This window comes from Streptomyces sp. NPDC004629, assembly GCF_042873595.1.
Taxonomy (GTDB): domain Bacteria; phylum Actinomycetota; class Actinomycetes; order Streptomycetales; family Streptomycetaceae; genus Streptomyces.
In genome coordinates this window covers 1-95,828 of sequence record NZ_JBIALO010000033.1, presented here as the reverse complement: position 1 = coordinate 95,828, position 95,828 = coordinate 1, and the positions used below count along the sequence as shown (strand labels likewise).

Genomic DNA, 95,828 nt, shown 5'->3' with positions numbered 1-95,828 from the left:
GGGGGGGGCCGCGGGTGGGGGGCCGGCCCGGGCCCCCCCCCCCGCGCCGCGGGGGGGGGCCCGGGGCCCCCCCCCCCCCCGGGGGGGGGGGCGGGCGGGCCCCCCCCCCCCCCCCCCGCCCGTGCGTGCGTGCGTGCTACAACGTGCGCTCCAGCGCGTCCGCGACCAGCTTGACGAAACGGCCCGGTTCCTTGGGCCGGCCGCCCTCGGCGAGCACCGCGAGCCCGTGCAGGAGTTCCGCGCTCTGCACCAGATTCGAGCGGTCCTCGCGCGCCTTGAACGCCTGGTTGAGGCCCTGCACCAGCAGGTGGTCGGGGTTGAGTTCGAGGATCCGCTTGGTCGCGGGCACCTCCTGCCCCATCGCGCGGTACATGTTCTCCAGCGCCGGCGTGAGATCGTCGGCGTCGGAGACGACACAGGCCGGGGAGACCGTGAGCCGCGACGACAGACGTACGTCCTTGACGTCCTCGCCCAGTTGCTCCTTCATCCAGCCGAGCAGACCGGCGTACTCCTCGCTCTGCTTCTCCTTCTCCCCTTCGCTCTTCTCGTCGCCGTCGCCGCCCAGGTCGATCTCGCCCTTGGCGACGGAGCGCAGCCGCTTGCCCTGGAACTCGCCGACGGCGCCGACCCACACCTCGTCGACGGGGTCGGTGAGCAGCAGGACCTCGATGCCCTTGGCGCGGAACGCCTCCATGTGGGGGGAGTTCTCGATGCTCTGACGGGACTCGCCGGTGATGAAGTAGATGTCGTCCTGGCCGTCCTTCATCCGCTCCGCGTACTCCTGGAGCGTGGTGGGCCGGTCGTCGCCGTGGGTGCTGGCGAAGGACGCGACGGCGCAGATGGCCTCGCGGTTCTCGGTGTCGGTGATCAGCCCCTCCTTGAGGACCGCCCCGAACTCCCGCCAGAAGGTGGCGTACCGCTCCGCGTCGTTGGCCTTCAGGTCCTTGACCGAGGACAGGACCTTCTTCGTCAGCCGCCGCTGGATCAGCCGGATGTGCCGGTCCTGCTGGAGGATCTCGCGGGAGACGTTCAGGGAGAGGTCCTGGGCGTCGACCACGCCCTTGACGAACCGCAGGTAGGGCGGCAGCAGCGCCTCGCAGTCATCCATGATCAGGACGCGCTTGACGTAGAGCTGCAGGCCGCGCAGGTGGCCCTGGGTGAACAGGTCGTGCGGGGCGTGCTCCGGCAGGAAGAGCAGCGCCTGGTACTCGAAGGTGCCCTCGGCCTGGAGCCGGACGGTCTCCAGCGGGGCCCGCCAGTCGTGGCTGATGTGCTTGTACAGCTCGTGGTACTCGTCGTCCGAGACCTCGTCGCGCGAGCGCGCCCACAGGGCCTTCATCGAGTTGAGCGTCTCGGGCTCGGGCGCGGCGTCGTCGCCCTCGCCCTTCTCCGGGACCATCCGGATGGGCCAGGTGATGAAGTCGGAGTAGCGCTTGACGATCTCCCTGATCTTCCAGGCAGCGGTGTAGTCGTGCAGCTGGTTGTCGGGGTCGGCCGGCTTGAGGTGCAGCGTGACGGCGGTGCCCTGCGGAGCCTGATCCACGGTCTCCAGGGTGTACGTGCCCTCACCGCGGGAGCTCCAGCGGGTGCCGTGGGCCTCGCCCGCCTTACGGGTCACCAGGGTCATCTCGTCGGCCGCCATGAAGCCGGAGTAGAAGCCGACGCCGAACTGGCCGATGAGCCCCTCGGCGCCGCCCGCCTCCTTGGCCTCCCGCAGTTCCCGGAGGAACTCGGCGGTCCCCGAGTTGGCGATGGTGCCGATGAGCCGCCCGACCTCGTCGTACGACATCCCGATGCCGTTGTCCCGCACGGTGAGCGTACGGGCCTCCTTGTCGGCCTCGATCTCGATGTGCAGGTCGGAGGTGTCGGCGTCGGGCGCGTCGTCGCGCAGGGCCGCCAGGCGCAGCTTGTCCAGCGCGTCGGAGGCGTTGGAGACGAGTTCGCGGAGGAAGACGTCCTTGTGCGAGTAGACCGAGTGGATCATCAGCTGGAGCAGCTGACGGGCCTCTACCTGGTACTCAAACGTTTCGGTCGGCATGGTCGGTGTTTACCTCACAGGTCCCACTGTCGCCGGATCTGGTGAGGTTCACTGTAAAGCACCAAGTCAGCGCGCAGCTCCCGTTGTTCCCAAGACCACCGCCCGCGGCACCCCGCCGTCCGACGGGGCGTCCCGCTGCCCGCGCCCGGGGCCGGTGGTTCTCCGTCCGGCCCAGCGGGTCAGCATGTCGACGGCCGCCGTGCGGTCGGCGGGGCGCAGGTCGGCGATCACGGCGCCGTGGTGGGCTTCGGGGGCCCACAGGATGCGCGCGTCACGGTGGCCGGGGCGGAAGGGTTCGGCGACGGCGGGGTCCTGGGCGCCGTTGACGAACAGCAGACGGCTGCCGTGCCGGCGGACCCAGTGGTCGATGTCGGGCATGGCCTCGCGGTCGAACGGCATGGGGATGTCGCGGGGGACGAAGTTGCAGGGTTCGACGGCGTCCGGGTAGCGCAGCAGATCCGCCAGGTGACGGGTGGGGACGTCGAAGTAGCCGAGCTGGGTGCCGAGTTGGTAGAAGTACGGGATGTAGCGCCGGGCGACCCCATCGGTGTAGACGGACAGGCCGGCGACGTCGTCGAGCCAGGCGTACAGCTCGTCGGTGGTGGCGTCCGGTCCCGGAACGGCGCGGTCGACGGCGGTGCCGTACTGCCAGAACATGAACGGGGCGCGCAGCACGGCGGTTTCGAGGGCCTTGTCGGCGCCGCCGATGATGCGGAAGGTGTGGTGGCCCGCGGCCGCCCAGGCCTCGTAGCGGGCGACCATGTCCGCGCGGCGCAGCAGCGCCTGCCGCTGCGCCGTCCTGAGGGCGGCGCGGGTGGCCGGGGTGCCCAGGCTGTCCAGGCGGCGCAGGTAGGCCGAGTCGTCCCGGTCGTCGACGTTGTTCGGGGCGGAGTAGGCGACGGTGCCGTCCACGTCGTCGGGGTGGAACCGGCGGTGGTAGACGGTGGCCATGCCGCCCTTGCTGGCACCGGTGGAGATCCAGGCGCCGGGGTACAGCGTGCGGAAGAGGCGGACCACCCGGTGGTGGTCGTCGGCGGCCTGCCGGACGGTCAGCAGGGAGTAGTCGGCCCTCGCGGGGCGTGAAGTGCCGAAGAAGCGGTGCTCGACCTGGAGCTGGTTGCCGCCGAGCAGCACGGTCGGTTCGGTGCGGCGCGGGGTGAGCACCGCCTCGTACCCCGTGCTGAACAGGACAGTGGGGCGGTCGGCGCCCGTGTGCAGCAGGGTGAGGCGCTGTTCGAAGGTCCCCGCCCCGGGGCTCGTGTGGTCGACCGGCTGCCGCAGACCGAGGACGAAGAAGCGGTACCCCGGTTCGGCACCCGGTCGTTCCTCGATCACCCTCAGTCCCGGCAGGGCGCCCAGGGCCGCCGCGATGTCGTCGCCGCCGGCTCGGGCCGGGCCGGTGGCCGGGGCCGCCGGCGCGGGTGCGGCGGCCACGGCGGTCAGGCCCGCCGCCGACGCCGCCGAGGCCAGCAGCCGTCGTCTCGTCCACGGTCGTCTCGTCCACGTACGCATCGGGATTCCTCCTGTCCGCGCCACGGCCCCGCCCAAGGCGGGCGAATTCCAGGGGCCGTGGCATGCTCCGCCGCCGTCGGATGACTGACGGTGCCAGTACAGCCGCAGGGCGACGCGGGAAGATCCCTCGCTCAGGGGGTCCCTCTCCCCCGGGCGGGGGAGACGGCCGGGCACCGGCGCCGCCGCGGCACGCCTGTGCGCATCCCGGAGGGCGCCCGGGTGCCGGGGCGCGGCCCGTGGCCGGGCCCCTTCGGACGTTCAGCAACGGGTGCCGTCCCGGCGTGCGACGATCAGGGCCATGTCGTCGTCGAGCCGGCCTCCCGCGTGTTCCCTGAGATCGGCGGCGATGCGCCGGACCAGCGGCAGGGGCGCCTCGTCCGCCCAGGCGGCGAGGCGCGCGCAGAGCGGGTAGAAGACCCCCCGCTCGTCACGGGCCTCGCTGACTCCGTCCGTGTACAGCACCAGCCGGTCGCCGTGGTGGAAGGGGTGGGTGGCCGGAACGTACGCCGACGCGGACATGTCGCCGAGACCGAGGGGTGGCGCGGGCTCGGGCACCGTCAGGTGCCGCGCGGTGGCGCCGTGCAGCAGCACCGGCGGCGGATGCCCACAGCTGATCAGCCGGACGACCGGTTCGTCGTCCGGGATCTCCGCGATCACGGCGGTCACGAAGCGTTCGTCGAAGTCCTCCTCGGCCTCCGAGAACTCGGCGAGCCCCCAGGAGACCGCGTCTTCCATGTAGGCGGCCAGGTCCGGCAACGAGGTCGCGCGGTGGGCCGCGGCCCGGAAGGCTCCGAGCACGATCGCCGTGTCGCTGATCGAGGCCAGCCCCTTGCCGCGGACGTCCCCGATCAGCAGCCGGGTGGATCCGGCCGAGCGGGCCGTGGCGTACAGGTCGCCGCCGACGCGGGCGTCGGCCTCGGCGCTGCGGTACTCCGAGGCGAGCGAGACGGGGCCGGCCCGCTCCGGGAGGGGACGCAGCACGACGCGCTGTGCCGCCTCGGACACCGAGCGCACCCGGAGCAGTTCCCCCTCGCGCCGGGCCCGCAGCCGGGCGAAGACGATGAGGAGGACGCAGAGCCCGGCGAGGGCCGCGAGTTCGACGAGGACGCTTTCGGTGGTCAAGGTGTGCCTTTCCAGACCGGCGCCGACCAGGGCCAGCACGGCCAGCCCGCAGACCAGGGCCGTGGCGATCGGACCCGCGCCGATGGCGGTGACCGCGCAGGCGACGACCAGCAGATGCGCGATGTGGATGTCGGGCGGCAGGAACGCGTCGGCCACCGGGATGGCGAGGATGACCAGCGCGGGGCCGAGCAGCCACCAGGAGACCACCGCCGTCCGGTCCGGGGACCGGAGGGCCCCGTCCGCCGTCCCGCAGATGGTCTCAGCGCTCATGGACGTACTCCCCTGCCTGGTGCCACTCCACCACACCACATGGCAGTCCCCTGCGTCACCCCCGTCGCGGGAGCGGGCAGCCCGACGGTCACCGACCGTGCTCGGCGGTACGCGCTCGGCTGCACGGGAGGCGTCGGTGACCGGCCGAAGCCGGCCGCGGCCGAGCCGCAGCATCGACTCGCCCACTGTGTGTGGTCGGCGCCGAACCTCGTGTATCGCTACGGAACGGACCGCGAACGCGCCGTGCGGCACACCGGCGCGGAGTGCGCCGAGGCCGTCACCGCCCGGTTCGTGCGACGCCCGGCGGCTGCGGCGTCAGGGGCGCGGCGGGGCGGGAGGGGGTGCGACGGAAGCCGGGAGGGGTGCGGCGGGAGCCGAGGGGCGCGGCGGAAGCCGGGAAGGGCGCGGCGGAACCCGGGAAGGGCGCGGCGGAAGCCGAGGAGCGCGGCGGAAGCCGAGGAGCGCGGCGGGAGGAGGGAGGGGCGCGCAGGCCGGTCGTCCGCCGGCCCGGTCACAGGCCCACGTCACGGCCGCGGATGTCGTCCAGGGACTCACGCCGGATGAGGAGCCGTGCGCGGCCCTCGCGCACGGCGACCACCGGCGGGCGGCCGACCATGTTGTAGCCGGAGGCCATGGACAGGTGGTAGGCGCCCGCCACCGGGAGGGCGAGCAGGTCCCCGGCCCGCAGGTCGTCGGGCAGCGCGACATCGGCGGCGAGGACGTCGCCGGCCTCGCAGTGCCGGCCCACCACCGTCACCCGGGCCGTCGACGACGCCGTGTGCCGGCCGATCAGCCGGGGCGCGTACCGGGCACCGTACAGAGCGGGTCGTGGGTTGTCGCCCATGCCGCCGTCGACGGCGACGAACGTGCGCCCTGCCGTGTGTTTGACGGACAGCACCCGGTACACGGCGACGCCCGCCGGACCCACGACCGCCCGGCCCGGCTCGATGATCAGGCGGGGCTCGGCCAGCCCCGCGGCCTCGCACGCCGCCGCCAGTTCGGTACGGATCGTGCGGGCCAGCGCGGTGAGGTCGAGGGCCCGCTCCCCGGGGCGGTAGGCGATGCCGTGCCCGCCGCCCAGGTCGAGTTCGGGCAGCACCAGGCCGTGCCGCTCGTACAGCCGCGCCATGAGCGCCACCAGCCGGCGCACGGCCCTCGCATAGGGTTCGACATCGGTGATCTGGGATCCCAGGTGACAGTGCAGGCCGGTCAGTTCGAGCTGTGGCTGATCGAGGATCCGGGCGATGGCCCGTTCGGCGCCGCCGTCCGTCACGGACAGCCCGAACTTCTGGTCGTCGGTCCCGGTACGGATCTTCTCGTGGCCGCCGGCGCTGATGCCGGGCACGACCCGCACCATCACCCGCTGCCGGCCGCCGGGTCCGAGGGCGGCGGCCAGCCGGGCGATCTCCGAGGGGCCGTCGATGACGATGCGGCCGACCCCGAGGCGCAGCGCGGCCCGCAGGTCCGCCGGGGACTTGGCGTTGCCGTGCAGCACGATGCGTTCGGGCGGGAAACCCGTGGTGACCGCGAGTTCCAGCTCGCCCGCCGAGCACACGTCGAGGCCCAGGTCCTCCTCGGCCACCCAGTGGATCATGGCTCGGCACAGGAACGCCTTGGCCGCGTAGAGGACTTCGGCGTCGGGGAAGACGTTCCGGTAGGTGCGGCAGCGTTCGCGCACCTCCCCTTCGTCGAGCACGTAGACGGGCGTGCCGAACCGCTCGGCGATCTCGGCCAGCGGCACACCGCACACGGCGATGTCGCCGCGGTGCGGCTCGGTGCTCGACGCGGGCCACACCTCCAGGCCGGCCACCGCCGCGGCGGTGGGTACGGGCTCGTCGACGACGCTCATCGGGTCACCGCCTCTCCGCCGGCCGTCAGGGCCGCGGTCAGGGGCGCCGGCGTCGCGGGGGCGAGCAGGGCGGGCGCGGGGGCCGGCGCGGAGAGCTGCGGGTCCACCGTGACGAGGGTGACGCCGAGCGGGGCGAGCAGCGAACGCAGCGCGGGTTCGGCCAGTACGATCCACGCCTGCTCACGGCCGAGGGTCGCGGTCAGGCGCCGCAGCGAGGTGAAGCCGACGGCCGTGCGGCTGCCCAAAGGAGTGCGGAAGATCCGGAAGACACAGAGCGCGTCTCCGCGTGGTCCCGGCCGGACCGGGACGAACAGGCGTCCGGCCGGGTGCCGATCGGCGGGCTCGGGGTCGTCGTCCAGGAGTTCTGTCATGGGATGCCTCCGACAGGATCCGTGTGGTCATGTGGGTCTGCTCGACCGCCCCGGCCGCGGGGAGGCGGACCGGGGCGCTGCGTCGACGTTATGCCCGCCGCCCCGGCGCTCCGATGCCCCATGACGCGACGCTGACGGACGGCGGTCCAACGCTGACGGACCCCTGACGCAGCCGGCGACGGCCACACCGACACCGGCGAAAGCAAGCCCGCACGGTCACACCACCGTCCCCGCCCACACCGGCAGAGGCCCACCCACACCAGCGTCCTTCCCCCCACACGGAGAAGGTGCGGCAGACCCCGTACACGCTGGTGAGCCCCTACGCCGCCCAGTCCGCTCCGATCATGTGACGCCCCGCACCGCACCGTCCGGCCGTGGTCCGGCCGGGCGGTGCGGCCTCAGTGCGGGTGGGGTTCGTCGCGGTGGGCGGGGCCATGGGGCGCCTCGCAGTGGTCGGGGCCGTCGCTCCGCTCGCCGGGACGGGTGACGTGGAGGACGGATGCGGCGGCATGGTCGACCTGGAGGGTGGTGTGGGTGATGCCGTAATCGCGCCGCAGCAGTGCCTCCAGGTCCCGGCGGACGGCGTGGCAGTCGCCGTCCGGGTCGACCAGGACATGCGCGGACAGGGCCGGCTGGCCCGAGGTGATCTGCCAGACGTGCAGGTCGTGGACCTCGATGACGGCCGGCCGGCCGACGAGGGTGTCACCCAGCAGGTCCGGGTCGACATCGGCGGGGGCGGCCTCCAGGAAGATCCGGCCGGAATCGCGCAGCAGCCCGTACCCGGCCCGCGCCATCAGGGCGACGACGACGAGCGTGGCGATGGCGTCGGCCCGCGCGAAGCCGGTGAGCACCACGATCAGGGCGGCGACCGCCGTACCGATGAAGGCGAACAGGTCGTTGAGGATGTGCTGGTAGGCACCCTCGACATTGAGCGAGGCCCGGTTGGCCTTGGAGATGCACCAGGTCGCGGCAATGTTCACGGCGATCCCGGCGAGCGCGGTGACCAGCATCGCACCGCCCTCGACCTGCGGTGGCGCGATCAGCCGGCGCACCGCCTCGTAGGCGAGCCAGGCACCGAGCAGCAGCAGGGTCAGCCCGTTGGCCTGGGCGGAAAGGATCTCGGCCCGCTTCAGGCCGTAGGTGTAGCCGCCGCGCGCCGGCCGGGCGGCGAGCCGCATCGCGACGAGTGCGAGCACGATGGAGACGGCGTCGGTGAGCATGTGCGCCGCGTCCGAGATCAGCGCCAGGGAACTCGCGACGATGCCGACGGCGACCTCGGCGGCCATGAACAGCGTGATCAGCGTGAGCGCGATGGCCAGCCAGCGGCGGTCGGCGTCCGCGGCCACGCCGTGCGAGTGCCCCGCGTGGCCGCCCGCGCCGTGGTCGTGCCCCACGCCGTGGTCGTACTCGCTCATCTCGTGTGCCTCCCCGCTCGCGACGGATGCCCGACTCGCAGTGAAACGCATGCGCGGCGGAAACGCCAAAGACTGCACCGGTGACCGTTGTCATGTCCGTTAATATCCCGCTGACCTGCGGAAATACCCGGCCGGACCGGGGCGGTCGGGAAGCCGCCGCGGCGCGGCCGAACCTTGTCGGGAGGACGGCGGCCTCAGGAGGGAGTCGGCGCCGGGCTCGGGCCCATCCCGGACATGTGGACGATCGTGCCGCCGGTCCTGGTCCGGAACCGTTCCAGCGATTCCCGCTCGGCACTGATCACCCAGCGGGCCCCCACCAGGAAGTCCCCCTGGTACATGGCCGCGGTGTCCAGCCAGGTCCGCTGGAACCGCTCCTCGGGGAAGGTGGTGATGAGGTAGTCGGCGCGCTCGGTGTGGCAGACGCCCTGCCGCAGTTCGTCCGCCTCGATCCGGATCTTGGCCGTGCAGTTCGTCAGGCGCGCGATGACCTCGACCTTCGCCGGTGCCACGACCTGGGCCTGCACCGCGGAGATCGCGGGGCCCCTCGACGCCCCGGGCGCACGGGCCGCGTCGTCCTCTCCGCCGCCGCAGGCCGCGGACAGGGGCAGGAGGGCCACACTTCCGGCGAGGGCGGCCGTGCGGACCAGACGGGCGGGGGAAGGGGTGCGGCCGGGGTGTGATCGCTGTTGCTGGGGCACGTCGCTCGCTCCGTTGTGGGGCCGGCGCCGCCCGCGCGGACGGACTGTCGAGGGGAGATACGGGCACACGCCGGGGTCCGTTCACCCGATGCGGTGATCGCACACATGTCGCCGTCCCCGCGCCGGCGGCCCCGCCGCCCCGGCGGACTTCCGGGCCGGTCGCCGCCGCCGGCGCGGTGTCCCGGCCGACGCGGGGCCGCGCCCGGCACACCTCACCGGAACTTTATGCACATGATCGACTACTTTGTGTGCCCATGGTGGCTTGGTCGGTACGTCGCGAGCTCCGGCCCGTGACACGGGCCGGAGCGGCACTGGTGGTGCTGCTCGCCGCACTGGTCCATCTGCTCGGCTGCGCCCACGGTCCCCTCCCCGCGGGATCCGTACGGGCCGACACCCCCCTGCTGGTCGAGGCGGCGTGCGGCCAGGTGCCGCCGCCCCCCCCCGTCGTTACGGTCACACGGCCGGCACCGCCCTCGGGGGACGATCTGGCGCAGTGCTGGGACACGGACGAGCCCACGGTCCAGCCGCCCCGGGACATCGCCTCGCCCGTGCCCGCCGTGGACGAGGCCGCGGCGCCCGCCGCGGCCGACGACGAATCCCCCACCGCGGGGACGGGCCCGCCCGCCGGTCCGGCTCCCGGCCCGGCCGCGGCCGGCCGGTCGAGAGCCCGCCTGGGCGTGTGGAGGTCCTGACCGGACCGTGCGCCGCGCGCCGCGCCATGGCCCCGTGCCTGCCGCCGCGCTGTGCGCCGACCGATCGGACCCCCGCTCCTTCGACCACGGCGGCCGGCACCTGAGCGTGTTCTTCGGCCGCGGGAGAAGCACGCCATGCAGCAGCACGACGGCACACCGGTGCCGCAGTCCCCCGCCCGCCGCTCCCCCCTTCAGCACTCCCCCGACCCGTATGCGTCCGCGCCGTATTCCCCCGCGTCGCTGCTCGCCGACGCGAAGCATCCGCTGCACACCCCCGCCGGTCTCGTCGGCGACACCCCCGTCCTGTGGATCGGGGAACCCTTCACCGCCGCCGGACGCGGCTTCTGGGCCAAGCTCGAAGGGCACAACCCCGGTGGTATCAAGGACCGCACCGCCCTGTACATGGTCCGTGCCGCCCGTGAGCGCGGCCGGCTGCTGCCGGGCGCCCGCATCGTCGAGTCCACATCCGGCACCCTCGGCCTCGGTCTGGCCCTGGCCGGCGCGGCGTACGGCCACCCGGTCACCGTGGTCTCCGACCCCGGCATGGAGCCCCTGATGACGGGCCTGCTCACCGCCTACGGCGCCGAGGTCGACCTGGTCGGCGACCCGCATCCGGACGGCGGCTGGCAGCAGGCCCGCCGCGACCGCGTCACCGAGCTGCTCGCCGCCGTCCCCGACGCCTGGTGTCCGGACCAGTACCACAACCCGGACAACGTGGCCGCCTACGCCCCGCTCGCCCGCGAACTCCTCGCCCAACTCGGCCGTATCGACGCCCTGGTGGTCTCCGTGGGCACCGGCGGCCATTCCGCGGGCATCGCCTCCGTGCTGCGCGGCTTCTTCCCCGGGCTGCGCGTGGTCGGCGTGGACACCACCGGCTCCACCATCTTCGGCCAGCCCGCGGCACCCCGTCTGATGCGCGGCCTGGGCAGCAGCATCTATCCGCGCAACGTCGCCTACGGCCTCTTCGACGAGGTGCACTGGGTGGCCGCGCCCGAGGCGGTGTGGGCCGCCCGCCAGCTGGCCCGGCACCACTACGCCACCGGCGGCTGGAGCGTGGGTGCGGTGGCCCTGGTCGCCCGCTGGCTGGCCCGCACCCTGCCCGCCGAGGACCGCATCGCCGCCGTCTTCCCCGACGGACCGCAGCGCTATGTCGGCACCGTCTTCGACGACGCCTACTGCCGGCAGCACGGTCTGCTCGGGCACCCGCCCGCCGACGAACCGGACGAGATCGGCGAGGCCGGCGAGCGGGCCGTCACCCGCTGGACGCGCTGCACCCGGGTCACCGACCCGCTCGCGGGCGGCGGCCTTCCCTACCTCTCGGGGGCCGCGCGATGAGGAACCTGTGGCGGCAGACCCGCTCCTTCCCACCCGCCGTACGGCTGTTGATGGCCAATCAGTTCGCCATCAACCTCGCCTTCTACATGCTCATGCCCTACCTGGCCGTCCATCTCTCGGGTGCGCTCGGTCTCGACGCCTGGGCGGTGGGACTGGTGCTGGGCGTGCGGAACTTCTCCCAGCAGGGCATGTTCCTCATCGGCGGCACCCTCGCGGACCGCTACGGCTACAAGGCCCCGATCATGGCGGGCTGTCTGCTGCGCACGCTCGGTTTCGGGCTGCTCGGCTGGGTCGACAACCTGCCCGCCCTGGTCGTCGCCTCCGCGGCGACGGGGTTCGCGGGCGCGCTGTTCAATCCCGCCGTGCGCGCCTACCTCGCCGTGGAGGCGGGTACGCGCCGCGTGGACGCCTTCGCCGTCTTCAACGTCCACTACCAGGCGGGCATGTTGCTCGGCCCGCTGGTCGGACTCGGCCTGCTGGCCGCCGACTTCAGGCTGGTCGGCACGGCGGCGGCGGGCGTCTTCGCCGCGCTGACCCTGCTTCAGTGGCACGCGTTGCCGGCCCGGCGCGACGCGGCGGCCGACACCGGCGCCGGGCGTCAGGGGGTGCCGGCGCAGTGGCGCGGCGTGGTGGCCAACCGGCCGTTCCTGCTCTTCGCCACCGCCATGATCGGGTCGTACGTCCTGACGTTCCAGGTCTATCTCGCCCTCCCGCTGGCCGCCGCCGACGCCCTGGGCGCGGACGGCACCGCCGTCACCGGCGGCCTGTTCGTGGTGTCGGCGGCCGTCGCCGTGCTGGGCCAGCTCCGGCTCACCGGCTGGGGCAGGAAACGCTGGAGCAGCCATGAGGCGCTGGTGCGCGGGCTCGCGGCGATGGGGCTGGCTTTCGTGCCGCTGGCGCTGGTTCCGCACCACGCGGCGGCGGCGGTCGTCGCCGCTCTGCTGACCGCGGTCGTGCTGCTGGCGGCGGGCGGTGCGGTCGTCTACCCCTTCGAGATGGACACCGTCGTCTCGCTCGCCGGCGACCGGCTGGTCGCCACCCACTACGGCCTCTACAACACCGTCTCCGGCCTGGGCATCACCCTCGGCAACCTCGCCACGGGGGCGCTGTGGGACGTCGCCGTACGGCACGATGCCCTCTGGCTCACCTGGGGCGCCCTGGCCGCGACGGGCCTCGGGTGCGCCGCCTCGATCGCCGCGCTCGCCCGCACCGGACGGCTCACCGTACGGCAGCCGCACCGGGTGACCGCCTGACCGGCGGGTGTGGCACGCCGCCGCCGTGCGACGTGTTCGCCGGGCGGTGGGCGGAGTTGTTCGCGGTCGCCGGTCAACCGCCGTGGAAGGAGGGCGCGTTGGGGCAGGGGCCTGGCCGGCGGCGTGGCTGTGGCGTTCGGCTCCGGCCGGTTCACAGGGCCGCCAGCCAGTCCGCCGCCGCGGCGGGGTGGCCGAACCGGTGGGTCTTCAGCGGGGCGAACCTCGGGTCGTGGACGCGTCGTTCGATCTCGCGGTGGCGGGCCCGGTGCTGGGACCAGGCCCACCGGGCGGGGTGCTGCCGCGTCAGCCAGTCCCGCCAGGTCTCCCTGTTGCCGCCGTGGACCACCTCGCGGGTCACCGTGCGCCGCAGGGACCGGCGCAGGATGCGGGGCATCACGACCCTTCTCGGGTAGTCCAGCCAGAGGACGGTGTCCGCCCGCTCCCACATGAGGTCGCGGACCTCCGGGTAGCCGAGCGAGTCGAAGACCCAGCGGGGCTCTGCGGTGAGCGCCGCCACGTCCTCGGCCAGTCCGGCGTTCACGGACCAGTCGGGGCCGTCGAAGTACAGCGCGTCCATCTCGTGGTACGGCAGATCCAGTCGGGCGCTCACCGCACGGGCGAGCGTGGATCTGCCCGCACCGGTGACACCCACCACCAGGATCCGCCGCACGCCCGCACCCTACTCGCCCCGCCGACGCCCGCCGGCGCGGGGAGGCTCGGCGCGGGGGCGTCGCGGCGGCCGGGTGCTGGCCGTCGGGCCGGCCACGGCGCCGCCGGACGCCCCGTGCGACCGGCCCCGGCTGGATCACGGCTGTGGAGCCGGCCGGTCGGCGGTCGAGGGCCGCTCGCTCGTCTCCGGGCCCGCGCGGGGCTGGCGGACGGCGCTTTTCGGGGGGCGCTCGCGCAGTGCCCCGTATCCGATGAAGTACGCGGGCAGCCGGCGCAGCAGCCGGGACGAGGCGAGCAGTCCGGCCACACGCCGGGCCCTGCGCACATCGCCGAGGGGCGGGCGGCCCTGCAGGACGGGAGCGATGAGGCGCGCGTGGGCCAGGCGTTGCAGCCCCTGGGTGGCGACGGTGGTCGGCCGGCGGCGGCGCTGGATGCCGCGCACGTCGTGCAGGCCCACGGTGCCGCGGCGCAGCGGCCCGACCAGATGACGCGCGGCGGCCACGGCGTCCTCGACGGCGAGGTTGATGCCGATGCCGAAGACCGGGGACATCGCGTGGGCGGCATCGCCGATGCACAGCAGGCCGGGCCGGTGCCAGCGGCGCAGCCGGTCCAGGCGGACGTCGAGGAGCTTGACCTCGTCCCAGGAGCGCAGCCGGTCGATGCGGTCCGCGATCCAGGGGACGGCGGTGGCGTACTCGGCGCGGAAGCGGTCGAGCCCGGCGGCGCGGCGGCGGGCGTCGGAGCCCTTGGGGATGAGGGCGGCGCACTGCCAGTAGTCCCCGCGGTCGATCATCGCGGTCAGGAAGCGGTCGCCCGCGGCGCCGACGAGTCCGCGCGGATCCCCCGCGTGCCGGGGCAGCCGGAACCACCAGGCGTCCATCGGGCAGCGGTAGCGGCGCAGTCCCAGCTCCGGCCGGGAGCGGGCCAGGGAGCCGCGACCGTCGCAGGCGACGGTGAGCTGGGCGCGCAGCTCTCCGTGGCGGCCGTCCCGGGTGCGGTAGCGGACACCGGTCACCCGGCCGCGCTCGACCAGGAAGGAGTCGGCCTCGGTGCCCATCCGCAGGTGGAAGGAGGGTTCGCGCCGGGCCTCGGCCACGAGTAGGTCCAGGAGGTCCCACTGGGGCACCATCGCCACGTAGTTGTACGGGCCGCGCAGCACGGCGAGGTCGGCGACCGTGACCTGCGACCGGCCGGCCCCGACGGGCATCTGGACGGTGTGCACCCGGCGCTGCGGGAGCCGGGCGAACCTGTCGGCCAGGCCCAGGTCGTCCAGCAGGGCGAGCGTCGAGGGGTGCACGGTGTCGCCGCGGAAGTCGCGCAGGAAGTCGTCGTGCTTCTCCAGGACCGTCACCTCGACGCCGGCCCGGGCCAGCAGCAGGGCGAGCACCATGCCCGCGGGACCACCGCCCACGACACAACATGTGGTCCGTTCCATCACGGCCCTGCCTTTCCGGAGAGCAGCGGTTCACCACCAGTAATTCATCACCTAGTGAATAGTGTACTCGCCGGGTGGAGCGGGGGCGCTCGTGTCGTGGGTGCCAAGGCCGCCCCGCGCATCAGGCGGGGCGGCCCCGGCATCCGAGGTCAGCCCTGATGCGCGGGGGCCTTCCGGCCGGGCGCCGGCTCCTGGCCCGGCTCGTGCGTGCTCCCGAGGAAGTCCGTCAGTTCGCCCGGCGACCGGTCCTGTGCCCGGGCCAGGGACCAGAACAGCAGGGCGACCCCCATGGCTCCGGGGTCGGCCGAGCCGACGGCGCGTTCACCGACGTAGGAGGCGCGTCCGCGCCGGGCCCGCAGCGAGGCCGTGGCCCGGGCGCCCGCGAGGGCGGCGAGGGCGACGTCCCGCAGGTCCTCCCCCGCCTCCAGGGCGTCGCGGGCCGGGACCAGGGCGTCCACCATGGTGCGGTCCCCGGGCTCCGCCTCCCCGACCCGCTGGATCGCGGCGAGTCCCTCGCGTACCCCGCGGGCCCAGGCCGCGCGGTCGTCCCCGGCAGCGAGGGCGCCCGCGATCTCCTGGAACAGCAGCCCGAGCAGGGGGCCGCTGGTGCCGCCGACCTCGTTCAGGAAGACCTCCGCGGCCACCGCGAACGCCGGTTCGGCGGGCCGGGCCGCAAGGGCCGAGACGACCCGGTCGAGTCCTTCGCGGAGATTGTCGCCGAAGTCGCCGTCGCCGGAGAGCTGGTCGAGGGCGGTGAGGGTGTCGTGCGCGGTGTGGGCGGCCTGCGCGTAGGTACGCAGGACGAGATGCCGGTCGATGGTCAACGGATCGTCTCCAGTGCGGGGAAGGCGGGGGTGCGGGCCGGTGCGTGCCAGAAGGCGGTCCAGTCCTCGCGCAGGGCGGTCACGGTGAGGGAGAAGCCGCTCATGTCCAGGGCCGGGACGAAGGTCCCGACGAGCCGGCCGGCCACGCTCAGGCCGCGTTTGTCCAGCAGCTCGGACACCCGTGCGTGGACGGCGTGCAACTCCAGCAGCGTGGTCGCGCCGAGGCCGTTGACCAGCAGGAGGACCCGGCCGGTGGCCGTCGGCAGCGTGTCGAGGACCTGCTGGGTCATGCGGTCGACGAGTTCTTCGAAGCCGGGGTGTTCCAGGGTGGTGGCGGCGCGCTCGCCGTGGATGCCGACGCCGTATTCGAGCGTGCCGTCGGGCAGTGCGAACGCCTCGCCGCCGCGGGACGGGGAGGTCTGGGCGCGTGCGGCGACCGCGAGGCTGCGCGAGGCCGCGGCGAACTCGGCGCCGAGACCGGCGAGTTCGTCAAGGCCAAGGCCCTGGTCGGCGGCGCCGCCGAGGAGCTTTTCCACGATGACGGTGGCGCCGGTGCCGCGGCGGCCGGTGGCGGTCTCGGCGCTGTCGGTGGCGAGGTCGTCGTCGACGAGGACGCGGCACACGGGGATGCCGTCGGCGCGCAGGCGTTCGGCGGCGATGCCGAAGTTGATGCGGTCGCCGGTGTAGTTCTTCACGACGTGCAGCACGCCGTCCGGGCCGGCGACGGCCCGGGAGGCCTCGTACACCTGCCGGTTGTGCGGCGAGGCGAAGATCCGGCCGGGGGCGGCGGCGTCCAGCATGCCGCGGCCGACGAATCCGGTGTGCAGGGGCTCGTGGCCGGAGCCGCCGCCGGAGACGATGCCCACGCGCCGGCCGGGGTGACGGTCGCGGGTGGTGACGTACAGCGGGTCCTCGGTGAGGTGCAGCAGGTCGGGGTGGGCCAGGGTCAGGCCGCGCAGGGCCTGCTCGACGGGGTGCTGCTCGGGCAGGAACAGGCTGTTCACGAGACCTGGGTCCTTTCGGGGAGGTGCGGGGCCGGTGCGCCGGTCGTGGGGGCGGGCGCCTCGCCGGCCCCCAGCCGGGTGGTGGCCAGGGCGGAGACGACGGCGACGCCCACGCAGTAGGCGATCAGCCAGGCCCAGTGTCCGCCGGCCGCGGAGAGCAGGGCGGTGCCGATGAGCGGGGAGAGACCGCCGCCGAGGGTGGCGCCGATCTGCTGGGTGACCGACAGCCCCGTGTAGCGGACGTTGACCGGATAGAGGTTGGAGAAGAGGGCACCTTGAGCGCCGTACATGGCGCCGTGCCCGATGCCGAGTCCGAGGGTCATACCCAACACGTAGGCCCAGAACTGGCCGGTCTGCAGCAGCAGGAAGAACGGCACGGCCAGGATCGCCTGGAAGAGGGCACCGGCGATGTACACCTTGCGCCGGCCGATGCGATCGCAGAGGGCGCCGAAGTACGGCAGGGTGCAGCACTCGACGGCGCAGGCGATCAGCACCGCGAGCAGCACGGGACTCTTCGGCAGATCGAGTTCGGTGGTGACGTAGGTGATCGCCACCACGTAGTAGATGTTGAACAGGCCGCTTTCGGCGATCTTGGCGAGCACGGAGAACAGGACCGTCGCGGGCCGCCGGGTGAACACCTGGCGCACGGGCAGGCTCTGCACCTCGCGGTCCTCGCGCATCTTGACGAACTCGGGGCTCTCGGTGATGTTCAGGCGCATCCAGATGCCGACGCCGACCAGCAGGATGCTGGCGAGGAAGGGCAGCCGCCAGGCCCAGGAGTCGTACGAGCCGGACGGCAGCGCGTTGTCGAGGAGGGTGACCAGGCCCACCGGGATGAGCACGCCGGCCGGGGTGCCGATGTGCACCAGTGAGGTGAAGAAGCCCTGGCGGGAGCGCGGGCTGTACTCCAGCGCCATGAGCACTCCGCCGCCGTACTCGCCGCCCATGCCGAGGCCCTGGAGCAGCCGGATCGCGACGAGCAGGATCGGGGCGGCGATGCCGATGCTGTCGTAGGAGGGCAGCAGGCCGATCGCAAAGGTGCCCAGTCCCATCATGAGCATGGTGATGATGAGGACGTTCTTGCGTCCGAGGCGATCGCCGAAGTGACCGAAGAGGATGCCGCCGAGCGGGCGGGCGGCGTAGCCGACGAAGTAGGTCGCGAAGGCGGCGAGGGTGCCCACCAGGGGCGAGGCGTCGGGGAAGAACACCTTGTCGAAGACCAGTGCCGCGGTGGTCGCGTAGAGGGTGAAGTCGTAGTACTCGACGGTGGTGCCGAGGGCGCTGGCGGTGACGACTTTGCGCAGGGACGCGCGGGCGTCGGGCGTGGCGGGCGGTTGGGGCATGCTCGCTCCATTGCGATGGCGGCTCGGACGACACGGTCGGTTCGGTCCCTTCATGCTGCACGGGCGCCGACCGTGTCCGGAAAGCGACGGTTCTCCTGACGAGGGACCGCGTGCTAACATCTGATGCATCAGACATTACATCCGTGCCTAGGGCGCGGCAATACCCGGGAGACCAACGTGAAGGACATCCGGCTCGGCGGCATGATCTCGACCGTCGTCACGCCGTTCGACGCAAACGACGAGGTCGACCTCGACCTGCTGCGCGGCGAGGTGAAGTACCTCCTGGACCAGGGCGTCACCGCGATCTGCGCCTGCGGCAGCACCGGCGAGGGCCAGACGCTGTCCCTGGAGGAGAGCGCGGCGATCTGCGCCACCGTCGTCGACGAGGTCGCCGGTCGTGTTCCGGTCATCGGCGGCGTCATCCAGAACAGCACGGCACAGGCCAAGCGCTACTCGCTCGCGCTGAAGGCGGCCGGGGTCGACGCCCTCCAGGTCACCCCCGTGCACTATGTGTTCGCGCCGTCCCCCGAGGAGACGGTCGCGCACTACCGCGAGATCGGCGAGGCCACCGACCTGCCGATCGTCCTCTACAACGTCGTGCCGTGGGCGCTGGTGCCCGTGGACACCATCGAGTTGCTGCGCGACGTCCCGCAGGTGGTGGCCGTCAAGCAGTCGGGCGGCGACATCCACCTGCTCGCCGATCTCCTGCACCGCTCGCGCGACCGGTTCACCGTGCTCGCCGCCCTGGACGACCTGCACTACCCCGCGTTCGTCATGGGCGCCCACGGTGCCCTCGCCGCGATCCCCACCGTCACCCCCCGGCTGAGCGTCGAGCTGTGGGACGCGGTGCAGGCCGGCGACCACGCCAGGGCACTCGAACTGCACGAGCGCATCCTCACCGTCTGGCGGGCCGTCGACGCGCCCAACCTGCCCGCCACGCTCAAGGCCGCGCTCGAACTGCTGGGCCGCAACCCCGGTCTGCCGCGCCGCCCGTTCCGGCCCGCCACCGAGGCCGAGCGGGAACGCATCAGGACCGCCCTGCAAGCGGCTAACCTGATCGATTAGATGCTGTGTCCACGGCGCCGGACCCCCCGGGAGACCGGCGCCGCAGCGACCGTTGGAGAAGAAGGGCGATCATGGCCACCCCGTCCGTCCACAGCCGCCGCGGCACCACCCCGCTCGTCGTGGAGTCGATCTCCGAGCAGCTCTACTCGATCCTGTGCGAGCGGATCACCACCGGCGTCTACGCCCCGGGCTCCCGGCTCGACCCGCAGGCCGTGGCGACCGAGTTCGGCGTCTCCCGCACCCCGGTGCGCGACACCCTGCAACGCCTGGAGCACGACCGGCTCGTCGAGACCCGGCCGCGCTCCGGCACATTCGTCACCCGGCCCACCCGCAACGACGTGCACGAGGTGTGCCAACTGCGCAAGGGGCTGGAGTGGCTGGCCACCGGCGTGGCCGCCGAGGCCATGCCGCTGGAGCAGATCGCCGACCTGCGCGACGAGGCCGTCGCCGCCATCCGGGCGGCCGAGCGGGGCGACTACGAACCGTTCTTCGCCAGCGACACCCGCCTCCACCGCGAGATCATCGCCAGCACCGGCAACAGCCGGCTGATCGCGGCCCGCGAGTCGGTCGAACCCTTCGTGTACTGGCTGCGCGTCCTCGGTGCCACCGGCCCGCACCGCCTCGCGGGATCGACCCGGCGGCACCTGGAGATCCTGGACGCCATGGCCGCCCGTGACATCGGCGCCGCCCAGGAGGCCGCCGCGATCCACCTGACCGAAGTCGAGGAGTGGACGCTGGCCGACATGGCCTCCCACGACATCGTCACCTGACCCTTTTCGAGGCCCATCGTGAGCACCACCGCACCCCGTGCCACCCCCGCCGACCCCGCCCCGCCCACCACCGAACCGCTCGACACCGTGCTGGCCGGGGCCGCGTCCGCCGCACCAGCGGCCCGCAGGTCCCGCCCCGCCGACCGCGCACGCTGGCTGACCGCCGCGGCCGACGCGCTCGACGCCGCCGCGGGGCGCCTGGTCCCCGTCGCCCGGCGCGAGTCGCATCTGCCCGAGGCCCGGCTGTCGGGAGAGCTGCGCCGCACCACCTTCCAGTGCCGCCTGTTCGCCGAGCGGCTGGCCGCCGGCGCCCTGGACGACGTACGCGTCGACCACGCGGACGCCGACTGGCCGATGGGCGCGCGCCCCGACCTGCGCCGCACCATGGTCGCGCTGGGCCCCGTCCTGGTGTTCGCCGCGAGCAACTTCCCCTTCGCCTTCAGCGTCATGGGCGGGGACACCGTCAGCGCCCTGGCGGCCGGCTGCCCCGTCGTCGTCAAGGCACACCCCGGGCATCCGGAGCTGTCCCGGCTCACCGCGGCCGTCGCCGCCGACGCGCTCCGGTCCGCGGGCGCCCCGGCCCCTCTGCTCCAGCTCATCGAGGGCGAGCGGACCGGCGCGGACGCCGTGCGCGACCGACGCATCAAGGCGGTCGGCTTCACCGGTTCCACGCGCGGCGGCCGGCACCTCTTCGACCTGGCCGCCGCCCGGCCCGACCCGATCCCCTTCTACGGCGAACTCGGCTCCACCAATCCGGTCGTCGTCACCCCGGCGGGCTGGGCCGAACGGCCCGCGGACATCGCCGCCGGGTTCGCCGCGTCCTGCACCCTCGGGTCCGGCCAGTTCTGCACGCAGCCGGGTGTGGTGTTCGTCCCCGACGCCGACGCCTTCGTCGCGGCGCTGCCGTCCCTCGCCGCGGGGCCGATGCTGAACGAGCACATCGGCGCCGGCTACACGGCCGCGCTCGACGGCCTCGCCGCACGCGACGGGGTCACCGTGGCGCTGCGCGCGCCCGGAGCGGACGGGCACCCGGACGTCGTCCTGCTGCGCACCACCACCGACGCCGTCCGCGCCGACCCCTCGCTCATTGCGACGGAAGTGTTCGGGCCCGCCTCGCTCCTCGTCGAGTACGCGGCCCTGGCCGACGTCGAGGCCGCGCTCGCCGACTTCGAGGGCACCCTGACCGGCACGGTCCAGGGCGGCGCCGACCCGGACGACGACGGACGGCGGATGCTGGAACTGCTCGCCGAGCACGCCGGACGCGTCATCTGGAACGAGTGGCCGACCGGGGTCACCGTCAGCGACGCCCAGCAGCACGGCGGCCCCTGGCCGGCCTCGACCGCGCCCACCACGACGTCCGTCGGCACGGCGGCGATCGACCGGTTCCGGCGCCCCGTGGCGTTCCAGAACGTGCCCGCTCCCGCCCTGCCGCCCGAACTCCGCGACCGGTAGGGCCGGTTGCGGCGCGCCGCCCCGGTGACCGCGCACGGGCGTGACCCCCATCGCCCCCAGGGGGATGACACAACTATGAGTTGTGCAACCGCGCGGTAGTCCGCCGGTTCCGTCGAGAGTCGAGGACGGAACCGGCCCATCGGTCCCGTCAGAACGAGCGTGGGCCGGCGGAGCGCACAAACCCTCGGACCGGCACGGCACAACCGGATGTTGTGCGGCTAGGGTGGCCGCGTGGATCTCAACGCTGTGCGCACCTTCGTCGCGGTCGCGGAATCAGGGCAGTTCCAGCGGGCGGCCGTCGACCTGTCCCTCACTCAACAGGCCGTCTCCAAGCGCGTCGCCACGCTGGAGAAGGACCTCGGCGTGCGGCTGTTCACCCGCACGGCGCAGGGGGCCCGGCTGACCATCGACGGGCAGGTCTTCCTGCCGCACGCCCGCGATCTCCTGCAAGCCCGTGACCGGGCCGTCGCCGCCGTGTGTCCCGGCCGGCGCGCGCTGCGCGTCGACGTCATCGGGCGCCGGCTCTCGCTTGCGGGCAATCTGCGCGACTTCCACCGGGCGCACCCCGAGATCGCCCTCGACGTGGTGACCCTCTTCGACGCGGACACCGCCGTCGCGGCCCTGCGGTCCGGCGCCATCGACGCCACCTTCCGCGCCGTCGCGATGCCGGGGCACAAGCTGCCCGACGACATCGAGGCCGCACCCGTCTACGACGAACCGCTCCAGCTGTTCACCGGCCCGGACCACGAGTTCGCGACCGCCGGCGCCGTGACCCCCGCGCAACTGGCGGGGCAGCGCATCTGGATGCCCGGCAACGCCCCGGGAACCGAGTGGACCGCGTACTACGACGAGCTGGCCGCCGAATTCGGCTTCACCATCGACACGGTCGGACCCAACTTCGGCGTCGAGGCCCTGCTCGACACGATCGCCGCGTCCTCGACCCTGGCGACCTTCCTCAGCGAGCGGACACCGCTGGTCTGGCCCGTCGGCCACGACCTGCGGCGCATCCCGCTGCACCGGCCCACGCCGGTCTACCCGCACTCCCTGCTGTGGCACACCCACAACCGGCACCCCGCCCTCGGCGCGCTGCGCGACCACTTCGCCGCGCTGCGCCCCGAGCACACGGGAACCGACGTCTGGACGCCGCGCTGGGCCCGGCGCCGCACCCCGCGGGCCACGGGCGAGCGCGGACGTCCGCAGGCCCGCTGACGCGGGTCCCTCAGATCCCGGCCGCCCGTGCGGTCTCGTCGACGCGTTCGCGCGCCCAGGTCAAAAAGGCCCGCACCGCGGCGCCGGGAAGGGGCTCTGCGGCTGCGCGCGGGCGCTCGAAACTGCGCACCGCGGCCTCGATGAGCGGCCGGAAGTCCGCCTCGGCCGTGGCGATCTCGTGTGCCGCGGCGCGCTTGGCCTGCCAGCGGCCGGTACGGCAGAACACCACCGAGCGACAGCCGTTGAGGACGCGGTTGTCCGCGAGGTGCCCCTCGCCGTCGCTGTGCTCGCGCAGGGAGGCGCGGATCGCGGTGAGCAGCTCGGGGGGCCGCGGCGCGACGATCGCCTCCCGTGCGGGCCGGCCGTACAGCGGGACACCGCACTGGTGGGCGACGGAACGGTCGATGACGTACCAGAAGGTGGGGGAACGGGTGGCGTCGAAGCCGACCCGGTTCGGCAGCAACGCGCCGGTGTTGAGGTCCAGCAGATACCCGGCCTCGCCGGCCGGCCGGGCGGCGAAGTCCGCCGCGTAGACGACCAGTTCGAGGCCGGCCGCGGGGCAGCGCAGTCCGGGGTGGGCCAGGGTCCCGGCCAACTCGCGCAGCGCCGGCCGCGGCAGCGCCGGGTCGACCACGACGGTGACGTCGATGTCGCTGCGCCCGTGCCGGTAGTCGCCGAGCGCGAGGGAGCCGACGCCGACGACGCTCACCAACCGGGGTCCGCACACCGCGCTCGTGCGCCGGACCAGTTCCTCCAGGTAGTCGCGCACCTCGGCGGGGACGGCCGACGACTGTTCGAGCAGGTGGATCACCCGGCCAGTATCCACGGCGGCACCCGGTGAAAACGACCTTCGTGCGCGGTGGGACGGGTGCGTGTTTCGGGGCACTCGGCAGGAGGCAAGCGATACCACCGCAGGCAAGGAGCGGTCATGGCCGAGCAGAAGTCGCCTTCGGACCCCGTCGCGCCCCTGCGCGCCGCGGCCTCGGCGGTGCGCAAAGTGCCCGGCGCCGAGGCGCTGACCAAGGCCGGCGAAGGCATACTGGACAAGGTCGAATCCGTGTCGCCCCGCGGACGGCGGCTGGCCGTCTACGTCGGCGCCGGGGTGCTCGGGGCGGTCGGCGCGGTCGAATGGCCCGTCGCCCTCACCGGTGCGGCCGTCGTCTGGCTCACCCAGGCGCGCCGCAAGGAGGCCGAGGGCAAGGCGACCGGCGCCGGCGCCGGCTCGGCGGCGCCGACGGCGACCACCACCGCTCCGCGGCGCGCGAGCCCCGGCCGCCGGGCAGCGACACCGGCACCGGCACCGGCACCGAAGAAGACCGCGCCGGCACAGAAGAAGTCGACGCCGGCACAGAAGAAGACCGCGTCCGCGGCCCCGCGGGGCACGACCTCCAAGAGCGATACGGGCACGCGAACCACGCGAACAACGAGGAGTGCCACGAGCGCCCGTACGACGACGGCGAAGCGAGGGCGCACCACCCGCTGAGCCGCGACCCTGGGGAAGTGATGCGTCATGGTTCTGGGGTTGCTGACCGCCCCGTCGGCCGCCGTCCGGGCACTGCCCACGGCGCCGTGGCTGCTGGCGCGGGCGGCCGCGCCCGCGGCCGGAATCGCCGCCGGGGCGATCGCCGGCACGGCCCGCGCCGGGGTGCGGGGCATGGACCGCGCGGTCCGGGTGGCCCGGGTCGCACGTACCGCACTGCCCGGGTCCGCGGCACAGTGGCGCGCCGGCGCGCGAGCCCATCTCGCGCTGCGGCCCGCGGACCCGGACCAGTCGGCCGAGCGGACGCGCCGGGCCGCCCGTCGGCTGGCCGAGGAGGTGAGCCGGCACCCGGATGTGCTCTTCGCCTACTGGGACGACGGTCTGGGCCGCCTGGTGGTGACCGGGACCGAGGACGCGGTCGGCGACGACGTCGTCGAGCACGCGCTGCGGCTGGCGGACCGCTGCGGGCTCGCCCCGGCCGACGGCGGTCCCGAGGAGACCACGCATCCGGCCGATCCGGCCGGGGTGCGCGCGGCGGCGGCCCTGCTCGCGGCCGATGCGGTGGGAACGGGCGCGGCGGTCACGGCGTACTTCCTGCGGCTGCCGCCGTCGTCCCGCGTGGTCACCGCCGTCGTGACGCTGCTGCGGGAGAATCCGCGCTTTCGCGCCCTGCTGCGCGCCCGGATCGGCCATTTCGGCATGGACATGACGCTGACCTGCGCGAACGCCCTCGCTCACGGGGCCGGGCAGACACCCGCCTCGCTGCTGCTCGACGGAGCGCTGCGCGCCTGCCAACTCGCGGACACCGTGTCCCGGGCGGCCTTCTTCGACACGCACCACGACAAGCTCAGCGGGCCCGACCGCATCAGCATCGCGGACCGCGGCACCCCGCGCCCCGCCCTGCGCGTCTCCCCGGCCCAGAACTACGCGACCCACGCCTCGCTCGGCAGTGTGCTCGGAGCGGCGGTGACCCTGCTGGTCAAGCATGACGCCGCCGAGGCGGCCGAGGCGGTGCTCTCGGGATCGCCGAAGGCCGCGCGCTACGGGCCGGCCGCCTTCCACGCCCTGCTCGGTGCCGCGCTCGCCCGATCGGGCGTCCTCGCCCGCGAGCCGGAGCGGCTGCGGGAACTGGAGATGGCGGGCACACTCGTGCTGCATCCGAGCGCGCTGCGCACCGAACGGGGAGAGGCCGACCCGTGGGCGGAACCCGTGCTGGACGCGGCACGCCGGGCCGGACTGCACATCGTCCTCGTGGACGACCCCGCGCTTGAGGACTTCACCGGCCTCGCCGACCAGGTCGTGGACGCACGGCGACCGCTGGACGACGTGGTCCACGGGCTCGGCGACGACGCGGGCGCCGTCATCACCGTCGCCCGGATCCGCTCCCGCGACAGCCACGTCGTGCTGGACGGGCTGCTCGCCGGTGACATCGCCTGCGCCCTCACCGACGCGGGCGGCGCCGTCGTCTGGGGTGCGGACGTGCTCGCCCTGCACGGACTGTGCGACGTGTGGCGGGTGTTGACCGCGATACCGGCGGCCCGTCGGGTCGGCGGCCGGGCACAGACCCTGGCCCGCTCCGGCGCCGCGCTGTCCGGACTGCTGGTGGCCGTCGGCGGGGCGAAGGGCGGCCGGGGACGGCGCTCCGCGTTGCCGGGACTGCGGCACGCCCCCGTCGACATCGCGGCGGCCACCGCACTGCTCACCGCCGCCCGCGCGGCGCTCGGCGTCGCCACGGCCCGCCCGCCCATGCCGCTCCCCCGGGTGCACTGGCACGAGATGGAGGCGGACGAGGCCCTGGACCGGCTGGAGCACCGACCGGCCGCGGGGCACCGCCCGTTGGAACAGGCGTCGGCCCAGGCCCACCGAGCGGCACAGGCCGCGTCGCACACCGCGGTCCTCACCCCCGCGTGGTGGACGGTGCGTCTGGCCAAGGCCGTACGCGACGAACTGCACGATCCCCTCACCCCCGTGCTGGCCGTCGGTTCGGCGGCCTCCGCGATCCTCGGTTCGGTCGTGGACGCCCTGCTCGTCCTCGGCGCCCTCGACCTCAACGCGCTCGTCGGCGGCATCGAGCGGCTGCGCGCCGAACGCGCCGTGTCCGGGCTGCTCGCCCAGCAGAAACGGACCGCGCGGCTCGCCCCGAGCGTCCGGGCCGAGCCGCACACCGTGGACGCCGCCGACCTGGAACCGGGAGACGTCATCGAGTTGCAGACCGACGATGTCGTGCCCGCCGACGCCCGGCTGCTGTGGGAGGACGGCCTGGAGGTCGACGAGTCGGCGCTGACCGGGGAATCACTGCCGGTGGAGAAGCAGACCGAGCCGACCCCGCACGCCGCGGTCGCCGACCGGCGCTCCATGGTGTTCGAGGGCACGACCGTGACGGTCGGGCACGCCCGTGCCGTGGTGGTGGACACCGGCGAGCGCACCGAGGCATCCCGTGCGGTGCGGCTCGCCGCCCGCACCCCGCCGGCCGCCGGTGTCCAGGGCAGGCTGCGTGAACTCACCGCCGGGGCCCTGCCGTTGACGTTCGCCGGCGGAGCCGCGATCACCTCTCTCGCGCTGCTGAGGGGCACCTCCGTCCGGGAGGCGGTCAGCGGCGGGGTCGCCGTCGCGGTGGCGGCCGTGCCCGAGGGTCTGCCGCTGGTGGCCACGGTGGCGCAGTTGGCGGCGGCCCGGCGGCTGAGCCGCGGCGGGGTGCTGGTGCGCACGACACGGGCCCTGGAGGCGCTCGGCCGCATGGACACCATCTGCTTCGACAAGACCGGCACCCTCACCGAGAACCGGCTGCGGCTGGCGAAGGCGACCGACCACGACGGCACGGTCCACCCGGTGGACGACCCGGCCGCGGCCGACACGCTGCGCGTCGCCGCGCGGGCCTGCCCCCGCCTCAACGGCGGCTCGGACCGGCCGGTGCACGCCACGGACGAGGCGGTGCTCGACGCCACCGGACCCGACCCGGACTGGGCGCAGTCGGAGGGACGGCAGTTCGAGGCCGCCCGCGGATACGCCGCCGCTGTCGGCCGGGCCGGTCGGGGCCCGCGCCTGCTGGTGGTCAAGGGCGCCCCGGAGACCGTCCTGCCCGCGTGCGCCGGGCTACCCGAGCGGATCTCCGAGGCGGCGCGGACCCTCGCCGGGGACGGGCTGCGCATCCTGGCGGTCGCCCGGCGCCGGCTGGGCGCGGGCGAGGACCCCGAGGACGTGCTCGAACAGGATCTGGGCGACCTGGAGTTCACCGGTCTGCTCGGGCTGGCGGACACCCCGCGCGACACGTCCCAGACGCTCGTGCGGGGCCTGCGCGAAGCCGGCGTACGACCGGTGATGCTCACCGGCGACCACCCGCAGACCGCGCAGTCGATCGCGCTAGCGCTGGGCTGGCCCGAGGACACCGCCGTCATCACCGGGAGCGAGCTGGCGGCAGCCGACCGTTCGGCCAGGGCCCGCATGCTGCGCGACACCACCGTGGTGGCGCGGGTCGCCCCCGAGCAGAAACTCAAGGTCGTCGAGGCGCTGCGGGACGCCGGCCGCGTGGTGGGCATGGTCGGGGACGGCGCGAACGACGCGGCGGCGATCCGCGCGGCCGACGTCGGCGTCGGCATCAACGCCCGCGGTTCGTCGGCCGCGCGCAACGCCGCCGACCTGGTCCTCACCGACGACGACCTGACGGTCCTGATCGACGCGGTGCGGGAGGGCCGCGCACTGTGGCGCAGCGTCGCCGACGCGATCGCCATCCTGATCGGCGGCAACGCGGGGGAGATCGGGTTCGGCCTGGTCGGCACGCTGCTGTCGGGGAGGGCGCCGCTGTCCACCCGCCAGATGCTGCTGGTGAACCTGTTCACGGACCTGTTCCCGGCGATGGCGGTCGCGGTCACGCGCAAGGAGACCGAAGATCCCTCGCAGGCGCGGTCCGTGAACTCCCCCGAAGCGGCGTCGGCCATGCTCGGCGCTCCGCTGCTCACGCAGATCCGCCACCGGGCGCTCACCACGTGCCTGGGCGCCGTCACGGCCTGGCTGATCGGCCGCTGGACGCCCGGCACGGCCCGCCGTTCCAGCACGATGGCCCTGTGCGGCGTCGTCGGCGCGCAGCTCGCCCAGACCCTGCTGGACCGCCGCGACAGCCGCCTGGTCCGGTTCACCTCCCTGGGCTCGGCCGTGGTGCTCGCGGCGCTGGTGCAGACCCCGGGGGTCAGCCGCTTCTTCGGCTGCACCCCGCTCGGACCCGTCGCCTGGCTCGGCGTCGCGGCGTCCATCGCGCTGGCCCTGATGGGACAGCGTGCCCTGCCCCGCCTGGAGAAGACCGTCGAACGCCTGCTGCCCTCGTAGCCCGGCGCCGGGCACCGCCCGCCCGGGTCGGCACCCTGCTGCGCGGCGCGCCGCGCATCGGCCATGGCGTGCGCCCGCAGTCAGACCCCCGAGCGATGCCACGGCCGGTCCTCACCGTCGGTCGGTGGTGGTTTCCAGCAGGTTCTTGAGCCGGCGCAGGTCGGCCAGGACCATGTCGGCGTCCCGCTGGAACTCGGTGTCGGTCGTCCCCGGTCTGCGGCGCAGGGTGAACACCACCTCGCTGCCCGCGCCGTCCGCGATCACCCGGAGCGGGCTGCGGACCGTCTCTCCCGAGGGCAGCGTGACGTCGTGGTCGAGAACACCCAGGTCGTTCGCGGCCACGAACGTCACCACGACCCGGCCCATCGGTGCGGACTCGGCGACCCACCGGCCGTCGATCCGCTCGATGGAGCCGCCAAGGCCGAGCGCCCACGCCGGCAGGTTGGCCGGGTCGCGGGCACAGGCGTAGACGTCCGTCACGGAGCGGTCGATGTGGATGCCGAGGTGACGGGATACGCCGGTGGTGTCCATGGCGGCAACCCTAGGGGGACCGCCCGGCCGCCGCCTTGAACGAATCGGACACCGCCGGGCCCCCGGGGCCGCCGTGTCCGGGTGCGCACCGGCCGGCAGTCACTCGGCGACCGCCGGGACGAGGGAGCCCCAGCGGATCCGCGTCGCGGACAGGCAGACGATCAGCGCGGAGGCCGCCACCGCGGCCATGCCCGGGACCAGGCCGGCCGCGCCCGCGATGAAGCCGATCAGGGCCGGACCCACCAGCAGCCCGGTGGTGCCCATCGCGGCCACCAGCGCCAGGGCGTCGGACCCCTTCGCCGCCGCGGCCACGTACACGCACGGTGTGACGGCCGCCGCGCCGAGACCCACGCAGGCGAAGCCGGCCAGCGTGGGCACCACCCCGCCGGCCAGGAGGGCGAGCGCCAGACCGATGCCGGCCACCGCGCTGCCGACGCGCACCACGCGTCCGTCGCCCCAGCGGGTGCGCCAGCGGTCGGCGAAGACCCGGGCCACCAGCATCATCACCGAGACGACGGCGATGCCCATCGGCGCCACCGTCTCCGACGCCTTGGCGACGTCCTTCATGTAGAGCGCGGACCAGTCGTTCATGGAGCCCTCGGTCACGGTGCCGAACGCCATGGCGCAGCCCATCCACAGCGTCATGCGCGACGGCACGGTCAGCGCCGGACGGCGCTTCTTCGCCCCCTCGGGTGCCTGTGCACCGGTGTCCTTCCCGGCGGTGTCGGCCGGCTGCCGCGCCGCCTCGGTGAGCAGCCCCGGCCGGGCGTAGCCGAGCAACAGCATCAGCAGGACGACGGCCACGGCGAAGTGCGCCGTGACGGCCGAGGTCACCAGGTTCACCCCGGAGGCCAGCAGCGCGGCGCCGAGCAGCCCGGCGCTGAACGTGGCGTGCAGCTGGGACATGGCGGTGCGCCGGAACCTCGTCTCCAGCTCGGCGCCCTGCGCGTTCATGGCGACGTTCAGCGCGCCGACGCCGACGCCGTCACAGCAGATGATCAGGAGGGCGACCGGGTAGTTCGGCGCCACGGACAGGAGCGCCAGCAGCGCCGCGAGGACGAGTGCCGACACAAGGGCGAGACGCCGGGAGCCGATCCGCCGCATGAGGTACGCGACCAGCGGGAAGGAGGCGGCGGCCCCGGCACCGCAGGCCATCAGCAGCAGCCCCAGTTCCGTCTCGGACAGACCGAGTTCGCTCTTGAGCGTGGGCAGTCGGGCGGCCCAGGTGGCGTACTGGAATCCGAGGAAGCAGAACAGCGCGGCGATGGCCCACTTGGCGCGGCGCGACGCGTCGTGGACGCGGACGGTGGTCGTCAACCCGCTTCCTCCTCTTCGAGGGGCCGGCTCACGGGCACCCCTGTCGACATGTAGACGGCGTCTTCGCCGTAGCCGGGCGGTACGTGGACCTCGTGATGGGTCCGGTAGCCGTGGGCCCGCCAGAAACCCTCCATCCCGTCGATCGCGACGAGCGAGATCCGTTCGTATCTGCGGGCGGCGGCGACGGCCGTGAGACGGCGCAGCAGCCGGCGCCCCAGGCCCCTGCCGCGCAACGGCTCGGCGACGACGAGATCGTGCAGATGGAGGTTGCGCGAGTGGTGCGTCAGCCGCTCCGGCCGGGTCAGGTCGGGGTAGCGGAACATCGGGTAGGGCAGGGCGAGCACATAGCCCGCGATCCGGCCGTCCAGGTCGAGGACGAAGCAGGTGCCGGGCGAGGCCCGGCCGCGGGACTCCAGGGCGGCTGGGCCCTCGGTGAGCGAACTGCCCGCGTAGGTGTCGGCTTCCAGGGCGGCGACGTGCGGCCAGTCGGCGTCGGCGATGGCACGGACGCGCGGCGGGTGGCCCATCAGTGCGTCCTCTCCACGGTCGTGACGGGGCCGGTGTGTCCGTCGCGCACGCAGGTGTACGGCAGCGGACGGAATCCGTTGAATCCCCGGGTCGTGTAGCTGGTGGCGTAGGCGCCGGCGGACAGGATCCAGACGGGGTCGCCCGAGGCGGCGGCGGCCGGCACACGCGTGGCGTGGTGTCCGCTCGCGTAGGCGTCGTCGCTGTCGCAGGTCGGTCCGGCGATCACCGCCGGCACCCGGTCCCCGTCCCGGTGGCCGGGGAAGACGAGCCGGTGGCGCAACTGGTCCATCTCGTACAGCCCGTTGAACTTGCCGCAGCTCAGGTACAGCCAGTGTGCTCTGTCACCGTCCCTCCCGTCCCTCCCGTCCCTCCCGTCCTTCCCGTCGTTCCCGTCGTTCCCGGCAGGCTGTTCGCGGCTGGTCAGCCGGTACACATGCGCCCGGACGGCGCCGTGGTCGGCCACCAGATGGCGGCCCGGCTCCATGACGAAGCCGAGGGGGGCGGGGCTGAGGTGCCTCAGCTGCTCCATGCCGTCGCGGATGACGGCGAACATCTTGTCCAGCGGCGGTTCGAGCGGGCGTCCCTGCCGGTCGAGGTAGCCGAGCGCCGGCAGTCCGCCGCCGAGGTTGACGAGGTCGAGCGCGATGCCCCGCCCGTCCAGCGCGGTGATCGCGTCACCGAGCGAGTCGAACGCCTGCCGCCAGGCGTCGGCGGTCATCTGCTGCGAGCCGACGTGCACCGACAGCCCCGCCGGTGTCAGGCCGGCCGCCGCTGCCGCGGACAGCACCCGCACCGCGTCGTTGCGTGTGCAGCCGAACTTGCGGCTCAGGCCCCACAGCGCGCCTTCGCCGCTGGTGGCGAGCCGGCAGAACACCCGGGCGCCCGGGGCATGGGCGGCGATCGCCGCGACGTCCTGCACGCTGTCGGTGGCGAAGGTGCGCACCCCGAGCCGGTGTGCCTCGGCGATGTCCGCGTCGGACTTCACGGTGTTTCCGTAGTGGATCCGGTCGGCGGGCACACCGGTGCGCAGGGCCTGGACGATCTCGGCGGGGCTCGCCGCGTCGAAGCCGGCGCCCCGCCCCGCGAGGCAGGCCAGCACCTCGTCGACGGGGCACGCCTTCAGCGCGAAACGCACGGCGACCTGCGGCAGTTCCCGCAGCAACTGCTCGTAGTGGTGCTCGATCCCGGTGAGGTCGTAGACGATACGGTCCGACGTGGCGCGGGCGAGGGCGGCCGACAGCCGCGGGGACAGGTGCACGCTCACCCGCCCGCGCTCCCCGGCCCCTGGTCCCGGGCCGCGTGCACGAGCCGCGCCCAGGCGCCGGTCAGCAGGGCGAAGTCCTCGATGTCGCGTTCGGCCTCGTCGAGGAGTTGTTGCCGGCGCGTGGCCAGCAGTTCGGCGAACGCCTCGTACCGGCCGCCGAGTTTGCGGTACGCGGTGTCGACGCGGTCCAGCCGCCACACGTTCTCGGAGCGGTCGAGGCCGGTGCTCTCGCGCAGGAACTCGACGACGGTGTCGGCCCGGACGTGCCCACGGTGGTCGAGCAGCGCGTCGCCCGCCGCGGCCATCCGGGCGTAGACGTGGTTGAAGTAGAGCATGGACAGCAGGAACTTCACGAACCGCGTCTGGTAGGCGACGAACCCGGCGTCGGTGCGCCGCTCCGAAGTGTAGAAGTTCTCGATGGTGCGGTTGTGCAGCACGCCGGGCAGCGCGGCGTCGTGGACCAGGTGGATGAGGAAGTAGTCGCTGCCGATGGTGCTGGTCGCCGGGGGCAGCGGTACGCGCTCGTAGACCTCGTGGTCGAAGCTGATGTTGCACATGTCCACCCGCATGGGGTCGACGACGGTGAGCGTCGAGTGGTCTTCGGTGAACCGGGCGGAGCCGGCGCCGGTGAACGACTCCTCGACCAGCTGCCGTTTGTTCTTCTCCGGCCAGTCGACGGGCGCCCACAGGCTCACGACGTCGTGGTAGACGCCCGGGTCGAGGCGGGCGATCTCGCCGATGTCCACGGAGAGTTCGCCGATGAACGAGGAACCCACCATGGACACGGGCCGCTCGGCGTGGGCCGGTTCGAGGAGCATCTCGGTCACGCCGGCGGACGCCTCGGCCGCGGGCCTGCCCAGGGACCGCAGTTCGTGGTGGATGGGGAAGACCGGCGTGCCGTCCAGGGCCTGGTAGGTGCTGTCCGAGTCCCTGCGGTGCACGGAGCGGCAGCCGAGCGCGGCGGCGATCAGGAAGGCACGGTTCGTGCAGGCGCCGTAGGAGACGTCGGCGGGCAGCAGGAGCCGGAGCATCGCGCCGGGTTCGGCGACGCCCGAGCGCTGGAGCACGCCGCGCAGGAAGTCCCGCTGCTCCGCCTCGCCGAGGTGGTGCACGATCACATGGGGGACGGCCGGGAGTTCCGCCACGGCGCGGGCGTGTACGGCCCGGGTGGCGTCGTCGCAGGAGTCGAGGATCAGCAGGCGCACCTCGACGTCGAAGTGGCGGGCCGCGTACGCCGCCTCCTCGCCGATGGCGGCGATGGTGGCGGAGCACGCCCGGTTCGTGGGCAGGGCCAGACAGATCCGGTCGGGGCGTCCGACGTGGTTCACTCGGCGCACGCCCGTCCGCTCCAGGATTCCTGTCCCAGCAGCCTGCGGCCCAGGTCGCTCAGGGTGGCCGGCCCGTACCGCAGCGCCTCGGGCCGGGCCGCGTCGCCGAGCAGCGTCGCGTTCCAGTCCGGGGTGCTCAGCGTCCGCCACGACTCGACGCGGGAGTGCCGCAGTGTCTCGTGTTCTTCCAGCGCCGGCATCATCGACAGGTACTGGACGGCCCGGACACCGTTGTCGGAGGCGTTGGGCGCCACTCCGTGCGCCAGCAGGCCGTTGAAGATCAGCAGGTCGCCGGCCTGGAGATCGGGCCGCACCACCGGGAACTCGGAGCGGTCGATCGCGGGCCTGATCGGGTCGCGGTCCGCGGGCTGGGCGATGCGCCACTGCTCGAACTGGCGGAACAACTCGGGCGCGCACTGGAAGCCGCCCAGCTCGGGCTGGGTGTCGTTGAGGGCGATGATGCCCTGCACCCGCTGTGGCAGCACGCCGAGGGTGGTGTCGACGTCCCAGTGCAGCTCGATGTCGAAGCCCTCGTCGGTGGGTGCGATGAGGGAGCGGGAACGGGGGCCCCGGTTGGGCGGGTTGAGGTTGAGCCGGTCGAGCGTGACCCACAGCTCCGCGCAGTCCCATACGTCGGCGAAGGCATCGTAGACGCGCTGGGTCTGCCGGCTGTCCCAGATGAGCTGGTGGTGGTACGCCTCGACGAATCCGTAGACGTGCAGATCGCGGTCCAGTTCCGAGCGGAACTCACGTTCCTCGTACCAGGTTTCGGGCCGGTCGGGGTCCAGGCCCTGGAACTCCCAGGCGAATGCGAGCAGGCTCTTCGCGGCGCCGGGCGAGATGGCGTCCCGGACGACGACGTAGCCGTACGTCTGCCAGAAGGCGAAGTCCTCCTCGGACAGCACGCGCAGCGGGCGGGACTTGTCGAGGTCGCGCAGCGGTGTCTGTGCGAGGTAGCTCTCGCCGTCCGCACTGAAGTAGGGGCGCTGCGAGGCGGCGCGGTACAGATAGGGGGCATGCGTCGGCATGCAATCACTCCAGGGATCGAGTTCTTCAGCGGCCGAGTGGCTGAATCCCAGATCGCCACGACGATCGAACTGAGGTTCCTTCAACTTGGACTAGACCAGTTGTGGTGTCAACGCGCTCGGCTCGAAGCTGCCCGCCAAGTGCCTGCGAACTGCCGGTGGTTGAGGTCCGCGAGCGGTACAGCCGGTGCGCCGCGGGGCGGGCGCGGACACGCCGAGGGCCCCGCGGCGCGGTCGCGCTGCGGGGCCCTCGGCACAGGGACGTCGGGGTCCCTCGCCTCAGATGGCGACGATGCTCTCCGCCGCGGCCAGGCCGCAGACCCGGGCGGCTCCGTGCGTGGCGATGTGCACGGCACCCCGCGGCGGGGACTGCGGTATGCCCATCTCGACCACGACCGTGTCCGGGCGCGCGGCGAGCAGCACGTCCAGGCCCGAACGCATCCACGGGTGCCGGTGCTCGTCGCGGACCACCGCGACGATGCGGCGGTCGCCCGCCGCCGCCAGGGCGTCGGCGCCCGCGCCCGCGCCGCTGAAGGAGCCGCTCGTGGTGCCCGGCAGCAGCCGCTCCAGTTCGCCGGCGACCCCCCACGGGGTCACGTCGCCGACGGCGATGTTCGGAACGGGGTTGAACGTCGCCACGTACACCGGTGCGTCGACCGGAGACGCCTGCGCCCCGCGCCGCACACGCAGCGCGCGGCGGGCCGCCACGAGTCCGATCTCCTCGTCCGGTGCCGCCTGCTCCCGCGCGGTACGCCGCGTCGTGGCGGTCCAGCGGGCCAGCCGTCGCACCCGGGCCGCGGCGTCGGCGAGCCGTTCCTCGGGGAGTTCGCCGCGGTGGACGGCCGCGACCAGGGCGTCCCGCAGCTTCAGCACCGTGTCCTCGTCGCACAGCCCGCCGCCCACGCAGATGGCGTCCGCGCCCGCCGCGATCGCCATGACCACCCCGTGCTCCAGGCCGTAGACCCCGGCGATGGCCCGCATCTCCATGCCGTCGGTGACGATCAGCCCGTCATAGCCGAGTTCGCCCCGCAGCAGGTCGGTGAGGATGCGGCGGGACAGGGTCCCGGGGCGTTCCGGGTCCAGCGCCGGTACGAGGATGTGCGCGCTCATGACGGCCTGGGTGCCGGCGTCGATGGCGGCGCGGAACGGGACGAGTTCGCGCCCGCGCAGCGTGTCCTCGTCGACGTCGATGCGCGGCACTGCGTGATGGGAGTCCACGTTGGTGTCGCCGTGCCCGGGGAAGTGCTTGGTGCACGCGGCGACGCCGCTGGACTGCATGCCCTGTACGTACGCCGCCGTGTGCCGCGCCACCAGGTCGGTGTCGGCGCCGAAGGCGCGCACGCCGATGACCGGGTTGTCCGGGTTGGCGTTGACGTCGGCGGACGGCGCCCAGTTGAGGTTGACGCCGCAGTCGGCGAGCCGCCGCCCCAGTTCGCGGGCGACGCGCCGGGTCAGGTCGGTGTCGTCGACGGTGCCGAGCGCGTGATTGCCGGGGAACGCGGAACCGGTGTGCACATCGAGGCGGGTGACGTCGCCGCTCTCCTCGTCGATGGCCACCAGCAGATCGTCCCGTTCGGCCCGCAACTGGCCGGTGAGGGCGGCGACCTGCTCCTGGCTGACCACATTGCGGCCGAACAGGGCTACGGAGGCGAGACCTTCACCGACCCGGCGGCGCACCCAGTCCGGTGCGGCGGTGCCGGCGAACCCCGGCTGCAGGACCGCGAGTGCGTCGCGGGTGAGGGTCTCGTTACCGGTGGCAGTAGTGGTCATCGAAGGCGTCATCCCTTCACGGCGCCGTCGGCCAGGCCGCGCGCCGCCGCGTGATGCAGAGGTGGAAAGAGAAGGAGAGGAGGGACGGAAAAGGACACGAGGGGCAACCCGGAACAGCGGCAGGGCACACCGGGCCGGCCGGACCGTGCGGCATCTCCCCCTCCCTCGAAGGCCGCCGCCGGACCGCGCCCGGCGGCTTTCCGCGCACGCCGCCACCGCGCGCCGACGGGACCCGACGCGCTAATGGTGTAGACCTGCACGAGGGAGCTTGGCCTAGACTTTTATGCAGCGTCAAGGTCGCCAGGGGGTCGATCTCGACCCTTTGGCGAAGAACGTCGCACCGGACACGGCCGCGGACCGCATTCCTCATCTGGACTAGACCACAGCACGGTTGAGGGTTATAACGGGGTCCGGCGACCGAGCCGGGAAGGCAGGCCATGACCACCCACGTCAGCAGCACCACGCAGCACCGGGCCGCGCCCGGCCGCGCGCCACGCGTCCCGAAGTACTACGAGGTCAAGCAGCAGGTCCTCGCGATGACGCGGGCGCTGACGCCCGGCTCCCGGATGCCGGCCGAGCGATTACTCGCCGTCCGGCTCGCCACCTCGCGCACCACGGTCCGCCAGGCGTTGCAGGAACTCGTGGGCGAGGGCCGGCTGGACCGCATCCAGGGCAAGGGGACCTTCGTCGCCCGGCCCAAGCTCTACCGCACCCTCCTGCTCACCTCCCACACCGAGGACATGCATGCCCAGGGCCTCGAACCCGCCTCGCGGGTGCTGGACATCAGTCAGGTCGAAGCGGACGAGAAGCTGTCGGCGCTGCTCGGCGTCGCGGCCGGCGACGGCGTGCTGCGCATCGAGCGGCTGCGGCTGGCCAGCGGCGAGCCCATGGCCATCGAGACGACACACCTGTCCGCCCGGCGCTTTCCCGGACTGCACCGGTCCGTGGCCGCCCACCGGTCGCTGTACACGGCGCTCGCCGAGGCGTACGGGGTGCGCCTCGCGGAGGCCGAGGAGGCCATCGAGACCTCGCTCGCCACTCCCCGCGAGGCCGCGCTGCTCGCCACCGAGGTCGGCCTGCCGGTGCTGCTCCTGTCCCGTCATTCCCGCGATGCGCACGGCACACCGGTCGAATGGGTCCGCTCGGTGTACCGCGGTTCCCGCTACAAGTTCACGGTGACGCTGACCCGCCCGGCGGACTGAACCCCCGCCCGGCGACGGCCCGTCACCGCCCACCGCCCCGGCCGCCGCACCGCGCGGCACCCGGCTGCCCCTCGGTTCCCCGGCCCCGCACCCGCGCGGACGCCGCCGACGTCCTCTCCTTTTCACCCACCTCGCTCTGGCGACGGCCGTGCCCGGCCCGGCCCCAGACCCCGACGCATCTCCCCGCGCGGCGAGCGCCACGGCTGTCGGCTCCCCGCGGGCTCACCACCGCCCCGGCGCCCGGACGCCGGGGCAGCACCGAACGACGAAATGGGCGTGAAGTGAGCGATACATCCACGGTGGACGCGCTTGCGGCGGCGCTGGTCCACGCGCGCGAGGCGGCCTGCCTCACCCAGGAGGACCTCGCGGAGAAGTCGGGGCTCAGCGTGCGGGCCATCCGCAACCTCGAAACCGGTCACACCGCACGGCCCCGGAAGCAGTCACTGCTCCTGCTCGCGGGGGCCCTCGGTCTGTCACCCGCCGAGGTGACGCGGCTGCTGCGCGGCTCCCGCACCGAGCACCACACCGGGCCACACCCCGAACGGCCCCCGCAGCCGCTGCCCGCGGAACTGCCCGCGGCGCCCCGCAACCGCCTCGTCGGGCGGGAGCGGATCGTCGCCTCTCTCCGCGCCCACCTCTCGTCGCGGCAGGCCCGCGACCGCGCACGGCCCGCGGTCGTCGTCGGACCGCCGGGCGCGGGCAAGACGTCCCTGGTCCTGCGGGTCGCACACGGCGTGCGCGACCGGTTCCCGGACGGGCAGGTCTTCGTCGATCTGCATCCGGCCTCCGCGGAACCCTTCACGCCGGACATGCTCGTGCGCCGCATTCTCCGCTCGCTCGGCGAGGCGCCCGCCGTGCAGAACCCGGAGGAGGCCAGTGCCCGGCTGCGGGACGCGCTCAGCCGCCGGCACGTCCTCGTGGTCCTCGACAACGTGGACAGCGAGGCGCAGGTACGGCCGCTGCTGGTGGACGACGCGCGCAGCGCCGTCCTGGTCGCCGCGCGAGGTGAACTCTCCGCGCTGCCAGGGCAGTTGACGCACCGGATCGGCGCGCTCGCCCCACGGGACGCGCACCGGATGCTGGCGGACCTCGCGGGCGCCGAGCGCACCCGCGCGGAGCCGTCGGCCGCGCTGAGCATCGTGCGCTCCTGCGGGCGGCTGCCGCTGGCCCTGCACATCGCCGGGCTGTGGCTGTCGGCGCGCCCGCACCGGTCGCTGCGCGACCTGGCCGACCGCCTGGTGGACGAGCGGGACCGCCTGCCGTTCCTGCGGGTCGGGGATCTGTCGTTGCAGGCGAGCGTGGCGGCCTGCCACCGGGTGTTACCGGCCCCGATCGCGGCTTCGCTGCGCCGGCTCGGGGCGGTGCGCGGCGACTTCGGCGTCGACGACGTGGTCGGACGCGCGGCGCCGTCCCGGCAGCTCGCGGTGGACCTGCTCGACGAGTTGCTGAGCCGCCAGATCACGTATGTCAGCGAGTTCGGCAGGAACGGACACAGCCGCTACCGGTTGTACGACGCGGTGCGCCTGTACGTCGCGTACTGCGGCGAGCGCCCGCCCGGCGACGGCGCTCCGGCCGGCCGGGTCTGGCTGCCCCGCCAGTCCGGACGCACCCAGCACCGGGTCCGCCGCCTGCGCTCCGCCACCTGACCCCCGAGGCCACGCCCTCGGACGCCCGGTCCTCCCCCGGCGCGGGCCCCCGGGTATGTGTCGAGGCGGTCCGGCGCGGTTCGCGAAGGGATCCGACCCGGCCCGGCGACCGGCTGCGCGACGCGCTGTCCAGCCGATATCCGGCACCGGCCGGGGCGGGCACGGCCGGTCCGGCCGTGCCCGCCCGTCACGCCGAGATCGCCGCCGCCCGCCGCGTACCCTGTGCGTGTGCCGCCCTCCCGTCCGCAGCGCGTCGCCGTCCTTGTGCTCGACGGCGCGAAACCGCTCGATGTCGGCATTCCCGCGCAGGTGTTCACGACCCGCGCGAGCATGCCGTACGAGGTGCGGGTGTGCGGCGCCGAGCCCGGGCTCGTGACCGGCGGTGACGGCCTGTCGTACCACGTCGCGCACGGCCTCGACGCGCTCGCGTGGGCGGACATCGCGTTCGTCCCCGGCTACCGGTTCCCGGACCGGGACGACCCGCCGCGGGCCGTGGTCGACGCGCTGATCGCCGCCCACGACCGGGGGGCGCGGCTCGCCGCGATCTCCACCGGGGCCTTCGCGCTCGCCGCCACCGGTCTGCTCGACGGCAAACGCGCCACCACACACTGGCACTACACGCGGGCGCTGGCGGCGCGGCATCCGCTGGTCCGGGTCGACGAGAACGTGCTGTTCGTCGACGAGGGCGACATGCTGACGTCGGCCGGCGCGGCCTCCGGCATCGACCTGTGCCTGCACATCCTGCGCCGCGACCTCGGAGTGGCCGCGTCCCATCACGCGGCCCGGCGGCTGGTCGCGGCACCCTATCGCAGCGGCGGGCAGGCACAGTACGTGCCGCGCAGTGTGCCCGAACCGCTCGGCGAGCGGTTCGCCGCGACCCGCGAATGGGCGCTGCACCGCCTGGGCGAGCCCCTCACCCTCGATGTGCTCGCCCGGCATGCGGCGGTGTCGCCGCGCACCTTCTCGCGGCGCTTCGTCGAGGACACCGGGTACACGCCGATGCAGTGGGTCCTGCGCGCCCGCATCGACCTCGCCCGTGAACTGCTCGAACGTTCGCAGCAGAGCGTGGAGCAGATCGCCGCCGATGTCGGTCTGGGCACGGGCACCAATCTGCGGCTGCACTTCCAGCGCATCCTCGGCACCACGCCGAGTGAATACCGGCGCACCTTCACACAGGGCGAATAGGACCCCGGCGCCCGCATGGCGCGATCCTTTCGAACCATGGCACTCACGCCGCTTCCGGCGGCGGGCGCCGCACGCGAGGCTGAGGGCGAACCGAAGGGACACCATTCATGACTCGTATCGCCGTCAACGGATTCGGCCGCATCGGACGCAATGTGCTGCGCGCACTGCTGGAGCGCGACAGCGATCTCGATGTCGTCGCCGTCAACGACCTCACGGAACCCACGGCCCTCGCGCGGCTGCTCGCCTATGACACGACGGCCGGCCGGCTCGGCCGGCCCGTGACCGCCGACGGGGACACCCTCGTCGTCGACGGCCGGCGCATCAGGGTGCTCGCGGAACGCGAGCCGGAGCGACTGCCCTGGGCCGAACTCGGCGTGGACATCGTGCTGGAGGCGACCGGCCGCTTCACCTCGGCCAAGGCCGCCGGCGCCCACCTCGCCGCGGGCGCGAGGAAGGTGCTCGTCAGCGCGCCGTCGGACGGCGCCGACGTGACGCTCGCGTTCGGCGTGAACAACGACGCGTACGATCCGGCCGCGCACACCATCGTCTCGAACGCCTCGTGCACGACCAACGCGCTCGCTCCGCTGGCCGCGGTGCTCGACGATCTGGCCGGCATCGAGCACGGCTTCATGACGACCGTGCACGCCTATACGCAGGAGCAGAACCTGCAGGACGGCCCGCACCGCGACGCCCGCCGTGCCCGCGCCGCGGCCGTGAACATCGTGCCGACCACGACGGGTGCCGCCAAGGCGATCGGTCTCGTGCTGCCGAACCTCGACGGCAAGCTGTCGGGCGACTCGATCCGGGTGCCGGTGCCGGTGGGCTCGATCGTCGAACTCAACACGACCGTCGCCCGCGAGGTGTCCCGTGAGGACGTGCTCGCGGCGTATCTGGCCGCGGCGCGGGGGCCGCTCGCCGGCATCCTCGAATACTCGGACGACGCACTCGTCTCGTCCGACATCACGGGCAACCCCGCCTCGTCGATCTTCGACTCGGCTCTCACCCGCGTCGACGGCCGGCACGTCAAGGTGGTGGCCTGGTACGACAACGAGTGGGGCTTCTCGAACCGGGTGATCGACACACTCGAACTCCTCGCCGCCCACTGAGCAGGCCCGACGAGATCCGTCACGGTTCGACAGCACCCCGAAGGGGCGCTGTCGCACCGCAGCGTGCTTCGCAGGACCCACTCAGCGCGGCTCGCGCACCATGTACACATCCACCGGGTCCTCGGTCTCGGCGGCGAAACCGTGCCGCTCGTACAGCCGCCGGGCCGGGCTGCCCTGAAGGACGTTCAGCCGGACCGGAAGACCGTCGCGGTCGCACCGCTCAAGGAGTTCACGCAGCACGCCGGAGCCGATGCCGAGGCCCTGAAGGTGCGGGGCCAGATAGAAGTGCTCCAGCCAGTGGGCGTCCGCGGCCGGTCGCAGCGCCACGCAGCCGGCGAACGCGCCGCCCGCTTCGATCACCCAGGTGTGCCTCGGGTCGAACGCGTCGCGCAGCCGCTGCCGTACTCGTCGCGCGTCGTAGCGCCCGAGCCGTTCCAGATCCGTCCGCAGCACGACCGCGCGCAACTCCGCCGCCGCCTCGATGTCCGACACCGACGCCGACCGCATGGTCCAGTCCGTCATGGCTTCCGCTTCCCCGTCGTCACCGCTGGGGGCTGATTCCCGCCACGGTCAGTGTCAGCAGACGGTTCGCCTCGCCTGCGGGATCCGGATGGTGCTCCGTGGCCAGGGCGATCCCGGTGACCAGCGTGACCAGGTCGGCGACGGTCACGCCCGGTGCCACGGCACCGTCCCGGGCGGCGCGGCGCAGCAGCGGGTCGACGGACTCGGTGAGCCTGGCCGAGCAGGCGTCGACATGCCCCGCGTCCGAGTCGCCCGCCGATTCCGGGGTGAGTACGGCCGCCATGCCCCGGGCGGATGCGGCGTACGCGGTGAGGGCGGCCAGCCACTCCAGCAGCGCGGCCCGGCTGTCGGCGGCACCGGCCAGGTCACGGGCGCGGGCGCACAGGTGCTCGACCCGTTCCCGGAAAACCGCCTGCAAGAGGGCGCTGCGGCTGGGGAAGTGCCGGCGGACGGTGGCCGAGCCGACTCCCGCCGTCCGGGCGATCTGCTCAAGGGACGCGTCAGCGCCGTGCGCGGCGACCTCCTCCTCGGCCACCGCGAGGATGCGCGCGTAGTTGCGCCGGGCGTCCGCACGCTGGACGGGCATGGTGTCACCTCGGGGTTTGCTAACTGGCGGGGCCCTCCGTATCTTACCGGAGAGGAAACGGCGGGCCCCGCCGTTTAGTCCGTGCGCAGCATTGGAGAAGCATCGTGCCGACAGATCCCGCACCCGTCCTGGTCACCGGCGCCACCGGCCGGCAGGGCGGCGCCACCGCCCACGCCCTGCTCGCGGCGGGCGTTCCCGTCCGCGCGCTGGTCCGCGATCCCGCGACCGACCGGGCGCAGGCCGTCGAAGCGCTCGGTGCCGAGCTGGTCACCGGTGACCTCGACGACCGTGACTCCGTGATCCGGGCCGCCGAAGGGGCCCGCGCCGTCTTCTCCGTGCAGATGCCCGACCTGAACGGACGTGGTTTCGAAGGCGAGTTCGCGCAGGCCGTCCATCTGATCGAGGGTGCGCTGGCCGCCGGCGTGCCGCAGTTCGTGCACACGTCCGTGTCGGGCGCCGGGCAGCACACGCAGAGCCCCGGCTGGGCGGAGGGCCGCTGGGCCGCGATGGAGCCCTACTACTCCACGAAAGCCGGGATCCAGGACCGCGTCCGTGCGGCGGGCTTCGAGCACTGGACGCTCCTCAAGCCGGGCTTCTTCATGGAGAACTTCCTGCCCTCCGAGGCGTTCCTGTTCCCCCGTGGCATCGAGGGCGGGCTGGTGAGCCTGCTGAAGCCGGGAACCTGGCTGTCGCTCGTGGCGGTCGACGACATCGGCAGGGCGGCGGCCGCCGCCGTCGCCGCACCCGAGCGGTTCGACGGCGTGGAACTGGAGCTGGCGAGCGACTACCTGACGATGAGCGACATCGCCAAGACGCTCTCCCGCGTCCTCGGAACGGAGCTGACCGCCCCCGACATGACCCTGGAGGAGGCCACCGCCGCCGGGATGCCCGCCATGGGCACCGGGCACGACCGGCTGAACGAGACCGGCCAGCCGGCTCGCCCGGAATACGCACGCGCCCTCGGTATCCCGCTCACCGGCTTCGAGGAGTGGGCGCGGCAGCACCTGCGCGCCTCGGCCTGACACCGTTGTGTGCCGGGTGCCGCCGGAGGGCCCCGGACGATTCCGGAGCCCTCCCCGCCCTGGTGGGCCGAGCGCACGGCTCGGGCCCGGTCCTCAGTGCGCGGCCGGAACTGCCTTTGCCGTAGCGGCCGTTGCGGGCTTCGGGTGCAGCAGCCGCTCGGCCGACTCCGCGAAGAGCAGGCCGAATCCGCCCCACAGGACGGCCTGGACGGCCAGCGCGGACAGCCGGAACCGCCACAACAAGGTGGCCGGGAAGCCCGCCGGCACCTCGTCGACGACCGGCAGGAACGCATACGCCAGACCGATCACCACGACGAACGCGGTCACCGCCACGACGGTGGCGTACCACGAGCCCAGCCGGGCCGCGAGCCGCCTGCCCAGGATGGTGGCGGCGATCGCGAGGAGCACGCTGAGCAGCAGCATCAGGAAGTACAGGGCGGTCCGCCTGCCGATGGTGCCGGCATCGCCCACCGACGGCGGGTTGGCCGGGTACTTCAGGAACGGCACGACGTACACGACGAGCAGCGCGCTGCCGGACAGCAGCAGCGCCGTCGCCCGCGGTCCGAACCGGCCGACGCGCCCGAGGGCGAAACAGAAGGCGAGCGCGGCGATGCCACCGAAGGCGACGCCGTGGACGAGGACACCGGTGGCGAGGCCGGCGGTGGACTGCAAGGAGCGGGAGACGGCCTCTGTCTCGTGCTCGTGGGCGTGGGTGTCCTCGAAGCCGATCGCCTTGTCGACGCTCGGCTCGCCGAGGAAGTAGGCCACGATCAGGGCGAGCACACCGGCCGCGAGGCCGGCGAGCATGCCCCGCAGGAGAAGGCCGCGTACGCTTGCGGAGTTCATGGGCGGGCGTCGTCCCCTCGCGTCAGTGGCAGGGGAAGCCGAGCAGATGGCGGGCGTCGTGCACCCATTCATGGACGCCCGTGCCGCTGAACACGGAGGTGGCGCCCTGCTCGGCGCCGACGAAGTAGAGCAGGATCAGCATCAGGATGCCGAAGAAGACCGCCCAGGGAGCTATCGCCTTCAGCGGCAACGCGGCGGGAACGGAGGGGGTGGTGGCTGACGGCCGGGCGACGTGCTGTGCCATGGCAGACCTCCTTGGGGAGTTCGCGTCCCATCTCGGTGGTGCACAGGACGACGGCCACGGGTCTGACTCACGAGCGCCCCGGGGGCGCTAGCACACAGTGGCGCGACCGTGCCGGATTCCCACCGGCTTCCGTCGTACCGTCGTCGATGTCGCAGCGACCGTACCGCGTGCCGCGTGCGGGGCCAAGACCGCACCCGTCACCATCGCCGCGGCCACCGCCCGACGAACCGACAGATCGGTCTCCCGACTGATCGACAGATCGGCAGCTCGGCAGCTCGGCAGCTCGGCAGCTCGGCAGCTCGGCAGCTCGGCAGCTCGGCAGCCGACGGTCACCCTCCGGCCGGGACGTCCTGGCCCGCGCCGTGCGGCACCGGTGCGAGGTGCGGCGGGGCGAACACCAGGTCGGCCCGGTCCAGGGTGGCCGCGATGAGGCCGGCGTTTCGCTGGTCGGTGCCGAGCGACCACGCGCGAGCCTCCGCGAGCGGTTTGCCGTAGGCGACATGCCGCCGGATGAGCCGGTCCAGCCGCGTCTCCTCGTCAGGGGCGACGTACCACGCCTCGTCGAGGAGTGCCTTGACGCCCGCCCAGGGGCCGTCGTCGAGCAGCAGATAGTTGCCCTCGGTGATGACCAGCGGCGTCCCGGCCGGGACCGGGATGGCGCCGGCGACGGCCTCCTCGAACTCTCGGTGGAACCGGGGGGCGTAGACACACTCCCCCGTCGGTTCGCGCAGTCGGCGCAGCAGCGCCGCGTACCCCGCGGCGTCGAAGGTGTCCGGTGCGCCCTTGCGCTGCCGGCGGCCGAGCCGTTCCAGTTCGCTGTTGGCCAGGTGGAACCCGTCCATGGGCACCACGACGGCCGTGTCCGGGCCGAGCGCGGCGGCCAGGTGCAAGGCCAGCGTGGACTTTCCGGAACCCGGTGCACCGACGATGCCCAGCATCGCGCGCCGTCCGGACCCGGCGAGGGCACGGGCCCGTGCGCACAGGCCCACGAAGGACATCACGTCAGGGGCACCGGAAGGTACGGCTGTCATGGGGTGACTCGCACGACGAGGGGTCCTCCGGCCGAGGGTGTCCGATGTGCCCGTCACGCTAGACGCCGGTCAAGCGCCCAGCAAGGCCGAGGTGCTCCGGCTTGGCCCGCCCCACTCCAGCAGCGGGGCCTCGGCCTCGTTTGTCAGGTGCCGAAGCGGCTGCGGGACGCCTCGATGTCGCCGAGGTAGCGGTGGGTCCAGGCGCACATTCCGTCGACGGTCGCCCTGAGGCCCTGGCCGGGCTCGGTGAGGGTGTACTCGACCCGCGGCGGCACGGTGGGGTGCACGGTCCGCTCGACCAGGCCGTTGCGCTCCAGCATGCGCAGGTTCTGGGTGAGCATCTTGTGGCTGATGCCCTCGATCTCGTTCCGCAACTCGCTGAAGCGCAGGGTGCGTTCACCGAGGGATTCGATGATCAGGAACGCCCACTTGTTGGCGACGTCCGAGAAGATCTCCCGCGCCAGGGAGTCGGCACGGGTGAGGTCCGCGTCATCCACCGTGCCCTTGAGTTGCTTGGTCACCATGAGGTTCCCCAGTCACCGAAAAGTGCGTTCTTCCATGTCAGCGAACACTCTCCTACGGTTCCCGAGTAACCACAAGAGAGCACGAGCACCGCTTTGCCCCAGGCAAGTGTGCTTCGGGCTCCACGGACGCAAGGAGACTGCACGCATGGCCATCACCCTCGTCAACCCCAGCGGACTGCCGGAGATCGACGTCTACCGGCAGGTGTCGGTGGCGTCCGGCTCGAAGCTGGTCTTCATCGCCGGCCAGGTCGCCTGGGACGCGGACGGCGTCACGGTCGGCAAGGACGACCTCGCCGCCCAGGTCGAGCAGTGTTATCTCAACGTCGGCACCGCCCTGTCCGCGGTCGGCGGCTCCTTCCACGACGTGGCCAAGCTGACCGTGCACGTCGTGGACTGGACCCCCGACAGGATGCCGCTGCTGCTGGCAGGCATCGACCGGGCGGCGGCCCGTCTCGGCTTCACCCCCGTACCGCCCGCCACGCTGCTGGGCGTGGCGGCCCTCGACATACCCGAGCACCTGGTCGAGGTGGAGGCCGTCGCGGTCCTCGACTGAGCCCGGGTCGTCGTCAGCCCGCTTGGAGGACGAAGTCGTACTCGGCATGCAGGTACGGGGTGTCGAGGCGGCTTCCGTCGGGCGCGCCGCCCGCCGGGTGCGCGGTGAACGGCACGATCAGCGCGTCCTTCGTACCGAACACGACGTCGCTGTCCAGGTAGTCGCTGCCCGCCTGGAACAGATGGGTGATCAGCTTCCGGTAGCCGGGCTCGTCGATGAGGAAGTGGATGTGCGCGGGCCGGAAGCAGCTGATGTCGGTCTCGCGGATGAGATCGCCGACGGGCCCGTCCATGGGGATGGCGTACCCGCGCGGTGCGATGGTGCGGACGCAGTAGCCGCCGTCCTCGGCGGTCCGGTACCTGGCCCGCAGGCGTGCCTCGTCGGCCTCGGGGAGCTGCGCCTCGTACGCGCCGTCGGCGTCGGCCTGCCAGACGTCCAGCACGGCGCCCGCGACGGGCCGTCCCCCGGTGTCGGTGACCTTGCCGGTGACGAACAGCGGGGTTCCCGGGATGCCGTCGGACATGTCGAAGCCACGCGGGACGGCCGGTGAGCCGTCGATGTGGAAGGGGCCCAGCACCGTCGCGGGCGTCGCCCCCGGCTCGAAACGGTTGTTCAACTGCACCACGAGCATGCTCAGTCCGAGCACGTCCGAGGTGAGGATCAGCTCCTGGCGCTTGTCGTCGCAGGTCTGACCGGCCGCGGTGAGCCACTGGATCGCGGCCGCCCACTCGTCCTCGGTGAGCCGCATCTCCCGGGCGAACGCGTGCAGATGGCGGACCAGTGCGCCCATCAGCTCCGCCAGCCGCGGGGAGTGCGCGGTGGCCCAGCGCTGGACGGCCAGCTCGGTGATGTTGTCCTCGTCGACGAACACGTTGCTGCTCCTTGGTCTGGGTACGGGGCGCGGGAGCCGGGTGCGGGTGCGGGTGCGGGTGCGGGGTGCGAGGTGCGGGGTGCGGGGTGCGAGGTGCGAGGTGCGAGGTGCGAGGTGCGGGGTGCGAGGTGCGGGGTGCGAGGTGCGGGGTGCGGGAGAGTGGTGCGCGCGGCGGCGGCGCGGTGTCGGCGGGTCAGTCGCCGCGCCGCCGCTCGGTGAGCGGTTCCGGTACGTAAGGGTCCGGCGGGACGGCGGTGTTGTTGCGGTCGACGGACAGGAAGACGTCCCGTGCGACCGGGTGGCGCAGTTCCTCGGCGAGCTGCCCGATCAGCCCGGCGGTGCGCGCCAGCAGAGCGAAGGCGCGCAGCAGCGGCAGGGGCAGGTCCAGATCGGCGAGCGCGGCGCCGCAGACCCCCGCCCCGTTGAGCGGGAGCGTCCGTCCCAGCACGGCGGGATGGACCCGGCCGATGGCGGCGAACAGCCGTAGGTGCGGTCCGAAGCGGTCCTCCTCGGTGGCGATCCGCAGGAGCCGCGCGGTGCGGGGATCGCCCTCCTTGTGCACATGGTGCCCGAGCCCGGGGACGAGCTGTCCGGCCGCCCGCCGCTCGCGCACCGCGCGCAGCGCCACCTCGTCCCAGCCGGCCTCGTCGGCGGGCAGCGCACCGGCCAGGGACTCCAGTACGTCGTGCAGGAAGCGTCCGGTGTCCTCGGTGACGCCGAGGAAGCGTGAGCCGCCGCCGAGCAGCCCCGCGGCCAGCGCGCCCTGGATCGAGTCCGGCGCGGACAGGTAGGTGAGGCGGGTGACGATGGCGGTGGGGGTGAATCCGTGGTCCGCCAGCGCGGCGAGCACCGCTTCGAAGACGCGTCGCTCGCCTGGGGTGGGCCGCCGCTGGGCGGCCAGCCAGAACGCCAGCTCGCCGAAGCCGACCGAGCCCATGATGTCCTCGGCCAGGTCGTGTCCGAGCAGGGTGATGGTCCTCGGGCCGGACGCACCGAGGGCGGTGGGGTAGCCCGCAGGAGTCGTCGGGTCAGCCATGGTCGGTCTCCTCGGGCGCGGCCAGCCAGGCCCGCACCTGCGCGCCGTGCTCGTCGAGTTCGGGGGGTGGCAGCCGGTAGGCGGCCGGGGTGGCGGAGAACCGGATCGGGTGCCGGGTGGTGGGCACCGCTCGGTCCTTCTCCCCCACGGTGACGACCGGGTCGAGCCCGAAGCGTTCGGCCATGGCGAAGCCGCCGTCGAGGGTGTTGATCGGACCGCTCGGCACCCCGGCCGCCACCAGTAGGTCGAACCACTCGTGGGCGCCGCGCGTCAGCAGTCGCTCGACGAGCAGCGGCCGCAACTGGTCGCGGTGTGCGGTGCGGTCGGCGTTGCGCGCGAAGCGCGGATCGTCGGCGAGCGCGGGGGCGCCGAGGACCTCGCACAGCTTGCGGAACTGCCCGTCGTTGGCTGCGGTGACGATGAGGTCGTGGTCGGCGGTGGGGAACGGCTCGTAGGGGAACACGCTGGGGTGGGCGTTGCCCATCCGGTACGGCACGGTGCCGCCGGCGACGTAGGCGGAGCTGTGGTTGACCAGGCCGGTCAGCGCCGAGGACAGCAGGTTCACCTCGACGAGCTGGCCCTCGCCGGTCGCGTCCCGGTGCCGCAGCGCGGCGAGGATGCCGATCGCGGCGTGGTTGCCGGCCATCACGTCGAACACGGAGATCCCGGCCCGGTACGGCGGCCCGTCCGGGTCGCCCGTCAGGCTCATGAGGCCAGAGACGGCCTGGACCATGAGGTCGTAGCCGGGCACCCGGCGGCCGGCTCCGGAGCCGAAGCCGGTGATCGAGGTGTAGACGAGTGCGGGGTTGTCCCGCCGCACCGACGCGAAGTCGAGCCCGTACTTCGCCATGCCGCCCGGCTTCATGTTCTCGATCAGGACGTCGGCTCGGCGGACGAGTTCCCGGGCGAGCGCGGCGTCGTCCTCCGTGCGCAGGTCGAGGACGATCGAGCGCTTGCCCCGGTTGATCCCGAGATAGTAGGTCGAGACCTCGCTGCGCACCGGAGGCGTCCAGCTGCGGGTGTCGTCGCCGCCGGGGCCTTCGACCTTGACGACGTCCGCGCCGAGGTCGGCGAGCAGCATCGTGGCGTACGGCCCGGCGAGGATCCGCGAGAAGTCCGCCACCAGCACCCCGGACAGCGGTCCGGGAGAGTCCTGGGGGTCGGAGCCGGGTGTGCTGTGCGTCGTCTCCGGCCGAGCGGGTCCGGCGTTTTGCGGCATCGACCCTGCCTCCCTGTCCGCTGCACGGACATCTGTCCGTAACGCGATTCTGTGGTGCACGCCCCGGGCGCGTCAAGGGAGCGTGACCGCCCCGGCCCGCCGGGTGGCGTGCGGCGCGGACTCCAGGCGGGCGAAGTCCCCGCTGATCTCGCCGGCGGTCTGCAGCAGGAGCGGCAGGTGGTCGTCGAGGAGCACCTGGACCGAGGTCTCCGCGGCGTGCGCGTTGACGTTGACGCTCGCCACGACCCGGCCCGAGCCGTCCCGCAGCGGGGCGGCCACCGAGCGGATGCCCCGGGCCAGTTGCTCGTCGGTCAGCGCCCAGCCCCGGGCGCGCACCTCGCGCAGCTCCGTCTCCCACTCGGCCCGGTCCGGCTGCCACACGGGCCGCAGCCCCGACCGGCTCGGCTCGGCGAGGATCCGGGCGGCGTCGTCCGGTGGCAGCGCCGCCAGCAGGACCTTGCCCAGCGAGGTGGGCAGCGCGGGGAAGCGGGTGCCGATCTGCACGGCGAGGGTGACGATCTTCGGCACGGAGACCCGGGCGACGTAGACGATGTCCGAGCCGTCGAGCTGGGCGATCGAGCACGACTCACCGGTGCGCTCGACCAGCCGCTCCAGGTGCGGCCTCGCCACCTCCCACAGCCCCATCGAGCGCACGTAGGCGACACCGAGGTCGAGGATGCGCGGGGTGAGCGCGAAACCGCCGGACTGCTGGCGTACGTAGCCCAGTTCCGCCAGGGTGAGCAGGATGCGCCGTGCGGTCGGCCGGGCAAGACCGGTCGCCGTCGCCACATCGGTCAGCGACATCACGGGCTGGTGGGGCCGGAACGCCGTGATCACCTCAAGACCGCGGGCCAGCGCCTCGATGAAGTCGGGCCCGGTTCCTTCACGGGGCATGAGAACTCCTCCTGTCGGTGTCACGGCCGCGGCGGCGGTCGTCCGCTGTGCGGACGGCATCACTCAGGCACTCTACGCAGCGAAACCGGCACCCGGCCCCGGCGCTCGCGTCGGAGCGGGCCGCGGTCGACCGCACAGCGGACGCCGACGCCCAAAGAGCGCCGAGGCTCCCGTCGTACCCGGTATTGACATCGAAGCATCCGCCCGAACACCATCGGGCAGCAAGCGTACCGCCGCCATACGGACACTCGTCCGCCAATATGGGCGTGACAGGAGCGGGAGATGCACAGATGAGCCAGTCCACCTCGTTCCGACCGGGCCGCCCCGTCGTCTTCCGCGGCGGCACGGTGCTGCCCATGGACCGGGCCCGCCGGGTGCTCACGGACACCGACGTCCTCGTGACCGGCGACCGGATCACCGCGGTCGGCCCACGGCTCGCCGTCCCGGACGGGACCGCGGAGATCGACGCCACCGACGGCATGCTGATGCCCGGCATGATCGACACGCACCGGCACATGTGGCAGACGGCGATGCGCGGCTACGGCGCCGACTGGACCCTCACCCAGTACTTCGTCTGGTACTACCTCGAACACGGCAGGGTGTTCCGCCCCGAGGACGTGCACGCCGGGAACCTTCTGGCCGCCGTGGAGGCGCTGGACGCGGGGGTGACCACCGTCGTCGACTGGTCCCACGGGCTGCAGACGGTCGACCACGCGGACGCCGCCGTCGACGCGCTGCGGGCGGTGCCCGGCCGGTATGTGCTCGCCTACGGCAACATCCAGCAGGCCCCGGCACAGTGGACCGCGGCACCGCAGTTCCGGGACTTTGTGCGCCGCCGGATCACCGGTGACGACCTGCTCGGCCTGCAACTGGCCTTCGACGTCACGGGCGACCCCGCCTTCCCCGAGAGACCGGCCTTCGAGGTGGCGCGCGAACTCGGCGTCGCCGTCACCACCCACGCCGGTGTCTGGGGCGCCACCGGCGACGACGGCATCCGGCTCATGCACGAGCACGGCTTCATGACACCCGAGACGGTGTATGTGCACGCCTCGTCCCTGTCGGCCGACTCCTACCAGCGCATCGCGGCGACGGGCGGCTCCGTCTCGGTGTCCACGGAGAGCGAGCAGAGCGCCGGCCAGGGCTATCCCACGACCTGGGCGCTGCGCTCGCACGGCATCCCCGTCTCGCTGTCGATGGACACCAGTGTGTGGTGGAGCGGGGACCTGTTCTCCGCCATGCGCACCACGCTCGGCGCCGACCGCGCCCGCGAGCACCTGGAGGCCCACACCAAGGGGGAGACGGTCACCCACTGCGCCCTGCGCGCCGATCAGGTGGTGGAGTGGGCGACCCTCGGCGGGGCCCGGGCCCTCGGCCGCGCCGACGAGTTGGGCAGCGTCGAGGCGGGCAAGAAGGCCGACCTGGTCCTGCTGAAGAACGACCACTCACCGGTCTCGTTCCCGGTGCTCAACCCCTATGGCCATGTGGCCTTCCAGGCGCAGCGCGGCGATGTGCACACCGTGGTCGTCGACGGCCGCGTGGTCAAGCACGACCACCGGCTGCTCGGCATCGACCTGGCCGCGGTACGGCGCGAGGTCGAGCGGACCGTCGAGCATCTGCGGTCGGCGCTGGGCGAGGCGGACTGGCGCAAGGGCATGAACCCGGACATTCCCGAGACGAAGGTCCTCGACAATCCCTACACCTACACCGACTACCGCAGCGCCACGACCCACGGCCGGTGAGCCGGCGCACGGACGGAGGGCCGCTTCGATGACCGTGGGACTGCTCCTGCTGCGGATACTGCTGGCCGGTCTGCTGTTCGGGCACGCGCTGCAGAAGCTGCGCGGCTGGTTCGGCGGAACCGGCCCGGCGGGCACGGGGGCCGTGTTCGAGCGGTGGGGGTTCGTACCCGGCACGCGCCTTGCGGTGACCGCCGGCCTGGCGGAGTTGGCGGGCGGCGCGTCGATCGGCACCGGGCTGCTGACGCCCGGCGGGTGCGCGGTCGTCGTCGGCAACATGACGGTGGCGGCCGTGGCGACCTCGCCCCAGGGTTTCTGGGCCCAACGCGGCGGCTGTGAAGTGCCGTTCTGCTACGGGGCCGTGGCGGCGGTGCTCGGCTTCACCGGGCCCGGGCCGTGGTCGCTGGATGCCGCCCTCGCTCTTCCGTGGGCGCCCGGCACCGGCTGGGGTGCGGCCGCCCTCGCGGCCGGTCTGCTCGCTGCCGCCGTTCCGCTCGCCGCCCGGGCCCGGGTGCTGCGCGCACGAAGGACAGGTTCATCCTGACTAAAGTTAGGCTAACCTTCCTTCATGGCGAAGATTCCTCGACTGCTGCCGCAGCACCCTCGCATGTTCCGCGCCGAGGTCGTACGCACCGAGCGCGTCTCCCCGTCCATGCACCGGGTGACCGTCACCGGCGCGGACCTCGGCGAGTTTCCGTGGCTGGGTTACGACCACTGGTTCCGCCTGTTCCTGCAACTGCCCCATCAACACCGGCTGCGGCTCCCGGAGTTCACCGGGTCGCGCTGGTGGCAGCCGTACCTGGCCATCCCGGACGAGGAACGGCCGCACTGCGCGAACTACACCGTGGCCGGCTTCCGTCCCGACGCGGCGGAGATGGACATCGACTTCGTCGTGCACCTCGGCCCGACGGGCGAACTCGACGGAGGGGCCGCGATCTGGGCGTGCCGCGCCCGGCCGGGCGACGCGCTCGCCCTGCTGGACCAGGGCCTGCTGTTCGACTGCCCGCCGGACGCCTCCGAGGTCCTCGTCGTGGCCGACGAGACCGGTCTGCCCGCCAGCACGGGCATCCTGCGTTCCCTGCCGCGCGACACGGTCGGGCGGCTCATCCAGGAAGTGCCCACCGCCGGGGACGTACGCGAACTCGACGCGCCGGCCGGGATGAGTGTCACCTGGGTGGTCCGCGAGGGCAGCGGCGCCGTACCCGGCACCGCCGCGCTCGGCGAACTCCTGCGGCACACCCCCGCCGACGCGGCCGGTTACGCCTTCGTGGTCGGCGAGTCGAGCCTCGCCACCCGGGGACGCAGGCATCTGCACCGGGCGGGTCTGCCGAAGGACCGCATCACGTTCTCGGGCTTCTGGAAGCACGAGACGGCCGAAGCCGCCTGATGTGCGGCCCCGGTCAGGGGATGCGGGCCACGGCGGCGTAGATACCGCTCTCCTCGGGCGCGGGCGGCGTCGACCGGAACCACTCGGAGGCCGTCACCACCCCCGGCTCCACGAGGTCCAGGCCGTCGAAGAAGCGAACGACCTCCGCGCGGGTGCGGAAACCGAGCCGGATGCCGCCCTTGGCGTACTCGGCCGTCACCCGCCGGGACTGCTCCTCGAAGATGTCCGAGGAGGCGTGCGAGAGGACCAGGTAACTGCCCGAGGGGAGCGCGTCGAGCAGATTGCGCACGATGCCGTACGGGTCCTGGTCGTCGGGGACGAAGTGCATCAGCGCGATCAGCGACATGGCGATGGGGCGCTCGAAGTCGAGTACGCCCCGGGCGTGTTCGATGATCTCCTCGGGCCTGCGCACGTCCGCCTCGATGTAGTCGGTGACGCCCTCGGGACGGCTGACCAGCAGCGCCTCCGCGTGCGCCAGCACGATCGGGTCGTTGTCCGTGTAGACGACCTTCGCGGTCGGCAGGACCCGCTGGACGATCTGGTGCAGGTTCGGCTCCGTGGGAATGCCGGTGCCTATGTCGAGGAACTGGTCGATGCCCTGCTCGGCGAGCCAGGCCGCCGCGCGGCGCATGAACTCCCGGTTCTGCCGGGCGGCGTCACGGGCCTCGGGCGGCAGCTTCTCCCCCACCGCCTCGTCCACGGGGTAGTTGTCCTTGCCTCCCAACAGCCAGTCGTAGACCCTCGCGGGGTGTGCCTTGCTCGTGTCGATCTTGCGGGGGCCGGGGGTGCCGGTCGTCATGACGGACTCCGTCGCTCAGGTGGTCCAGTGAGCACTGGCGATCACCGAAGTCTGGCACACCGTCGGACCCGCCAGAACGCATGGGGGCGGGTCCACGCCGCGGCCCGCGGCCTCGTCCGTGCGGCCATGTCCGGGGTGACAATGAACTGGGCGGATCCGGGCGATCGAGGGGACCGGCGGCGGCCGGAGAGGGGCGGCGGTCATGGGCAGGACGGCCACGGTGCTGGCGGTGCGCAGCAGTGCGGACTCGGGGCCCGGGCGCTGGGGGCGGTGGCTGTCTCAGGGCGGGGTCGAGGTCGAGACGGTGCGCGCGGACGCCGGTGCGCCGGTGCCGCGCAGGCTGGCGCACTCGGCGCTGCTGGTGCTGGGCGGCGGGTGTCTCCCGGACGACGACGAGCGGGCACCGTGGCTGGCGGCGACCCGCGAGCTGATGCGGCAGGCGCTCGCGGACGGGGTGCCCGTCTTCGGGATCTGCCTCGGCGGCCAGATGCTCGCGCAGGTGGCGGGCGGGCGGGTGGCCGGGGAGCACGGTGCGCCCGAGTTCGGCAGCACGGTGCTGACGATGCGGCCGGAGGCGGGGCGGGACCCGCTGTTCCAGGGGCTGCCCGAGCATCCGAGCGCGCTGGAGAACCATGTGGCCGCGATCGTGGCGCTGCCGGCCGGGGCGCACTGGCTGGCCGGCAGCGAGCGCTGCCCGTATCAGGCGTTCCGTGTGGGCGAGGCGGCATGGGGCGTGCAGTTCCACCCGGAGGCCGGTCCGGAGCGGATACGGCGGTGGTCCGAGGAACGGCTGCGGCGCCACGGCATGGACCGGGCGGAGCTGCACCGGGTGGCCGCCGAGCGGGATCCGGCCACCGCCCGGACCTGGCGCGAGGTGGCACTACGGTTCGCCACCCGGGTACGACAGCACCGAACGTGACGTGTGAACAGCCGAGCCCCGCACGCCCGACGGGAGCACGACCCCCTGGGCATCCGGCCCTTCGCGGAGCACCGCGGACACCTGATCCGGCCGGCGCCGCACCGACAGCCTGCCGCGCACACCTGGTCCGGGCCGCGGCCCGCGCCGGGCCACCGGACTTCGCACGCCCAACAGGAGCACGACCTCGGCGACACACCCGTGTGCCGGCCCCTCACCGCAGCCCGAGCCGCCCGCGGCAGCCACGGCCCGCGCATCCGGCGTTTCCACGGGGACACGGGCACCTGATCCGGCCACGGCAACAGCGACCCCTGCCCGTGCACCGCGCTCTTCTCTTCCCCGTTCCCCGCCTGCGGCGCCGCGCTCAGTCCTGAGCCTCCTCTGCGCCGCATTCCAGGTCCGCCCAGACGACACGGCCCTTGCCGTCGGCCGCCTCGCCCACGCCCCAGGCGTCGCTGAGCCTGCTCACCAGCAGCAGGCCGCGCCCGCCCTGGTCGTCCTCGTCCGGCTCACGCACCGCGGGGACGCTCGCGGCGCGCCGCTCGTCCTCCACCTCGATCCGCACCCGCTCGCCGCGCACATGCACCCGGCAGGTGATCCGGCTGCCGCCGGAGTGGGCGATCGCATTGGTGACGAGTTCCGACAGGACCAGGATCGCGTCGTCGGCCGGCTCGTCGGCGAGGCCCCACCCGGCCAGCAGGGTGCCGACGAGACAGCGGGCCTGCGCGACACAGGCCGCCCCGGCCGGCAGACCGAACTCCTCGGAACGGGGGGCCGGCCCTTGAGCCGCACACCCCATGGCCGGATGCGGGAGAGGGAGCAAGGCCATTGCGGTACGCCCTTCGCCTGGCTGCGCCGTGGTCGGGCAGGTCCGTGTCGCGTCGGTTGTCGACGCGCGACCGACGAGGTGTCTCGCCGGGCCCGGCCGTCTGCGGTCATGTCTTTCCCAACCAGCGTCGCACCGGAGGATCATTTGTGCAACCAGCAATCTGCACATTTCAAAATGACAGGGCGTGCTTTACTGGAGTAAGGATTGATCGCACTGCTTGGAGTATGTCCCTGAGGGGAATCGCATGACCTCGGCAACCGACTGGGGCGGAGCGCCCTCCGTACTGCGGATGATCCTCGGAAAGCAACTGGAGGAGTTGCGCTGCCGGGCCGGTCTGAGCTTCGAGGAGGCCGGCGCCGCGATCGGGGTGAGCCATTCGACGATCCGCCGCATGGAGGCGGCGAAGGTGGCGAGGCTCCGTCTCGCGGAGACCGAGAAACTGCTGCGCACCTACGGTGTGACGGACCAGCAGGAAATCGACGAATTCCTGAGTTCGGTGCGCCGGGCCAACGTGCACGGCTGGTGGCACGAGTTCCGGGATGTCCTTCCGGAGTGGCTGCCCTCGTATCTGAGCCTGGAGCAGGCGGCGCAGCAGATCCGCGGCTATGAGGCGCAGTTCGTCCATCCGCTGTTCCAGACCGCCGACTATGCGCGGGCACTCGCCCGTTCCGACACCCCGCACGCCCCGGAGGAGGCGACCGAGCGGAGGGTCGTGATGTGTCTGCGCCGCCAGGAGATCCTGACCCGCGAGGCACCCCCGCGGCTGTGGGTGATCATGGACGAGACGGTCTTGCGCTGGCCGGTGGGCGGACCGGCCGTCATGCGCGCCCAGGTCGACCGCCTGATCGAGGTGAACCGGCTGCCGCATGTGACCGTGCAGATCATGCCGTTCCAGAACGGACCGCATCCCGCGATGCACGCCGGCGCGTTTCATCTCTTCCGGTTCCGGGCCCGGGAACTGCCGGACATCGTCTGGCGCTTCGGTCTGACCGGCTCCGCCAGCCTCGACAGGCGCGAGGACGTCGTCGCGCACCGTGAGGCCCTGGACCGCCTCGGTGCGCAGGCCGCCTCGGCCCGCCGGACCGAGGCGCTGCTCACCGACCTGCGAAAGACCCTCTGACATACGCGGCAGCGACCCTCCCGGCATGCTGGAGCTGAGCCGCCTCGACATCCGCACCGGCATCCCCACCTCGCCCAACCTGCCGTTCTTCGACGGCCTCGACCTGGCGGCGCCCGGCCCATTGCAGGTGCACCGACGGCGTCCGGACGCGGCGCGCGACCCGGTCGCCGACGACCGCGACATCGCCCTGTACGGGGCGGTGGCCCGCAAGCCGTAGCGATGCCGGACGGGTGCCGCCGGGGCTCTGGCGGAGTCAGCGTGCCAGCAGATCGTCCAGTTCGGCGGCGTACAGCTGCGCGGGGTCGAAGCGCATGCCGGTGAAGTGCCCGGCCAGTTCGAGGGACAGCAGGCCGTGCAGCCGGGTCCAGAAGGACAGGGCCCGGTGCAGGGCCGCAGGCGGGGCGGGGTGGCCGTCCGCCCACCGGCGGTGTTCTTCGATGTGGCGGTCGAACGGGCTCGCCCGGTCCTCCGAGGGCAGTTCGGCGCAGGCGTCGAGCAGGAACGTCATGATCTCGGACGCGATCGCGGTGATGTCGTCGGGCGCGTGGTAGCCCGGCACGGGGGTGCCGTAGATGAGGAAGTACCGCTGGGGGTCGGCCAGGGCCCAGTCGCGCAGGGTGTGCGCCAGCGCCGCCGGGTCGGCGCCGGATGCGGACCGCGCGACCCCGCCGAAGGTGTCGGCCAGGCTGCGGTACGCGTCCCTGATCAGTTCGGTGATCAGCTCGTCACGGCCGGCGAAGTAGCGGTAGAGCGCCGGGCCGCTCATCCCCATCCGCTTGGCGATCGCGTTGAGTGAGAGAGCGGACGCGCCCGCGGCGGCGATCTGCTCCCACGCCCGCTCCTTGATCTCCCCGCGCACCTGGGCGCGATAGCGCTCGCGCGGGGTCTTCGTGCCCGTTTCCGCCATGATCTGCCACCCCTCCACGCCGTAGAGCTACATACCGAAGATTCAGTTAGAAGCTATCACGGACCCGGTTGACGCCCCTCGGGCCGTTGCGTTAGAACCTCTAACGAACACGAAAGCAACTTACTCAAGCGACGGAGGTCGTCATGAACGGCGAACAGCTCACAGAGGTCGTCCTGCCGGGCAAGGTGGAGCCGGAGGAGCTGCGGATCCGGCACGGCGCGGTCCCGGCACCCGGCGCGGGCCAGGTGCTGCTCCGGATGGAGGCGACCGGGGTCTCCTTCGCCGAGCAGCAGATGCGCCGTGGCCGGTACTACGACCAGCCCCCGTTCCCCTTCGTGCCCGGCTACGACCTGGTCGGCACCGTGGAGGCGGCCGGCGAGGGGGTCGGGCGGGGGCTGGCCGGCACCCGGGTGGCCGCGCTGGTCAAGGTGGGCGGCTGGGCGAGCCATGTGCTCGTCGACGCCGCGGACGTGGTGCCGGTGCCCGACGGCGTCGGTGCGGCGGAGGCCGAGACACTGGTGGTCAACGGGATCACCGCCTGGCAGATGCTGCACCGCAAGGCCCGCGTCCGCGCCGGGGAGACCGTGCTGGTGCACGGCGCCAACGGCGGCGTCGGCACGGTCCTGGTGCAACTCGCCCAGGCCGCGGGCGTGCGGGTGATCGGCACGGCGTCCGCACGCCACCACGACGCCCTGCGGGCACGCGGCGTCACACCCGTCGACTACCGCTCCGGGAACGTCGCCGCGCAGGTCCGCGTGCTGGCCCCCGGCGGGGTGGACGCCGTCTTCGACCACGTCGGCGGCCCCGGCATCGTCGGCTCCTGGCGGCTGCTCGCGCCCGGCGGCACGCTCGTCTCCTACGGCACCGCCGCCACCCGTGACGACGCGGGGTCCCAGCAGTTGCCGGTGCTCAAGCTGCTCGGCCGGGTGTGGCTGTGGAACGCCCTGCCCAACCGCCGCCGCGCCTGCTTCTTCAACGTCTGGGCCGGGCGGGCGCTGGCCAAGGACCGGTTCCGGGCCCGGCTGCGCGCCGACCTGACCGAGGTCTTCGCCGCCCTGCGACGCGGCGACATCACCCCGCAGATCGCGGCCGAACTGCCGCTCGCCCGGGTCGCCGAGGCCATGCGGCTGGCCGAGTCCGGCACCGTCGCCGGAAAGGTCGTCCTCACCCCGTGACGCCTCACCCCCCGGTCGGCGGACCAGCAGCCGCAGACCCGCGGGTGCTGCGCCGCCCAGGCGACGGAACCCGGGCGGGGCGACCTCGTCGGCCGAGTGCCCCTGCGCCGCGAGGGGCTGAGCCTCGAAGCGTCGCCGCGGCCCGGCACCGCGTTCCCCTTCGTGTCCGTCGGGTGCGGGCCCGCCGCCGAACGGGGACCCCATGAACAAGGTCATGACCAGGACCGCGCGGCGGCGGCCGGGCACCCGCCCGCCGCCCCGGCGCCGCCCCGCCCCGCACCCCTACGACCCGCACGCCCGCGCTGAGCGCGCGGTTCCCCGCGCCCCTTCAGCGCGCCGTCTCAGCGCCGTGCCCTCCGGGCCTCGATCCGGCGGCCGGGTTGAGCAAGCCCACGGCGGTGCACTGAGCGGCGGCCGTCGCGGTGGGCGAGGACCGCGGAACCCAGTTGTCCGCGAACCGTCATCGGGCGGGAGCGCGGGGTTCACGGCCGCTGCCTACGGTGACTGATCGCCACGGGCTCCCCCACCCCGCGAGGGCGATCCGCACCCAGAACGCCGGCCTGCGCCACGGCCGGCCGTGTCCCGGGGCATACTCGCCCCCGCTCGCCCCGGACAGCGCGCACCTCGTTCGCCGCGGGCCCACCGCACTCAGATCCGGAGGTTTGTGTGAATCGCAGCACCCGACGGTCCACCCGTCGCGCCCTGCTCGCCGCCCTGCTCGGCGCCGCGGCCACGCTCGGCGCGGCATCGCCCGGCGCGGCATCGGCGGACCGGCCGGCCGCGGCTGCCGTGCCGCTGCGCGTGGCCACGTACAACATCCACGCCGGAGCCGGGCAGGACGAGGTCTTCGACCTCGACCGCACCGCGGCGGCGATCCGCGACCTGCACGCCGACGTGATCGGCCTCCAGGAGGTCGACGTGCACTGGGGTGCCCGCAGCGGCTTCGCCGACGAGGCGAGGGAACTCGCCGAACGGCTGGACATGCGGGTCTTCTTCGCTCCGATCTACGACCTGCCGCCCGCCCCGGAGCACGCCGAGCGGCGGCAGTACGGGGTGGCGGTGCTCAGCCGCCTTCCGGTGGCCGCCGCCGAGAACCACGAGATCACCCGGCTGTCCACCCAGGCCCCCGATCCCGTGCCCGCCCCCGCGCCCGGCTTCGCCGAGGTGACGGTCCGGGCCCGCGGCACCCTCGTGCACTTCTACTCGACCCACCTGGACTACCGCACGGACCCCTCGGTCCGGCGGGCCCAGGTGGACGACATGCTCGGCATCCTCGCCGCGGACTCGGGGCCGAAGGTCCTCGTCGGTGACTTCAACGCCGAGGCCGGCGCACCCGAGTTGGCGAAGCTGTGGGGGCCGCTGGCGGACGCGGCCCCGAACGGCGGCAGGACGTACCCGGCGATCGACCCGGTCTCCCGCATCGACCTGGTGACCGTCTCGCCCGGGGTCACCGTGACCGGCGCGCACGAGGTCGCGACCGAGGCGTCGGACCACCGGCCGGTGGTCGCCGACCTCCTGGTGCGGCGGCACGGTAGCTGACCCTCGGCGGCTCGCGGGCCCGGACACATCGCCGCACGGACGCGGCGAGCGGCAAACGGGCCGGTGCGCTCGTCCGCCGTTCGGGGCGAGTCCTCGTCGAGCCGGCGCGGCCATGCGGTGTGCGCTCTGCGGTGCACGGCGCTGTCCGATGCTCTCGGCCTCAAGCGCGACCAGGTGTGCGGCGCCGCTGAGCGCCGACAGTTCGATGCCGGCGACGCGGCGCGCCTTCACGGTGTCGAGCGTCGGCGTCCCCTCGATGTGCACACTGCCGGTGCCCTGCGCGAAGCCGGCCCCGCGCAGTTCGGTGGCCGTCCGGTCGACGCACCCGCCGAGGTCCGTGCCGCCGCGCGGGCCCCGCCGCGGGTCGTCGGCCACGGCGACGCCGGTTCACTGCGGCGGAGCGCCGCCGATCGAGATCTCGTTTCCGTCCGGATCCCGGTAAACGGCCTTGCGCATCCCGTTCGGGTAGGTCGTCCGCTGCACGGGCCGCAGTCCGCGTGCGGCGATCGCGGCGATCCGGGCGTCGAAATCGTCCACCAGGACGGTGTGCAGGGCGTGACCCGCGCGCCCGGGTTGCTGCTCGACGTACACGAACCGGTGCTCGGCGAGCTGCCACACCGACTCGGTGTCGCTCGCCGCGAACGTCGGCGGGGTGCCGAACAGCCGCTCGTACCAATCCAGCGCCGCCGCATGATCGTTGACCGGGACACCGGCGAACAGGGCGAGAGCCATGCCGCCATCGTAGGGCGGCCCGTGACGGTACGTCGGCACACGGGCATCCGCACGGCGCAACGCGCGGGCCGGCGTCCGCGGTGGCCACCGCGGGCTCCGCGACCCGCGACATTCCGCGTGTCAAGGGGTTGACCTGGGGCGGCGGGCCTCCTAATGTCCTCGCACCTCCCGAGGTACATCGATTAACCAATCATTAACCGTCTGGTTGGAGACATCCCGCTGTGCGCTCCTTGCTGACTCGGCGCGGCCTTCTCGCCGCCGGCTCCGGCCTCGCCGCGGCCGCCCTGCCCGCCCTCGCCGGCTGCTCGTCGCTGGCCGCGGCGGACTCCGATCCGGACACCCTGGTCGTCCACACCCAGCTGGGTACGACGGCTCCGGGCTCCCCCACCTATCTCTCCGCGCTGGACCGGTTCCGCAAGGAGAACCCGGGCCTGAAGGTGAAGAACCTGATCAACGGCGACGACCTGGGCCAGGTCTACGAGACCTCGCGCCTGGCCCGCAAGGAAGCCGACGTCGTCATGGTCAACCTCTACGACAAGACGCTGGCCTGGACGGACGTGGACGCCACGGTCGATGTCCGCCCGTACCTCGATGAGTGGGGGCTGCGCGAGCGGGTGCTGCCCGCCGCGCTGGCGGCGTGGACCGATGCCCGCGGGCGGGTGCGGGCCTTCCCGTACTTCGCCACCAACTGGCCGGTCGCCTACAACCGGGCGCTGCTGGACCGGGCCGGCGTCGATGCCGTACCCACCACGGGCGACCAGCTCATCGCCGCCGCCCGCAAGCTGCGCGCCAAGGGCATCGTCCCCGTCACCGTCGGCGGCAACGACTGGACCGGGCAGAAGCTGCTCGCGCAGATCATCCAGACGTACCTCACCGAGGACGAGGCCCGGCACGTCTACTCGACCGGGGACTTCGGCGGCCGTGCGGTGCGCGAGGGCATCGACTACTTCGTGGCGCTGCGCGACGCCGGCGTGTTCGCGGACAAGGCACAGGGTCTGACCTCCGACTCGATGACGACGCAGTTCAACACCGAGGCCGCGGCGATCCAGTCGGCGATGTCGTCGGCGCTGGCGAAGGTGCCCGAGGAGGTGGCCCGGCACACCGAGGTGGGCGGCTGGCCGCTGGGCCCCGGTGCCGCGCACGAGAGGCCGACCGTCATCCGGGCCTTCACCCTCATCGGGTTCTGGATCAGTCCGAACGGCGTGCGCAAGATCGGGCACGTCGAGAAGTTCCTGCGCTTCATGTACCGCCCGGACACCGTCTCCCGGTTCGTCACGGAGAGCGGCCGGGACATGGCCGTGCGCACGGACACCGTCAGCACCGGCTTCCCGCTGGTCGCCGCGGCCCAGCGGCTCGGCGGGGACGTCGGCCAGGTCCTGCTGCCCGACGTGTATGTGCCGCCCGCCGCCACCCAGCCGCTGATCACCGCCACCAGCACCGCCTTCACGCGGGGCACCGGCGCGGCCGAGGTCCGCGCCCTGCTCGAAGCCGCGTACCGGTCCGCATGAGCCGCCGGCCCGCTCCCCCGTTCCCCAAGCCCCCGTCCACGGGAGTCCTCGCATGACGACGCTGACGTCACCACCGGGCACCGCCGCGGCCCGCCGCACCGCCCCGCCCTCCCCCCGCACGGGCCGCGGCGGCCCGCGGCAGGGCGGCACCGTCCTCGCCGTGCCGGCCCTGGCCTGGTACCTGGTGTTCATGGTCGGGCCGATGCTCGCCATCTTCGTGATCGCTGCCCTGCACTGGCCGGGCATGCTGCAACCGGTGTCGTTCGCGGGTCTCGGCAACGTGCGCACGGTCCTTGCCGACCCGGTGTTCTGGGACGCGACGCGCAACACCGCGGTCCAACTGGCCGTCGCCCTGCCCGTGATGATCGCCTGCGCGTACATGCTCGGCTACTACGTGGCGCAGCGCCCGCCGGGCCACCGGATCATCCGGTATCTGCTGTTCGTCCCGGGGCTGATCTCGACACCCGCGAAGGCGATGGTGTTCTACGCCGCGCTGTCGCCGGACGGGCTGCTCAACGGCGTCCTCAAGGGGGTGGGGCTCGGCTCGGTCACCGATGCCTGGCTGGCGTCCCCCTCGACGGCGCTGGCCTGTCTGATCGCGCTGGACGTCTGGGGCGGGATCGGGTTCACGGCGGTGCTGTTCGCGGCGCGGCTGAACAGCGTGCCGGACGAGCTGGGTGAGGCGGCGCAGCTGGACGGGGCCGGGCACTGGCGGACCATGTGGGCGGTCCACTTCCCGGTGATCCGGGACTACGTCGGCGTGGTGACGATGCTTCAGTTCCTGTGGACGCTGTTCGGCTCCGCCCAGCACGTGCTGCTGCTGACACAGGGCGGCCCCGGCACCTCCTCGACCACCCTGTCGTTCCTCGTCTACCAGAAGGCGTTCATCGCCGCCGACCTCGGCTACAGCCAGACCGTCGGCGTCATCCTCTTCCTCGCCGGACTCGTCGGGCTGCTCGGCATCCGCCGCGCCTTCCGGCAGACCTACTGATCGGAGCAGCCACCATGAAGCTCGGCAAACGCTGGCTCCCGGCCCATGTGCTGGTGTGGACGTACGCGGTGCTGCTCGTCGTGCCGCTGTACTACTTCGTCGTGTCCGCGTTCAAGACCAACGACGAGATCTTCGGCCGCCCCTTCGCGCTGCCCTCGTCGTTCTCCTTCGGGAACTTCAGCACGGCGTTCAGCAGCGCCGACCTCGGGCTCGCCGTCGTCAACTCGGCCCTGGTGACGGTCCTTTCGCTGGCGCTGACCCTGCTGCTCGCCGTGCCCGCCGCCTTCGCGCTGGCCCGGTCGACAAGCCGGTGGGCCTCGGTGATCGAGAAGGTGTTCTCGCTCGGATTCCTCATCCCCACCTTCGCCGCCCTGTTCCCCACCTTCCTGCTGGCGGCGGCGACCGGACTCTTCCACACCCGCACCTTCATGGTGCTGTTCCTGCCGGCCACCGCGATGCCGCTCTCCGTGGTGATCCTCGTGCAGTTCATGCGGACCATCCCGCGGGAGATGGAGGAGGCCGCCCGGATCGACGGGGCGTCGACCTACGCGGTGCTGCGGCACGTGTACACGCCGATGTGCCTGCCCGGCATCGCGACCGTGCTGCTGCTGAACTTCCTGACGTTCTGGAACGAGTATCTGTACTCGCTGGTCATCATCGGCCCTGACCCGGCGCAGCGTACCGTTCAAGTCGCCCTGCCCACCCTGAAGTCGATCACCGGCACGGACTACGGCGTGCTGACCGCGGGCACCGTCCTCACCCTCGTCCCGGTGTGGGTGGTGTACACGGTCCTCCAGAAGCGGATGCAGCAGGCCCTGGTCAACGGGGCGGTCAAGCTGTGAGCGAGGAGGCGGCGCGCAAGGCGGGCCGGCGGCCCACCATCAAGGCGGTGGCCGCGGCGGCCGGGGTGTCGACCGCCGCGGTCTCGCAGGCGTTCAACGACAAGGGGCGGCTGTCGCAGGCCACCCGGCGGCGCATCCTGGAGGCGGCCGTGGAACTCGGCTGGTCCCCCAGTGTGCCCGCGGCGGCCCTGCGCAGCGCCCGCACCCGTGCGCTCGCGCTGGTCGTGCGGCGGCCCACCGACGTCCTGGGTGCCGACCCGCACTTCAGCGAGCTGATCACCGGCATAGAGGGCGAACTGGCGCCGCGCGGCTACGGCCTGGTGCTGCATCTGGTCACCGATCCGCGCGAGGAGAACGCCCTGTACGAACGGTTCGCCGCCGAGGGGCGGGTGGACGGCGCCGTGCTGACCGACGCACGCGCCGACGACTCCCGGCCCGCCCTGCTGGCCCGGCTCGGGCTGCCCGCGGTGCTGCTCGGCGCGCCGGACGGATCCACCGGCGTACCGCGTGTCGGCCTCGGACAGCAGGGCGCCGGGGTCCGGGAGGTGGTGGAGCACCTGGTCGGCCTCGGCCATCGCCGGATCGCCTATGTGGCGGGCCCGGCGGAACTGCAGCACACCCGGCTGCGCCGGCAGTCGTTCGAGACGGCCCTGAAGGCGGCCAGACTGCGGCCGTTCGCCGTGCTGCACACCGACTTCACCGAGCGGTCGGCGGTCGGCGCGACCGAGGCACTGCTGGACGCCGAGGGCCGTCCCACGGCGATCGTGTACGCGAACGACTCCATGGCCGTGTGCGGCATCGGCACCGCGCAGCGCGCCGGGTTCGGCGTGCCGCGGGACCTGTCCGTGGTCGGCTACGACAATCTGCCGCTCGGCCGCTGGCTGCACCCCCGGCTCACCACCGTCGACCAGCAGGTGCAGCGCGTCGGCGCCGCCGCGGCCCGGCTGCTGCTCGCCCTGTGCGGCGAGGAGGTCGTGGAGCTGCCGCTGGGCGACAGGCCGCGCCTGGTGGTCCGCGAGTCCACCGGACCGGCCCCGGATCTGCCCTAGCCCCTGCCGTTCCCTTATGCCCTCTTTTCTGTATTTTTCCTATGTTTTCCTGTGTTTTTCCGGTGTTTTCTGTTCGCCCCCGAAAGTCCCTCACCCCCCGCACCCGCACCGACCCGAGAAGGACCATGCGACGCCACAGCGCCCAGCTCTCCCACCACCCCGCCGTGCTGCCCTGGCTCGGCGCCAACTTCTGGTCGCGTACCGGCGGCCCCCTGATGTGGCGGGACTACGACCCGAAGACCGTCCGCGAGGAACTACGGGTCCTGCGCGAGAACGGTCTGACGATGACCCGGTCCTTCTTCTACTGGCCCGACTTCCACCCCGAGCCGCACCGGATCGACGAGTCGCTGTGCGCGCACTTCCGGGACTTCCTGGACGCGCACCAGGAGACCGGCATGGGCACGGTGCCCACGTTCATCGTCGGCCACATGTCCGGCGAGAACTGGGACCCGGCCTGGCGCGGCGGCCGGGACCTGTACGAGGACGTGTGGATGGTGGGCCGCCAGGCCTGGTTCGTGTCGCAGATGACCCGCCGCTTCAAGGACCATCCGGCGGTCACCGGCTGGCTGATCACCAACGAGATGCCCGGATACGGCCGCATCTACCAGGTGGACCCGCCGTCCTCCGACGTGGTCACGGCGTGGGCCCAGGCGATGTGCAACGCGGTGCGCGCCGCGGGCGGCACCCAGCCGGTGTCGCTCGGGGACGGGGCCTGGGGCATCGAGGTGACCGGCCACGACAACGGCTTCTCGCTGCGCGAGACCGCCGAGTACGTCGACTTCGTCGGCCCGCACGTCTACCGCTCCGACACCGACCGGACCCGGCAGCACTACCGGGCCGCCTTCGAGTGCGAACTCGCCTCCGTCACGGGACAGCCCGTCGTGCTGGAGGAGTTCGGACTGTCCACCGACACCGTCTCGGCGCGCAACGCCGGGATCTACTACCGCCAGACCCTGCACAACTCGCTGCTCGGCGGCGCCACCGGCTGGATCGCCTGGAACAACACCGACTACGACGACCTGTGGGACCGGTCCCCGTACGACCACCACCCCTTCGAGATGCACTTCGGGATCACCGACGGCACGGGCGCGCCGAAGGAGCCGCTGCGCGAACTCGCCGCCTTCGCCGAGGTGCTGCGCAGCGTAGACTTCGCCCGCTGCGCCCGGGCGGACGCCGACGCCGCGCTGGTGGTGCCGGCGTTCCTGGAGCGCGGATACCCCTACAGCAGGCCCGCCGACCGGCCGCTCATCTTCACGTCCCTGCACCAGGGTTACGTCAGCGCGCGGGCCGCCGACCTGCCGGTGGCCCTGACCCGGGAGGTCGACGGGCTGCCCGGCGAGGCCGCCCTGTATCTGCTGCCGGCCACCCGCCAGCTCACCTCCCGCACCCGCCGGGAACTGTGGCGCAGGGCCGAGGCGGGCGCCACCGTCTATCTGTCGTTCTGCTCGGGCGAGCACCCCGCCACCCGCGGCCCCTGGTTCGACGACCTGGACGGCCTGTTCGGGGTGGAGCTGCAGTTGTCCTACGGCGTCGCCGAGCCGATCGAGGACGACGTGCTGGAGATGACGTTCACCGAGGACTTCGGCTCTCTGCGCGCGGGTGAGGTGCTGCGCTTCCCGGTCGCAGGCAACGCGGACAGCCGCGCCTATCTGCCGGTGGTCCCCAAGGAGGGCCGGGTGGTCGCGGTCGACGGGCGGGGCCGTCCGGCGCTGCTGGTGAGCGAGACCGGCGCGGGCCGTACCGTGCTCGCCACCTACCCGCTGGAGCACATGGCCGCCCGCACCCCGGGCGCCAACCCGGATCGGACGCACCGGTTGTACGCCGCGCTCGCGGAGGTCGCCGGGGTGCGCCGGCCGGTGACGGTGGACGATCCGCGCGTCGCGGCGGACCTGCTGGTGCACGCGGACGGCCGGCGCTTCGTCTGGCTGGTGAGCCAGTGCCCCACGACGCTGCGGGTGACTCCGGTCAGCGACGGCACGCTGCATGTGCCGGCCTCGGGCGCGCCGGTCACCGAGGTCACGCTGGAGCCGTACGGCGTCGCGGTCCTGGAGCTGCGGTGAACGCGGCAGAGACGGGCGCGGCCGGGCCGGGCGTCGTGGGTCCGGGCGCGCGCTACCGGGATCCCGCGGCGCCGGTGCCGGAACGGGTGCATGACCTGCTGTCCCGGATGACGCTGACGGAGAAGGTCGGGCAGGTCAACCAGCGCATGTACGGCTGGCACGCCTACGAGCGCGCGGACGGCGGGCACCGGCTGACCGAGGCGTTCGAGGCGGAGGTCGCCGCCTTCGGCGGGATGGGCGCGCTGTACGGGCTGCAGCGGGCCGACGCCTGGTCCGGGGTCGGCTTCCGCTCGGGCATCGAGGCGGCGGACGGCGCCCGGGTCTGCGACATGGTGCAGCGGTATGTGGTCGAGCACAGCAGGCTGGGCATTCCGGTCCTGCTGGTGGAGGAGATGCCGCACGGTCACCAGGCCCTGGACGGCACGGTCCTGCCGGTGAACCTGGCGGTCGGCGCGACCTGGGACCCACAGCTGTACGCCGAGGCCAGCGAGGCCGCCGCCGCCGAACTGCGGGCCCGCGGCGGGCATGTGGCCCTGGTGTCGGCGCTGGACATGCTCCGCGACCCCCGCTGGGGGCGGGCCGAGGAGTGCTTCGGGGAGGACCCGTATCTGGCGGCGCGGCTGACCGAGGCGCTGGTCGAGGGCGCGGACCGGGCCGGGGTAGCCGTCGTCCTGAAGCACTTCGCGGGCCAGGGCGCCACCGTCGGCGGGCGCAACAGCGCCGCCACCGAACTCGGCGTCCGCGAACTGCACGAGATCCATCTCGCGGCGGCGCGGGCGGGCGTACGGGCCGGGGCGGCCGGTGTGATGGCGGCGTACAACGAGTTCGACGGCCTGCCGTGTGTCGCCAACCGCGGCCTGTTGTCGGGGCTGCTGCGGGGGCGGTGGGGTTTTGACGGCATCGTGATGGCGGACGGCGGCGCGGTGGACCGGCTGGTCCGGCTCACCGGCGATCCGGTGGCGGCGGGCGCGCTGGCCCTCGACGCGGGCTGCGACCTGAGCCTGTGGGACGCGTGTTTTCCCCGGCTCGGGGAGGCGGTCGAGCGGGGCCTTGTCGACGAGCGGGCGCTGGACGCCGCCGTGGCCCGGGTGTTGACCCTGAAGTTCCGCCTGGGTCTCTTCGACCGCCCGCGCACCCCTGCTGTGCACCCGGACCCGGGCGGTCCCGATCCGGTCGAGCTGAGCGAACGGGTGGCCCGCGCCTCGATCACGCTGCTGACACATGAGGGCGATGTGCTGCCGCTGTCCCCGGCGGTGTCCCGGATCGCGGTGCTGGGGCCGAACGCCGACTCCGTCGCCCAGCAGATCGGCGACTACACGGCACCGCAGCGTCCCGGCGTCGGCATCACCGTCCTGGACGGCATCCGCGCGGCGGCCTGCGACGCCGAGGTGGTGCATGCCCGGGGCTGCGACCTGGTGGGCGGGGATGTCTCCGGGGTGCCCGGGGCGGCCCGGCTTGCGGCCTCCTGCGATGTCGCCGTACTGGTCCTCGGCGGATCGAGCGCGCGCTCCGGGGACACCGTGTTCGACTCCAACGGGGCGGCGCTCGTGACCGCGGGGCCGCCGTCCGGGATGACCTGCGGGGAGGGCGTCGACCTGGCCGATCTGTCGCTTCCCGAGGGGCAGTCGGCACTGTGGGAGGCGGTGGCGGCGACCGGTGTGCCGACCATCGTGCTGCTCGTCCAGGGCCGTCCGCACGCCCTGCCGGCGCACCCGGGTACGGCGACGGCCGTGCTCAGCGCCTGGTATCCGGGGCCGTGGGGCGGGCGGGCCGTGGCCGACGTGCTGTTCGGCCGTGCCGAGCCGCGGGGCCGCCTCCCGGTCTCCGTCCCGCGCTCGGCGGCACACCTGCCCGTGTTCTACAACGGCAAGGACCACGGCTACCGCGGATACGTCGACCAGCCGGCGAGCGCCGCCCATCCGTTCGGCCACGGCCTGTCGTACACCACGCTCGTGCACGGCCCGCCCCGGCTGTCCCGCGACCGCGTGAGCGCGGACGACCCGAAGCTCAGCTGCCGGGTCACCGTCCGCAACACCGGCCCCCGTGCGGTGCGTGAGACGGTCCAGCTGTATGTGCGCCGGGTGTCGGGCGGCACGTCGTGGCCGCGCACCCGGGAACTGCGCGGCTTCGTCCCGCTCGACCTGCCCCCGGGTGCGAGCGCGGAGGCCGTCTTCACCGTGGACGCCGACACCCTGGCCTCGCTGGACCGGCACCAGGAGCCGGTCGTGGAGCCGGGCGAGGTACTGCTGGAGACGGGCCCCTCGGCGGATCGCACCCAGGCGGCGAGACTGCTGATCGAGGGGCCCGCGGGGGGATTCCGGACGAGGTGAATCCCGGGCCAAGATCGGGGAAACCTCCCGGCCGGGCGGAACACTTCCGGGCCGTCCCGTTGTTGAGGCGCATGATCGATCACGCCATCAGGTGGTCGGAAGAGGAAAAGAGAGATCCATGTTCCACCGCATCCTTGTCGCCGTCGACTCCAGCCCCGCCCGGCACGCCGTCGTCCGGCTCGCCGGTGACATGGCCCGGCTGACCGGTGCCAAGGTCAAGGTCCTGCACGTCGCCCCGTCCACGGCCACGCTCGCGGCGGTCGTCCCCCTGGAGGACGACACGGAGGCCAACGCCGTCCTGGACGAGGCCGTCCGCGCCCTGCGCGACGCGGACGTCGACGCCGAGGGCGCCCTCGCCGAGGGACTGACCACCCAGATCGCCGCCACCATCGCCGCCACCGCCGAGGAGTTCCAGGCGGACCTCCTGGTGCTCAGCCCGCACCACCGCGGTTCGCTCGAAGCCCTGTTCAACCCCCGGGTCAGCGACGCCGTCGCGCACACCAGCCGCGCGGCGATCCTCCTCGTGCCCGAGACCGCCGAGGGCGCCGGCACCGGCAAGGACTGATGCGACCGGGGCCGTGCGGGACGGGCCGGTGACTCGGTCCGCCCCGCACGGCCGGTGCGCCGGCGCCCGGACGACGCCCCGGTGCCCCGCGCCCGCTCTCCGACGCGCGCCACCGCATCCGGTCCGGCGCGCGTCGACGGCTGCGGCGTGCGGCCGTGCGTGTCCGACGACGGACATCCGGCGGCCCGGCCCACGGACAAGGGGCGAGCGAGCGGGAGCCGACGGGTGTCAGGTGGCCGTCGGCTCCCGGGTCCTGGGGGTGCGGTCAGGCCGCGGCGCGCGGCAGTTCGCGGGTGCGGCCGAGACCGCCGAGCCATACGGCGGACGGCTTGGCGGTCCGCTCGAAGGTCACCGGGTCCACCGCGATCAGGCCGAAGGTGGCCTGGAAGGAGCCCCATTCGTAGTTGTCGAGGGCGCTCCAGGCGAGGTAGCCGCGGACGTCGAGGCCGTCCTCCAGCGCGGCGGCGACCTCGTGGAGTGCGCCGGTGTAGTAGTCGACGCGGCGGGTGTCGTCGGCGGTGGCGATGCCGTTCTCGGTGACGATCAGCGGCACGTCGGGGCCGATCACCTCGGCCGTGTGGCGCAGGGCGTGGCCGACGGCGGCCGGGTAGTACTCCCACCGGGTCAGCGTGCGCTCGGCGTCGTCCGGCGCGGGGATCGGACCGTCGGCGCCGATCCTGGTGCGGGTGTAGGACTGCACACCGATCCAGTCGTCGTCGCGGGCGGCCTCGATGAAGACGTCCTCGCGGGGGTTCCGGTAGGCGGCAGTGACCTCCTCGGCGCCGGGCAGGGCCTGGTAGACCTGGTTGGCGATGGTCCAGCCGACCTGGATGTCCGGGTTGACGGAGCGGACCGCCTTGACGGCCGCGCGGTGGGCGGCGATCACCGCGTGGGTGGTCTCCTCGTCGGGCGTGGGCAGGCCCGCGGCCGGGAAGCCCTGGTCACCGGCCTTGGCCGCGCCCGCCATCACGGCGATCATGTTCGGTTCGTTGATGGTGCACACATGGCGGACGCCGTCCGCGATGATCGGCGCGCACCCCTCGACGTACCGGGCGAACAACTCGACGGCCCCCTCGGCCGTCCAGCCGCCGAAGTCCTCGAACCACTGCGGGACGGTGAAGTGGTGCAGGGTCACCATGGGGCGCAGACCGCGGGCCACGGCGCCCTCGACCATGCGGCGGTAGTGGGCGATCTCGGCGTGCGAGAACCTGCCGCGCACGGGCTCGATGCGGGCCCATTCGATGCTGAAGCGGTAGTCGGTGAAGCCGAGTTCGGCGAGCAGATCCATGTCCTGCTGCCAGCGGTGGTAGCTGTCGCAGGCGTCCAGGCTGGGCTCGGCGATCCGCGCCGCAGGGTTGTGCTCCTTGCGCCACCAGTCGCTGTTGACGTTGTTCCCCTCGATCTGGTGGGCCGCGGTAGAGGCGCCCCACAGGAAGCCGTCGGGGAAGCGGGTCGAGGTGTGCGTCATCGTCCGTTTCTGTCTTTCTGGTGGGTGGGGGTGGCTGCGGCATCGCCCCGTGGTACGGCCGGTGCCGGGCGGGGCGGGCGCAGACTGCGGGAGGGCCTGGCTACTTCAGGCCTGCGGTGGCGATTCCCTGGGTGAAGTGCCGTTGCAGGACGGCGAAGACGACCAGCACGGGCAGGACGACCAGCAGGGACCCGGCCATCAGCATGCCGTTGCCGCCGCCCACCGTGCGGTTGGGATCGTTGGCGAAGGTGGCGAGCGCCACGGGCAGCGTGTACTTGCCCGGGTCGTTGGTGGCGATCAGCGGCCAGATGAAGTTGTTCCAGGAACCGAGGAAGGTAAAGATCGTCAGGGTGGCCAGGGCGGGTTTGACCAGGGGCAGCACGATGCGCCAGAAGATGTACCACTCGCCGGCGCCGTCGATCCGCGCCGCTTCGAGCAGCTCGTCCGGGACCGACTGCATGAACTGCCGCATCAGGAACACCCCGAACGCGCTCGCCGCGAACGGCAGCACGAGTCCGGCGTAGGTGTCGATGAGCCCCATGCCGTTCATCAGGACGTACAGCGGCAGGATCATCAGGTTGCCCGGCACCATGAGCGCGGCGAGCACGACCCCGAACACCTTGGAACGGCCGGTGAAGTCCAGCTTCGCCAGCGCATAGCCGAGCATCGAGCAGAACAGCAGATTGCAGACGGTCACCAGGACGGCCACGATCAGCGAGTTCATGAAGTACCGTGGCATGTCGAGCTGGTCGAGCAGGTCCCCGAAGTTGCTCAGCGTCCACTCGGTCGGCAGCCACACCGGCGGGCTGGCCGTGAGGTCCTTCTTCGTCTTGAACGCGGACAGGGCCATCCACAGGAAGGGCGCGGCCATCACCAGCAGGCCCGCGGAGGCGATCGCGTACAGCAGCGGGGTGCGGGTGCGGCCCGGGCGCCGGCGGCGGCCGGGCGCGGTTGCCGTCGGTGCGGTCATCGGGTGTTGTCCTTCAGGAGTCGGAGCTGAAGCACCGTGATGCCCATGATCACGACGAACAGGACGTACGCCATGGCGCTCGCGTAGCCCATGTGGAAGAAGTTGAAGCCCTGCCGGTACATGTCGAGGGAGACCGTGAGGGTCGCATCGGACGGACCGCCCTGGGTCATCACGAAGGGTTCCTCGAACACGTTGAGGTAGCCGATCGTGGTGATGACGGTGGCGTACAGCACGGTGGGCCGCAGCAACGGGACGGTGATGCGGCGCAGTTCCTGAAAGGCGCCCGCCCCGTCGAGCCGGGCGGCCTCGCGCACCTCGGCGGGGATCGCCTGGAGTCCGGCGATGAACAGCACCATGACGGTACCGAGGTTGCGCCATACGGCCATGGCGATCAGCGACGGCATGGCCCAGGTCTCGGAGCCGAGGAAGTCCGGTGCGGTGACGCCCAGTTGGGAGGCGATCGCGGCGACAAGGCCGTCGGAGGGGTCGAGCACGAAGCGCCAGACGACGGCGACCGCGACGATGGTGGTGACCACCGGAGCGTAGAAGCCGACCCGGAAGAAGGTGCGGGCCCGGTCGATGCCGTTGTTCAGCAGGATCGCGACGAGCAGGCCGGACACGATGGTCAGCGGTACTCCGACGACCACGAAGTAGCCGGTGTTGAACAGGGCGGTGCGGAAGGTGTCGTCCTGGAAGAGCCGGGTGTAGTTGTCGATGCCGACGAACTCCGCCTCCAGCGGCCGGGTGACGTTGCGGGCCCCGAAGTCGGTGAAGCTCATCACGAGCGTCGCGACGATCGGGAAGAGCATGAACACGCCGAACAGCGCGAGGAACGGCGTGGAGAACAGCCATCCGTGCAGATTGTGCCTGCTCAGGGAGCGACGGCCCGGCCGGGCCGCACGCGGCGGCCGGGCTCCCGCGGCACCGCGCCCTTGCTGCGCGGCCGTGCTTTCGCCGGCTGGTCCTGTCGTGAGGGACATGGCGTTACTTCACGAGCCCTTCGATCTCCGACTGGGCCTTGTCCAGCGCGGCCTTCGCGGTGGACTTGCCCTGGGTGACCGATTCGATGGCGGAGTCGAGCTTGGAGGTGATCTCGGTCAGCCTGGGCTGGGCCGGGGTGGTTCTGGCCGACTCCATCTGGGTGCGCCACACCTTGAGGTCGGGGTCGTCGGCGAGGGTGCCCGACGTCCAGGCCGCGGTGTTGGCCGGCAGGTCCTTGGTCCGCTCGAACCAGTCGGCCTGGCCCTTCGCTTCGGTGAGGTACCGGACGAACTCCTGGGCGGCGGCCTTGTGGTCGCTGTCCGCTGAGATCGCCAGGCTGGAGCCGCCCGCCATGGAGACGGACGCCTGGTCGGCGGGGACGGCGGCGACCGCCCACTTGCCCTTGATGGCGGGGTAGTTCTCATCGAGCAGGCTCATGATCCAGGGGCCGCCGAAGAACATCGGCACGGCTCCGGAGTTGAAGTCCTTCGTCACGTCGTAGCCGGGCCGCACCGACTTCTCACTCAGCCCCTTGGCGAAGTAACTGCCGTAGTTCTCCAGGGCCTTGACGGCCTCGGCGGAGTTCACGGCCGCCTTGCCGTCCTCGTCGACGACGGATCCGCCGGCGGAGTAGAGGAACGGGTAGAAGCTCTGCACGGTGTCCAGGCCGCCCGGCTGGATGGACAGGCCCCACTTGGTGCCGGCCTTGGACTGGTAGGCCGCGGCGGCCTTCTGCAGGTCGGCCATGGTGGCGGGGGCGGTCTTGAGGCCGGCCTTGGCGGCGAGGTCGGTGCGGTAGAAGAGGACGCGGGTGTCGACGTACCACGGAACGCCATAGGTCTTGCCGTCGTAGGAGCCCTGCTCCCAGGCGGCGGGGAAGAAGTCGTCCTTGCGGAAGGTCTTGGTGTCGACCGGTTCCAGCGCGCCCATGTCGGCGAACTCACCGAGGTAGCTGCCGCCCATCTGCATCACGTCGGGGAGCTTGCCCGCGGCGGCGGCAGCGACCAGCTTCTGGTGGGCCACGTCCCAGCCGACCGGGGTCACCTTCACCGTGACGTTGGTGTGTGCCTTCTCGTACTCCTTGGCGACATCGCCGAGCTTCTCGCCCTCGGTGCCCATGGCCCACACGGTCAGGGTCTGCTCGGCGTCGGCGGCCACGCCCGAACCGCCCGAACCGCCACATGCGGCGAGGGTGAGCGCGGACACCACGGTGAGGGCGATCGAACCGGTTGCGGCGGCACGCTTCATGGACGGCTCCTCCTTGAGCTTCGATGAAATGTATGCGCTGCCTGTAAGCGCATACATCACTGTGTTGCAGACGCTCCCCGGCTGGCAAGAGAGTCTTAGTCACACTCCCGTAACGGCTGGGACATCCCTCGGTGATCTCCACGCACCGCCTTCGCACGGCCCGGCCGGAGAACCGGCCCGACGGGACAGCAACCTAAATCGGTCGAATGCATGGCGAAAGCGTCTGTGACGTATGTCCTCCGGTTCCCCGCGACCGACATGTGTCCCGCGCCACCGGGAGCCGGACCGCCCCGCGCCGCGGGCCGGCCCCCTGGCTACAGTCGCCGCATGCCGCGCTTCACCCACGACCTGCCCTTCGACCCCGCCCACGGTCACACGCCGGACACCCTGTCGGCGGTGCCCGCGCCGCCCGCCCCGGCCGGCTTCGACGACTTCTGGCGCTCCCGCCGGGCGACCGCGCGGCGGATCGACCCGCGGGCCCGCGTGGGCGCCTTCGTCGAGGAACGCGACGGAGTGCGGGTCCACGAGGTGACCTACGCATCCACCGGTGGCCGCTTGGGCGGCTGGCTGGCCCTGCCCGCCGACGGCCGGCCCGCCCGCCACGGTTTCGTCATCGGGCACGGCTACGGCGGACGCGATACGGCCGGCGCCGCCCTGCCGCTGCCCCTGCCCGGTTCGGCCGCGATCCTGCCCTGCGTGACCGGGATGCCGACCCGCAGCCTCCGGGCGGATGTCCCCGCGCGCTCCGCCGAGCACGTACTGCATGGCATCGGCTCACGGGACACGTATGTGCTGGGCGACTGCGTCGCCGACCTGTGGTGCGCGGCGACCGCGCTGCTGGAACTCGTACCGGAACTCGACGGGCGGGGCCTCGGCTATCTCGGCGAGAGCCTCGGGGGCGGCCTCGGCGCCCTGGCACTGCCCTGGGACGAACGGTTCGCCGCCGCGCTGCTCACGGTGCCGACGTTCGGCAACCATCCGCTGCGGCTCGCCCTGCCCAGCACCGGCAGCGGCGAGTCGGTGCGCGAGTACGCGCGCGAGCACCCGGAGGTCGTGGACGTCCTCGCGTACTACGACGCGGCCACGGCGGCGACCCGGCTGCGCCTTCCGGTGCTGGCCGCGTGCGCCCTGTTCGATCCGGCGGTCCCGCCGCCGGGCCAGTTCGCGGTGCACAACGCACTCGCCGGACCGCACACCCTGCACCTCCTCGACGCCGGCCACTTCGCGCACCCCGGCGAGGCCGAGGAACGCCGACGCCTGCGCGCGGCGACGGACGCCTTCTTCGCCCGGCACCTGAGGTGACGACGCCCTGACGAAGTCCCGGTCACGGGCCGGGGATGACGTCCATGCGCCGCGGGACGGGTGTCACCCGGTCCTCACCCGGACGGCACCGGGCCCTCACCGGACGGCGACTGCCGGCCTTGCCCGAGCCCTGTCAGCCCCTCACCGGACGGCGGCTGCCGGCCTTGACCGGGCGGTGTCAGCCCCTCGCCGGACGGCGGATACCCACCGGCCTTCCCCAGGCCCTGTCAGCCCCTCGCCGGACGGCGGACACCCACCGGCCTTCCCCAGGCCCTGTCAGACCCTCACCGGACGGCGGATGGCGGCCGGCCGGCACACCCGCGCATGCCCGCCCTCGCTGTCCGGCGGGTGTCCCTCCGGTGTCACCGGGCCGGTGTTCCCGGCCGGGGGCCGCAGCCGCAGCTCTCGCGGCGGGCCACCGTGACGGGAAGCATCAGCGAGACCGGGTCCCCGGACTGCGCCCCGGTCAGCCGCCGCACCAGGAGTTCGACGGCCTCCTCGCCCATGCGGACCGTGGGCTGGCGCACCGTGGTGAGCGAGGGACGCACCAGGCGGCTGAGCGGAATGCCGTCGAAGCCGGTCACCACCGCGTCGCCGGGCACCGCCAGGCCCCGGCGTTCGAGGGCGTGCAGGGCGCCGACGGCCATCTGGTCGTTGGCGAAGACGAACGCCTCGGGGCGCTCGCCGGCGCGGTCGCACAGCGCGTCGGCGGCGCGCGCGCCCTCCGCGCGGGTCATCATGCCGACGCGCAGCGCCGGCTCGGCGGCCACGGCGAGACCCGCCTCGCGGCAGGCCCGCCGGAACCCGCGGAAGCGGGCCTCGACGTCCGGGGACTGCTCCGCGGTGCCCACATAGGCCAGGCGCCGCAGTCCGTGGTCCTCGATGAGATGCCGGGTCAGCTCCCACTGGCCCTCCTCGTTGGCCACCTCTATGTGGTCGAGGTGGTCCAGGGAGTCACCGCCCTCGCGCGGCCCCGCCAGCATCACCACCGGCCGGCGGCGGGAGATGACCTCCAGTTCCTCCGTCGGCACCGTGCGGGCCGTCACGGCGAACCCGTCCACCCGCCCGGCCACCTTCGCGACCAGGCTCTCCGGGCCGCCCTGGAGGGAGGCGGCGATCAGCAGGGCGTAGCCGTGCCGTCGCGCCGCCCGCTCCATGCCGCGGATGATCTGGTCGGAGTAGAGGGTCGTGGCGTCGTCGTCATCCGCGTCCGTCGGGGCGGCGTCGGGATCCGCGTAGTCCGGGAAACACAGGCCGAGGACGCCGGTGGAGCGGCTGGCGAGTCCGCGGGCGCTGCCGCTGGGCACGTAACCCAGTTCGCGGGCCACGGCGAGCACCCGTTCCCGGGTGCTCGCCCGCACCGAGCCGGGGGTGCGGTAGACGCGCGAGACCGTGGCGATCGACACCCCGGACCGTTCGGCGACGTCGTACACCGTGGGGGTGGTGTTCATGATGCGGGCCCCGTACGTCTGTGTGTATGCACCTAAATGAAAGCGCATTCACCCTAGGCGGCCGGGCCCCTCGAAGCAACCCCGACCATCGACACGGTCGCAGAAGGGTGTGCCGTCCCCGGCCCGGGAGCAGCACGCGCGTAACGGCCGTTGGCGCGAAAGTGACACATGTCCGCGGGAAGTGTCTAGCCTGCCTGCATGATCGCGGATGCGGGAGCCGGGCCGGAGCGCGGCGGTGCGGCCGTCGACGAGGAGGAGTGGCGGGCGACACGTACCTGGGTGGAGCGGCGGCTGTCGGACGGAGAGCGCGTCCACGAGGTGGTACGACTGCGTGGCGGGTGGACGTCGGTGATGCGCCGCCTCCATGTCCACGGACCGTACGGCCGCCGTTCGCTGGTCCTGAGGTCCTTCGTCACCCCCTTCTTCGTGCGGCACGCCGAGGGTCTCCTGACCCGTGAGGCGAGCGTGCTGCGCCTGCTCGGCGGCACGGACGTACCCGCACCCACGCCGATCGCCGTGGACGCGACGGCACGGCACTGCGACCACCCTTCCCTGCTCATGTCGCTGCTGCCCGGAAACGTGCGCCTGGGTGACGACGGGGTGGGGCAGCGCACCGAGTTGCTGGCCCGTCAGTTGCTGCGCATCCACCGGGTGCGGGTGTCCGGCGCCGATCGGCCCCGCGCCTACCAGGCGTGGACCTCCCCCGCACAGGTGCGCCCGCCGGACGGGACCGGGCGACCCGAGCTGTGGCGACGGGCCGTGGACGGCATCCGCCGCGAACCCCCGGAGCATGTGGCCTGCTTCCTGCACCGGGACTTCCACCCGGGCAACGTCCTGTTCGCGGAGGAACGCGACGAAAGCAACGAACGCGGCAGGGACGGCGCCGACGGTGGCGGCAGTCTGCGGATCACCGGCGTCGTCGACTGGGTGGAGATCTCCTGGGGGCCGGCGGACCTGGACGTGGCGCACTGCTCGACCGCCCTGGCGTTGCTGCACGGTGTGCCCATCGGGATGCGCTTCGCCGACCAGTACGTCGCCGCCGGTGGAACCCTCACTGCCGATCCCGGCGACCACCTGTACTGGCGACTGCTGGACGCGCTGGCCTTCGCGCCGGACGCCGAGAAGGTGGTCGTACCCTGGCGCGAACTGGGGCGCAACGACCTCAGCCGCGCCGTGGTCGGCGGACGGCTGGAGGACTGTCTGCAGGCCCTCTTCGACCGCTACGGCGACGGCCCGCGCGCACACGTGTGAGGCCGACGTGTCCGGGGTCCTGGTGGTTCGGGTGGTGGGGTAAATCGGCTGAGCGGACGGGGCTTTCGTGCTTGCATGGGGGCATGGTGTCCGCCGATCGTCTGCTCGCCTTCGCTGCGATGTCGTTCCTGCTGATCGTCGTCCCCGGGCCCAGCGTGCTGTTCGTGGTCGGGCGGGCCCTGGCGCACGGGCGGCGCGCCGCACTGACCACGGTCGTGGGGAACACACTCGGCGCCTGTGTGCTCGTCGTGGCCGTGGCGCTGGGAATCGGGACGGTCGTGGAGCGCTCCGTGCTGGTCTTCACGGCGCTGAAGCTCGCGGGCGCCGCGTACCTCGTGCATCTCGGTGTCAGGGCGTGGCGGCAGCGCGGTTCGCTCAAGGCGGCGTTCGCCGCGGACGAGGCGGACCGGGGAGGTCTGCGCACACTGTGGGAGGGGTTCGCGGTGGGTGTGGCCAACCCCAAGACCATCGTGTTCTTCGCGGCCGTGCTGCCGCAGTTCGTCGATCCCGAGCGGGGTCATGTGCCGGCCCAGATGCTGGTGCTCGGGCTGGTCTTCAACGTCATCGCCATCGTCTCGGACAGCGTGTGGGGACTGGCCGCGGCCACGGCCCGGGACTGGTTCGCCCGTTCTCCGCGACGGCTTTCGCTGGTCGGCGGCGTCGGCGGGCTCGCGATGATCGGCCTCGGCGTGACCGTCGCCGCGACCGGCCGCAAGGACTGACCGCTCTTCCGCAGACGGTGGCGAGCGGGCGTGATCGTCGTGAACGCTCGGGGCGACGCCAACGGGAGCCCGGCGCGGATGGTTCCGTGACATCTCTCACATCGACTCCGGGAATTGGCCGGGCAGGGTAGTAGACACCCCTCCGGGGACATTCTGGATTTGTCCGTCTTGATCCCCGTGTGCGCATCGCCGGGAGCGAGCGCCCGCCAGACGGTCGGCACATTCGCTTCATCCTTTGCAGCAAACCGATCCTGACGGTGCGGCAGAAGACCGCACCGACCACAAGGCCGGGTCTGCACGCTCGTACTCCGCTGACAAGAGGCGCACGGACCTACGAGGCGTGATCGTACGAGGGGCCTTTGCGCTGCAAATGAAGCCTTCCTGAGAATCGACGCGCACGGCCTCGCCGCGGTCGACGGGCGGGGTCTTCGCAGCCGGCACACCGCACCAGGAGCGCTCGGCGATTACCGAGTGAGGTCACGCATGGGGAACCACCGCAAGAAGAATCACCACCGGCGCATACTCGTCGCGGCCATCGCCGTGGGCGTCGTGGGCGTCCCGTCCGCCGCCTTGGCGGCCTGCACCGACTGGCAGGGACCGGGCGGCGGCGGACAGCAGCAGCTCAGCGGCGCGGCGGACACCACGACGACAGGCGGGTGGAACAACACCGGCCGGAGTCAGGACGGGAACCGCGGCGCGGACCAGCAGTGGACCCACTCCGGGGGCGGCGCCCCGGCGGCGCCGGACGGCCCGCCCGCCGCGGTGGACTCGTCGCAGACCGGTGCGCCCGAGGCCGCCGCCCCGCCGTCGTGGGCGGACCGGCACCGGGGTCACCGGCACTGGAGGGCCACCCCGCCCAGCACCCCGGCGCCCGCGCCCAGCACCCCGACGCCCAGCGCCCCGGCGCCCGCGCCCAGCACGGCCGCGCCCAGCGCGCCCGCCGAGGCGCCCGCCACCTCCGCGGCCCCGGATTCCCCGAGCGCTCCGGCGGCCACCGGGACCGCGTCCGAAGCCGCCACCCGCATCCTCGAACTCGTCAACGACGAACGCAGCAAGGCGGGTTGCTCGGCGCTGACCCTGAACGACACGCTGACCAAGGCCGCGCAGGCGCACAGCGAGGACATGGCGGCCCACCGGAACATGTCGCACACGGGGTCCGACGGGTCCATGCCGGGCGACCGGATCACGAAGGCCGGCTACACCTGGAGCGCCTACGGCGAGAACGTCGCCTACGGCTACTCCGGTCCCGAACAGGTCATGGCGGCCTGGATGTCCAGCCCCGGCCACAAGGCCAACATCCTCAACTGCTCGTTCAAGGAGATCGGCGTCGGACTCGCGCAGCCCGGCGACTACTGGACCCAGGACTTCGGGGCCGCCCGGTAACCGGCGGGCGGCGAGGAGTCCGGCTGCGGGTGGCCGATGTCATGGTGCCGGGGCACGATGGCACCGGCCACCCGCAGCACCGCCCCCGGCACCGGCACCGGCTTGTCATGAGCCTTGTCGCCCGTTGATCGGACCTCTAGGTTCCGAGGCATGTCTCCAGAGTCGCAGTCCATCTCCCGCAGAACCACCCTGAGGGCCGGTGCCGTCGCAGCAGGAAGCGCTGCATTGGGCATGCCGACTCCCGGATCGGTCGAGGCCGCCGCCCATGAGTCATCGGACGTATCGACGGCCGATGTCCGGCCGGTCCAGCGCTGCGTGCTGTGGTACGCGGCACCGGCCACGGACTGGGAGCGCGAGGCGCTGCCCATCGGCAACGGCGCGCTGGGCGCCATGGTGTTCGGCACCGTCGCCTCCGAACGCCTCCAGTTCAACGAGAAGACCCTGTGGACGGGCGGCCCCGGCTCCGCGGAGGGCTACGACCACGGCGACTGGCGCACCCCGCGCCCCGGCGCCGTCCAGGCGGTCCAGGACGACCTCGACGAAGTGCGGCGGCTCGCGCCGGAGGCCGTCGCGGGCCGGCTCGGTCAGCCGCGCGTCGGCTTCGGCGCCTACCAGACCTTCGGCGACCTCCATCTGGACCTTGCAGGCCCACCCGCCGCGGACGGCTACCGCCGCGAACTCGATCTCGACGATGCCGTCGCGACGGTCGCCTACACCGACCAAGGGGTGCGCCGGAAGCGGGAGTTCTTCGCCTCGTACCCGGACCGTGTGATCGTGGGCCGGCTCTTCGCGGACCGGTCCGGCCTGGTGTCCTGCACGCTGCGCTACTCCTCGCCGCGCACGGACTTCACGGCCACCGCGGCCGACGGGCGGCTCACCGTACGCGGCACACTCGCGGACAACGGGCTGCGTTTTGCAGCGCAGGTCCAGGTCCGCAGCGTCGGCGGAACCGTGACATCCGGCGCCGACGGCACCATCACCGTCACCGGAGCGGACGGCGCCTGGTTCGTGCTCGCGGCCGGCACGGACTACGCCGACACCCACCCCGACTACCGCGGCGCGGACCCGCACTCCGCCGTCACCGCCGCCGTGGACCGGGCGAGCGGGCACGGCTACGAGGCGTTGAAGGCCCGGCACATCGCCGACCACCGCGCGCTGTTCGGCCGGGTGGCGCTCGACATCGGCCAGTCGTCCACGGCGGACGTCCCCACCGACCGGCTGCTCGCCTCGTACACCGGCGGCACGAGCCCCGCGGACCGTGCCCTGGAAGCCCTGTTCTTCCAGTACGGCCGCTATCTGCTGATCGCGTCCTCGCGGCCCGGCTCGCCGCCCGCCAACCTCCAGGGCGTGTGGAACCAGAGCACCACGCCGCCCTGGTCGGCCGACTACCACGTCAACATCAACCTGCAGATGAACTACTGGCTCGCCGAGGCCGCCCACCTCCCCGAGACGACCGCTCCCCACCACCGCTTCGTCGAGGCCCTGCGCGCCCCCGGGCGGCACACCGCCCGCGAGATGTTCGCCTCGGCCGGCTGGGTCGTACACAACGAGACCAACCCGTACGGCTTCACCGGCGTCCACGACTGGGCCACCTCGTTCTGGTTCCCGGAGGCGGCGGCCTGGCTCACCCAACAGCTGTACGAGCACTACCGGTTCGGCGGATCCACGGACTATCTGCGCAGCACGGCGTACCCGGTGATGAAGGAGGCCGCCGAGTTCTGGCTGGACAATCTGCGCACCGACCCGCGGGACGGCAGGCTCGTGGTCACCCCCGGCTACTCACCCGAGCACGGGGACTTCACGGCGGGGGCGGCCATGTCGCAGCAGATCGTGCACGACCTGTTCACCAACACCCTGGAGGCGGCCCGCGTCCTCGGCGACTCCCCTGCCTTCCGCCGGCGGGTCGAACAGGCCCTGGCCGATCTCGATCCGGGGCTGCGCATCGGGTCCTGGGGGCAGTTGCAGGAGTGGAAGGAGGACCTGGACGACCCGGCCGACGACCACCGGCACGTCTCACACCTGTTCGCGCTGCACCCCGGCCGGCAGATCGAACCCGGCAGCGCCTGGGCCGAGGCCGCCAAGGTGTCCCTGACCGCGCGCGGCGACGGGGGCACCGGCTGGTCCAAGGCGTGGAAGATCAATTTCTGGGCGCGGCTGCGGGACGGCGACCATGCGCACCGGATGCTCGGCGAACAGCTCAAGTCGTCCACGCTGCCCAATCTCTGGGACACCCATCCGCCGTTCCAGATCGACGGCAACTTCGGTGCCACCTCGGGGGTGGTGGAGATGCTGCTGCAGAGCCAGCACGATGTCGTCGAGATCCTTCCCGCCCTGCCCGCCGCCTGGCCGAACGGCTCGGTCCGCGGGCTGCGCGCCCGCGGCGGGGCCGTCGTCGACATCGACTGGGCGGACGGGAGACCCACGTACGTGGCGCTCACCGCCACCCGGACGCGTCGGCTGACCGTACGGAGCGGGCTGCTGGAGCAGGGTGAGACGACGCTCAAGGCGGTGGCCGGGCGACGGTACGCTTGGCGCTGACCTTCGCAGCGTCGGGCTGCGCCTGCTGATCCCCATGGGTGCCGGCCGCGGCGGGGTCTGTCATGCCAGGCGCTGGCCGCGGGGGGTCTGACATGACAGGGGCGGTGCCGGTAGCGCGCCGCCGCCCGGCCGCGGCAGCGTCGTGGCCGAGCGCGCAGTTCCCCGCGCCCCCCTCCGGGGCGCCTGCCCCCCACCGCGGCCGGTCCGGCACCCGGCACCGCCAGGGGCGACGAGCGGGAGCCGGCAGTGTGCCGCCGCCCGGCCGCGGCAGCGTCGTGGCCGAGCGCGCCGTTCCCCGCGCCCCCTTCGGGGCGCCTGCACCACCGCCAACCACACCCGCGGGCGGGAGCCGACAGCGCGCCGTCAACCGGCCGCGGCAGCGTCGTGGCCGAGCGCGCAGTTCCCCGCGCCCCCTTCGGGGCGCCTGCACCACCGCCAACCACACCTGCGGGCGGGAGCCGGCAGCGCGCCGTCGACCCGCCGCGGCAGCGTCGTGGCTGAGCGCGCAGTTCCCCGCGCCCCTTTGGGGCGCCTGCACTACCGCGAACCGCGCCCGCGGGCGGGAGTCGGCAGCGCGGCGTGGCCGGGCGCGTAGTTCACCTGGGCCCCCGGGGCGCGGGGTGCGTCCCCGGGGGGTCGGGTGGTGTGGGTTCGGTCAGGGGGTGAGCTGCCATTGTTCGAGGTAGCCCGCGTCGATCGAGGCGCGGTCCTGGACCCGCAGCTTCCAGGTTCCGGAGACGGGCTGCGCCGACGCGTCGACCGTGAAGGTCTGGTCGACGTTGTCCGCCGAGCCGCCGCTGCGGTTGAGCAGCGAGTAGACGGTTCCGTTCGGGCCGACCAGATCGACGGTCAGATCGCCCCGGTAGCTGTGCACGATCTTGACGTAGACCTGGGTGGTGGCCGAGGCGTTGCCGGTCCGGCCGGTGACGGTGATCGGGGACTCCACCGCCGCGCCGGCGTCGGGGATGTCGACACGGGTGGCGTTGGCGTAGATGTCGGCCACCCGCCACGTGAAGGAGGCGGTGGCGCTCGCACCCGTGTCGTCGGTGACCGTCAGGGTCACATCACTGGTGCCGGTCGTGGTCGGGATGCCGGAGATCAGACCTGTCGCGCCGAGGGTCAGGCCGTCCGGGAGCCCGGTCGCCGAATAGGTCAGGCCCGCGCCCGAGTTGGTGGTGTACGCGTCCGTCTGGAGCGACACCTCCTGCCCGACGCCGCTGATCTGGTCCCCGATGGGAGCCACGTTGACGCCGAGCGCGATCCGCCGGCCCACGTTGATCGCCGCCCAGGCGTCGGCCACGGCGAGGTAGGTGGGGCTGTAGGCGCCGAACAGGTCGGCCGCGGCCTGGAGCGTCGCGGTGCGGGCGCCCGCGTAGTCGGTGCTCGACGTCATATAGGTGGTCAGCGCCCGGTACCAGATGCGCTGGGCGTTGTCGATGCCGATGCCGGTCACCGGCTGACCGTCGTAGGTCGGGCTGTCGTAGTCGACGCCGTTCACGGTCTTCGCCCCGCTGCCCTCGGACAGCAGGTAGAAGAAGTGGTTCGCCGGGCCCGAGGAGTAGTGGACGTCGACGCTGCCGAGCGTGGAGCTCCAGTAGTCACGGGACGCCCCGTCCTTGGAGGGCTCGTCCATGTACCGCAGCGGGGTGCCGTCGCCGTTGATGTCGATCTTCTCGCCGACCATGTAGTCGGGCACGTCGGCGGCCAGGCCGGCGTGGAACTCCACCGCGGCGGCGAAGATGTCCGAGGTCGCCTCGTTCAGGCCGCCGGACTCACCGGAGTAGGTGAGGTTGGCGGTGGCGCTGGTGACGCCGTGGCTCATCTCGTGCGCGGCCACGTCGAGCGCGGTCAGCGGGTTGGCGTTGCCCGAACCGTCGCCGTACGTCATGCAGAAGCAGCTGTCGGACCAGAACGCGTTGACGTAGTTGTTGCCGTAGTGGGCCCTGCTGTAGGCGGCCACCCCGTCGTTGCGTATGCCGTTGCGGCCGAAGACGTCCTTGTAGTAGTCCCAAGTCGCGGCGGCCCCGAAGGCCACGTCCACGCCCGCCGTCTGACGGTTGCTCTGGGTGCCGTCGCCCCAGACATCGTTGTCGTCCGTGAACAGGGTGCCGGTGCCGGAGGTGCCCTGGTTCAGGTCGTAGGTGCGGTGGCCGGCGCGGTCGCCGTCGACGAGCTGGTACGTCGAACCGGACAGCGTGGTGCCGAGCGGCACCGATCCGTTGTACTGCCCGGTGCCGGTGCCGGTCTGCACGCCTTCGAAGCCGGTCAGTTGCTTGCCCGAGGCGGCGTCGGTGACGACGTGCAGTTCGCTGGGCGTTCCGTCGTGCTGGACGCCCCCGACCACCGTCTCCCAGGCCAGGACCGGCCGGCCGGTGCCGGCCCAGACGACGAGCCGTGGGGCGCGGTCGACCGCGGGGCGCTCGGCGCGGGCCTCGGTGGCGGCCGCGAGTGCCTTCGTCCTGGCGGTGGCCGCCGGGACCTTCGGCGTGGTGGTGGGCACGGCGAGGTCGGCCCGTGTCGCCTTCGACACCGTGAGCCGGGCGCCGTCGGTGTGCACGACGAGGTCGCCGCCGAGGACGGGCAGTCCGGCGTAGGTGCGCTCGTAGCGGGTGTGGGTGGTGCCGTCGGCGTCCTGTGTGACGTCCTTGACGACGAGCTTCTCCTTGGCGCCGAGGTCCAGCGCCTTGGCCGTGCCCGCGGCGGACGCGGTGGCGCTCTTGAGCAGTGCGGCACGCTGCGTCGCCGAGAGGCGGGCGGGCGCGGCGGCGGCCCGCGGGGTCGCCTTGATCTTCGCGGAGCCGCCCCGGTCGGCGGCCACGGCGGTGCCGGTCTGTACGCCGGCCGCGAGCAGGGTGCCCACGGCGGTCAGGACGAGGGCGGCGGTGTATCTGGAACGGCGGGGGTAACGGTCCTGCCGGAACAAGGGCGTTCTCCTTCTGTGTGGGGCGGACTCGGTGGAGCCCGGGAGAGCGGGTGAGGCCGGGTACGGCCGTCCGGCGGCGCGCGGGTGCACGGGACGCGGCGCCGGGCGGCTGCGTGGTATGCGCCCGGCGGTGCCCCGTGGAGGGGATGTGAAGGTGCGTTCAGCAGAGTGACACTTCACAGATTGGATTGTCATGCCTAGGACAAGTCAACGGCTCAAATTGGCCGCTGCCGACCGCCGTTCGGCCGCCCGGCCGCCGCTTTTCGGCCGGGCACGGCCCCCACGCCCGACCGCCGCGGCACGCGGCTGAACCCCTACCCGCACCCGCCCCGTCCAAGTCACGGCCGCGGCCGTACACCTCGTCCCGGCCGTGCGCGTGCCGGTGGCCGGGTGGTGGTGCTCAGGGAGACGGGACCGGCCGGTACGCCGTCCGCCGAGAACGGGAAAAAGGGCGGGCTCGGCGGCAGGCTCCGCTGTTACGATCGGCCACATGATCACGCGTTCGCCTCAGCACCGGATGATGCCCCGCCGACGGGGCCGCTGAGCACGCACGCGTAGCGCATGCGAGGCCCCGCAACGGGGCCTCGATCGTTGTGCGACCGGGCCCCGCCACCCGGTAGGAGGACCCATGACCGCACGACGCCACTACATCACCACGACCATTCCGTACGTCAACGCCCGCCCGCACCTCGGCTTCGCCCTGGAACTCGTCCAGGCGGACACGTTGGCTCGTCACCACCGTCACCGGGGCGAGCAGGTCCGGCTGCTCGGCGGCACCGACGACAACTCCCTGAAGAACGTCCTGGCCGCCGAGGCAGCCGGCGTCGACGTGCAGTCGTTCGTGGATCGCAACGCCGACGCCTTCGCCGCACTGCAAGGCCCGCTCGCGCTCTCGCTCGACGACTTCATCCGCACCAGCAGCGACCCGCGCCACCGGATCGGAGTGGAACGCCTGTGGCGCCGGTGCGCAGCCTCAGGCGACCTCTACCGCACCCCGTACGAGGGCCTGTACTGCGTCGGCTGCGAGCAGTTCTACACCCCTGACGAACTGGTCGACGGACGGTGCAGCGAGCACGGTACCGAACCCCAACTCGTCGCGGAGGAGAACTGGTTCTTCCGGCTGTCCCGTTACGCCGACCGTCTGCACCGGCTGATCTGCGGCGGTGACCTGCGCATCGAGCCCGCGGCCCGCCGCAACGAGGTCCTCGCCCTGATCGAAGGCGGCCTGCACGACTTCTCGGTCTCCCGCTCCCACGACCGCGCCCGCGGCTGGGGCATCCCCGTGCCCGACGACCCGAGCCAGGTCGTCTACGTGTGGTGGGATGCCCTCGGCAACTACATCACCAGCCTCGGCTACGGCACCGGCGACGCCGCCTACACCCGGTGGTGGGAAACCAGCGAACGCCGTATCCACCTGGTCGGCAAGGGAGTTGTCCGCTTCCACGCCGTGTACTGGCCGGCCATGCTGCTGTCGGCCGGCCTCCCGCTGCCCACCGACATCCTGGTCCACGACTACCTCACCGTCGGCGGCCGCAAGATCAGCAAGTCTGCGGGCACCACCGTCGATCCGGCCGCGCTGGTCGCGGCCCACGGAACCGACGCGGTGCGCTGGTGGCTGCTGCGGGACGTGCCCCGGGTCGGGGACGTCGACTTCACTCCCGACCGCCTGACCGCCCGCGCGGACGCGGACTTCGCCAAGGGACTCGGCAACCTCGTCCACCGCGTCGTGACCATGGTGCACCGCTTTCGCGGCGGAGTGCTCCCCGCCGCCGGCCCCGCGCCGGCCACCGGGCCGGCCCTGGCCGACGCCTGCCGGAGGGCGCCACGACTGGTCGACGCCGCCCTGGCCGGCTTCGACTTCCGGCGGGCCCTCCACGCGGTCTGGGACATCGTGGAGGAGGCCAACCGCCTGGTCGATGCCACCCGGCCCTGGGAACTGGCACGGGCGGAGCGGCAGGGCGACGCCGCGGCGGCGCGGCTGCTCGACGCCGTCCTCGTCACCCTGGTCTCGGCGTGCCGGGTGCTCGCCGACGAGTTGCGCCCCTTCGTGCCCGACGCCGCCGCGCGGATCAGGGAACAGGTGACGTTGGTCGAAGGGCGTGTGCCCGCGGCGCGACCACTGTTCCCTCGCCTCCAGCAGGACGCCGGGCGGGCATGACCTCCGGTGCTGCGGCAGACGACATCCGGTGCTGCGGCAGACGGGGCGCACCGGGCGCCATGCGCCGCGGTCCGCTCCGTGCCGCCCTCGGGCCGCCCCGACGGGGACCGGTGGCCGGGGCGGGCCACGACGCAGGCGGCCGGTCCGCGTCAGCAATCAACGCGCCACCCAGCCCACCTCAGCAGTCGACGCGCCGGCCAGCCCGCCCCAGCAATCAACGCGCCACCCAGCCCGCCTCGGCGGTCAGCGGGCCGGCCTGTTCGGCAGGGTGCCGCCCGCATCCGGACGTGGAGGGAGCGCGAGGTGCGCGAGATCACCGGGGGGCGGTGAGCGGACCGGCCACAGCGGTGCCGCGGAGCCGTCGGCGACCGCGGCCGGGGCGTCGGTGAGGTTCATGCGGTCGCGCAGCCGGCCGTAGAAGTCCATCGGCCCGAGGCGCACCGCGCGGAGCCGGCGCGGCGACGGGTACACCCCGATCCAGTCCCCCGGGTTCAGGACGCCGCGGAGCTGGCCGTCGATGCTGACGGCGGCCCGGCCGGAGCGTTCCAGCACCCTGAGCGCGATGGGTTCGTCGGGAGCGGCGACGACGGACCGGTTGAACGTCATGTGCGGGGCGACCGGCGTGAAGATCAGTGCCTCCGCGCGCGGCGAGACGACCGGGCCGCCCGCGGCGAAACTGTACGCGGTCGAGCCGGTCGGGGTGGCCACCAGCAGCGCGTCGGCGGAGTAGGACGCCAGCAGCCGGCCGGCCAGATACACCCCCACCGACACCTGCCGGTCCCGGGCGAGCTTTTCCAGCACGACGTCGTTCAGCGCGGTGATGTCCAGGGCGATGCCCCATTCGTCCCCGGTCTCGCAGTCGGCGCGCACCCGCGGGGGCGGCAGCAGGGGTCCGCGGCCGTACCGCAGGAGCGCCTCCATGCCCTCGGGCACCTTCAGCCGGCACGAGGCGCGCATGGTGAGCAGCATGCGGCTCTCGACGCTGAGCCGCCCGTCCCGGACGGCGTCCAGTGCGCAGCGCACGGAGGGGGCGGGGACCTCGGTGAGGAAGCCGACCCGGCCGAGATCGACTCCCAGGACCAGGGCGTCGTGCTCCGCCGCCAGCCGGGCCCCGCGCAGAAACGTGCCGTCGCCGCCCAGGGTGACGATGAGATCGGGGTCGCCCGCGGCCTCGATCTCCTCCTGCGCGCTGTGCCGCACGCCCTCCTGCCACACGTCGATGTCCGCGCAGCGCACATCGTTCTGCGCGCTCCACTCGCGGACGGCCCGGGCGGCGTCCACGGCCTCCGCGCGCCCGCCGTGGACGACCAGACCGATGCGGCTCACGGTCATATCCGCCTCCAAGGACCCGCGGGCCGACGGCCCGCACCGGCGCGGCGCACAGGCCGGGGTCACCATCGAGCCTGCCACGGCATCGCATGTCACGCCGCCGGGGGCACCCACCGACGACGAACCGGCCGAACGGCTCCCACCGGCCGGGCCCCACCCCCTTCCCGCCACGACGACGCTCCGCCCAGGCGGTGCGGTCCGGCGGTGCGGTCCTGTGGGGCCGGTTCGCGTCCAGGTGTCCGGGGTCTCGTCGTGTCCCGGGGTCTCATCGGGTGCCTCAGCCCGCCAGGTACGCGGACAGCCCGGCCAGCAGCCGGTCGACGTCCTCGGTGTCGTTGTAGGGCGCGAGCCCGATGCGCAGGCCGCCGCGGTCACCGAGGCCGAGGCGGCGGGACGCCTCGACGGCGTAGAACGATCCGGCCGACGCGTGGACGCCGCGCCGCGCGAGGACGTGGTAGGCGTCCGCCGCATCGCGCCCATCGAAGGTCAGCAGCAGGGTGGGGGTGCGGTCGGCGGCCCTGGAGTGGACCGTGACGCCGTCGAGCTGGGACAGCCCCTTGTCGAGCCGGTCGCGCAGGGTGCGCTCATGGCCCTCCAGCGCGTCGAACGCGGTGGCAAGGCGCGCGCGCCGCGAGCCGGTGGCGCGGGCGTCGAGGCCGGCGAGGAAGTCGACCGCCGCCCGCGTGCCGGCCAGGAACTCATAGGGCAGCGTGCCCAGTTCGAACCGTTCGGGGACCGCGTCGGTGGAGGGCTCCAGCTTGTCGGGGCGCAGCGTCTCCAGCAGCTCGGGCCGGGCGGCGAGCACGCCGTGGTGGGGGCCGAGGAACTTGTAGGCCGAGCAGACGAAGAAGTCCGCGCCCAGCCGCTCCAGGTCGACCAGCGTGTGCGCGGTGTGGTGGACGCCGTCGACATAGGTGAGCGCCCCCGCGTCGTGCGCCAGACGGGAGATCTCGGCGATCGCGGGGCGTGTCCCGATCAGGTTGGAGGCGGCGGTGACGGCGACCAGCCGGGTGCGCTCCGAGACGACGGCACGGACGTCGTCCGGGGTGAGTTCGCCGGTGGCGGGGTCGAAGTCGGCCCAGCGCACGGTGGCACCGGCCCTCTCGGCGGCCTGGATCCACGGCCGGATGTTGGCGTCGTGGTCGAGGCGGGTGACGACCACCTCGTCGCCGGGCGACCAGGTCGCGGCGAGGGTGCGGGAGAAGTCGTAGGTGAGCTGTGTGGCGCTGCGGCCGAAGACGATCCCGGCCGGCTGCGCTCCCAGGAGGTCGGCCATGGCCCGGCGGGTCTCGGTGACGATGGTGTCCGCGTTGCGCTCCCCCGGCGCCTCGTGGCCCCGGTTGGACAGCGGCTGGGCCAGCGCGTCGCCGATGGCCCGGATGACGGCCCGGGGCGTCTGGGTGCCGCCGGGGCCGTCGAAGTGGGCGATGCCGGCGGCCAGGGCGGGGAACTGGGAGCGGATGGCACCGATGTCGTAGGTCACTGAGGGCTCCTGTGGGTGGCGGCGGGCCGGGAGGTGCGGGCGTGGTGCGCGTCACGCCGACGGTACTCGGCCGCACGGCATCGTCTCCGGCGCCCTCGGCGTCCGCCCCGCCGCCGGTGCCGGTGTCGCCGGTGCAGCCCTGGTCGCTCGGCGCCCTGCCTCGCGGGGTCGCCATGGACCCACGCGGGGTACTGCTGTCCGACGCCCCGCTGCTCTCCCGTACGCCGGTCGAGCCCACCGACGGCGAGGGGTTCCCGATGGCGCAGTCCGACAAGGACGATGTGGCGGACCTCGGGCCGCTCAAGCTCGATGTGCCGGGCATGCGGATGCCGCGGGCGCCGGCGGTTCCGCGGGATGCGTGGGTGAGCCGACCGCGGCGGCCTCGCGCTGCCGCTCCCGGTGCAGCCGCACTGCCGATCGCCCCGGCCGACGCGAGTACGTACTACCAGGGCGGCGACGGCGGCTATCTCACCTACACCGCGTACCCGTACGCCGCCTGAGACAGCCACCGAAGACGGTGCGCCGGCCCGCCCCGCCCGGCCCGGCGCACCGGGTACGCGCGTCCGGTGTGGCCGATACTGACGTCGTCCAGGCAGGTGGACGGGCCGACCGCGGGAGGTGCGGGCCTATGCGAGAACGGGGCGGCACCCGGCCGACGAGGCTCCTGGCGTGGCTGCGCGCGCACGACCCGGACCTCGCGGCGACCCGTCGGGCCGGGCGCACCGCACTGGTCATGCCCGCCCTGTTCGCCCTGTGCGGTCAGGTGATCGGCTCGCCCGTCATGGCGACCTACGCCGCGTTCGGGTCCATCTCGATGCTGCTGCTGGTCGATTTCACCGGTCCGACGGTGCAGCGGCTGCGGGCCTATCTGGGTCTCGCGGCGGCCTGGGCGGTGCTGATCTGTCTGGGCTCGCTGGTCGCCGGGGTGACCTGGGCGGCGGTTGCCGTCATGGTGGCGGTCGGCTTCCTGGTCCTGTTCTCGGGTGTGGTCAGCTCCGTGCTGGCGGGCGCGACCACCTCGCTGCTGATGGCGTTCGTCCTGCCCGTGACCTCGCCCGCGCCGCTGTCGCAGGTGCCGGCGCGGCTGGCCGGGGCGGGGCTCGCCGCGCTGGCGGCGCTGCTCGCGGTCCTGCTGCTGTGGCCCCGGCCGGTCGCCGACCCGCTCAGCGCGCCGGCCGCTCGGGTGTGCCGCGCGGCGGCGGCACACCTGCGTGCCCATGTGTCGCGGTCGGCGGGGGCGCCGGACGCGCCGACGGCCGCGCGCCGCGACGAACTCGCCGCGCGGACCGTGTCGGCGGCGGCCGATCTGCGCTCCGCCTTCGACGCCACCCCGTACCGGCCCACGGGTCTGTCCGCCGGCTCCCGTGCCCTCGTCCGGCTCGTCGACGAGCTGACCTGGCTCACCGCCGTCGCGGCCGACGCCGGACAGCGCACGGCCGACTGCCGTGCCTGCGACGCGGACGCCCACGCCGTGCTGCGGGCCGCCGCCGCGGTCCTCGACCGGGCCGCCGACCTGCTCGCCCGTCCGTGCACCGCACCCGACACGATCGCGGCCGCCGCGACGGAACTCCGCACGGCCGTGGCGGGCCTGGAGCGCGCGGCCACCGTCCGGGTGCCGGTGCACCACCGTCCCGGGACCGAGGCGGAGGCCCGCGCCTTCCTGGGAGCCCTGGGCGTGTCCTTCCGCGCCCAGGAACTGGGGTCCGCGACCTTGCAGGTCGCGGACAACGTGCGTGTGGCCACGGCGGCGGAGCGGCGCACCTGGCCGGAGCGGCTGCTGGGCCGCGACCCCAGGGCGCTCGCAGGGCCGCTGGCCGCCGCCCGCGAGCGGGCCGCGGCCCATCTCCAGCCGCACTCGGTGTGGCTGCACAACAGCCTGCGCGGCGCGCTGGGACTGGGCATCGCCGTCGCCCTGGCCGACGTGACCGGTGTCCAGCACTCCTTCTGGGTGCTGCTCGGCACGCTGTCGGTGCTCCGGTCGAACGCGCTCAGCACCGGGCAGAACGCGGTACGCGCCCTCGGCGGCACCCTCGCGGGCTCGGTCGTCGGCGCGGGGCTGCTGCACCTCATCGGCCACCACGGCACCGCGCTCTGGTTCCTGCTGCCGCTCGCCGTGCTCGTCGCCGGCATCGCGCCGGCCGCCGTCTCGTTCACGGCGGGTCAGGCGGCCTTCACCGTCACGCTCGTCGTGCTGTTCAGCATCGGCCAGAACCCCAACTGGCACATCGTGCTGCTGCGGATCCAGGACATCGGCCTCGGCTGTGCGGTGAGCGTGCTGGTCGGCCTGTTCTTCTGGCCGCGCGGCGCCACGGCCGCGGTCGACCGGGCGCTGGCCGCCGCGTACACCGACAGTGCCCGCTATCTGGCGGGGGCGGTGGAGTACGCCGTCGGCAGGTGCGGTAGGCCGCCGGTGCGGGCCGGGGCGCCGCTGGAGCAGGGGCGTGCGGCGGCCGCGTCCGCGCGGCGCCTGGACGACGCCTTTCGCAGCTATCTGGCCGAGCGCGGCGCCAAGCCCGTGCCGCTGGCCGACATGACCGCCCTGGTCACGGGGATCGTCGGGCTGCGGCTGGCCGCGGACGCCGTGCTGGGGCTGTGGCGGCGGGCCGGTGACCCGTCCGACGGGGCCGACCGGGCCGCCGCCCGGCTGGTCCTGCTCTCCGCGGCGGGCCGGGTGACCGGCTGGTACCGGGATCTGGCCGGGTGTCTCGGCGGACCGCAGCCCGTGCCCGATCCGCTGCCGCCCGACCCGGACAGCGCGGCGGGACTGGTCGAGTCCGTACGCCGTGATCTGCTGAACGGGCACGGGCGGGCCTCCGACACGGCGGTCCGCCTCATCTGGACCGCCGACCATCTGAGCGCGGCCCGTCGCCTCCAGCCCGGCCTGGCCGCCGCGGCGCGGCGGTACGAGAGCTGACGGGCGGGCGGTGCGGGGGCGGCGTCAGGGCAGGTTGCCGGCGGGGCCGGTCAGGGCAGGTTGCGGGCCATCACGACGCGCTGGACCTGGTTGGTGCCCTCGTAGATCTGCGTGATCTTCGCGTCCCGCATCATCCGCTCCACCGGATAATCCCGCGTGTACCCATACCCACCCAGCAACTGCACCGCGTCCGTGGTCACCTCCATCGCCACATCCGACGCAAAACACTTCGCCGCCGCCCCCTGGAACGTCAGATCCGCATCCCCCCGCTCCGACTTCGCCGCCGCCGCATACGTCAACTGCCGCGCCGCCTCGATCTTCATCGCCATGTCCGCCAGCATGAACTGCACACCCTGGAAGTCCCCCACCGGCCGCCCGAACTGCCGCCGCTCCCGCACATACCCCTTCGCATACTCGAACGCCCCCTGCGCCACCCCCAACGCCTGCGCCGCAATCGTGATCCGCGTATGGTCCAACGTCCGCATCGCCGTCGCGAACCCCGTACCCTCCGCACCGATCATCCGCTCCGCCGGAATCCGCACCCCATCGAAATACACCTCACACGTCGGCGACCCCTTGATCCCCAACTTCCGCTCCGGCACACCGAACGACACCCCCACATCCGACTTCTCCACCACAAACGCCGAAATCCCCCGCGACCGCGCCCCCGGATCCGTCACCGCCAACACCGTGTAGAACTCCGACACCCCCGCATTCGTGATCCACCGCTTCACCCCGTCCAACACCCAGTGATCACCATCACGCACCGCCCGCGTCCGCATCCCCGCCGCATCCGAACCCGCCTCCGGCTCCGACAGACAGTACGAGAACATCCCCTCACCCCGC

General features: G+C 73.1%; 82 protein-coding genes and 1 riboswitch. Of the genes, 38 read left to right on the top strand and 44 right to left on the bottom strand.

Annotated elements, in window-relative coordinates; genetic code table 11:
• Positions 1-136: 136 nt before the first annotated feature.
• The 7 genes from htpG to ACFYTE_RS35325 form a co-directional block, all read right to left on the bottom strand.
• Positions 137-2,038, bottom strand: a complete 1,902-nt coding sequence (htpG, locus tag ACFYTE_RS35355; RefSeq protein WP_388719466.1) for a molecular chaperone HtpG — start codon at positions 2,036-2,038, stop codon at positions 137-139.
• 66 nt (positions 2,039-2,104) lie between these two features.
• Positions 2,105-3,550: a S28 family serine protease gene (locus ACFYTE_RS35350; protein WP_388719464.1), complete on the bottom strand. Its 1,446-nt coding sequence runs from the start codon at positions 3,548-3,550 to the stop codon at positions 2,105-2,107.
• 258 nt (positions 3,551-3,808) lie between these two features.
• The gene (locus tag ACFYTE_RS35345; protein WP_388719462.1) at positions 3,809-4,942 is read right to left on the bottom strand and encodes a PP2C family protein-serine/threonine phosphatase; all 1,134 of its coding nucleotides are present in this window, start codon (positions 4,940-4,942) and stop codon (positions 3,809-3,811) included.
• Positions 4,943-5,453: 511 nt separating this feature from the next.
• The gene (lysA, locus tag ACFYTE_RS35340) at positions 5,454-6,791 is read right to left on the bottom strand and encodes a diaminopimelate decarboxylase (RefSeq protein ID WP_388719460.1); all 1,338 of its coding nucleotides are present in this window, start codon (positions 6,789-6,791) and stop codon (positions 5,454-5,456) included.
• A complete protein-coding gene (locus ACFYTE_RS35335; RefSeq protein WP_388719458.1) occupies positions 6,788-7,162 on the bottom strand; it encodes an SAV_915 family protein in 375 nt (124 codons plus the stop codon). Before ACFYTE_RS35335 ends, lysA begins: the two co-directional genes overlap by 4 nt.
• Positions 7,163-7,560: 398 nt before the next feature.
• Positions 7,561-8,577, bottom strand: a complete 1,017-nt coding sequence (locus ACFYTE_RS35330; protein WP_388719456.1) for a cation diffusion facilitator family transporter — start codon at positions 8,575-8,577, stop codon at positions 7,561-7,563.
• Between the two features lie 194 nt (positions 8,578-8,771).
• Positions 8,772-9,275, bottom strand: coding sequence for a hypothetical protein (locus ACFYTE_RS35325; RefSeq protein ID WP_388719454.1), 504 nt, complete (start codon positions 9,273-9,275; stop codon positions 8,772-8,774).
• A gap of 290 nt (positions 9,276-9,565) precedes the next feature.
• On the opposite strand from ACFYTE_RS35325, the gene ACFYTE_RS35320 reads away from it, so the two are divergent.
• The 3 genes from ACFYTE_RS35320 to ACFYTE_RS35310 all read left to right on the top strand — a co-directional run bounded on the left by ACFYTE_RS35320 (position 9,566) and on the right by ACFYTE_RS35310 (position 12,555).
• Positions 9,566-9,967, top strand: coding sequence for a hypothetical protein (locus tag ACFYTE_RS35320; protein WP_388719452.1), 402 nt, complete (start codon positions 9,566-9,568; stop codon positions 9,965-9,967).
• A 135-nt stretch (positions 9,968-10,102) separates the two neighbouring features.
• Positions 10,103-11,302 carry a PLP-dependent cysteine synthase family protein gene (locus ACFYTE_RS35315; protein ID WP_388719450.1) on the top strand — a complete coding sequence of 400 codons (1,200 nt, stop codon included), beginning with the start codon at positions 10,103-10,105 and terminating at the stop codon, positions 11,300-11,302.
• Positions 11,299-12,555, top strand: a complete 1,257-nt coding sequence (locus ACFYTE_RS35310) for an MFS transporter (protein WP_388719448.1) — start codon at positions 11,299-11,301, stop codon at positions 12,553-12,555. The genes ACFYTE_RS35315 and ACFYTE_RS35310 overlap by 4 nt, the downstream gene beginning before the upstream one ends.
• A 151-nt stretch (positions 12,556-12,706) precedes the next feature.
• Here ACFYTE_RS35310 and ACFYTE_RS35305 read toward each other — a convergent pair whose 3' ends face one another.
• From ACFYTE_RS35305 to ACFYTE_RS35285, 5 genes are all read right to left on the bottom strand, one after another.
• Entirely contained in the window at positions 12,707-13,225 is a 519-nt protein-coding gene (locus ACFYTE_RS35305; RefSeq protein ID WP_388719446.1) for an adenylate kinase, read from the bottom strand.
• 135 nt (positions 13,226-13,360) lie between these two features.
• Complete coding sequence (locus ACFYTE_RS35300) at positions 13,361-14,659, bottom strand: FAD-dependent oxidoreductase (protein WP_388719444.1); 1,299 nt, start codon at positions 14,657-14,659, stop codon at positions 13,361-13,363.
• Between the two features lie 149 nt (positions 14,660-14,808).
• Positions 14,809-15,483 carry a dihydroxyacetone kinase subunit DhaL gene (gene dhaL, locus ACFYTE_RS35295; RefSeq protein ID WP_388719442.1) on the bottom strand — a complete coding sequence of 225 codons (675 nt, stop codon included), beginning with the start codon at positions 15,481-15,483 and terminating at the stop codon, positions 14,809-14,811.
• Positions 15,480-16,487 carry a dihydroxyacetone kinase subunit DhaK gene (locus tag ACFYTE_RS35290; RefSeq protein ID WP_388719440.1) on the bottom strand — a complete coding sequence of 336 codons (1,008 nt, stop codon included), beginning with the start codon at positions 16,485-16,487 and terminating at the stop codon, positions 15,480-15,482. Before ACFYTE_RS35290 ends, dhaL begins: the two co-directional genes overlap by 4 nt.
• Entirely contained in the window at positions 16,484-17,830 is a 1,347-nt protein-coding gene (locus tag ACFYTE_RS35285) for an MFS transporter (protein ID WP_388719438.1), read from the bottom strand. The genes ACFYTE_RS35290 and ACFYTE_RS35285 overlap by 4 nt, the downstream gene beginning before the upstream one ends.
• A gap of 177 nt (positions 17,831-18,007) precedes the next feature.
• Between ACFYTE_RS35285 and ACFYTE_RS35280 the strand changes: the two genes are divergently transcribed.
• The 4 genes from ACFYTE_RS35280 (at position 18,008) to ACFYTE_RS35265 (ending at position 22,326) form a co-directional block, all read left to right on the top strand.
• Complete coding sequence (locus ACFYTE_RS35280) at positions 18,008-18,895, top strand: dihydrodipicolinate synthase family protein (protein ID WP_388719436.1); 888 nt, start codon at positions 18,008-18,010, stop codon at positions 18,893-18,895.
• A 71-nt stretch (positions 18,896-18,966) separates the two neighbouring features.
• Positions 18,967-19,665, top strand: a complete 699-nt coding sequence (locus ACFYTE_RS35275) for a GntR family transcriptional regulator (protein WP_388719434.1) — start codon at positions 18,967-18,969, stop codon at positions 19,663-19,665.
• Positions 19,666-19,683: 18 nt separating this feature from the next.
• The gene (locus ACFYTE_RS35270) at positions 19,684-21,117 is read left to right on the top strand and encodes an aldehyde dehydrogenase (NADP(+)) (protein WP_388719432.1); all 1,434 of its coding nucleotides are present in this window, start codon (positions 19,684-19,686) and stop codon (positions 21,115-21,117) included.
• A 231-nt stretch (positions 21,118-21,348) separates the two neighbouring features.
• A complete protein-coding gene (locus ACFYTE_RS35265; protein WP_388719430.1) occupies positions 21,349-22,326 on the top strand; it encodes a LysR family transcriptional regulator in 978 nt (325 codons plus the stop codon).
• A 10-nt stretch (positions 22,327-22,336) separates the two neighbouring features.
• Here ACFYTE_RS35265 and ACFYTE_RS35260 read toward each other — a convergent pair whose 3' ends face one another.
• Positions 22,337-23,137 (bottom strand): aminoglycoside adenylyltransferase domain-containing protein, encoded by an 801-nt coding sequence (locus ACFYTE_RS35260; protein ID WP_388719428.1) that lies wholly within the window; start codon positions 23,135-23,137, stop codon positions 22,337-22,339.
• Between the two features lie 117 nt (positions 23,138-23,254).
• On the opposite strand from ACFYTE_RS35260, the gene ACFYTE_RS35255 reads away from it, so the two are divergent.
• The gene (locus ACFYTE_RS35255; RefSeq protein ID WP_388719426.1) at positions 23,255-23,809 is read left to right on the top strand and encodes a hypothetical protein; all 555 of its coding nucleotides are present in this window, start codon (positions 23,255-23,257) and stop codon (positions 23,807-23,809) included.
• Between the two features lie 27 nt (positions 23,810-23,836).
• Positions 23,837-28,126 (top strand): HAD-IC family P-type ATPase, encoded by a 4,290-nt coding sequence (locus tag ACFYTE_RS35250; RefSeq protein ID WP_388719424.1) that lies wholly within the window; start codon positions 23,837-23,839, stop codon positions 28,124-28,126.
• 111 nt (positions 28,127-28,237) lie between these two features.
• Here ACFYTE_RS35250 and ACFYTE_RS35245 read toward each other — a convergent pair whose 3' ends face one another.
• The 7 genes from ACFYTE_RS35245 to ACFYTE_RS35215 form a co-directional block, all read right to left on the bottom strand.
• Complete coding sequence (locus tag ACFYTE_RS35245; protein WP_388719422.1) at positions 28,238-28,657, bottom strand: SRPBCC family protein; 420 nt, start codon at positions 28,655-28,657, stop codon at positions 28,238-28,240.
• A gap of 99 nt (positions 28,658-28,756) precedes the next feature.
• Positions 28,757-29,974 (bottom strand): MFS transporter, encoded by a 1,218-nt coding sequence (locus ACFYTE_RS35240; protein WP_388719420.1) that lies wholly within the window; start codon positions 29,972-29,974, stop codon positions 28,757-28,759.
• Positions 29,971-30,501, bottom strand: a complete 531-nt coding sequence (locus ACFYTE_RS35235) for a GNAT family N-acetyltransferase (RefSeq protein WP_388719418.1) — start codon at positions 30,499-30,501, stop codon at positions 29,971-29,973. The genes ACFYTE_RS35240 and ACFYTE_RS35235 overlap by 4 nt, the downstream gene beginning before the upstream one ends.
• A complete protein-coding gene (locus tag ACFYTE_RS35230; RefSeq protein ID WP_388719416.1) occupies positions 30,501-31,766 on the bottom strand; it encodes an alanine racemase in 1,266 nt (421 codons plus the stop codon). Before ACFYTE_RS35230 ends, ACFYTE_RS35235 begins: the two co-directional genes overlap by 1 nt.
• Positions 31,763-33,094, bottom strand: a complete 1,332-nt coding sequence (locus ACFYTE_RS35225) for a DUF6271 family protein (protein ID WP_388719472.1) — start codon at positions 33,092-33,094, stop codon at positions 31,763-31,765. The genes ACFYTE_RS35230 and ACFYTE_RS35225 overlap by 4 nt, the downstream gene beginning before the upstream one ends.
• Positions 33,091-34,122, bottom strand: coding sequence for a phytanoyl-CoA dioxygenase family protein (locus tag ACFYTE_RS35220; protein ID WP_388719414.1), 1,032 nt, complete (start codon positions 34,120-34,122; stop codon positions 33,091-33,093). The genes ACFYTE_RS35225 and ACFYTE_RS35220 overlap by 4 nt, the downstream gene beginning before the upstream one ends.
• Before the next feature lie 276 nt (positions 34,123-34,398).
• The gene (locus ACFYTE_RS35215; protein ID WP_388719412.1) at positions 34,399-35,889 is read right to left on the bottom strand and encodes a glycoside hydrolase family 3 protein; all 1,491 of its coding nucleotides are present in this window, start codon (positions 35,887-35,889) and stop codon (positions 34,399-34,401) included.
• A gap of 437 nt (positions 35,890-36,326) precedes the next feature.
• On the opposite strand from ACFYTE_RS35215, the gene ACFYTE_RS35210 reads away from it, so the two are divergent.
• The 4 genes from ACFYTE_RS35210 to gap all read left to right on the top strand — a co-directional run bounded on the left by ACFYTE_RS35210 (position 36,327) and on the right by gap (position 41,028).
• A complete protein-coding gene (locus ACFYTE_RS35210) occupies positions 36,327-37,091 on the top strand; it encodes a GntR family transcriptional regulator (RefSeq protein ID WP_388719410.1) in 765 nt (254 codons plus the stop codon).
• Positions 37,092-37,372: 281 nt separating this feature from the next.
• Complete coding sequence (locus ACFYTE_RS35205; protein WP_388719408.1) at positions 37,373-38,737, top strand: AAA family ATPase; 1,365 nt, start codon at positions 37,373-37,375, stop codon at positions 38,735-38,737.
• Between the two features lie 228 nt (positions 38,738-38,965).
• Positions 38,966-39,922: a GlxA family transcriptional regulator gene (locus ACFYTE_RS35200; RefSeq protein WP_388719406.1), complete on the top strand. Its 957-nt coding sequence runs from the start codon at positions 38,966-38,968 to the stop codon at positions 39,920-39,922.
• A gap of 107 nt (positions 39,923-40,029) precedes the next feature.
• Positions 40,030-41,028, top strand: coding sequence for a type I glyceraldehyde-3-phosphate dehydrogenase (gene gap, locus ACFYTE_RS35195; RefSeq protein WP_388719404.1), 999 nt, complete (start codon positions 40,030-40,032; stop codon positions 41,026-41,028).
• 81 nt (positions 41,029-41,109) lie between these two features.
• On the opposite strand, the gene ACFYTE_RS35190 is transcribed toward gap, so the two are convergent.
• The gene (locus ACFYTE_RS35190; RefSeq protein ID WP_388719402.1) at positions 41,110-41,550 is read right to left on the bottom strand and encodes a GNAT family N-acetyltransferase; all 441 of its coding nucleotides are present in this window, start codon (positions 41,548-41,550) and stop codon (positions 41,110-41,112) included.
• Between the two features lie 19 nt (positions 41,551-41,569).
• On the bottom strand, positions 41,570-42,136 hold the full coding sequence (locus ACFYTE_RS35185; RefSeq protein WP_388719400.1) for a TetR/AcrR family transcriptional regulator: 567 nt from the start codon (positions 42,134-42,136) through the stop codon (positions 41,570-41,572).
• A gap of 104 nt (positions 42,137-42,240) precedes the next feature.
• Here ACFYTE_RS35185 and ACFYTE_RS35180 point away from each other — a divergent pair, with 104 nt between their 5' ends.
• On the top strand, positions 42,241-43,158 hold the full coding sequence (locus tag ACFYTE_RS35180; protein WP_388719398.1) for an NmrA family NAD(P)-binding protein: 918 nt from the start codon (positions 42,241-42,243) through the stop codon (positions 43,156-43,158).
• A gap of 93 nt (positions 43,159-43,251) precedes the next feature.
• Here the strand turns inward: ACFYTE_RS35180 and ACFYTE_RS35175 are convergent, their stop codons facing one another.
• The 4 genes from ACFYTE_RS35175 to ACFYTE_RS35160 form a co-directional block, all read right to left on the bottom strand.
• On the bottom strand, positions 43,252-44,004 hold the full coding sequence (locus ACFYTE_RS35175; RefSeq protein WP_388719396.1) for a CbtA family protein: 753 nt from the start codon (positions 44,002-44,004) through the stop codon (positions 43,252-43,254).
• A 22-nt stretch (positions 44,005-44,026) separates the two neighbouring features.
• Positions 44,027-44,248 carry a CbtB-domain containing protein gene (locus tag ACFYTE_RS35170; protein ID WP_388719394.1) on the bottom strand — a complete coding sequence of 74 codons (222 nt, stop codon included), beginning with the start codon at positions 44,246-44,248 and terminating at the stop codon, positions 44,027-44,029.
• Between the two features lie 35 nt (positions 44,249-44,283).
• A riboswitch (cobalamin riboswitch) is annotated at positions 44,284-44,425 on the bottom strand.
• A 152-nt stretch (positions 44,426-44,577) separates the two neighbouring features.
• Positions 44,578-45,246, bottom strand: coding sequence for a nucleoside/nucleotide kinase family protein (locus ACFYTE_RS35165; protein ID WP_388719470.1), 669 nt, complete (start codon positions 45,244-45,246; stop codon positions 44,578-44,580).
• A gap of 176 nt (positions 45,247-45,422) precedes the next feature.
• A complete protein-coding gene (locus tag ACFYTE_RS35160) occupies positions 45,423-45,803 on the bottom strand; it encodes a winged helix-turn-helix transcriptional regulator (RefSeq protein WP_388719392.1) in 381 nt (126 codons plus the stop codon).
• Between the two features lie 145 nt (positions 45,804-45,948).
• Between ACFYTE_RS35160 and ACFYTE_RS35155 the strand changes: the two genes are divergently transcribed.
• Positions 45,949-46,356 (top strand): RidA family protein, encoded by a 408-nt coding sequence (locus ACFYTE_RS35155; RefSeq protein WP_388719390.1) that lies wholly within the window; start codon positions 45,949-45,951, stop codon positions 46,354-46,356.
• 13 nt (positions 46,357-46,369) lie between these two features.
• On the opposite strand, the gene ACFYTE_RS35150 is transcribed toward ACFYTE_RS35155, so the two are convergent.
• The 4 genes from ACFYTE_RS35150 to ACFYTE_RS35135 form a co-directional block, all read right to left on the bottom strand.
• Positions 46,370-47,227 carry a dioxygenase gene (locus ACFYTE_RS35150; RefSeq protein ID WP_388719388.1) on the bottom strand — a complete coding sequence of 286 codons (858 nt, stop codon included), beginning with the start codon at positions 47,225-47,227 and terminating at the stop codon, positions 46,370-46,372.
• A 193-nt stretch (positions 47,228-47,420) separates the two neighbouring features.
• On the bottom strand, positions 47,421-48,263 hold the full coding sequence (locus ACFYTE_RS35145; RefSeq protein ID WP_388719386.1) for a citryl-CoA lyase: 843 nt from the start codon (positions 48,261-48,263) through the stop codon (positions 47,421-47,423).
• Positions 48,256-49,482, bottom strand: coding sequence for a CaiB/BaiF CoA transferase family protein (locus ACFYTE_RS35140; protein ID WP_388719384.1), 1,227 nt, complete (start codon positions 49,480-49,482; stop codon positions 48,256-48,258). Before ACFYTE_RS35140 ends, ACFYTE_RS35145 begins: the two co-directional genes overlap by 8 nt.
• Before the next feature lie 72 nt (positions 49,483-49,554).
• On the bottom strand, positions 49,555-50,376 hold the full coding sequence (locus ACFYTE_RS35135) for an IclR family transcriptional regulator C-terminal domain-containing protein (protein ID WP_388719382.1): 822 nt from the start codon (positions 50,374-50,376) through the stop codon (positions 49,555-49,557).
• A 290-nt stretch (positions 50,377-50,666) separates the two neighbouring features.
• On the opposite strand from ACFYTE_RS35135, the gene ACFYTE_RS35130 reads away from it, so the two are divergent.
• The 3 genes from ACFYTE_RS35130 to ACFYTE_RS35120 are packed head-to-tail and all read left to right on the top strand — an operon-like array spanning position 50,667 to position 53,499.
• Positions 50,667-52,115, top strand: a complete 1,449-nt coding sequence (locus ACFYTE_RS35130) for an amidohydrolase family protein (protein WP_388719380.1) — start codon at positions 50,667-50,669, stop codon at positions 52,113-52,115.
• Between the two features lie 28 nt (positions 52,116-52,143).
• A complete protein-coding gene (locus ACFYTE_RS35125) occupies positions 52,144-52,656 on the top strand; it encodes a DoxX family protein (protein WP_388719378.1) in 513 nt (170 codons plus the stop codon).
• Between the two features lie 24 nt (positions 52,657-52,680).
• On the top strand, positions 52,681-53,499 hold the full coding sequence (locus ACFYTE_RS35120; RefSeq protein WP_388719376.1) for a siderophore-interacting protein: 819 nt from the start codon (positions 52,681-52,683) through the stop codon (positions 53,497-53,499).
• 13 nt (positions 53,500-53,512) lie between these two features.
• Here the strand turns inward: ACFYTE_RS35120 and ACFYTE_RS35115 are convergent, their stop codons facing one another.
• Positions 53,513-54,298 carry an SAM-dependent methyltransferase gene (locus tag ACFYTE_RS35115; protein WP_388719374.1) on the bottom strand — a complete coding sequence of 262 codons (786 nt, stop codon included), beginning with the start codon at positions 54,296-54,298 and terminating at the stop codon, positions 53,513-53,515.
• A gap of 202 nt (positions 54,299-54,500) precedes the next feature.
• On the opposite strand from ACFYTE_RS35115, the gene ACFYTE_RS35110 reads away from it, so the two are divergent.
• Complete coding sequence (locus tag ACFYTE_RS35110) at positions 54,501-55,217, top strand: type 1 glutamine amidotransferase (RefSeq protein WP_388719373.1); 717 nt, start codon at positions 54,501-54,503, stop codon at positions 55,215-55,217.
• A gap of 361 nt (positions 55,218-55,578) precedes the next feature.
• On the opposite strand, the gene ACFYTE_RS35105 is transcribed toward ACFYTE_RS35110, so the two are convergent.
• Entirely contained in the window at positions 55,579-56,043 is a 465-nt protein-coding gene (locus tag ACFYTE_RS35105) for an ATP-binding protein (protein ID WP_388719372.1), read from the bottom strand.
• 244 nt (positions 56,044-56,287) lie between these two features.
• On the opposite strand from ACFYTE_RS35105, the gene ACFYTE_RS35100 reads away from it, so the two are divergent.
• Positions 56,288-57,163 (top strand): helix-turn-helix domain-containing protein, encoded by an 876-nt coding sequence (locus ACFYTE_RS35100; protein ID WP_388719371.1) that lies wholly within the window; start codon positions 56,288-56,290, stop codon positions 57,161-57,163.
• Between the two features lie 25 nt (positions 57,164-57,188).
• Positions 57,189-57,380 (top strand): SAM-dependent methyltransferase, encoded by a 192-nt coding sequence (locus tag ACFYTE_RS35095; RefSeq protein WP_388719369.1) that lies wholly within the window; start codon positions 57,189-57,191, stop codon positions 57,378-57,380.
• A 36-nt stretch (positions 57,381-57,416) separates the two neighbouring features.
• On the opposite strand, the gene ACFYTE_RS35090 is transcribed toward ACFYTE_RS35095, so the two are convergent.
• Positions 57,417-58,070, bottom strand: a complete 654-nt coding sequence (locus tag ACFYTE_RS35090; protein ID WP_388719367.1) for a TetR/AcrR family transcriptional regulator — start codon at positions 58,068-58,070, stop codon at positions 57,417-57,419.
• Between the two features lie 143 nt (positions 58,071-58,213).
• Between ACFYTE_RS35090 and ACFYTE_RS35085 the strand changes: the two genes are divergently transcribed.
• Together ACFYTE_RS35085 and ACFYTE_RS35080 are read left to right on the top strand one after the other, a co-directional pair.
• Entirely contained in the window at positions 58,214-59,245 is a 1,032-nt protein-coding gene (locus tag ACFYTE_RS35085; RefSeq protein ID WP_388719365.1) for a medium chain dehydrogenase/reductase family protein, read from the top strand.
• 666 nt (positions 59,246-59,911) lie between these two features.
• The gene (locus ACFYTE_RS35080; protein ID WP_388719363.1) at positions 59,912-60,784 is read left to right on the top strand and encodes an endonuclease/exonuclease/phosphatase family protein; all 873 of its coding nucleotides are present in this window, start codon (positions 59,912-59,914) and stop codon (positions 60,782-60,784) included.
• Positions 60,785-61,171: 387 nt separating this feature from the next.
• Here the strand turns inward: ACFYTE_RS35080 and ACFYTE_RS35075 are convergent, their stop codons facing one another.
• Complete coding sequence (locus tag ACFYTE_RS35075) at positions 61,172-61,516, bottom strand: VOC family protein (RefSeq protein ID WP_388719361.1); 345 nt, start codon at positions 61,514-61,516, stop codon at positions 61,172-61,174.
• Between the two features lie 221 nt (positions 61,517-61,737).
• Here ACFYTE_RS35075 and ACFYTE_RS35070 point away from each other — a divergent pair, with 221 nt between their 5' ends.
• The 7 genes from ACFYTE_RS35070 (at position 61,738) to ACFYTE_RS35040 (ending at position 70,861) form a co-directional block, all read left to right on the top strand.
• Complete coding sequence (locus ACFYTE_RS35070) at positions 61,738-63,024, top strand: ABC transporter substrate-binding protein (RefSeq protein ID WP_388719359.1); 1,287 nt, start codon at positions 61,738-61,740, stop codon at positions 63,022-63,024.
• A gap of 52 nt (positions 63,025-63,076) precedes the next feature.
• The gene (locus tag ACFYTE_RS35065; protein WP_388719357.1) at positions 63,077-64,015 is read left to right on the top strand and encodes a carbohydrate ABC transporter permease; all 939 of its coding nucleotides are present in this window, start codon (positions 63,077-63,079) and stop codon (positions 64,013-64,015) included.
• A 14-nt stretch (positions 64,016-64,029) separates the two neighbouring features.
• Complete coding sequence (locus ACFYTE_RS35060) at positions 64,030-64,857, top strand: carbohydrate ABC transporter permease (protein ID WP_388719355.1); 828 nt, start codon at positions 64,030-64,032, stop codon at positions 64,855-64,857.
• Positions 64,854-65,906: a LacI family DNA-binding transcriptional regulator gene (locus tag ACFYTE_RS35055; protein WP_388719353.1), complete on the top strand. Its 1,053-nt coding sequence runs from the start codon at positions 64,854-64,856 to the stop codon at positions 65,904-65,906. Before ACFYTE_RS35060 ends, ACFYTE_RS35055 begins: the two co-directional genes overlap by 4 nt.
• A 125-nt stretch (positions 65,907-66,031) precedes the next feature.
• A complete protein-coding gene (locus ACFYTE_RS35050; RefSeq protein ID WP_388719351.1) occupies positions 66,032-67,966 on the top strand; it encodes a cellulase family glycosylhydrolase in 1,935 nt (644 codons plus the stop codon).
• Positions 67,963-70,296, top strand: a complete 2,334-nt coding sequence (locus ACFYTE_RS35045; RefSeq protein WP_388719349.1) for a glycoside hydrolase family 3 N-terminal domain-containing protein — start codon at positions 67,963-67,965, stop codon at positions 70,294-70,296. Before ACFYTE_RS35050 ends, ACFYTE_RS35045 begins: the two co-directional genes overlap by 4 nt.
• 118 nt (positions 70,297-70,414) lie before the next feature.
• A complete protein-coding gene (locus tag ACFYTE_RS35040; protein WP_388719347.1) occupies positions 70,415-70,861 on the top strand; it encodes a universal stress protein in 447 nt (148 codons plus the stop codon).
• 265 nt (positions 70,862-71,126) lie between these two features.
• On the opposite strand, the gene ACFYTE_RS35035 is transcribed toward ACFYTE_RS35040, so the two are convergent.
• The 4 genes from ACFYTE_RS35035 to ACFYTE_RS35020 form a co-directional block, all read right to left on the bottom strand.
• Positions 71,127-72,329, bottom strand: coding sequence for a glycoside hydrolase family 1 protein (locus ACFYTE_RS35035; protein ID WP_388719345.1), 1,203 nt, complete (start codon positions 72,327-72,329; stop codon positions 71,127-71,129).
• A gap of 100 nt (positions 72,330-72,429) precedes the next feature.
• Complete coding sequence (locus tag ACFYTE_RS35030) at positions 72,430-73,299, bottom strand: carbohydrate ABC transporter permease (RefSeq protein WP_388719343.1); 870 nt, start codon at positions 73,297-73,299, stop codon at positions 72,430-72,432.
• Positions 73,296-74,279 carry a carbohydrate ABC transporter permease gene (locus ACFYTE_RS35025; protein WP_388719341.1) on the bottom strand — a complete coding sequence of 328 codons (984 nt, stop codon included), beginning with the start codon at positions 74,277-74,279 and terminating at the stop codon, positions 73,296-73,298. Before ACFYTE_RS35025 ends, ACFYTE_RS35030 begins: the two co-directional genes overlap by 4 nt.
• A gap of 4 nt (positions 74,280-74,283) precedes the next feature.
• A complete protein-coding gene (locus ACFYTE_RS35020) occupies positions 74,284-75,528 on the bottom strand; it encodes a sugar ABC transporter substrate-binding protein (protein ID WP_388719339.1) in 1,245 nt (414 codons plus the stop codon).
• 327 nt (positions 75,529-75,855) lie between these two features.
• On the opposite strand from ACFYTE_RS35020, the gene ACFYTE_RS35015 reads away from it, so the two are divergent.
• Positions 75,856-76,830: an acetylxylan esterase gene (locus ACFYTE_RS35015; protein ID WP_388719337.1), complete on the top strand. Its 975-nt coding sequence runs from the start codon at positions 75,856-75,858 to the stop codon at positions 76,828-76,830.
• Between the two features lie 362 nt (positions 76,831-77,192).
• Here the strand turns inward: ACFYTE_RS35015 and ACFYTE_RS35010 are convergent, their stop codons facing one another.
• Complete coding sequence (locus ACFYTE_RS35010) at positions 77,193-78,281, bottom strand: LacI family DNA-binding transcriptional regulator (protein WP_388719335.1); 1,089 nt, start codon at positions 78,279-78,281, stop codon at positions 77,193-77,195.
• 198 nt (positions 78,282-78,479) lie between these two features.
• On the opposite strand from ACFYTE_RS35010, the gene ACFYTE_RS35005 reads away from it, so the two are divergent.
• The 3 genes from ACFYTE_RS35005 to ACFYTE_RS34995 all read left to right on the top strand — a co-directional run bounded on the left by ACFYTE_RS35005 (position 78,480) and on the right by ACFYTE_RS34995 (position 81,637).
• On the top strand, positions 78,480-79,532 hold the full coding sequence (locus tag ACFYTE_RS35005; protein WP_388719333.1) for a phosphotransferase family protein: 1,053 nt from the start codon (positions 78,480-78,482) through the stop codon (positions 79,530-79,532).
• Positions 79,533-79,615: 83 nt separating this feature from the next.
• Positions 79,616-80,254, top strand: a complete 639-nt coding sequence (locus tag ACFYTE_RS35000) for a LysE family translocator (protein WP_388719331.1) — start codon at positions 79,616-79,618, stop codon at positions 80,252-80,254.
• Positions 80,255-80,737: 483 nt separating this feature from the next.
• Positions 80,738-81,637, top strand: coding sequence for a CAP domain-containing protein (locus ACFYTE_RS34995; protein WP_388719329.1), 900 nt, complete (start codon positions 80,738-80,740; stop codon positions 81,635-81,637).
• Here ACFYTE_RS34995 and ACFYTE_RS34990 read toward each other — a convergent pair.
• Positions 81,604-81,789, bottom strand: a complete 186-nt coding sequence (locus tag ACFYTE_RS34990; RefSeq protein ID WP_388719328.1) for a hypothetical protein — start codon at positions 81,787-81,789, stop codon at positions 81,604-81,606. The genes ACFYTE_RS34995 and ACFYTE_RS34990 overlap by 34 nt on opposite strands.
• 163 nt (positions 81,790-81,952) lie before the next feature.
• Here ACFYTE_RS34990 and ACFYTE_RS34985 point away from each other — a divergent pair, with 163 nt between their 5' ends.
• Positions 81,953-84,175, top strand: a complete 2,223-nt coding sequence (locus ACFYTE_RS34985) for a glycoside hydrolase N-terminal domain-containing protein (RefSeq protein ID WP_388719468.1) — start codon at positions 81,953-81,955, stop codon at positions 84,173-84,175.
• A gap of 655 nt (positions 84,176-84,830) precedes the next feature.
• Here the strand turns inward: ACFYTE_RS34985 and ACFYTE_RS34980 are convergent.
• Positions 84,831-87,098 carry a M4 family metallopeptidase gene (locus ACFYTE_RS34980; RefSeq protein WP_388719326.1) on the bottom strand — a complete coding sequence of 756 codons (2,268 nt, stop codon included), beginning with the start codon at positions 87,096-87,098 and terminating at the stop codon, positions 84,831-84,833.
• Between the two features lie 628 nt (positions 87,099-87,726).
• On the opposite strand from ACFYTE_RS34980, the gene ACFYTE_RS34975 reads away from it, so the two are divergent.
• Positions 87,727-89,256, top strand: coding sequence for a methionine--tRNA ligase (locus ACFYTE_RS34975; RefSeq protein ID WP_388719324.1), 1,530 nt, complete (start codon positions 87,727-87,729; stop codon positions 89,254-89,256).
• Positions 89,257-89,499: 243 nt separating this feature from the next.
• On the opposite strand, the gene ACFYTE_RS34970 is transcribed toward ACFYTE_RS34975, so the two are convergent.
• Positions 89,500-90,588 carry an NAD(+)/NADH kinase gene (locus tag ACFYTE_RS34970; protein ID WP_388719322.1) on the bottom strand — a complete coding sequence of 363 codons (1,089 nt, stop codon included), beginning with the start codon at positions 90,586-90,588 and terminating at the stop codon, positions 89,500-89,502.
• Positions 90,589-90,862: 274 nt separating this feature from the next.
• Entirely contained in the window at positions 90,863-92,068 is a 1,206-nt protein-coding gene (locus ACFYTE_RS34965; protein WP_388719320.1) for a cysteine desulfurase-like protein, read from the bottom strand.
• 41 nt (positions 92,069-92,109) lie between these two features.
• Here ACFYTE_RS34965 and ACFYTE_RS34960 point away from each other — a divergent pair, with 41 nt between their 5' ends.
• Complete coding sequence (locus ACFYTE_RS34960; RefSeq protein ID WP_388719318.1) at positions 92,110-92,568, top strand: hypothetical protein; 459 nt, start codon at positions 92,110-92,112, stop codon at positions 92,566-92,568.
• A 128-nt stretch (positions 92,569-92,696) separates the two neighbouring features.
• A complete protein-coding gene (locus tag ACFYTE_RS34955) occupies positions 92,697-94,982 on the top strand; it encodes an FUSC family protein (RefSeq protein WP_388719316.1) in 2,286 nt (761 codons plus the stop codon).
• A 50-nt stretch (positions 94,983-95,032) separates the two neighbouring features.
• On the opposite strand, the gene ACFYTE_RS34950 is transcribed toward ACFYTE_RS34955, so the two are convergent.
• Positions 95,033-95,828, bottom strand: a 796-nt coding sequence (locus tag ACFYTE_RS34950) for an acyl-CoA dehydrogenase family protein (RefSeq protein WP_388719314.1), incomplete at its 5' end; no start/stop codon positions are given.

What these genes read in the sequence shown, in the direction of transcription:
- ACFYTE_RS35105 (WP_388719372.1), bottom strand. Translation starts at nt 56,043, where the DNA reads ATGGCCTTGCTCCCTCTCCCGCATCCGGCCATGGGGTGTGCGGCTCAA.
- ACFYTE_RS35185 (WP_388719400.1), bottom strand. Translation starts at nt 42,136, where the DNA reads ATGCCCGTCCAGCGTGCGGACGCCCGGCGCAACTACGCGCGCATCCTC.
- ACFYTE_RS35165 (WP_388719470.1), bottom strand. Translation starts at nt 45,246, where the DNA reads ATGTCCTTCGTGGGCCTGTGCGCACGGGCCCGTGCCCTCGCCGGGTCC.
- ACFYTE_RS35140 (WP_388719384.1), bottom strand. Translation starts at nt 49,482, where the DNA reads ATGCCGCAAAACGCCGGACCCGCTCGGCCGGAGACGACGCACAGCACA.
- ACFYTE_RS35005 (WP_388719333.1), top strand. Translation starts at nt 78,480, where the DNA reads ATGATCGCGGATGCGGGAGCCGGGCCGGAGCGCGGCGGTGCGGCCGTC.
- ACFYTE_RS35100 (WP_388719371.1), top strand. Translation starts at nt 56,288, where the DNA reads ATGACCTCGGCAACCGACTGGGGCGGAGCGCCCTCCGTACTGCGGATG.
- ACFYTE_RS35065 (WP_388719357.1), top strand. Translation starts at nt 63,077, where the DNA reads ATGACGACGCTGACGTCACCACCGGGCACCGCCGCGGCCCGCCGCACC.
- ACFYTE_RS35075 (WP_388719361.1), bottom strand. Translation starts at nt 61,516, where the DNA reads ATGGCTCTCGCCCTGTTCGCCGGTGTCCCGGTCAACGATCATGCGGCG.
- ACFYTE_RS35335 (WP_388719458.1), bottom strand. Translation starts at nt 7,162, where the DNA reads ATGACAGAACTCCTGGACGACGACCCCGAGCCCGCCGATCGGCACCCG.
- htpG (WP_388719466.1), bottom strand. Translation starts at nt 2,038, where the DNA reads ATGCCGACCGAAACGTTTGAGTACCAGGTAGAGGCCCGTCAGCTGCTC.
- ACFYTE_RS35135 (WP_388719382.1), bottom strand. Translation starts at nt 50,376, where the DNA reads ATGCCCCGTGAAGGAACCGGGCCCGACTTCATCGAGGCGCTGGCCCGC.
- ACFYTE_RS35190 (WP_388719402.1), bottom strand. Translation starts at nt 41,550, where the DNA reads ATGACGGACTGGACCATGCGGTCGGCGTCGGTGTCGGACATCGAGGCG.
- ACFYTE_RS35255 (WP_388719426.1), top strand. Translation starts at nt 23,255, where the DNA reads ATGGCCGAGCAGAAGTCGCCTTCGGACCCCGTCGCGCCCCTGCGCGCC.
- ACFYTE_RS35175 (WP_388719396.1), bottom strand. Translation starts at nt 44,004, where the DNA reads ATGAACTCCGCAAGCGTACGCGGCCTTCTCCTGCGGGGCATGCTCGCC.
- ACFYTE_RS35125 (WP_388719378.1), top strand. Translation starts at nt 52,144, where the DNA reads ATGACCGTGGGACTGCTCCTGCTGCGGATACTGCTGGCCGGTCTGCTG.
- ACFYTE_RS35300 (WP_388719444.1), bottom strand. Translation starts at nt 14,659, where the DNA reads ATGGAACGGACCACATGTTGTGTCGTGGGCGGTGGTCCCGCGGGCATG.
- ACFYTE_RS34975 (WP_388719324.1), top strand. Translation starts at nt 87,727, where the DNA reads ATGACCGCACGACGCCACTACATCACCACGACCATTCCGTACGTCAAC.
- ACFYTE_RS35085 (WP_388719365.1), top strand. Translation starts at nt 58,214, where the DNA reads ATGAACGGCGAACAGCTCACAGAGGTCGTCCTGCCGGGCAAGGTGGAG.
- ACFYTE_RS35215 (WP_388719412.1), bottom strand. Translation starts at nt 35,889, where the DNA reads ATGACCACTACTGCCACCGGTAACGAGACCCTCACCCGCGACGCACTC.
- ACFYTE_RS35350 (WP_388719464.1), bottom strand. Translation starts at nt 3,550, where the DNA reads ATGCGTACGTGGACGAGACGACCGTGGACGAGACGACGGCTGCTGGCC.
- ACFYTE_RS35120 (WP_388719376.1), top strand. Translation starts at nt 52,681, where the DNA reads ATGGCGAAGATTCCTCGACTGCTGCCGCAGCACCCTCGCATGTTCCGC.
- ACFYTE_RS35060 (WP_388719355.1), top strand. Translation starts at nt 64,030, where the DNA reads ATGAAGCTCGGCAAACGCTGGCTCCCGGCCCATGTGCTGGTGTGGACG.
- ACFYTE_RS34955 (WP_388719316.1), top strand. Translation starts at nt 92,697, where the DNA reads ATGCGAGAACGGGGCGGCACCCGGCCGACGAGGCTCCTGGCGTGGCTG.
- ACFYTE_RS35210 (WP_388719410.1), top strand. Translation starts at nt 36,327, where the DNA reads ATGACCACCCACGTCAGCAGCACCACGCAGCACCGGGCCGCGCCCGGC.
- ACFYTE_RS35145 (WP_388719386.1), bottom strand. Translation starts at nt 48,263, where the DNA reads ATGGCTGACCCGACGACTCCTGCGGGCTACCCCACCGCCCTCGGTGCG.
- ACFYTE_RS35310 (WP_388719448.1), top strand. Translation starts at nt 11,299, where the DNA reads ATGAGGAACCTGTGGCGGCAGACCCGCTCCTTCCCACCCGCCGTACGG.
- ACFYTE_RS35245 (WP_388719422.1), bottom strand. Translation starts at nt 28,657, where the DNA reads ATGGACACCACCGGCGTATCCCGTCACCTCGGCATCCACATCGACCGC.
- ACFYTE_RS35000 (WP_388719331.1), top strand. Translation starts at nt 79,616, where the DNA reads ATGGTGTCCGCCGATCGTCTGCTCGCCTTCGCTGCGATGTCGTTCCTG.
- ACFYTE_RS35220 (WP_388719414.1), bottom strand. Translation starts at nt 34,122, where the DNA reads ATGCCGACGCATGCCCCCTATCTGTACCGCGCCGCCTCGCAGCGCCCC.
- ACFYTE_RS34995 (WP_388719329.1), top strand. Translation starts at nt 80,738, where the DNA reads ATGGGGAACCACCGCAAGAAGAATCACCACCGGCGCATACTCGTCGCG.
- ACFYTE_RS35160 (WP_388719392.1), bottom strand. Translation starts at nt 45,803, where the DNA reads ATGGTGACCAAGCAACTCAAGGGCACGGTGGATGACGCGGACCTCACC.
- ACFYTE_RS35010 (WP_388719335.1), bottom strand. Translation starts at nt 78,281, where the DNA reads ATGAACACCACCCCCACGGTGTACGACGTCGCCGAACGGTCCGGGGTG.
- ACFYTE_RS35315 (WP_388719450.1), top strand. Translation starts at nt 10,103, where the DNA reads ATGCAGCAGCACGACGGCACACCGGTGCCGCAGTCCCCCGCCCGCCGC.
- lysA (WP_388719460.1), bottom strand. Translation starts at nt 6,791, where the DNA reads ATGAGCGTCGTCGACGAGCCCGTACCCACCGCCGCGGCGGTGGCCGGC.
- ACFYTE_RS35040 (WP_388719347.1), top strand. Translation starts at nt 70,415, where the DNA reads ATGTTCCACCGCATCCTTGTCGCCGTCGACTCCAGCCCCGCCCGGCAC.
- ACFYTE_RS35275 (WP_388719434.1), top strand. Translation starts at nt 18,967, where the DNA reads ATGGCCACCCCGTCCGTCCACAGCCGCCGCGGCACCACCCCGCTCGTC.
- ACFYTE_RS34970 (WP_388719322.1), bottom strand. Translation starts at nt 90,588, where the DNA reads ATGACCGTGAGCCGCATCGGTCTGGTCGTCCACGGCGGGCGCGCGGAG.
- ACFYTE_RS35155 (WP_388719390.1), top strand. Translation starts at nt 45,949, where the DNA reads ATGGCCATCACCCTCGTCAACCCCAGCGGACTGCCGGAGATCGACGTC.
- ACFYTE_RS35235 (WP_388719418.1), bottom strand. Translation starts at nt 30,501, where the DNA reads ATGGGCCACCCGCCGCGCGTCCGTGCCATCGCCGACGCCGACTGGCCG.
- ACFYTE_RS35025 (WP_388719341.1), bottom strand. Translation starts at nt 74,279, where the DNA reads ATGTCCCTCACGACAGGACCAGCCGGCGAAAGCACGGCCGCGCAGCAA.
- ACFYTE_RS35090 (WP_388719367.1), bottom strand. Translation starts at nt 58,070, where the DNA reads ATGGCGGAAACGGGCACGAAGACCCCGCGCGAGCGCTATCGCGCCCAG.
- ACFYTE_RS35050 (WP_388719351.1), top strand. Translation starts at nt 66,032, where the DNA reads ATGCGACGCCACAGCGCCCAGCTCTCCCACCACCCCGCCGTGCTGCCC.
- ACFYTE_RS35035 (WP_388719345.1), bottom strand. Translation starts at nt 72,329, where the DNA reads ATGACGCACACCTCGACCCGCTTCCCCGACGGCTTCCTGTGGGGCGCC.
- ACFYTE_RS35095 (WP_388719369.1), top strand. Translation starts at nt 57,189, where the DNA reads ATGCTGGAGCTGAGCCGCCTCGACATCCGCACCGGCATCCCCACCTCG.
- ACFYTE_RS35030 (WP_388719343.1), bottom strand. Translation starts at nt 73,299, where the DNA reads ATGACCGCACCGACGGCAACCGCGCCCGGCCGCCGCCGGCGCCCGGGC.
- ACFYTE_RS35115 (WP_388719374.1), bottom strand. Translation starts at nt 54,298, where the DNA reads ATGACGACCGGCACCCCCGGCCCCCGCAAGATCGACACGAGCAAGGCA.
- gap (WP_388719404.1), top strand. Translation starts at nt 40,030, where the DNA reads ATGACTCGTATCGCCGTCAACGGATTCGGCCGCATCGGACGCAATGTG.
- ACFYTE_RS35020 (WP_388719339.1), bottom strand. Translation starts at nt 75,528, where the DNA reads ATGAAGCGTGCCGCCGCAACCGGTTCGATCGCCCTCACCGTGGTGTCC.
- ACFYTE_RS35285 (WP_388719438.1), bottom strand. Translation starts at nt 17,830, where the DNA reads ATGCCCCAACCGCCCGCCACGCCCGACGCCCGCGCGTCCCTGCGCAAA.
- ACFYTE_RS35015 (WP_388719337.1), top strand. Translation starts at nt 75,856, where the DNA reads ATGCCGCGCTTCACCCACGACCTGCCCTTCGACCCCGCCCACGGTCAC.
- ACFYTE_RS35170 (WP_388719394.1), bottom strand. Translation starts at nt 44,248, where the DNA reads ATGGCACAGCACGTCGCCCGGCCGTCAGCCACCACCCCCTCCGTTCCC.
- ACFYTE_RS35345 (WP_388719462.1), bottom strand. Translation starts at nt 4,942, where the DNA reads ATGAGCGCTGAGACCATCTGCGGGACGGCGGACGGGGCCCTCCGGTCC.
- ACFYTE_RS35110 (WP_388719373.1), top strand. Translation starts at nt 54,501, where the DNA reads ATGGGCAGGACGGCCACGGTGCTGGCGGTGCGCAGCAGTGCGGACTCG.
- ACFYTE_RS35250 (WP_388719424.1), top strand. Translation starts at nt 23,837, where the DNA reads ATGGTTCTGGGGTTGCTGACCGCCCCGTCGGCCGCCGTCCGGGCACTG.
- ACFYTE_RS35130 (WP_388719380.1), top strand. Translation starts at nt 50,667, where the DNA reads ATGAGCCAGTCCACCTCGTTCCGACCGGGCCGCCCCGTCGTCTTCCGC.
- ACFYTE_RS35330 (WP_388719456.1), bottom strand. Translation starts at nt 8,577, where the DNA reads ATGAGCGAGTACGACCACGGCGTGGGGCACGACCACGGCGCGGGCGGC.
- ACFYTE_RS34990 (WP_388719328.1), bottom strand. Translation starts at nt 81,789, where the DNA reads ATGCCTCGGAACCTAGAGGTCCGATCAACGGGCGACAAGGCTCATGAC.